A 115343-nucleotide genomic window follows, 5' to 3' on the forward strand; every position below is an offset into this window, starting at 1 on the left:
CCCGGACCGGCATTGTAGGCGGCGAGCCCGTGTATGATGTTGCCATCAAACATGGCCAGCATCTGCGCCAGATAGCGCGCGCCGCCGGTGACCTGGATGTAGGGGTTTTCGTAATAGGTCGGGTATATCCCGAGATCCTGCGCCGTTCCGGGCATGATCTGGGTCAGTCCGAACGCACCAACAGGCGAGCGCGCGCCGATGGTGAAGCGGCTTTCCTGCCAGATCAGCGCCTGCAAGAGACAGCGCCATTGCTTGGGCGACAGGTCTGCCGCGCGCACGCCGGACATATGGTGCGTTTCTTGCGCGGCACGAATGATCAGCTCTTCGATCGAGCCAGAGGCGTCGCCGAACATCTGGGCTGCGCTGGGGTTTGGATCGACCGGACCGTAAAGCGTCTCTGCGGCGCTTTCAGGTGATGAACCAGCTTCCAAGCTTGCGACCAGCGCGCCTGAGTTCCCGCTGGCAAGGGTTGAGGCATCGAGGATGTCTTCCAGCGCTTGGAGTTGTTCCTGCTCGAGCGCTTCAAGCTCTTCTTCTTTGGTCAGCCGCTCCCGCTGCAACGCTAAATCTTGTTCGCCCTGCTGTAGCACGCGCTCGCGCTGCAAGAACATGCCCGCATCAAACGTGGGCACGCCTTGGGCAAAGGCTATTGGCGCGGCGAACCACACCAAGCCCGCAAAGATATGCGGGCGGAGCCTAGTCACTGAGGCCACCGATCGGCCCGAGCAGCTCGAAATTACAGTTGCTGCGGCTGACCTCAGCAAACGAGTTGAAGCACTCGGCTTCTGACGGCCGGTATTCCGCGCAGGCTGTCATGGTCAAAAGGGTGAGGGTCAAGGCGAGCAATCTACGCATCAATCTGTCTCCAAAAGTCGGGGTTTTGGCGGTAATCTGCGCCAACCAGCGCTTCGCCTTTTTCCATGCCGCCTAGGATCGTGAGGTAGGGACCGAGCGCGCTCAGATCGGCATCAATCACGACCGAGCCTTGATCGTCGCGCACCAGCGCTAGGCGAGAGTTGCTGCCTGTGCCGAGCAAAACGCTGAGCTCTTTCTCAGTAAGGCCCAACATGGTGTAATCGCTGGCCGAGGCGCGAATGTTGGGAAGCAAAAGCTGCGTCGGCACGGCCTCGACAATCGTCTTGCCGGTGCGGGTTTTCTCAAGCTGGCTTGCGTATTGGGTCATCATCACAACGACGGCGTTCTGCTTGCGCGCGGTCACGAGCCAATTGCTCAGCCGGTCCGCGAAATACGGGTTGTCGAGCGCCTTCCAGGCCTCATCGATGATGATCAATGTCGGCTTGCGATCCTCGATCACGCGTTCGACCCGCCGAAACAGGTAGGACAAGACCGCCATGCGCTCTTTCTCGCTTTCGCTGTCGAGAATGCCGGTCAGGTCGAACCCGACGACATCACCATCGAGCGAAAAGGTATCCTCAGAGCTTTGCCCGAAAATCCAGCCAAAGCGGCCATCTGCCGTCCATTCCTGGATCCGCTCAAACAGATCCCCTTCGTCAGCTCCCGCCACAAAGAGCGAGGCCAGATCTTGCCAGTTGCGAAGGGCGGCATCGCTCGCCCCGGCGTTCTGGCGCACCACTTCTTGGATGCGATTGATCTGGACCGGGCTGAGAGGCTTGTCGGCGCGATGCAAAAGGGTGGCCAACCAATCAGAAAGCCAGGCTTGGCCGCGCCCGTCGATCTCGGTGCGGAGCGGGTTGAGGCCAGTGGCTTCACCGGCCTTGATGGCGCTGTAGCGGCCGCCATTGGCTCGAACTGCCATTTCCATGCCTGCGCGATAGTCGAACACGAATACGCGCGCGTCGCAGCGTCTCGCTTGGGTCATGAGGAAGGCCGACAGCACTGACTTGCCAGAGCCAGGTCGGCCGAGGATTAAGGTGTGCCCGCCGGTCGGTTCTTTGTCCGGCTGACCCGTCTCGTGATAGTTGAACAGGAAGCCAGAGCGTTCAGGGGTCGGGAAGAGGGTAATCGGCTTGCCCCAAGGCACTCTATCACCCGGCTTGCCCAGTTGACCGCGATGTAACGCTGCGAGGTCGGCAAAGTTCGTGTTGGTGATGGCGGCCTTGCGGCTGCGCATCTGTCCATTGCCCGGATGCTGCGCGAAATAATGGGTGCGCGCGGCAAAGCTCTCATTCACCAGATTGACGCCTTCACTGGCAGCGATGTTGCGTACCTCGGCGGCGATTGCTTCCAGCTTTTCTTCTGTCTCCGCGAAAACCGTGACGGTCATGTGATGATCGCCAAAGCTGAGGCGCTTGGATTCCAAATCGTCCAGCGCGTCGACCAGTTCTTCAGCAAGAGAAATCGCACCATCATCACTGGCCTTCATAAGGCGTTGTTGGCGCTTGATCCGGCTGGCCATGATGTTGCTGTTGATCGGCGTGAAGGAATGCGTGACCACCATGTCGACGGGCAGGTTCAGCTCATCGAACATGGTGCAGTTGGTTTTGGCCGGGTAGGTCTTGATGGCAAAGCTGGTGCCAAACCGCTTGCCCGCCGTCCCATCGTCGAGCGTAAAGCCTCGCCCTTGAAACGTGATGCGGGTATTGGCCACATCCTCGGAAATGACGCCAAAGCGGGATTTTGCGAAGAGCGGGCGCTCTTGGCCAATGTTGAGCGCCCCGAGGAACCCGAGTAGCTCGCCGCATTCCGCCTCAAGAAGGCGCGGTTTCATCTCGGCAAAAGACGATTGCAGAAACCCGACGACTTCCTCGAGCTTGCGCAGCTGTTTGGCCGTCTGGTCTTTCAGCTGTGCGATGGAGTCCGAGCGCTTTAGGCGCAGCCGAGCGCCGAGGGGCGGGCGCTTCAGCACCGTTAGTGTGAGCGTTTTGTCCCGCAGACCCGCCCGCGCCATGGCCGTTTGCCAACGGGTATCCAGCGCTTGTGCAAACCCTTCCTCGGGCACCGGTGGCAAGGCGGTCTCGATCGCCTTTGAGACCTTGTGAACGTAGAAACTGTACTCTGGCCCGATCTGCGCAATGATCGCCGCGAAGAGCGCGCGGATCTTCTCCAAATGCGCGTCATCGCTGGTCATGCTGTTGACGCCATCAAGGCGGATGCACTGGAACAGGGCATTGCCGCGCGTGCGGATCGTCACGTCACTCACCAGGCTGACATAGGGCAGCATGCTGGCCATCGGGCGCTCTTTGCGCGCCCAGCCCGGCAGTATGGCGAGATTATCCGAAGGATCACGGGGCATAGCTGTCCCCTGAATGGATCTTGCGGTTTGGCGTCGGGGGCGTTTCCTGCAGCGCAGTGACCATCACCTCAAGAAAGGCTGGATCCCAATCTGCCGCTTTCCACAGCGCGGGATAGGCCAGAGCGGCGATGATGATTACCGGCCAGCTCTGAACCCACAGAAACAGCAACACAAACCCGAAGAGCCAGACCATGGCATACATGATCGGCAGCCCAATGAGCTTTGGCGGCCGGATCAGGCCCAGGAAGAGGCGGGTTTGAGTTGCCATGTCGAATTTATGCACCCCAGATCGCGGTCACGATGGTCGGCGCAGCTGCGATGCCTGCAATGGCAACAAGCACCCAGAGGGCTTGGCGGAAATCCAGAATGCCAAAGAGCCAGGAGAGGAACACACCAATTAGGGCCAAGGTGCCGATAACAATGCCCAAGGGGCCGGTGATCGTGTCAACGATGCCTTGCAGCAGGTTTTGGACCGGCGAAAGGTCGATGCTCTGCGCAAAGGCCGGGTTGGCAATCATCAAACTGGCCAGAGCCAGCGACAGGATCGTGCGGAATTGAATTTGCATCAGGAGGCTCCAGTCAGTTGGTCACGCACAGCCATGACGCGGCGCACGTGATTTTGGGTTTCTCGGTAGGGAGGGATGTCGCCATAGCGCGCGACCGCGTCAGGCCCCGCATTGTAGGCGGCAAGCGCGAGTTCGGGCGTTCCGAATTGTGCAAGCATCATCAGAAGGTAGCGGGCGGAGCCATCGAGGTTGGCCTGCCAGTCATGCGGATCCACGCCGAGCTGTGCGGCCGTTGCGGGCATCAACTGTCCAAGCCCAATCGCACCTGCGGTGCTGCGCGCATTCGGGTGATAGGCACTTTCGATTTCGATATTGGCTTGAAAGAGCGCCTGCCATTCCGTCACCGACAGACCGGCGCGGCGCAGGGCAGGGTGCCCGCCATAGCGATGCGCGGTGCTTTCGAGTGCTGCGAGGATTTCGGGGCGGGGAACCGCACGGGCGGGTGCAGGAGGCGGAGCTTCAGGTTCAGGTGCTGCAAAAACGATCAGCTCTGGCGGGTTAGCACCAATCCCGTCGACATAGCTTTGTGCAAAACCTGATTGGGGGGATTTGGTTTCGAGCTGCCCATCGGCCCGCATGGAAAGCACGAAGCCTTCAGAATAGGCGGGGGCAGCAAGGAACGCTGCGAGGACGGCAAGTGTCTTAGCCCGCGTCTTCCAACGTGTGAGAGGCGATCTTGCCTTCGTCCATGGGGATTGAGACGATCGAAACTCCAAGCCCAGCAAGGAAGCTGGATAAGCCGTTGATTGTCTTGAACTCTCGCGCGGCCATGTTGTTGCGTGCTGTAACGAGCAGGCGACGCGTCTCGCCATCTGGCGAGACGCAATGCACGGTCCAAACTCCGGACCACTGAGCACCTGTACGTTTGGGCGTAACCCGACACACAACATCCGCCGAATGACCCTCGGCAAGCAGCGTGCGTAGCCCGTCTTCACTGACAACATTGGGGGCGTCTTGCATCAAATTCATAGGATCGAGCCTTGCAGAATTGTGCATTAGCCCGGCAGTCCCTCATGGACTACAGAACTGATACAATATTATAACCTTGCAATCAATAGGTGCATTATGAGTTGTTGCGTCCTTCATGCGTTGAAACAAATTTACTGCAACGGAGTGGCTGAGCCAAGATAATATGGCGCTTTTGAAATAAATATGGGAGGTTGTGGTCGTTCTGAGCTGGGGGCTGCCGCGATCGTGGGCAGTTACCCTCCGCTTATGCTAGTTCGGAATCTAAGTCTCCGCACAGAGCAGGCTGGCTTCTCGGCATAGGTTGTTTTTTCTTGTTAAGAGAGATCGTTATGCCCAAAATGTCGGAAGATTTTACACTGCAGTTTGGATTAAAATATGCCCCCCTTGTTGCTCCGATTTCTTGGAACGTTTTTAGCTTGCACCGTTGCCACAACAGTGGGGGCAAATCCCAGGCAATCGTGCGCCGAAATTATAACTTTTCTGGGCTATCCCGTGAGCGACTATCGTTTTGAAGAACGAGGTCTTTTCTCCATGGAAAAGCATCACTTCGGGACTTTAACCTGTTATATTAATATCGATGGTGAATTTGACAGCCTATATTGGGGCGACAAGCCAATTGCGGAAGATGGGTACTTTGGCGAGGCTGCGCTAGCCGATAGGGACAGACTTATAGCTGACTTTGACGCAGGTCTGGCTGATGCGTGGGACATTCGCCAGAGCGAGATCGAAGCGGCCCGGGAAAAGTATAGACAAACAGAGAACGCACTAGCTCAGGAACGTGATAGTGCGCTCGAAGCCTTACGTGGCTCGTCTCAGCCGCCTTCAGAAGTTCAAGAGGTTGCCGATACGGTAACGCCTATGGATGGTGGCGACTTGTTAGAGGCGAAAGAAGCCACTGCAACTACAGCCATGCCGGAACAGCAAGTAGCGCAATCTTTGGAAATTGCTTCGGACTCTGACACCGAGCTCCAAAGGATGTTCGTTGTAGCAGATAGATTGACGCGGCGCACCTGTCCTTCGACGACCTGTGGGACATTGGGGAAGCTGCTCTATCGACAGTCTGTGGAGGTCCATGAGGAGCAACAAGGGTGGGCTCGGATTACAAAGCTTTACAATGCAAGCTGCATCAACGGCATCAGCGAATACGTTGATAGAGGGAACGCGCGTTGCGACCGCAACAACGGCATTATTGACGGAAATGTTGCGGAGTGGGTTTCTCTACGGTTCCTTAGCACAGATCAACCGGCGGACCCGGCCGAAACTGCCCAGAATGGTGAAGAGCTTGTCGCTCAATCAGATGATTTTAGAGTTCACCGCGAAACTTTCGCCAGGAAAGCAGGAGAGTTGATCGAACAGGGGCGTTGCACAGAAGGCGACTTCGAGGAGTGGGGAGGGTGGACAAGCTCGCCGTCGAAGGGAGATGGCGTTTACTTCATATATTGTGGCGGTGCTCATGTAGACAATCGTCTTTACCTTGACGTGCGAACAGGTCGAGTTTTCCAGTGAATTGACGGCTGTTTTCGGCCACTTGACGTCACAGTCAGCAGGAGACGGCTTTATGCTTCGTAGAGCGAGCTGTCTCAGTTCTAATGCGTCTTACAAATTCAGTTGAACTTGCTGGTGCTTATGGTTGCGCAATGTCCAGTGTCTCTCCAGCCTGTTTACCCGGGCGGCTTGAAGTTTCTGTTTCAGCGTCATTATACATCGCTGCCTGCGTCTCGCCGTTATCCCACTGATACAGCAGACCGATTTCTTCGCCAGTCTTGATACACGTAATGCGACCGATGGCTTCGGCCGTCGTGCGAACACTCTCAAGTTTGGGCAAAACTAGCCCCTCTCGTTAAACAATTCCTTGGGATCGACCTCGAGGGCATCAGCGATCCTCTCCAGAACATCGATTGATGCTGAATTTTTGGCGAGTTCAATCTCGCTTATATAGCTGCGATCTACTTCCGCAACTAAAGCTAGCTGTTCTTGGCTCAATCCTCTGGAACTTCTTAGATTCCGGACATTTAACCCTACTTGTTCCCTCAATTTCATGGCCTGTATTCGGCCAGATCACAGGAACCGCTCTACGGAATATATTCCACAAAACGCACGCGAACGTAATAAACTCTATGCTCGCATATGGTGTGAAGGTTGAGGTTAGCGCTAGTGTATCAATAATGCAGTAATGTAGGCATAAGGCATTTGTTGATATGTGGTGCAGAATTATCAGAAATTGGAGCGCCGGAGCTGTCGTGGCTCTTCTTTCAACCTTGGCCCCGCAGGCTGCAAAGGCCTATCAGGTCGATTGCGCCATTCTGCTTTGCCTGGCTGGTGGGTGGCCCGCGTCAGCAGAATGTGCCCATGCCCGCGCCGTGTTTATCCGCCGGATCACGCCCTGGCCGATTGAGCCGCCTTTGCAAATCTGGCGCTGCCCTATGGGCGTTTCTGAGCGCGCGCCTTTGCAAAGCACGGCCCCGAAGATCTGGGAGGCCAGCAACCAGAATGGTCAGACACTCGGCCAAGTCATTCTGGCTCAGGTGGTTGAAGGCGGTGCCGACATCGACATCAGTGGTCTGGAATTCGATTTTGTGCGCTCGATCCGTGTTTGGGATGTTCGGCACTACAGCCATCGCGAACGTGGCCGCGACGATGATTGTTCTGAGAGTTATAACATGCGCCTCGGGACCTACAGCACACAAGGCGAATTCGGCTGGCAAAGTACGACACCAGCGGCAGCCCCGCTTTGGGTGCTGCCATCGCGACGCTGTTCGTCATCAAGTTGGCGGCGCGGTGTCGGTGTCGAATGGGAAGATCACGAGGGCAACCACGGATATGAGTGGGTGGCCTACTAAGGTTTTTCGCCGATGTCCTTCATGCGTTCAGCAATATCGCCCGCAATGCGCTCATACAGGGCGGCTTGCTTGTCCCTAGGAGAGCCAGGCTTCGGGTTCCTTCGGCGGATGCGTTTGGCAAGCCAGAAGAGCAGTCTTGCGGCTGGATCGGATGTCGCATCCGGTTCTGTGGCCGGATACTTCTCCTCTAGGGCGACGACGATTTCCTGCGACAGGCTGCGCCGGTTCAGAGTGGCATGTGTTTCCAGACGCTTCTTCAGCGCGGCAGGAAGCAAGAGTTTGAATTGGACCAAGGCTTCATCTTTCATGATTCCATGATGGACAATATTTGTCCTCAATGATATGGACATTTAATGTCCTTTTGTTGAGGTGTAAATATGAAGACAACCCAATTCAAACTGAACCTACCAGCGGACGTGAAAGCCTGGCTTGAAGAAGAAGCTGTGCGGAACTTGCGCTCACAGGGCGCGCAGGTGGTGTCTTGTTTGCGGGCAGCCATGTCGCGGCAAGAAGCCGTGGGTGAGAGGGCTGAGAAATGAGCCCAAGCCATATTCAGTTGATTCCAACCCCAGAGCTCGCGCTTCTCTTCGGTTACAATGAACCGAGCGCGTCCTTCTACGACTTTTGCCGCAGGACTGGCATCGCTCCGGTGCCGGGGCGGCGCGGGTGGTATGACCCGAAGCTCATTCGCGCGCGATTGGATGCTGTTCAGGGCATCAGCGCGGCAGAACGCGAGGCCACTTCGCAACCGAGCCTTGTCGCACAGCGGAGAGCGCGCCGTGCCCAGAAGTAATCTTCCCAAGGGTGTCCACCGTGTCCGGCGCAAGGTTGTGTCGGGGGTTCGCTACCATTTCTATGCCTGGCGGGGCGGCCCCAAATTTTGGGAAGGGACGGCCCCGAACCCGAAAGAACCCGAGTTTTTCCATGCGTTTTCCCAGTGCGGTACGCCGGTGGGCCCGGCTGAATATCTGACGACTCACTTGGTCGACGATTTTCTGTCCAGTGCGTCACTGCCCAAGGCTGAGCGTTCGAAGGCCGATATCCGAAAATGGCTGGAGCTGTTTCGCGAGGAGTTCGGTGCAGATCCCGTCGCGATGTTCGAAGAGCGCGCCTCGCGGGGGGAGGTCAATAATTGGCGCAAGAAATGGCTTCATTCGCCCAAGCAACACGACATGGCGGGCACCCACGCGACACGCATTCTGAATTGGGCGGTGGAAGAGGGGAAGCTGAAAGAGCATCACTGCCACAAGCTTAAGAAGCTCTACCAATCGAATCGCACAGAGATCATCTGGACGAGCGGCGATATCGCCCAGTTCAACAAACATGCACCCACGTGGGTCCAAAGGATCCTGACCGCCGGATGCGAAACCGGTTTGCGAGCGGCCGATCTGGTTCAGGTCAAGATGGACCAATTCGAAGACACGCCGCACGGCAAGCGCCTTCGTTTCAGGACCAGTAAGCGTGGTCAGATCGCATATATCCCTGCCACATCAGCCCTTGAGAAACTGATCGCAGAGACGGCTGAAGGCCAAGAGGTGCTGCTGGTATCAGAGCTTGGCAGGCCTTTGACGGCCCGTTGGGCATCAAACCAGATTACCAAGTGGCGTCGCGAAGCTCAGATCCCGCCGTGGATCGACGGCAGGGAGAAGACTCTGTCTGACACGCGCGGGACGGCGGCGACAAGATTGCTGAATGCCGATCTATCGTTGCGCCAGATCGCGGTGCTGATGGGCTGGTCGGTTCGCTACGCGGCGCAGGTAATCGAGCATTATGCGCAGGTTAGTCCGGACGAAAGCGATGCAGTTTTGCGCAAGCTCAATCGAGCAAAATCACTGTCTCAAGACACAAAAATGTAAACGCCCCTGTAAACGCGGGGCCTCAAACACGGCAAGGAGTGATGTAAGTGATTGTTTTTAAATGGAGGCGAGTACCGGAATCGAACCGGTGTACACGGATTTGCAATCCGCTGCGTCACCACTCCGCCAACTCGCCATCCGTGGTGTTGGGCTTCTCTATCGCCATTTCCGGGGACATGTCCAGCCCGGAACCGCTGTGTCGATGCAAAACTGTTGTTGAATTCAGTTTTGTCTATCTGCGACGCTTTATCCATATCGTTGCGTGCGGGATTGCCGCGTCTGGCTATCTATGGCAAGAGAAGCCTAACGTCTTAGAAATGATAGGCCAGACATGACTGATTTTGCCATGCGCCGCACAATGATGGTGGACACGCAGGTTCGCCCGTCGGATGTGACCAAGTTCCCAATTATTGACGCAATGCTTTCTGTTCCCCGCGAAGACTATGTGCCGGACGCCAAACGTGAAGCGGCCTATATCGGCGAGAATATCGCATTGGACGGCGGTCGTGTTGTTTTAGAGCCGCGCACTCTGGCGAAGATGTTGGATGCCGTGGATATTCAGCGCGATGAGTTGGTGCTCGATCTGGGATGCGGTCTTGGATACAGTTCGGCCGTTTTGGCCCGTTTGGCCGACTTTGTTGTCGCCGTCGAAGAGGACGAGACGATGGCGACAGATGCTCAGGCGAACCTGTCCGAGCACGGTGCCGACAACGTCGCTGTTATCGCAGGCCCGTTGGCCGAGGGAAATGAAAAGAACGGTCCCTATGATGTGATTCTGATCCAAGGTGCAGTTGAGTTTGTACCTTCGGTGATCACGGATCAATTGAAGGACGGTGGCCGGATTTGCTGTATCTTCGCGGAAGGGATGCTTGGCACGGTCAAGGTGGGCTACAAAATCGACGGGAATGTGGTGTGGCGCCACAGCTTCAGCGCCGGCGCACCGGTGATCGACGGGTTTCAGAAAGCTCGAGATTTTGTACTTTGATAAGACACAGGATGGTGTCGCCTTAGGCACGTCAATCCTGAGATGAATGAGGTTGCATGATGGCCGGTCGAATTGGAATGAAATGTGCAGGCTTTCTGGTGGCGGTCGGAGTATCGGTCGCACAGGCACCGCTGGCTACGGCGGAAACTCTGTCGGATGCAATGGTAGCTGCCTATAAGCACAGTGGCTTATTAGATCAAAACCAGGCTCTGCTACGCGCGGCTGACGAAGATGTTGCGATCGCACAGGCCGCGCTGCGTCCAACCTTGAATTATGCCATTTCACATGGCTGGACAAACCCAAACACCAGCATTTCGGGCAACTCAGGATGGGCCACCACAGCATCATTGACAGCCGAATTCCTGATTTACAATTTCGGGCGGGGCAAGGCAGCAGTAGCGGCACAGAAAGAAATTGTATTGGCCACCCGCGACGGTCTGACCAGTGTCGAACAACAAATCCTGTTGCGCGCCGTCAAAGCATATGTGGATGTCAGATCGGCTGTTGAAAACGCGCAACTTCAAGGCAACTCGGTCCGGGTGCTGACGCAGGAATTGCGCGCGGCGAATGATCGTTTCGAAGTGGGAGAAGTGACGCAAACAGATGTTGCCTTGGCGCAGGCTCGTCTGGCCGCTGCCCGGGCGAACGAGGCCTCAGCGCGCGGCAATCTTGCCATCGCTCGTGAAGAATTTCGCGCGGCAACCGGGGATTTGCCAGGGTCGTTGTCCGTGCCGCCGGCCTTGCCGATGACGGCAAAAACACTAGATGCGGCCAAGGCGATTGCGCGACAAGGCCATCCCGACATCCTTGCAGCGCAGCACAACGTTGCGGCTGCTGATCTTGCCATCGAGATTTCGATGGCGGGCATGAAGCCGTCGTTGGTTGGAAGTGCCGAAACCAAGTGGCAGGATGTCGGCGGGGCTGAGTTTGTATCAAACAGCGTCGGGGTTGCGCTTCGGGGAACCGTGTATTCGGGCGGGAAGCTATCGGCTGAGTATCGCAAAACAGTTGCCAACGCAGAAGCCGCGCGAGCTGGGCTGCACCAAGCGCGTTTGGCCGTTGATCAGGGTGTTGCAAATGCCTGGGCACAGCTTGCCATTGCTGCGGCTTCGCTGGAGGCGACCGAACGTCAGATTCGTGCCAGCCGCGTTGCCCTGCGCGGCGCACGTGAAGAGGCACAGCTGGGGTCGCGCACAACGCTTGACGTGTTGAATGCCGAGCAAGAGCTTCTGAACGCGGAAGCCAGCCGTATCACCGCTCAATCCAACCAATACCTAGCGGCATATTCGCTGTTGTCCTCGATGGGGTTGTTGACGGCAGAGCACCTGAAGCTAGGCGTAGTGATTTATGATCCCGAGGCCTATTTCAACACGGTCAAGTCCGCGCCGATCCATCGCGTCAGCCCGCAGGGCAAGCGTTTGGACAGCTTGTTGGAAGCACTTGGCAAAAATTGAAACAGTTCGTTCAGTTGTGCGAACGCTCTGCATTGGGTAGTGTTCTGGTAATGAAGGCCGGGTCGACCGGTCCAAGGAACAATTTTGCAGGTGTTTTTGCATGTCTGACCCGGTTTCAAACGCCGAGATAGAGGACGTCCTGTCCTCGATTCGTCGGCTGATCTCTGAAAGTAAGGCGACCGATGGGCGCGCTGATCAAGGTAAAGCGGAAAAGCTGGTCCTGACTCCGGCGTTTCGCGTTCATGATGAGGGAAGTGCCAAATCCGCAAGCCCGAAACCTGATCGCAACCCGGTGCAGGAACAACCAGCTTCCTTGGATGCTATTCAACAGAACAAGTCCACGGGCGGCGCAAAAGCCAACGAAGAAGAACAACCCGTTCCGGTTTTCTCGCATCGCGGCTACACCTCAACGCCGGATGAAGAAGCCGAAGAGTTTCACGATCTTTCTGAGTCTTCGAATGACGCAGCACCGTCGACCGGTTCTGTGTCGGAAATCGAGGAAGTTGTTTCTCAACGGGACGACATGTGGGAAGCTGACGGTGGGGATGAGACCAACCAGACCGATGTCTTGATGTTTCACGCGGCGCGACTGAAAACCGAAGATGAATACACTATTGTTGGCGAAACTGGTCAGGATGACTGGTCGGACAAGTCAACTGGTGACGTCACCGACGAAGCACCGTTTATTGCCGTTGCTGATCCGGAAGATGTAGCGCCGGCACCGCCTGCTCGTATCGTCCAGAACCACCCCGAGCGGATGACCTCAGTTCCGACCGGGCGCGAGGTCGAGATTGTCGGCGACGACACGGACATCATAGATGAAGAAGTGGTTCAGGCTATGGTTGCCCGTCTGGTGCGCGAAGAACTGCAAGGCGAGGTCGGAGAAAAGATTACTCAATCCATACGCCGCTTTGTTCGTCGCGAGATTGAGCGCGCATTGACCCTAAAAGGATTGGAATAGACGCAGCGCGTCACTCGGCCAGCGTCAGAAGATGATCTAGGTCTAGATGAGTTTCGACATGTTGGGCCAAGGTGTCCAGCGTGGCATCAACGCGGGCTTCAAAGCCGGTCGAGGCTGCCTTGGCCCCCAAGCTCTCCAGATATGACTTTCTAAACCCGTCGGCTGAGAACAAGCCGTGTAGATAACATCCCAAGATCCGGCCATCGGCACTGGCAGCGCCTTCGGGCTTTTCATCCACTGATATCCAGCCACGCGTCGTATCCGGACCGGTGCTGCGACCCAAATGGATCTCATAACCCGTAACAGGCTCGCCCGAGACGATATGACGTGCCTTCGTCAAAGTAAGGGTCTTCTTTGGTTCCAGATAGGTGGTAATATCAAGATGTCCCAATCCCACGACTTGTCCGGGAGGTCCTTCGATCCCGTCTTGGTCGATAATCTTTTGCCCCAGCATTTGATAGCCGCCACAAATTCCCAATACATGGCCGCCACGTCGGATATGGCCAGCAAGGTCAATATCCCATCCTTGGTCACGGAAATCAGCTAGATCGGCAATGGTGGATTTCGAACCGGGGATCAACACTAAATCGGCGTCACCGGGCAGGGCGCGGCCAGGTTCGATGATATCGACTGTCACCTCGGGTTCGTTGACCAACGGGTCCAGATCATCGAAATTGGCAATTCGGTTCAACCGCGGTACTGCGATCTTGAACGTGCCACCAGGCCGGATCGCGATGTCCATCACATCCTCGGCAGGCAGACGCCAGGCGTCGGCAAACCAAGGCAGGGTGCCCAAATCAGACCAACCTGTGCGATCCGCAATTTCGGCGGCACCGTCGGCAAACAGGGTCGGGTCGCCTCGAAATTTATTCACAAGGAAAGCTTTGATCCGGTTTCGATCTTGCACTGGCAGCACCGCATAGGTGCCCACCAGTTGCGCAATCACACCGCCACGGTCGATGTCACCAACCAGTACGACGGGCAGGTTCGCGGCTTCGGCAAAACCCATGTTGGCAATGTCACCTGCGCGCAGATTGATCTCGGCGGGGCTACCGGCGCCTTCGACGATGATCAGATCGCGACCGGCTCCAAGCCTGCGAAAGCTGTCCAGCACGCGCGGCATCAAATCGGCTTTCGCTTTGCCATAGTCGCGGGCCTTCATCGTGGCATAACGTTGCCCTTGCACAATGACCTGTGCGCCCGTGTCGGTTTCTGGCTTCAGCAACACCGGGTTCATATCTACCATCGGCTCCAACCCGCAGGCACGCGCCTGAAGGGCCTGTGCCCGCCCGATCTCGCCCCCGTCGATGGTTACAGCGGCATTATTCGACATGTTTTGCGGCTTGAAAGGGGCCACGTTCATGCCGCGCGCCGCAAAAGCCCGCGCAATCCCGGCCACTAGCAAGGACTTCCCGACGTTCGAGCCTGCGCCCTGTATCATGATCGCTTTGGTCATACCGGTTGCATAGGGGCTTTTCGCAAATCTGCCCAGCCCCGAACCGACGGATGATCCACCATGAACGAAAAACGCGCCCCACGGGGCGCGACTTCGCTCAATCCAAATGGGATTGTTTTCTTATGCGGCTTCGGCCTGTGCGGCGTTACGACGCTCACTTTCTTCGCGGCTAAGCGCCACCGAGGTGCGAATGCCCTTGGAAACGAATTCCATCAAACCCTTCACAACGCGCTCGTTGGGGTCGATTCCAGCACAGCTCAGCACTTCACGCCCGTCGCGCGAACGTGCCCAGCGGGCAATCTGATCTGGGCCATTGCCGTATTTTTTATCATCGGCAATTGCGTCGTCCAACGCAGCCAACACCACTGCGGCAAACAGTTTGCGCGCGCGGTTGCCTTGTTCGTTGTTGAAAGCGGTACCGTCTACGGAGTCCAGCATGGTCGTCCTTTATTATTCTTGCTCTTGCGCTCGTCGGAGTAGCGGACAATATGGCGTATTCTGCGCGATTCGGTATCCCCGCAGGCACATGTCTGCTATGCGTTGATTGCATACCTAAGGCCCCAGACATGCGAAATACGTCGCCTTGCCAGAGCCAGACCGTCAAGATATAGGTGCAGACCAACAGAGTTCAACCTTTTGCGAAGGTTTATGGCATGCCCAAAATTAATGGTAACGAAATCCGCCCCGGCAACGTGTTGGAGCATAATGGTGGTCTGTGGGCCGCGGTGAAGGTCGATCACGTTAAGCCCGGCAAAGGCGGCGCGTTCGCTCAGGTCGAGATGAAGAACCTGCGCAACGGATCAAAGCTGAACGAACGCTTCCGGTCTGCAGACAAGGTCGAACGCGTGCGGCTTGAACAGAAGGACCAACAGTTTCTGTATGAAGACGACGGTATGTTGATCTTCATGGACACGGAAACCTATGAACAAATCCAGCTACCTGCCGACCTTTTGGGCGAACGTCGCCCATTCTTGCAAGATGGCATGACCATTGTGGTGGAATTCTATGAAAGCGAGGCGCTGAACGCGACCCTGCCGCAAAAAGTCACCTGCACCATCGAAGAGACAGAGCCGGTCGTGAAAGGCCAGACAGCTGCAAACAGCTTCAAGCCGGCGCTTCTGGACAATGGCGTGCGCATTTCCGTGCCGCCTTTCGTGGGGCAAGGCGAAGCGATCGTGGTGAACACGGAAACCATGGAATATTCTGAGCGCGCTTGACGCGGGCCATAAAGCCGTTGGGGGCAGGGCGATCGCTCAGCCTTTTTATTGAGAGGCCTGGCTTGACCACCATCCTGTTTAACAAACCCTTCAACGTGCTGTCGCAATTCACTGATAAAGGCTCTGAGGGAGCGCCGCGCCAGACTTTGTCCGATTATATTGATCTGCCGGGGATCTACCCTGCTGGTCGACTTGACCGCGACAGCGAAGGTTTGTTGGTCCTGACCGATGATGGCGAATTGCAAGCGAAAATCGCCAATCCCCGTCACAAACTGCCAAAAACCTATTGGGTTCAGGTCGAACGGATTCCCGATGATGCAGCCTTGCAGACTCTGCGGGACGGGGTGAATCTGAAAGATGGGGTGACCCGCCCGGCGCAGGCGCGTCGCATCGTCGAACCCAAAATGCTTTGGTTGCGTGACCCGCCGGTGCGGTTTCGAAAATCCGTACCGGATTGTTGGATTGAGTTGACCATTCGCGAAGGCAAAAACAGGCAGGTGCGCCGGATGACCGCTGCGGTTGGACATCCTACACTACGCCTGATCCGATACGCGGTCGGAGGATGGACCTTAGAGGGCTTGGGGTCGGGCAAATGGCGTCACGTCTGACACGTGGCCATCACATCAGCCAAGAAACAGAAGCGTCGCCGGCTTGCATGTCCGCGCCCGCGCGGTCAAATCGCAGATAGGCGATGGCCTGATCGCCGGATTGGGTGAACAGCATTCCAGCCGGTTTGCCTGCCGCGTTGATTTGCGTTCCAACCGGGGCCATACCGTCGATCTGGACGACTGCCAGACCTTTCTTCAGGTCTGTCTTGTGCTTCATGCGGGCCGTTACCTCTTGCCCGACATAGCAACCCTTGCGGAAATCCACGCCATTCAGGCGATCTAATCCGGCCTCTAACGGATAGGTGTCAGGGGTCAATTCGATCCCGGTTTCCGGAATGCAATAGGCGACCCGAATGGCGTCCCAATCAACGCCGTTCTGAGCGGTCTGTCCATCATAGGCGCGCCAGCCCATGGCATCATGCCGGGGGTCGGCAAATGCACCCGCCGGCGTCTCACCCAGCCCGCACGCGGGGGCGATGTCGATCGGCATGATCTGCACATCCGCCCGCAATTTGTACATCGTCAGCCGCTGAGCCAGCGATGCCGCCAGAGGTGTGGCGACGTCCAACAAAATCGCATCTTCGTCTGGTACAAGAAAAAAATCCGCCAGATATTTGCCCTGTGGCGTTAGTAACGCCGAATAAACCAACCCATCTGCCAGTTTCTTGACATCGTTGGTGATGAGACCCTGAAGAAAATCCTGTCGATCACTGCCAGCGATGCGCAGAACCGTGCGTGATGTGTCTGTTGTCATGCTGCTCTCCTGTCACCGCCTCAATATAGGGGTGCAATCGCAAAGCGAAAGGGTCAGTCGCGACCGCTTCCCAGCAATCCGTTGAACAACCGACGCACAGACCAGCGAGCAGGCTCGGACAGTTCGATCTGTGGCAGGCGCCGTTTGCGGCGTTTACTGCGTACGGGTGTCTGCGCCGGCGTGCCGGCGTCCTGAAACTGCAATTTGTAAAGCTGGGCGTAAATACCGCCTCGCTCCAACAACTCGTCATGTGTTCCTTGGTCGACCACTTGCCCCTGATCCATGACGACGATCTTGTCGGCCTCGCGCACGGTGGCCAATCGGTGGGCGATGACGAGCGTTGTGCGATTCTTCGACAGTTCATCCAACGCCTTCTGGACTAGTTTTTCTGATTTGGCATCCAATGCCGACGTAGCCTCGTCCAACAATAGAAACGGTGCGTTGCGCAGAACCGCTCGGGCAATGGCCACACGCTGGCGCTGTCCGCCGGACAGGTTTGACCCACGCGGCCCGGCCTGTGTGTCCAGCCCATGTTCCATCTGCGGTAGGAAATCCGAGACATGCGCGACGTCCAGCGCATGCTTTAGGGTCTTCTCATCGACATCGGTGCGCCCCATCAGGACATTGTCGCGCAGGGTTTCGTCGAACAACAGCGCCTCTTGGCTCACAACCGAGAACAGTCCGCGCAGATGGTCCAGCGGCAGGCGTGCAACATCCGTTCCGCCCACCATCACCTTGCCTGTCTTTGCATCCGACAACCGAGTCAGAAGGTTGAAGACAGTGCTTTTCCCTGCGCCGGATGCGCCGACCAAGGCTGTTGTCCTGCCAGCTTCCGCAGTAAAGCTCGCGCCCCGCAAAACGGGCGTGTCGCCATATGAAAAGCTGACATCCCTTAGTTCGATCCGAGCTTTGCGCGCCGGAGTTGGCAGCGCGACGGGTGTTGTAGGCGAAAGGATAGACGGGCGTTCGTCAAAGACATTACGGATACGAGCAAGGCTGGCCAAAGCCGCCTGCCAGGCCCCAGACACTTTTCCAAGGTTCCTGAGCGGGTCGAACACCAATGCCATGGCGGTGAAAAAGCTCATAAACTCACCGACCGTCTTGGCACCCGAGTTGATCTGCATCCCGCCGTAAACCAGCACGCCGAAGAAGCCGACGGCAGCGATGATATCGACCATCGCGACGATCCCGCCCTGGTTGGCCTGACTTTGCAGATGCATGCGCGCAAAGCTGTCAATTTCACGATCCACGCGTCCTTGCTCATGGCGTTCGGTGCCAGACAGTTTGATCGAGTTGATGCCGTGAAATATCTCGTCCAGCCGGGTCGAGATCTGGGCGGCCGACGACCGGCTGTCTGTGGTCGTACGGCGCACACGCTTTTGCAGGATGCCCATCGGAATGGTCAGAATCGGCGCGGCGGCGACCGCCACCACGACCCAGAGCCAGTCGATAGACAACGCAACACCCAAAAGCGCCAAAAGTGATACGACATCGCGGGCGACGGCGGCCAACACCACCTCCCAAATGGTCGCGATGGCTTGGGCGTCCCCACGCACGCGTTCGATCAGTGTGCCGGGGGAATTGTCGCGAAAGAAACTGCTGTCCAGTCGCAGCATATGCGCAACCATGTCTGATTGCAGCTTGGCGGCCACACGCTGCCCCACATGCACCATCAACACACGATGCCCGAAGGCGGCGATGGCGCGAGTGATGAATATCCCTGCCACAATCAAGGCTACCATCACGATCGACGAAGTGCTGCCCGACGAAAACGCAACGTCGAACATCGGCTTGATCATGTAGCTCAAGCCCCCCAGAGCCAGACCTTCCAACAGCATCAGGAATACAGCAGCGATAAGCGGCCAGCGATAGGCGCGCATATAGCTGCGCCACATCCAGCGGATCATGTCGGGGCGTTCGGTTTCGCTCATCCTTTGCTCCGCTTGGATTGGAATGAGGCGGTCACAGCCTCGGGGTCATAATGGTTCGCCAACCAGTCGCGCACCGGTATCGGATCAGTTTCACAATGGGCAGCATAGCTGTCCAAAAGATGATCCAGAATACCCGCCTTTGACCAGCGTTGATGTGCGTATTTCAATGACAGTTGCGCCCGGGCCGCGTCAATGTCAGCCCCTTTTTGGTCCAGAAGATACAGCGCAGCCGCGATCCCGGTTCGGTCGGCACCGGATTTGCAATGGATCAACATGGGTTTTTCGACCTCTTTCATCAGGTCAAGCAGGTCAAGATAGTCCTTTGGGCTGCCCAGAACGCGGGCAAACAGCTCGTGGTCATATAGGGTCATACCGAAATCTGCACAGGCTTCTTTTTCGAACAGGTAATAGGAAAACCTGTCAGGCCCCCGCAGATTGATTACGCTCTTGATGCCAATCTTTTGCAGGGCAGGAAAATGAACCGGATCGGGTTGATTGGATCGCCAAGCTTCGTCCGACAATTGATAGCGGTTGGGCAGGATGCGCCGCAAAAACGCATGATCCACGATATTGTTGTGACGCCGCGCTGCCCGGCGCCCTTCTGGCGTCGAGATGTCTGTACCGAACGAGCTTTTCCAGCTGCGCTCCCATTGTTTGATCCGGGCATAGACCTTGGAAAACATGGTGTCTCCAGTTCGCAGGCCCGGCGAAAGTGCGGGCAATGTCACGGCGGTGTATCCTGTCGGGCTGATCCAGACAAGCACAGCGGGCAGGCGGGTTGTTGACGCGCTTGTAACGGCGCAGTACCGATTGAAGAATTCGCAATATAACGAGCGCGGTATGACACTTTCTTTCGGACGTCCCTTTCTAGCCATTCCGGGTCCGTCGGTGATGCCTGATCGTGTGCTGCGCGCGATGCACCGACCCGGCCCGAACATCTATGAAGGTGAACTGGTCGAGATGATGCCAGCATTGATTGACGATCTCAGGGCTATCGCGCGCACCCGGCATAATGTGGCAATTTACATTGCTAATGGTCACGGGGCGTGGGAGGCCGCTTTGTCAAACGTGCTTGCCCCTGGCGACAAGGTGCTGTCGCTGTGCACTGGGCGGTTTGGACACGGCTGGACCGAGATGGCCGAGCCGCTTGGGGTGCAGGTCCAGATCGATGATTTCGGGATGCGCGCACCCGTGGACCCGGACCGGGTCGAGACTGCGTTGCAGGCCGATACATACCACCGCATCCGTGCTGTCTTGCTGACCCACGTGGATACTTCGACGTCGATTAAAAACGATGTGGCCGCAGTCCGCGCTGCTATGGATGCTGCGGGCCATCCTGCGCTGCTTATGGTCGATTGCATCGCATCCATGGGCTGTGACCGGTTTGAAATGGACGCCTGGGGCGTCGATGTTGCAATCACAGCCTCGCAAAAAGGGTTGATGGTGCCGCCGGGTATGGCGTTTGTGTTTTTCAGTGGCAGGGCAGCCCAAGTTCGCAAGGGGATGGCCCGCGTCACCCGCTATTGGGACTGGACCGACCGGGCCAGCCCCGACCTGTTTTACCAGTATTTCGGCGGCACTGCTCCCACGCATCACTTATACGGGTTGCGAGAGGCGCTGGATATGATCACCGAGGAAGGTGGAATTGAGGCCGTTTGGACACGCCATTCCCATCTAGCTCGCGCGATCTGGGCGGCGTTTGATTGCTGGTCGACCTCTGGCCCGTTAGAAATGAACGTCGCGGATCCTGCCCACCGTTCTTGCGCGGTTACTTCCCTTCGGATCGGAGCTCCACATGGCACGGCGCTGCGGCGCTGGACTGAGGAAAAGCTTGGCGTGACATTGGGGATTGGACTGGGCATGCAATCAGAAGACGACCCGAATGCCGATGGATTTTTCCGTCTGGGTCATATGGGCCATCTGAATGCACCGATGGTCATGGGGGCGCTGTCCTCTATCCAGTCGGGATTGATCGCACTGCACATCCCACATGGCACGGGCGCGCTTGAGGCTGCTGTGCAGGTGATCTCAGACACTTAACCGCGCGCCTTCGAAAGCGCGAAGGGCAAAGCCGCCGCGAAATCGTCCAACTCATCGGGTCGTCCTGCAGACACGCGAATGCACCGGTTTTGTGGACTGGCAAAAGGCATACGAACGAAGACATCCTGGGCAATCAGTGTCTCCAATACGGCGCGGGCCACCGCACTATCTCCCCCGCAGTCGACAGAAACGAAGTTGGTGGCCGAAGGCAGGGTGGTCAGACCGTTTTTCTGTGCGATATCGGCAATACGGCTTCGTGCGTCCGCCACATCAGCAAGTGTACGGTCAAGATAATCCTGATCCTCAAGCGCCACCAAAGCGCCCGCCTGACTGATCCGACACATCCCAAAGTGATTGCGAATTTTATGAAAGGCGGTGATCAGATCCCGTGTGCCAATGGCATAACCGACCCGAGCCCCAGCCATTCCATAGGCTTTTGAGAATGTACGCATACGGATCACACGCGGATCGTCGGCGACAATATCCGGGGCAGTCCCATTTGGTGCAAATTCGATATACGCTTCGTCAAGGACAAGAAGGCACCCTTCTGGCACGGCATCAATCATGCGCTGCACAGTGGCCGCATCGTGCCAGGTGCCCATCGGATTATCGGGGTTGGCGATATAGACCAGTTTGGCTCCGACCTCGCCGGCCTTGGCGATCAACGCGTCGGGGTCCTCGTGGTCATCCGTGTAAGGCACCGTCACAATCCGCCCACCATAACCGGTAACGTGATAGTTGAACGTGGGATATGCTCCCTGCGAAGTTACAACGACATCGCGCGGACCGATGACCAGACGCGCAAGATAGCCCAATAATCCGTCAATCCCTTCACCAACCATGATGTTATCGGCATCTATCCTATGATGAGCGGCCAGCGCTGTGCGCAAATCAAAGTTCTCGGGGTCGCCATACATCCACACATCCTGCGCAGCTTGCGCCATTGCGTCGATCGCTTGGGGGGATGGCCCAAAGGTGTTTTCATTTGCCCCAAGTCGGGCTGCAAATTTGCGACCACGCGCACGTTCTTGTGTTTCGGGCCCAACGAAAGGAACGGTCGCGGGAAGGCTGTCGGCAAGCGGGGTCAGGCGGGCATATGTCTTCGTCATACGAGTGTTAGAGCAGGGCAGGCCACAGGCGACAAGGTTGAAAATCGAGCGGCAACACCCAAATAAGACGAGTTCTTAACGAGTGGAGGGCGCGCTATGCCCAAAATGAACCGCCGACTTTTTCTGGCCAGTGCGGCCGCGGCTGGGGCGACCCGTGGGTTGCCACAGATCGCCAGCAAGGCCGTTAGTGCTCCGCCGATGCGCCGCGTTCTGACGCTTGTCTATGACAAGTCGCTTGGGATGATGCGCGCGGTGGAGCGGCTGGTGCCGTAAGGCACAAACAAAACAGGCCGGATTGCTTGCCCGGCCTGATGTTCAGTTTGCTGCCATTGGGCCTAACCGATTTCCTGAAGACGGGAGAGCGCGGTCAGCAGCGTCGCTTCTTCTTCTTCTCGGGCGGCCAGATTGGCGCGGGCCTCGGCCACAACCTCTGCCGGAGCGCTTGCTGCGAATTTCGGGTTGTTCAACCGTCCACGCAATCCGCCCAATTCCTTGCCAAGCTTACCGAGTGACTTTTCAAGGCGCGCAATTTCTTCACCGACGTCGATAATGTCGGCCAAAGGCAGGGCGAAGATGCCGCCCGCCACCGCGATGGTGATACAACCCTTGGGCAGTTCGCTCATCTCGGTCATGCTGTCGATCCGCGCCATGCGTTTGATCATCACCTCGTTGCCCGCCCATGCAGTGCGGCCTGCGTCATCCAGCTCTTGCAGGATCAACGGCACTTTCAGCCCTGCGGGCACATGCATCTGCGCTCGGGCCGAGCGGATGTTTTCGATCAGCGAGATCACCCAGTTCATCTCGCGCGCGGCGTCGTCATCGGCCAGTTCTTCACCATAGGTCGGCCAGTCAGCATGGATCAGCATCGTGTCGCGGGCAGCAATCTGCCCCCACAGCTCTTCGGTGATGAAGGGCATGATCGGGTGCAACATGATCAGGCATTGGTCGATCACCCACGCCATGGTGGCACGGGTCTCGGCCAGCACAGCCTCGTCTTCCGAATTCAACAGAGGCTTCGAGAACTCCACATACCAGTCGCAGACCTTGCCCCAGACATAGGCATAAAGCCCGTTGGCGGCGTCGTTGAAACGATAGGCCGCCAGCGCTTCGTCAACTTCAACCCGGACCCGCGCAGTTTCCGAGATGATCCAGCGGTTCACCGTCTGGGTCGGGCTTTTCGGGTCGAACCCGGCGACCGGTTTGCAGTCGTTCATTTCGGCAAAGCGGGCGGCATTCCACAGCTTGGTGCCGAAATTGCGATAGCCCGCGATGCGTTCGCGCGACAGCTTCAACACGCCGCCGATGGATGCCATGGAGGTGTTGGTGAACCGCAGCGCATCCGCACCGTATTCGTCGATGATTTCCAGCGGGTCGATCACGTTGCCGGTGGTCTTGGACATCTTCTTGCCCTTCTCGTCCCGGACAAGACCGTGCAGATAGACCGTGTGGAACGGGTTCTTGCCCGTCACCGCCTGGCTCATCATCATCATCCGGGCGACCCAGAAGAACAGGATGTCCTGACCAGTGATCAGCACATCACCGGGGAAGAAGCGATTGAGTTCGTCGGTGTCCTGCGGCCAGCCCAGCGTCCCGAAGGGCCAGAGGCCCGACGAAAACCATGTGTCGAGCACGTCGGGGTCGCGCCAGACCGGATAGACCAGCTTGGTCGGGTCCTGCGTGCTCTCATATACGGCAAGGCAAACTGCCAGCGCGTGAATGGCAGTCGCCCGATCTGCCACCTCAACCACTCGGGCGTGGCTGAGCGGGGTGGGCAGGGTAACAAGCACCTCGTTAAACTTAGGTGCAACCGCATCGAAATCATGCGCGCAATGGCTGTGTTCGTGCCCGGGCAACATGTCTTGTTGCAATAGCAGACGCCCCATCTCGACCAGATCAAGTGCACTGTCGCCCTCATCGTCTTTGAAACCTTCTCCAGAGAGATCAAGCCCATACCAAACTGGCACTTGATGCCCCCACCACAATTGACGCGAGATGCACCAAGGTTCGATATTCTCAAGCCAGTGGAAAAAGACCTTCTCGCCACTTTCGGGCATGATCTTCACGTCGCCATTGCGCACCGCGTCCAACGCAGGGCCGGCGATCTTCTCGGCGTCCACAAACCACTGGTCGGTCAGCATCGGTTCGATCACGACCTTGGAACGATCCCCGAAGGGCTGCATGATCGGTTTGCTCTCGACGTAAGGAACCGTGCCTGTGATTTCCTCACCATCGACCTCAACGGTTTGGGTGATCATCACAGCCAGACCTTCGGATGTGATCTGGTCTACCACCCGTTTGCGGGCTTCGAACCGGTCCAGCCCGCGCAAATCATCAGGCACAAGGTTCATCGCGGCGATCTTTGCCTCGTCGAAACCCTCTTCGCCATTGGCGATGCGCTGGGCGGTCGCGGCCTCCTCAGCATAGGGCAGCCCGTCGGCCCGCATGTGCCCGCGCGTGTCCATCAGCGAATACATCGGGATATTGCCGCGCTTGGCGACCTGATAGTCGTTGAAGTCATGCGCACCGGTGATCTTCACCGCACCTGAGCCAAAATTCATATCCGGGTAATCGTCGGTGATAATCGGGATCAGGCGGCGATGTTCTTTCGGACCCACGGGGATTTCGCACAGCTTGCCAACGATGGGTGCATAGCGTTCGTCATCGGGGTGTACGGCAACTGCGCCGTCACCCAGCATGGTTTCAGGCCGGGTCGTGGCGATCGAGATAAAGTCGCGCTCCTCTTCCAGCGTGATGTTCCCGTCCTCGTCTTTCTCGACATAGGTATAGGTCGCGCCACCTGCCAGCGGGTATTTGAAGTGCCACATATGGCCCGGGGTCTCGATGTTTTCGACCTCAAGGTCGGAAATCGCGGTCTCGAAATGCGGGTCCCAATTGACCAGACGCTTGCCGCGATAGATCAGGCCCTTGTCATACATATCCACAAAGACCTTCAGAACGGCATCGTGGAAATCGGCGGAATTCTCGTGACCTGTGCGCGGGTCGCCCGGTGCGCCAGCCATGGTGAACGCGTTGCGCGACCAGTCGCAGGTCGATCCCAGGCGCTTCAACTGGTTGATGATGGTCGAGCCGGAATTGCCCTTCCATTCCCAGACCTTCTCAAGAAACGCCTCGCGGCCCAATTCACGGCGACCGGGCTGTTGGGTTTCGGCCAGCATCTTTTCGACCTGAAGCTGGGTGGCGATGCCCGCGTGGTCCTGACCGGGTTGCCACAGCGTGTCAAAGCCACGCATCCGGTGCCAGCGGATCAGAATGTCCTGCAAGGTGTTGTTGAACGCATGGCCCACATGCAGCGCGCCCGTGACGTTGGGCGGCGGAATCATGATCGCGAAGCTGTCCGCGCCCGGTTTGGCGTTTGCACCAGCTTTGAAAGCGCCCGCGTCTTCCCAGGTTTGATAGATGCGTGCCTCGGCGGATGCAGCGTCGAAGGTCTTGTCCATGGCCATGGTGTTCGTCCCAAGTCGAATGAGTTCAAGACCGTTTACCCAAGACGAACGGAAAGGGGAAGCCCGGTCCCAAATGACAACGCCCGAGCGTCGGCCCGGGCGCATCCTTGTTCATTTTGGATGGTTTCAGAAATTCATCTGATATCCGACCGTCGCCATCACGGATGGTTTGTCAGCATAGGCAGTCTGGTTGATGCCCAGTCCCACGTCGTAGCTGCGACCGTTGCCAAGACTGTGAGTGTAATGAGCTTCTGCGAACAACCGTTTTTCGTTCTCTAACGCAGGACCTGCAATTGCGAACGTTGTCATGCCGGGGATGGCGCTGGTGCCAGACACGGTGTTGGCGGTACGGGAGAGATCCCAATCTACACCAGCATTCAAGCGCACGACGCCAGCCTCAGAAACAGGGATGCGTACATCCGCACCCAAAGTGGCGATCGTGGCGCTGACCTCGTAATCGTCATATGTCACTGGGAATGCAACCGCACCTGTTTCGGTATAACCATCGCGCTGAACCGACGACCGTGTCACGCGTAAGAAGGGTGTCACCAGCGCTGCACCACGTTGCAGACCATAACCAAGTTCGATCGACGTGGCGTGTGCACTCATATCCGTGGTGCCAGTTCCACGCTCAGTGTTTGCAAGAGCAGTCGAGCGCGTAATTTCCACATCAGCCGCAGTCCGCGCCGTGGCCAGTTTCCAGTTCAGACCTTGTGTTCTGGGATGCCCGCCTTGCAGATAAACGCCAAAGCTGCGGAAGGTCCCGTCAATGCCGAAACCGGTCAGGGTGTCGTCATCATTGCCAAGCCCGACAAAGCCGCCAAGTGACAGGTTGTCGTTCAACGCGGTGGCAGCCACCAGACCTAGAATGGCTGTGTCATTACCATCGCGATTATTGGCAGCGCCCGCCGCAATTTTCATTGAATAGGGACGCCCCAAGCCCGCTTTGCTTCTACCACCTTGACCGCCGTCGACCGGTAGCTCAAGCGATTGGCTCAACGTAAACTGAACCAGATTGTCCAGATAAAGTGCGCCCGCGGCTTGCTCGGCCGCGTTATTTGCGACTTGGGTCAAAGTGTTTACGTGATCCAGCATGGTGCCACCGGGTTGAGCGGCATCACGCCAGATGAAACCCCGTGAATCTCCTGCATCATTGGAGGCGACCCCAACGACGACAGACCCGTCGGCACTGATACCATTGGCAAAAGATGTGCCGCTGTTGGCAGACGTCAGATCACCCAGATCCAGCGCCACGCCGTTTTCATCCCAACGCAGGGCGCGATAGCCCGGTGTGGTCGAATAGCGTGCTGCACCTGCCACATAAGATCCGTCGCGGCTTGCCGCGTTTGCCAGCGAAAAGACAACATTCGCTTCATCCGTGGAGGCCAGTCGAACCATGCCCGTGCCTGCGCTCCACCGGAAAGCCCGCTGGCCGGTCACTGAAGGTGCCACCGATTGACCAACAACAACCAGCCCGTCGCCGCTGACGCCGTTGGCGCGGCTTTGCCCGGTTGCGCCGCCGATGGTGCCCAGATCGGTTGTGGCCCCGCCAACCACCGCACGAAACGCATGTACAGTAGTTGCGGTTTCACCCCGCCCGACAACGATGCTGCCATTGTCGCTGATGTCATATCCAAACATGTCCCCACCAGCGACGAGGCTTGGCAGCGTCACAAAAGTGTTTGTCGCACGGGTCCAGACAAAGGCGCGGTCATAAGGGGCAGGAGAAGTCGGCCCGGCGGGCAAGGGTGTCGCCCCGCCATTATCATAGATGGTGCCGACAATCCGAGAACCATCGGCGCTGATGTCATTAGCTTCACCGTACACGCCCGCGCCAATCGGAATGGCGACGGCACCTGTTGCCTGAGTCCAGTAAAACATGGATGGATTGCCAGCCGAATACACATATCCAGTGATTACTGACCCATCCTGGCTGGCGCCCGTGGCGTAACTGAAATCGCCAATTGCGGGGGCAAGGTCGACAAGCGTACCGCCCAGATAGGCGAATGCACGCGGGTCACTTGCCGCATCTGATGCATTGCCGACAACCACAGACCCATCGGCTGAGATGTCCACAGCATCGGAGGCTGTGAAAAGAGCCCCATCATCAAAGGTGGGTATCTCTTCCATGGTGGGGGTGGATGTCTGGGCAATCGCTGGATGCGCCGTCAAAGCCAGCGCTGATACAACAGCAAATTGCCGCGCTTTGGTGCTGATTTTCAAAACTGAGCAATCAGATGCTCGATCCTCGGAATAGACTTTCATTTGCCCCTCGCAACTGAGAACACACGAATTTTTGAAGGAATAGACAGCCCCACCAACATTGGTAAACTTAGCCTGCGCCCGCCCTTGCCCTTCGGTGTTTTCCAAATGTTACCAAAATCGCCCTATCTGGGCGTAGATCATTTAATTTATCATCGATAAAACTGACTGTAGTCGTAAAAAAACAACTAGGCGATCATGCGCAGGATGACAATATGCTGCAACATGGCCCTTACTGCGCTCTCTGAATAGTAGAAAATTCCTGATTGCGTGACAACGTCCGATGCGTCGCACTTCGTAGAATGTTCGATTTGTGCAAGCGTGCTTGTACCTTCAGTGACGTTTGACAGGGCTGTTTGGGTGCCAAGATCGTGGGGCTTGCCTGATGGGGCATAGTGTTCAAGAAATACCCGCTGTGTTAGACCTTCGGGCGAGATGGCTTCAAAGGTTGTTAAGTTTAGGTTTTCAGATACCCGGCGCCGCAAAGACTGACATCTTTGTTCGCAATCTCTTTGTGCCCGGCTTCTGCACATCAATCAGCGCGGTGGGGATGGTTTGAATGGCTATGACGCACTCGTCCGAGAACAAGACAAATCAATGCGTCAGTTCTAGCCCAGTCGGTTGATCCGCGTCGAGAGGTGGATCAGACTTTCCGAGCTTTTCACCCCATCTATTTCACCAATTGCATCAAGCGTTTGGTCTAGTTCAGCTGTGGATTTTGCGGCCAGTTGCAAGATCATGTCGAACCGGCCTGACGCCGTATGTGCCGTTTCAACTGCAGTCAGTGTTTTCAGACGCGCCAGAACGGCGGGTGTCGAACGTGGTTCGATCGCGATCAGAACGGTTGCCCGTATGCGGTCGCCGCGGGCTGCATCCCCGAGCCTAAGCGCATACCCTGCAATGATGCCTTTTTCTTCCAATCGTTCGATCCGGGCTTGAACTGTCGAGCGGGCAAGCCCCAATCGCCGCGCAAGCGTAGCCACTGGCAGGCGTGCATTCCCTTCAAGCTGAGCAAGCAATTCGCGGTCTTTGTCATCCATATGGTCGGTATCCTCGATATTTCGGCGGAAAATACACGACATATTGTCCGAAATGCCACTGGAAATCGACGGCGTCTGTTCAGATTCTAAAGGAACGATGCGAACAGACCTTTTACAAAGCGAGCGAACATGAGCAGGCAACCCTCGATCTGGCTGACAGCCCTGTCACATTTGAAATCCGAAACGCCGAAACGGCCAGTACTGTTTTTTGCGCCTGCGACCTTGCAGACGACAGTGCAGCAATTTGTAGACGGGTTCGATGGTCTTGTTACCTACGCTGTGAAAGCCAATGATTCTCGTGTGGTGCTGGAAAATCTTGTGGCTTGTGGCATCAGCGCCTTCGACGTTGCTAGCCCCGCCGAGATGCACGCTTTGCGCGCTGTGTCGCCTGATGCTGTGATGCATTACAACAACCCCGTTCGGTCCCGCGATGAGATTGCCGAGGCGGTGGCGCTGGGTGTCCGGTCCTACTCAGTGGATGCCCCGCATGAATTTGAGAAGCTGCGCGCACAGGTCGATCCGAATGGAATTGAAGTTTCTGTACGTCTGCGCCTGCCGGTTGAGGGTGCGGCCTATCATTTCGGCGCGAAATTCGGGGCGGATGTCGAGCAAGCCGTGGCGCTGTTGCGCATGGTGAAAGAGGCGGGTTTCATTTCGTCGATGACTTTCCATCCCGGCACGCAGTGCGCAAGTCCATCGGCATGGTCGACCTATATCGCGACCTGCGCCGAAGTCGCGAAGAAAGCGGGTGTAAAACTAGCGCGTTTGAACGTCGGCGGCGGGTTTGCCGCCAACCGTGGTGTGGCCCCGGATCTGAATGCAATCTTCGCGGCAATTCATCGCGCGGTTGAAAATGCCTTTGGAACTGACGCACCCGCGCTGGTTTGCGAGCCGGGACGCGCGATGGTTGCCGAAGCCTTCACCCTTGCCACGCGGGTGAAATCCATCCGCGAGGATCATGCGGTTTTTCTGAACGATGGGGTTTATGGTGCTTTGTCCGAAGCGCCGTCCATCGGGGTGCCGGATCGCATCGCGACTGTTCGGGCCAATGGCAAACGGCATAAAGGTGCAATGATCAAGTGCACTGTGTTCGGGCCGACCTGCGATTCCATCGACCAGCTTCCGGATCCTCTGGCGTTGCCTGAAGATCTGGCCGAAGACGACTATGTGCTGTTCTCGGGGATGGGGGCTTATAGCCTTGCAACCGTGACCCGGTTCAACGGCTATGGGCAGATTGACATGGTGACGGTGCAGCGCGCCGGTGTGTAAACCAGCGCGCTGAAATAGCTACAATATCGGTGGTTAAGCGACATCTTGCAGTTTGACGCGAGGTGTGATCCCCAACGCATGCGCCACTTCGCGGGTCAGGGCAGGTTTGTTCAGTGTGTAGAAGTGCAGGTCTTCGACACCGCCGTCAATCAGGTCGGAACACAGTTCAGTGCACAAAGCTGTGGACAGCAGATCTTCGCGCCCGTCGCGGGTGGCTTTGGAAAACGCATCATCCAGCCAGCTCGGAATATGTGCACCGCAGCGTTCAGCAAATTTGCGCACGCCGCTCCAGTTTTCAATCGGTAGAATGCCGGGAATAATCGGCACGTCGATCCCGGCTTTTTCGCATTTGTCGCGGAACCGGAAGAAGGTGTCATCCTCGAAGAAGAACTGCGTGATCGCCGAGTTGGCACCCGCATCTACTTTGCGCTTTAGCCAGGCCACATTGGCATCCAGATCAGCGCTTTCAGGGTGAGGATCGGGATAGGCGCCAACGCGGATGTGAAAATCACCGGTCTCCGCAAGTGCCTCGATCAGGTCCAACGACGAGGCAAATCCGTCCTTGTTCGGCACAAAACGATCACTGCCCTTGGGTGGATCACCTCGTAGGGCGACGATCTCAGAAACGCCAGCTTTGGCATAGTCTTTTGCAATGGACAGTGTTTCGTCGCGCGTGGCATCGACACATGTCAGGTGTGCAGCGACATTCAGGTCATAATGCTTGTGGATGGTTTGCACGGCTTCATGCGTCAATTCACGGGTCGTCCCACCCGCTCCATAGGTGACCGACACAAAGCCGGGGTCCAATGGCGCCAATTCGCGCACAGTCTCCCAAAGCCGGAACGACGCATCCAGCGACTGAGGTGGGAAAAACTCGAACGAAATGTTGGGCGTTGTCATTGTGGCCTCGGATAACTTGGACATAACTGTTACCCTCTTGTGCCAAAAACTGGTTTGTGAGACAAATTCATAATTCTCACAATAAACATGAGTCTCGTGCATGTACTTGGAATTTCGTCATTTACGCACCATTCGGGCGATCCATCAGGCTGGCAGTTTGGCGCGGGCAGCGGACATTCTGCACATCACACAATCAGCGCTCAGCCACCAGATCAAAGGGTTGGAGGATCAGGTCGGGATGGAGCTGTTTCACCGCCGCACCAAGCCGATGAGGCTGAGCCCAGCGGGACTGAAACTGCTGCGCCTTGCTGAACACATTTTGCCCGAAGTGTCGCGGCTGGAAGAAGAGTTCAGGTCGTTGAGATCAGGCCGTTCTGGCCGATTACATATTGCCATTGAATGCCATGCCTGCTTTGATTGGTTGTTTCCTGTACTTGACAAGTTGCGCCACGCTTGGCCCGAGGTCGATCTGGACATTCGTCAACGGCTGGCTTTCGACGCGCTTGAAGCACTCAGGCGGGAAGAGGTCGACTTCGTGATCTCGTCAGATCCCATTGCGATGCCGGGTATCACCTTTGCACCGCTGTTTGACTATGAGCCGCGATTTGTGGCCGCCGCAGGGCACAGATTGGCACAGCATGATTTCATCGAAGCTGAGGATTTCGAGGAAGAGTTGCTGTTGACCTATCCGGTAGAGAGATCGAAAACTGATGTGTTCTCGGCGCTGCTGACCCCGGCTCGGATCGAGCCGCGTGCGGTTCGGCAGGTGGAGATGACCGAAGTCATCCTGATGTTGGTGGCTGCCGGAAGGGGCGTTGCGGTCATGCCAGACTGGGTGCTGCGCAACGTCGAAGATAATCCTGACTATGCCACGCGATCGCTGACGGAACAGGGGTTATCCAAACGCATGTATGCCGCCACTCGTGAAGAGGATGCTATCGTGCCATACGTTGCCCATATGATCCGATTGTGCCGGTCTGAACCGGTCAAGCTTCAGCGAGCATGAAGCGGGGAAACGGGCTTGGCAAACAAGGTCTCTCGGCGTATACGCGCCGTCTGAGATGATAGGAGCGCCCCGATGGAAGGCAGTGCAAATCTTAATGTGATGATCAAGGCCGCCCGTATGGCCGGGCGCAGCCTTGTGAAGGACTTCCGCGAGGTCGAGAACCTTCAGGTCTCGATGAAAGGTGCGGGTGATTTTGTGTCGAAGGCAGATATAGCCGCAGAAAAGATTATCCGCGATATCTTGATGGAGGCACGTCCCAACTATGGCTGGCTGGCAGAGGAAAGCGCCGCGACGGACGGGAAAGACCCCACACGCCGCTGGATTGTCGACCCTCTGGATGGCACCACCAACTTTCTGCACGGTCTGCCACATTGGGCGATCTCGATTGCGCTGGAGCATAAAGGTGAAGTCGTCGCAGGGGTGATCTATGACGCCGCGAAGGACGAGATGTTCACCGCGGAAAAAGGCGAAGGCGCATGGTTGAACCAAAGCCGCCTGCGTGTATCCGGTCGGTCGCGCCCAATTGAAAGCCTGTTTGCAACTGGGCTGCCTTTTGCTGGCCGCGCTGATCTGCCCGACACGCTGCAAGACCTTGCGCGTATTCTGCCAAGTTGCTCTGGTGTGCGCCGGTTTGGTGCCGCGGCACTGGACCTCGCCTATGTGGCCGCTGGTCGCTATGACGGGTTCTGGGAACGCCGCCTGAACGCCTGGGACATGGCCGCAGGGCTGGTCATCGTGCGCGAGGCTGGCGGCTTTGTAGCCCCGATCAACCCCGAGGGGTCAATCCTGCAAGATGGCGAAGTAATTGCCGCAAACGAGGCTATTTTCGATAAATTCTCGGGTCTTGTGCGGGGGAGCTAGTTCCCGCCTACAACTGTAAAATACCGCTTCAATGACATATTGCTGCCTGATTGTTCGGGAAGAAAAGCAATATGAAACAGTTAAAGAATATTGCCGCCCGTATCTCCGGGCAGATCACGGACGAAGATGGTGCTGTTACCGTCGACTGGGTCGTGTTGACAGCATCTCTTGTTATGTTGGGGATGGCCAGCATGTTTATTGTCGCCGGCAATATTCCCGGGCTGACCGACCAGATTAGCAGCGTTGTAGCTAATCAATCAGTTGGCAGTTAGAATCCTGTTGGTGCTTCCAAGGGGCGGGGGCAGATTTTCACGTATTGCGCCATTCTCGGCCGTTTATTTCCGACGACGAACTGTCGGGACTGTGCTTTTCGCGAACTTATAGCGTGCATCTGGATGATCAGGATGCCCGTCCGTTTGGGCCCAGAACATTTGCCCACCCAGACCTTTCCATACTGGCAACACAAACAGAAACCCGGCAATAAAGCCGCCGGCATGCGCCCAATAAGCAACGCCGCCGCCCATTTGAGACCAATTCAACGCCCCGTTGACCACCTGCAACCCGAACCAGAGCAACAGCATCAGCCAAGCCGGGAAGGGAAACACTCTGAATATCACGACAAAGATGAACAGGACATCGACACGCGCCCGTGGAAACAGCAGAAGATAGCCCCCCATCACCCCTGTGATCGCACCCGATGCCCCCACCATGGGCACAACGCTAGAAACGTCAGCCGCCACCTGCAACAAAGCCGCCCCAAGACCTGAGACAAGATAGAACACAGCAAACCTGACATGGCCAAGGATGTCTTCAAGGTTGTCGCCAAATATCCACAAAAACAACATGTTGCCCGCGAAATGCATAAAGCTGCCATGCAGGAACATCGAAGTCAGGATCGTTTCGTATCCATCCCCGCTCATCAAACGCAGAGGGATCAGGCCATATTTGACAAATACCCGCCCCGACGCCGCGTCGTTGCCATAGAGCGGCAGCATCATCAGAAAGACGATCAGGTTCGCGGCAATCAACCCATAGGTGACATAGGGCGTGCGTTCGGACGGATTGTGGTCGCGTATCGGAAACATGGGGGGAATTGACCCGATGGCGGCCACCGGGTCAAGCGGCGCCCCTACTCGGCGGCCAGATCAGGTGGCTGCGACAGCATCAGCAACTCGGCATTCCCGCCCGACGCGGTGGTGTCCACGCACAAGTGTCGTTCATGGGTCACCACCTCGTCCGTCACCGCGTCGGTGGTCAGTGGCAGGATCGCGCCAGAACGGGCTGCAAGCGCCTGGGCAAGCGCGCGGGCATGTTCCGCGTCTCCCCAGTAGACCGCGCCGCCGATACCCGCGACCGTCGACAGCGCGCGTGCCTCCATATCGGGGGCAAGAACGGCCACCCCGCCGTGGCGCTCCACTTCGGCTTTCTGGCGGTCTGCCACGGCGCTGCCAGGGCCAAGGCACAAGAACGGCGCGCGAGGATGGGTGGACAGTTGGTTCAACTCGCCCGTCGGGCCCGGCAGGCGGCTAGAGGCCAGTGTGGCTTCGCGCGTGGCAGCAATGATTGCCTGAGCCAGCGCCGGGCTTTCTTCGGCTTGCTCGACCGATGTCTCGCCCGTCATCGGGGCAGGGCCGGAGGCGCAGAACCGATACATATAGGCAGGACCACCTGCCTTGGGTCCGGTGCCGGACAGCCCCTCGCCCCCAAAGGGTTGTGAGCCGACAATGGCACCGATCTGATTGCGGTTCACATAAGCGTTGCCAGCGTGGATACGATCGACCACGTACTGAACGCGATCGTCGATCCGCGTGTGAAGACCAAAGGTCAGCCCATATCCCGTAGCATTGATTGCGTTGATCACCGCATCAAGATTTTCCGCCTTGAAGCGCGCAATGTGCAGAACAGGACCAAAGATCTCGCGCTCCATTTCGTGAATGCCGCTGACGCGGATCAGGGCGGGCGCGATAAAGTGACCACTGTCGGGCGCTGCCAACTCGTGCACCAGCCGCTTGTCCTTGCGGGCTGCATCGACATAAGCACGGATGCCCATATATGCCTCGTCATCAATGACCGGACCAAGGTCGGTGGATAGATGCCACGGGTCTGACGGGGTCAGCTCGTCCATCGCACCGATCAGCATCTCGGTCAGGTTGTCAGCAATATCGTCCTGCACATAAAGGCAACGCAGGGCTGAACAACGTTGCCCGGCGGACTGGAAGCTCGATGCCACGATGTCGCGCACCGCCTGTTCCGGCAGCGCGGTGCTGTCGACGATCATCGCGTTCAGCCCGCCGGTCTCGGCAATCAGGGGCGCGGCGGGCGACAGGTGATCGGCCATCGCGCGGCGGATGATCTGCGCGGTTTCGGTCGACCCTGTGAAGGCGACGCCATCAATGCGCGCATCGGATGTCAGGGCCGCCCCAACTGTGGCGCCGTCGCCGGGCAGAAGCTGCAGCACCTCGCGTGGCACACCCGCCTCGTGCATCAGTTTTGTCGCTTGATAGGCAATGAGGCCGGTCTGTTCGGCAGGCTTGGCCAGCACGCCGTTTCCAGCTGCCAAAGCACCCGCTATCTGACCGGTGAAGATCGCCAACGGGAAGTTCCACGGCGAAATGCAGGTAAACACCCCGCGCGCATCGCGGGTAAGCTTCGGAATGCGTGATGCGTAATATCGCATGAAATCAACAGCTTCACGCAGTTCGCCCAAGCAATCTGGCAGCGTTTTTCCGGCTTCGCGGGCGAGAAGGGCAAAGAAAGCGCCAAAATGCTCTTCGTAAAGATCCGCTGCGCGGTTCAAAACCTCGGCGCGCACTTCTGGCGTGGCGTCCCAGCGTGTAGCCGACGAAAGAGCGGTCTGTACATCCTGGGCACTGGCCCAAGTGATCTGACCCACCTCGTCACCATTGGTTGGGTTTGCGACGGTGACATCCTTGCCACCCTTTGGTCGACCAGCAATCAGCGGACCGGCTGTAAACCTTGTGTCCGCAAATGGATTGCGGGCAGCATCGATCTGTTCCAAATGTGGCTCATAGGTCAGGTCCAGCCCTTTAGAGTTTTTGCGATCCCCGTAAAGCTCTGGTCCCGTCGGAACATGTGGCGCAGGGTGGTCGAGCGCATCGAACGGGCAAGCCGCGACTTCTTCCGGAGTGACGCTTTCGTCAACGATCTGGTTCACGAAGGAGCTGTTGGCACCATTTTCAAGCAACCGGCGGACCAGATAGGCCAACAGGTCGCGATGCGCGCCGACCGGGGCATAGATCCGACAGCGCGTGCCATTTTCATCCATTATGATCTGGTGCAGACGTTCACCCATGCCATGCAGGCGTTGGAACTCGTATCCGCGCGCGTCCACACCCGAGGTTTTAGCCATATCCAGAATGGCCGCTGCCGTGTGTGCGTTATGGGTGGCAAATTGAGGATAGATCCGACCTGTCATTGACAGCAGCTTGCGCGCATTAGCTATATAGCTGACATCGGTGGCCACCTTGCGGGTGAACACGGGAAACTCGTCCAAACCTTCGACCTGTGCGCGTTTGATTTCGGTGTCCCAATAGGCACCTTTCACCAGTCGCACCATGATTTTGCGGTCCAACCGTTCGGCCAAAGTGTGTAGCCAGTCGATAACGGTGCCTGCACGGTGCCCATAGGCTTGCACGACCACGCCGAACCCGTCCCATCCGGCCAATGATTTATCGGACAGCACCGCTTCGATCACATCCAGCGAGATTTGCAGGCGGTCGGCTTCTTCGGCGTCGATATTGAACCCCATGCCCGCCGACTTCGCCAGATGTGCGAGGGCCGACACACGTGGCACAAGCACATCCATTACCCGGTCGCGCTGGCCGCGTTCATAGCGGGGGAACAGCGCGGATAACTTGACGGAAATGCCGGGATTGGCGCGGATATCCTTAGATTTACAGGCGCTTGCGATCTCGGAAATTGCCTTGGCATAGGACATTTGATAGCGGCGCGCATCGTCATCGGTCAACGCAGCTTCGCCCAGCATGTCATAGGAATAGGTGAAGCCTTTCGCTTCCATCTTCGACCCGCGCTTCATGGCGGCGGCGATGGTTTCACCCAGAACGAACTGGTTGCCCATTTCTTTCATTGCACGGCCGACCGCAGTACGAATGACAGGTTCACCCAAGCGTTTCACAGCCCCGCGCAACGCCCCGGTGATACCCGGTTCGCGTTCGTTCAAGACTTTCCCTGTCACCAAAAGCGCCCAAGTTGACGCGTTCACCAGCGAAGATGACGACCGCCCCAAATGCTTGCCCCAATCGCTAGGCGCGATCTTGTCTTCGATCAACGCGTCGATGGTTTCGGCATCGGGCACCCGCAGCAGCGCCTCGGCCAGACACATAAGCGCGATGCCTTCATCCGTCGATAGACCATACTCGGCCAGAAAAACCTCCATCATGCCTGGGTCGGATGATGCCCGGATGGCACGCACAAGTTCAGCACCGCTGGCCGCGATCCGCGCCCGGTCGTCACTGGACAAGCCCGCGTCGCTGGCAAGAGCATGGATATGCTGTTCCTCGCCAGCATAGGCAAGGTCGTCGATTTTCTGGCGCAGGACATCAGTCATGTGCGGATCCTCATGGTGTTTGCACTTCTGCTATGCTACGTTGAATTAGCAAGGCGATTTTCCTGATTATCGCTGTTAGGCAGTCGAAACGACTAATTGTAGGTGAGGTGTGCGGGAAGATAGCCAAGTTGACCTTGATCGATTCGATCGCAAGATTCTGGACGTTCTGTCTGGCAAAGGCCGAATTTCGATCACCGATCTGGCGCAGCGGATTGGATTGTCAAAATCTCCCACCCAAGCGCGTGTCCGGCGGCTGGAAGCCGAAGGTGTCATAACCGGATATCGCGCCGAGATTGATCCGATCCGCCTGGGACGTGATCACGTCGCTTTTGTCGAAGTGAAGCTATCCGACACACGTGAGGCCGCGCTGAACGCCTTTAACAAGCAGGTTGCCAACATTCCCGAGGTTGAAGAATGTCACCTGCTGGCGGCGCATTTTGATTATCTTTTGAAAGTCCGCACCCATGACATGCGCGATTTTCGTCGCGTATTGGGTGAGGCAATCTCGACGCTTCCGCATTTGGCGCAGAGTTCAACCCATGTGGTGATGCAGGCGATCAAGGACGACAGCCCAACCTTCCTCACCTGATCGAATAGCGCATTAACTCATCTGACCGATTGCCTCCGGAATTCAGAGGCGATAGGGAAGAGCGGGGGTCAAGCCCCACCCGGTGCGGGCGTGATGGAATGGTAGACATACCAGACTTAAAATCTGTTGGGGCGTAGCCCCGTGTGGGTTCGAGTCCCACCGCCCGCACCAATCCTACCCCGCCAATAGGTGTGTTTTGCCGCGATGTTCGACCTTTGTTTCGCATGGCGTAAAGACATGGTTTGAAGGACGTGAATTATGCGTCAATTCAATGACCGGACCATTGATTTATGCTCGGACTTGGCGAACCCTGAAGACAGGTCAGGCACCGCAGCACATTTTCGCAGCATGTTAATGCCAAGTTTCTTTAGGCCTTTTCGATAACCAAATTATTTATTTAAGCCTTTGGATTGGACGGATGGGGAAATGAGTCATTTTAGCTCATTAGACAGTTGGGAAATGGTCGGATTGCTTGGGGCAGCGATCTATTGCACGACCTATATGTTGATCGCATTCGACATATTGACCAGCAAGACAACGTGCTATTACGCGTTGCAGTTTTCGGCGGCGAGCTTTGTCGCGCTTAGTTTGACAGTGCATTTCAACGTCGCGGCGTTGACCGTCCAAGTATTTTTTATTGTGGTGTCAGTCTTTGGTTTCGCAAACCACATGAAGGGGCAAACCGCTTCACCTGCGAAGGACAACGAAGTTGTTTGACGGGAACGAGACCTCTCCCTGAGTGCGTTGTCCCACGCACTTATAGAAAAGCCGGGCTAGGGGTGGCCCGGCTTTTCGCTTGTTTAGCTTTTAAGGGTATCAGGCGTTGAATAGGAAGTGTAGGACGTCGCCGTCTTTAACTTCGTAGGTCTTGCCTTCTGCGCGCATTTTACCAGCTTCTTTTGCACCACCTTCGCCGCCCAAGGCGACGTAATCGTCATAGGCAATTGTCTCAGCCCGGATAAAGCCGCGTTCAAAATCGCCGTGGATCACACCGGCTGCTTGGGGCGCGCGTGTGCCTTCGCGGATGGTCCAGGCGCGGGCCTCTTTCGGGCCGACGGTGAAATAGGTTTCCAAGTGCAGAAGCTCGTATCCGGCGCGGATCAGGCGATCGAGTCCGGCTTCTTTCAAGCCAAGCTCTTCCAAGAACATTTCCATGTCGTCGGCGTCAAGTTGGCTGATCTCTTCTTCGATTTTGGCGGAAATGACGACCGAGGCTGCACCTTGTTCGGCGGCCATCTTCTCGACCGCTTGCGAATGGGCGTTGCCGCTGGCCGCGTCGCTTTCATCTACATTGCAGACAAAAAGGATCTTCTTGGTGGTCAGAAGTTGCAGCATATTCCATGCTTTGCGGTCCTCTTCGTCCACTTCGACGGTGCGGGCAGGGCGGCCAGCCTCAAGCGCTTCTTGTGCCGCGCGCATCAGACGTTCCTGCTGGACCGCCTCCTTGTCGCCGCCGCGCACCTTGCGCACTATGTTTTGCAAGCGTTTTTCAATGCTTTCCAGATCGGCCAGCATCAATTCAGTTTCAATCACTTCCGCGTCTTCGACCGGGTTCACGCGACCGTCCACATGCGTCACGTCGCCGTCGTCAAAGCAGCGCAGGACGTGCGCAATGGCGTCCACCTCGCGGATGTTGGCCAGAAACTGATTGCCCAGCCCTTCGCCTTTTGACGCACCCTTCACCAGACCCGCGATATCAACAAAGGTCATCCGGGTCGGAATGATCTCTTTCGACCCGGCAATCGCGGCCAGTTTGTCCAGCCGGTCGTCGGGCACGTTGACTTCGCCCACATTGGGTTCAATCGTGCAGAACGGAAAGTTCGCCGCCTGCGCGGCAGCCGTCTTGGTCAGTGCGTTGAAAAGGGTCGATTTACCGACATTCGGCAGACCCACGATGCCCATCTTGAAACCCATTTCGGCCCCTCTCATTCAGTGTTCGTGGCCTTCTAGGGCTTTGACAGGATGGGCGCAAGCGTGGTGAAGTGGGAAGGCGCGCAACACAGGAGCTTTGCCATGCAACCTATCCCTTACGTGTTTTTCAAAGATAAGTGTCGTGATGCCGTTACCCGGTATGGTGAGATTTTCGGCACGACCCCGGATATCATGTCGTTCAAGGACATGCCCGAGGAAGACCGCAACCAAATGCCCGGCGTACCGGATGATGCCGTGATGCATGCCAGCGTCGCCATTGGAGATGGGATGTTGTTCGCCAGCGATGACCCAAGCGGCGAGACGCCGGAAATGGCGGGCTGCAATGTCTGCATTTCCTTGCCGGACGAGGCCGAGACCAAACGCGTATTCAATGCCTTGGCCGATGGGGGTGACGTTCGGATGCCGCTTAGCCCGATGTTCTGGACGCCGCTTTTTGGCACGCTAACCGACAAGTTCGGAGTGCGCTGGATGATCATGGCGGACAGCGATTACGAGTGACCCATTGATTTTCCCGCCCGTATTCGGCACATCGGTTCTGAACATGACAAAGGACGGATGATGACCCGGATTGATGCGAAGTTTGCTGCCTTGGCCGAAAAGGGTCAGAAGGCGTTTGTCAGCTACATCATGGGCGGTGATCCCGATCTGGCGACGTCGCTTGAGGTGATGAAGGGGCTGCCGGCGGCGGGTGTAGACATCATCGAGCTGGGGGTGCCCTTTACCGACCCGATGGCGGATGGGCCGACCATTCAGCTTGCGGGACAACGTGCGCTGGAAGGCGGCATGACCCTGCAAAAGACGCTGGATATGGCGGCTGAGTTTCGTAAGGATGATGATACGACCCCGATTGTTCTGATGGGATATTACAACCCGATCTATAATCGCGGTGTCGACAAGTTCCTGGTGGATGCGAAAGCGGCGGGCGTGGACGGACTGATCGTGGTCGATCTGCCACCCGAAGAAGATGACGAGCTTTGCATCCCGGCGCAAAAGGCAGGGCTGAACTTCATTCGACTGGCCACGCCTACCACCGATAACAAGCGATTGCCGAAGGTGCTGCAAAACACTTCGGGCTTTGTGTATTACGTGTCTGTCACCGGCGTCACCGGTGCGACCGAGGCGCAGGCGGCCAATGTCGGCCCAGAGGTTGCGCGGATCAAAGCGGCAACAGATATTCCGGTTATCGTCGGATTTGGTGTCAACACCCCCGAGAAGGCCGAGGCGATTGCGAGTGTCGCAGACGGGACTGTGGTCGGCAGTGCAATCGTTTCTAAAATCGCGGCGGGCGAGCCTGTGTCGGACGTGCTGGCCTTTGTGAAAACGCTGGCCGACGGGGCGCATCGCGGCTGACTCCTAGATCACCGCGGTTTCCCCAAACGGGCGACCTTCTTCGATCCGGCCATATCCAAACGGGCTAAGATCTAGTGTCTGAAAGCTGCCGGTCGTGATCAGTTCGGCCAGACCACGCCCCATGGCCGGGGCCTGTTGTAGCCCGTGGCCTGAAAACCCGTTGATGAAGTAGAAGTTTTGAACTTCGGTATGCGCGCCAAGAACTGCGTTTTGATCCAGTGTGTTATAGGCATAGTGACCCGCCCATTCGGTCACGATCTTCAGTGCCTCGAACTGTGGAATTCGGGTCGCAACGGTCGGCCAGACATGGGATTCCCAGAGCCCGTGATCCATATGAAAATCATCGGGGGAAACCGCTGGGTCCGGGTCAGGGCGTGCACCGATCATATATGTTTCGGGTCCGTCCTGTCGGATATGAACTCCCGACGGGTCGATGGTCAGAGGCAGTTCGCGATCAAGCGGGTGCTCTGCTTTGACCACCCATGTAAACCGCTTACGAGGCTCGACAGGTATGTCCAATCCGGCCATGTGCGCGACCAAATTGGCGCGCGGTCCAGCAGCGTTGACCAGATGACCGCAGGATACTTTGTGTCCTGAAGCTAGGGTAACTCCGGTTGCTTTGCCCTTTGCCGCTTCGATGGCCGTGACTTCATTGCGCACATACTCGACACTCGCTGCGACAGCCTTTCGCCGGAACCAGTCAAACAGCGCCCCGCCGTCCCAATACCCTTCGTCGCGCGTGCCGTGGCTTCCCATAAGAATGTCATCCAGCTGAAAAAAGGGGAATGCCTGTGCGATTTCGTCTCGCGACAAGATACGGGTGCCTGCACCAAGGCTTTGCTGCATGGCTTGCGCGGTGCGCAGCGCGTCAGCCCGGGCTTTGTCGTCGGTCAGATAGAGATACCCAAAGTTCTGAATGGTTAGGTCTTCGATGCGAGGATCGCCACCCATGTTGGCTCGCAGGTTCTTGATGAATGCAGCGGTGAATTGCGAGATTTGCACATTCAAAGGCTCGCTGAATTGCTGCCGGAGGCAGGAGTTCGTATGTGCGGTTGAGCATTGCGCATAGCTTGGGTCACGTTCAACCACCAGAATGCGGCCTTGAAAATCCGCTGACTGGCACAGCCACCATGCCACCGACGACCCCATGATGGCCCCGCCCACGATGATCACATCATAGCTTTGATGATCTGGTGTTTGTAACATGGCCACCATCGCTTCACGCCCTGACACGCGCCGTTTCGCGCAGCACAACCCGCTCAACCCGTAGCCTGCAACGCCCAGGTCATGACGGCATTATGATCAGGGGAGAGCTCTTCCGCGTTGCCCACAAACTCCATAAACGCCGCGCGCGATCCTTCAGAAACACCAATTATCGCGGGAATATCGCGAGCGAGCGCTTCGCCTACTGCTTCACGAAAACCACGTCCCTCAGCCTCTTGCTTGCCAAATTTGTTGACGATCAAAAGGTCGGCGCCGGCTTTCAATCGTTCCTCGGTCTGGCCGACGGCAGTTTCCAGCGCTTCGGGGTTTAGTTTGCATCCGCGTGCATTGGTGCCCAGAAATTGGCTGATGCGGATTTTTGGACCGTCTGGCAAAATCAGGACATCCATATCGCAATGGTGATCTTCGGCGCGCTCGGTATCAAGCTGGACGGTCCCGCATAACGTCAACCCTTGTTGCGTCAATGCATTTGCGACACCAGCAAGCAACAGATTGGTTTGGCCCCGTCCGGGTGCGATGACATAGGCAAGTTTCATGTAGACCCCAATCAATATTGCCTATCAGATGACAATCGGACCCAGCGTTGTCAATTGCTGTGTATCTGTCAAATACGCTTGGGTGGCCCAACCGGATGTGGCCAGATGCTGAATAGGAAAGGTGCGCGATTATGAAGCCTGAACACCCTGCCCACGAACCGCCCCGAGATGCGGAACAGCGCCGCGCGGTCGCGCCGGTTATTTGCTATCCGGCGGATGGATTGCCCGCGCCTGACTTGTCACTCTATCAGGCGGCGCGGAGAACGGCGACAAAAACTGCCGAAGTGGTGGTGCCTCCACGCGATGCCAAAGTGTTTCAGGTGCCCGCAGGCCATTATTTACGGATCTCATCTGTGGAGGGGTCACAGGTTGGAGACCTGAACCTTTGGAATCTGCACGATCTGGGGGAAAGGTTCTATTCGGGCAAGACTCGGGCGCTTCATGGCACGCATGTGTCGGTTGCAGATCGGATTTGGTCAAGTCATCCCTACCTGCGTCCGATCGCAACCATCGTCGAAGACACATTGGACTGGTATGGGTTTGATGAATTTGGCGGGTCTGTTCATGATGTGATCGGCACACGGTGCGACCCCTATACCCACAACCTGCTGGCGGGCGGTCACTATCACTATTGTTGCCATTCCAATCTGACACGCGCTTTGGCAGATTATCTTGACTGTCCCACCCACGATGCAGAACCGCACATCCACGACGTTCTGAACGTTTTCATGTGCACGGGGTTTTCGCGGGACACGGGGCAATACTTTATGAAAGCCAGCCCCGTGCGCCCTGGCGACTATCTTGAGTTCTTTGCAGAGATTGATCTGCTGGGTGCGCTCAGCGCCTGTCCCGGAGGCGATTGCTCGTCCGAACATAGCTCGGATAGTGCAGCCTGTTTCCCGTTGCTGGTCGAGGTGTTCGCACCAGCAAAAGGCGCATTGCCGAACTGGTCACAGCCGCCTGTTAACGGCTATGACCGAACGCATGGAGTTTGACCACTCAGTTCAGGCGAAGGCGGCTTCCAGCGCGATTTCGATCATGTCGCCAAAACTTTTTTCGCGCTGGTCGGACGGCAGGGCTTCGCCGGTTTGCAAGTGATCAGACACGGTCATGATCCCCAATGCACGCACCCCATGGCGGGCGGCGAGGGTGTAAAGCTCGGCAGCCTCCATCTCGACCCCCAGAATGCCGTGGCGGGTCATTTGTTCGTTAAGGTCAGGACGTTCGTCATAGAACGTGTCCGAACTGTAAATGCCCCCCACATGCACCCCAACCTCGCGTTTGCGCGTCGCGGCAACGGCAGCTTCCAACAGGCCGTAATCGGCGCAGGGCGAGTAGTTCAACTCGCGAAAGATGGTCGAAGACGGCGTTGCAACCGTCGTGCAGGTCATCGCGATGACCACGTCCCGCACCTTCACCTGCGGCTGCATCCCCCCGATGGAGCCGACACGGATCAAGGTCTTCGCTCCATAGTCGCGGATCAACTCGTTAGCATAGATCGACAGACTGGGCATTCCCATCCCGGATCCCTGAATGCTGACACGATTGCCTTTGTACGTGCCGGTAAAGCCCAGCATGCCACGCACTTCGTTGATCAGTTCCGCGCCGTCCAGAAAGTTCTCGGCGGCCCAACGGGCGCGGTAGGGGTCGCCCGGCATCAGGACGGTTTCTGCGATCTGGCCGGGGGCGGCACCGATATGGATGGTCATGGCTGTCTCCTGTGGATAAAGTCACGCAAATAAAAACCGGAGTACCTAATGCGCGCATTGTTCTTGGCTCTCTTTATCCTCCCACTTCCTGCCTGGGCGCAAGAGCCGGGCGAATTGGTTTTGGTGAAGAAGGTTTTTGTGAAGCTGCAACCGATCTCGATCCGGGCCAATCGCGAGTATTGCGGGTATATCGGTTATGATCGTTCCGGCAAGTTGGTGGCTTCGAAGGCTAAGCGCGGGGGCAAGGGGACCTGCATGGCCAATGATCCGGTCAATCTGGTCAGGGTGATAGCGTCCTATCACACCCACGGTGCATTCTCGACCCGCTATGCGAACGAGGTGCCATCAGGCGATGACATGGAAACCGACGAACTGGAGGGCGTCGACGGGTGGGTCGCCACCCCCGGTGGCCGCCTTTGGTACATCGATACGACCGATATGGTAACCAGCCAGATCTGTGGGATCGGCTGCCTACCCATGGACGCCCGGTTTCGTGAAGGCGACATGGGGAAGATCGCGCCCAGCTATAGCTATAATCAGTTGATCGAAAAGCTGATTGGCTTGGACGACTAGGACTTATTCAGCCGCAACAGACTTTGGCGCAACCAAGGTGACGATGTCTTCCATGATGGTGTTCAGCTCGAAATCTTTCGGCGTATAGACCTTGGCAACCCCCATCGCGCGCAGGCGTTCGGCGTCCTCGTCCGGAATGATCCCGCCCGCGACCATGGGGATATGGCTCAGTCCAGCGTCGCGCATCCGCTCGATCAGTTCCTCAAGCAGCGGGATGTGGCTGCCCGACAGGATCGACAAGCCGACCACATGCGCCTTCGTGTCCAGCGCGGACGCCACCAGTTCTTCCGGCGTCAGGCGGATGCCTTCATAGGTGATGTCCATGCCGCAATCGCGCGCGCGGGCGGCGATTTGTTCAGCCCCGTTGGAATGGCCGTCCAGACCGGGCTTGCCCACCAGAAAGGTCAGGCGACGGCCAAGCGCGTCGGACACAGCATCGACACGGGCGCGGATCTCGTCCAGCCCTTCGGTGCGGTTGGACGGGTTTTTCGACACGCCTGTGGGCGCGCGATACTGGCCAAAGGTCTGGCGCATGACCTCGCCCCATTCGCCCGTTGTCACACCCGCTTTGGCGGCAGCGATTGAGGGCGGCATGATGTTGTCACCGGATTTCGCTGCGGCGCGCAGGTTTTCCAGAGCCTGTTTCACGGCGTCCGCATCACGATCTGCCCGCCATTGTTCCAGCCGCGCAATCTGGTCGGCTTCGGCCTGTTTGTCGGCAATCATGATGGCTCCGTCCCCGGCGGTCAGCGGGCTTTCGGCGGCTTCCGTCCAGCGGTTCACGCCGACCACGGTGGTTTCACCCGCTTCGATCTTGTTGATGCGGCGGGCATTTGATTCCACCAATCGCGACTTCATGTATTCAATGGCTGCCACCGCGCCGCCCATTCCATCAATCTGGGCCAGCTCAGCGCGTGCGCCGTCTTTCAGTTCGGCCACTTTGCGCTCTACGGCAGGGTTTTCGTCAAACAGGTCGTCGAATTCCAGAAGGTCGGTTTCATAAGCTAGGATTTGCTGCATGCGCAAAGACCACTGCTGATCCCACGGGCGCGGCAGGCCAAGCGCTTCGTTCCATGCAGGCAGTTGCACGGCGCGTGCACGGGCGTTCTTTGACAGGGTGACGGCCAGCATCTCAATCAGGATGCGATAGACGTTGTTTTCCGGCTGCTGTTCGGTCAGGCCAAGGCTGTTCACCTGCACACCATATCGGAAGCGGCGGAATTTCGGATCTTCGACGCCATACCGTTCGCGGGTGATTTCGTCCCACAGCTCGACAAAGGCGCGCATCTTGCACATCTCGGTCACGAAACGGATGCCGGCGTTCACAAAAAACGAAATGCGGCCAACCATGGCGGGGAAAGCGTCCGCTGGTACTTTGTTCTTCAGATCGTCCAGCACCGCAATCGCAGTGGCCAGCGCAAAGGCCAATTCTTCCTCGGGCGTCGCGCCAGCTTCTTGCAAGTGATAGGAACACACGTTCATCGGGTTCCACTTGGGTAGATGCTCGCGCGTATAGGCCGCAACGTCTGTGATCATGCGCAACGAAGGCTCTGGCGGGCAGACATAAGTGCCGCGCGACAGGTATTCCTTGATGATATCGTTTTGAACTGTGCCTTGCAGATTCGAAACATCCGCGCCTTGTTTCTCGGCGGCAGCGATGTAGAGAGACAACAGCCACGGCGCCGTGGCGTTGATCGTCATCGAGGTGTTCATCTGCTCAAGCGGAATGTCCCGAAACAACGCCCGCATGTCACCAAGGTGGCTCAGCGGCACACCCACCTTGCCCACTTCACCGCGCGACAGCTTATGATCGCTGTCATATCCTGTCTGCGTTGGCAGATCGAACGCGACCGACAATCCCGTCTGACCTTTTGATAAATTAGTCCGATAAAGCGCATTCGAGGCTTTGGCAGTCGAATGACCGGCATAGGTGCGGAAGAGCCAGGGGCGGATCGAATTTTGGCTGGACATGTCAGAGACTCATCATCTTGTTGCGCTGCAGCATTTTTCGCAGACGAAAGAATATTACGCAAGGGTGAATTTCAAGGGAAGAAAATTACGTAAGACTCGGATGCTCCGAGCAGTTGCAAGTTGCGCGGTAACGTTGTCGCCGGGCGTACGAATTTCTAGACTTATGATCGCATCTGTGGCGTGACGCATTTTCTTTACCTTGTTGCTTTTTCCTGAAAACCTAGCGCTATGACGCGTTCGATAGAATTGCCGCTGTGGCTTCTTATTCTGATTCTGGCTTTTGCCACGGTGACGTTCGCGTCCCATTTCCTGTTTCCGTCTGTTCGCTGGTTCTTTCGCAAGCGGCTTGAACGCGCGGTGGAGCGGCTGAATGAAAAACTCGAACGTCCGATCGAGCCGTTCAAACTGGCACGTCGCTATGACATGGTGCAACGCCTTTCCTATGATCCTGAGGTGGCAAAGGCGATTGCTGAGCATGCCCGCAGTGCAGGCGTACCCGAACAGGTCGCATTTGAAACCGCGCAACGGTATGCCCGCGAGATCGTGCCCCGGTTTTCGGCAACGGCGTATTTCGGATTTGGGATCGGTGTGGCCAAGCTGCTGAGCCGGGCATTCTATCGGGTCAGGCTGGGTGCCTTCGACGAGGCGCGTCTAAAAGAGATCGACCCGGATTCAACAATCGTCTTTGTGATGAACCACCGGTCGAACATGGATTACGTGCTGGTCACTTGGCTGGCCGCCGAGCGGTCGCATCTGTCTTATGCCGTGGGGGAATGGGCGCGGGTCTGGCCTTTGCGTATGTTGATCCGGTCGATGGGCGCGTATTTCATCCGCCGCAAAAGCCGTAATGCGTTGTATCGCAAGGTGCTGTCGCGATACGTGCGGCTGGCAACAGATGGCGGGGTGACGCAAGCGATGTTTCCGGAAGGCGGGTTAAGTCTGAACGGGACAGTCGGCGAGCCGAAGCTGGGACTGTTAAGCTATCTTGTGCAAGACTTTGATCCGGAAGTGAACCGCAACGTGGTCTTTGTTCCCGTCGCTATGAACTATGATCGGGTGCTGGAAGATCGTGTGCTTGTGAGGGCCGATATCAAGGGCAACCGGCGGTTCGGGCTGCGTTTCAAATATGTTGCCCGGCATGTCGGCCGACATCTGTGGCAACGTCTGACAGGAAAATTCCATCGGTTTGGATACGCCAGCGTGTCGTTTGGCACACCTTTGTCATTGAACGAATATCTTGATCGTCACGGGACCGAGGACGCGCTGGAAGACTTGGGTCACGAACTGATGTCTCGTATCCGCGATGTGGTTCCTGTTCTGCCTGTGCCCGTTGTGGCCGCAATCATGTTGGGACAAGAATCATTGTCCCGTGGCGAAGTGGAATCCCGATTTACGGCTCTGGTCTCGGATATGGAAGCAAAGGGTGCCCATGTGCATTTACCGCGGGGTGACATGGGCTATGCGACCGAAGTTGGCATTCGACTGCTGACACAGCGCAAACTGATCATTGAAGACGGCGACGGGCCAACTGCGCGGTATCGTGTGAATAATCCGGATCGATTGATTCTTTCTTATTACGCCAATTCCATCGCGCATTTGTCTGATGCCATCACGACGGTTCAGATTTCGGATTTAAGCCCCTCCGAGGTGGCAGACGCCGCTATTCTGCCGGATTAAGGATGTTGTCGCCAAATTTGAGCGCGACATAAAATTACAAAAAATGGCTGATTGTTGTTGCAATCTTGCGAGGCGATACGTATTGCTGCACTAGCAGCCGCATTTCTGCATTGCGGCAACAGAATCAAATGACGCGCAACAGAAGGAGGCCCCGATGGCTTTGGATACACAACCCAGCATCGCTGATTACGATGCTCCGAAGAAGGACCTTTACGAGATTGGTGAAATGCCACCGCTCGGACATGTCCCCAAGCAGATGTATGCTTGGGCTATCCGGCGTGAACGCCATGGTGAACCGGATAAGTCGTTCTTGGTTGAAGTCGTTGATACGCCTGTTCTGGACAGTCACGAAGTGCTGGTCCTCGTGATGGCTGCTGGCGTGAACTACAACGGAGTTTGGGCCGGCCTGGGTGTCCCGATCTCTCCGTTCGACGGTCACGGCGCGGATTATCATATCGCAGGATCGGACGCTTCCGGCATCGTTTGGGCCGTTGGCGATAAAGTTAAAAGCTGGAAGGTGGGTGATGAGGTTGTCATTCACTGTAACCAGGATGATGGCGATGACGAAGAGTGTAACGGCGGTGATCCGATGTTCTCTCCCTCGCAACGCATCTGGGGTTACGAGACACCAGACGGGTCGTTTGCACAGTTCACGAACGTGCAGGCGCAGCAACTATTGCCACGCCCAAAGCACCTGACTTGGGAAGAAAGCGCCTGCTATACGCTGACACTGGCTACGGCATACCGGATGCTGTTTGGTCATGCTCCGCATGAGCTGAAGCCCGGACAGAATGTTCTGGTCTGGGGTGCCTCTGGCGGTCTGGGATCGTTTGCGATCCAGTTGATTAATGCTGCCGGAGCGAATGCCGTTGGCGTGATCTCGGAAGAGGACAAGCGCGAGTTCGTAATGTCGCTAGGTGCAAAAGGCGTGATCAATCGTAAGGACTTCGATTGCTGGGGCCAGTTGCCCACCGTGAACACGCCTGAATATGCCGCCTGGTTCAAGGAAGTGAGAAAGTTCGGCAAAGCGATCTGGGACATCACCGGCAAAGGCAACAATGTGGATATGGTGTTCGAACACCCCGGTGAAGCCACGTTCCCCGTGTCGACCTTCGTTTGCAAAAAAGGCGGCATGGTCGTGATCTGTGCTGGGACGACCGGCTTCAACTGTACGTTTGACGTTCGGTATCTGTGGATGCACCAGAAACGTATTCAGGGCAGCCACTTTGCTCATCTGAAGCAAGCCGCGTCCGCAAACCGCATGATGATCGAACGTCGAATCGACCCCTGCATGTCCGAAGTGTTCCCTTGGGAAGAGATTCCGGACGCACATATGAAAATGTTGCGCAATCAACACAAGCCTGGAAACATGGCAGTTCTGGTTCAGGCGCCGAAGACTGGATTGCGTACCTTTGAAGACGCACTTGAGGCTGGCCCGAAATAGGCAAAAATGCATCCCAAATCCGGCCCCTCATCCAAACAGGATGGGGGGTTTTTTTTGTCGAAACTTGAGACACTTCACCTGTTACGGATTCGAATCACTTTAGGCTAAAGCTGACCAGATGGTCGGCGAATTAGAAGATCAACAAGTTACGCCATTTGACCTCCCCATTTATGGGGAGGTCAAATGGGTGAATACCGAAGTGGTAAAACACATGCGAAGGTTGATTTTGAAACTTGCGAGATCGAGGCTTTACATGTCTGATGAATGGATCATTGATGTTCTTACTGACCTGAAAGCTTACGCGGTGAAAAATGGTCTGAACGTCACGGCTGACCAGCTTGATGATGCTCGGCTGATTGCCATGACAGAAATCGCGTCCGCTTCACGTCAAGAGACGGAGAACGCGCGCGACTATGAAAAACCGGTTGGAAGACCTTGTCTCTACGTTGCAGGCGGCGAACTCGCTTGAAGACCTGCAAGCCATAACCGAGGCTTTACGGGATCATTATGAGGTCTCTCATACCGTTTATCACTGGGTTAATTCCGTTGGCGAACGATTTGGAGCAGGCACTTACAGTGCCGAATGGGTCGACCGCTATCTTGAGAAAGATTACCTTCGAATAGATCCTGTTATTTTCGGTTGTTTTCAACGTTTTACACCGGTTATATGGAAGTCCCTGGACTGGTCATCCAAGGCAGCACGAGAGATGTTTCAGGATGCTATGGACTATGGTTTGGGCAATCAGGGTTTCACGATTCCGATCCGTGGGCCCAATGGGCAATTTGCTTTATTTACGATGAATGCGAGTGCGGAAGATGACGCATGGGAAACTTTTGTCGACGCCAACACGCGCGACCTAATGATCATCTCTCATGAACTGAACAAAAAGGCGCTTGAGTTCGAAAAATGGGGGCAGGATGCTCAATCTCCGTCGCTGTCTCCGCGCGAACTGACGGCGATGACCTGTTTGGCCAAAGGCATGAATCGCGCACAATCAGCAGCAGAAATGAACATATCAGAACACACGTTAAGGGTGTATATCGAATCGGCGCGGCATAAGCTTGGCGCGATGAATACAACCCATGCGGTAGCGCGTGCGTTGTCTGCGGGGATCATAATCGTATAAAATACATCTAAAACGCTCAAGACATTTGCCTTATTTTAACCATAAGGCGACCATCATTTGGCTAACTTATCGGACAAAGGAGCCAAACCGATGCTGCGCTATCTCTATGGTAATGATTTGAATAACTTCCCTCTGCTTGCAGACACTATGTTCCGCGATCGTGCTGAACAGTTTTCTCGTCGGTTGGGCTGGGACGTCCACGTGGACGATGCAGGCCACGAACGGGATGAATACGACGACATGAATCCCCTTTATGTCATCTGGGAACAAGCAGATGGTCGCCACGGCGGATCCATGCGATTTCTACCTACAGTGGGACAAACTATGGTCAACGACCATTTCGATCACCTGACAGACGGGGTGCATATCGAAAGTCCGCTGATCTGGGAATGTACACGCTTCTGTCTTGCACCTGGTGCGGATCGTCGCGCGTCGGCCGCGCTGGCACTTGGTGCCGGTGAACTAATGGACGCCTTCAAGTTGCGCCACTATGTCGGCGTGTTCGATCCTCGGATGGAACGGATTTATCGCCTGATGGGGCTGGAGCCGGAAGTTATCGGTACAGCTGGTGAAGGCAAAGACCGTATTGGTGTTGGCCTTTGGTCCATGAATGACGATGCTTTTGCACCGACTCTTGCCCGTGTGGGTGTGGATCGCGAAACCAGCAAGAACTGGTTGCGTTATTCCTTGGGTCTTGGCCAACGTGTCGTTGCACCGGATGCCATTCCCGCAAGTGCATAAGCGGTAATTGAACGGATCTGCGCCATACGTGCTGGCGCAGCATCAGAGCGCAGGTTAGGGTCGCGCCATGAACATTGGCGCGCACCTGACCTATTCTGACGACCAAGCGGACGCCCATGACCGCGTGGCTGACATGCTGCGCGGGGCAGGCGTAAATTTGGACGACGCGCTATTGTCACCGATGTCCGACGGTAAGTCGCACGTTATGGCAGTCGTGGGCAAAGCGGGATCGGGCAAGACAATGTTACTGGCCCAGCTTTACCGCGCATTGGAAGATGCCGGGGTGGACGTTGTATCCGGCGACTGGGAAGGGAAACGCCGTAAGGATCGCAGGACATTGGCCATATTGGCCCCAACCAACAAGGCCGCCAGCGTTTTACGCAACCGCGGTGTGCCTGCGACAACGATACACCGCATACTTTATACCCCTGTCTATGACCCTGAATACGAGAAGATTGCCGAATGGCTGGCTGGAAACGGCAATCGCCCGTCGATTGAAGGTCTGACGGATGCGGCACTGGATCGTGCGTTTGCTTTCTATCAAGCTCAGAAGTCCATTCCGGGCGCGCTGGCAGCCGCTGGATTGCGTGGGTCTGACTTTATTACAGGCTGGAAACGTCGCGATGATCCTTTGGATATAGGATTTGTCGACGAAAGCTCGATGTTGGATGAAAAACAGTTCAACGATCTGCGTGAGATATTCCCGACATTGGTGCTGTTTGGTGATCCTGCGCAGCTGGCTCCGGTGGGGCAGTCAGGGGAAATGGTCTTTGACCGGTTGGGGGACAACCGCAAGATGGTGCTGCATCGCATTCACCGACAGGAGCAAGACAACCCAATACTGGACTTGGCTCATGCCTTGGCCGATGACACCCTGGATTTTGCGTCATTCGAAAACATGATCGAAGAAGCCGCACGTTCAGATGACCGTGTCGTCGTTGCCCCCCGTGTGAATGCTGATCTTATGGCGCGCTCGCCAGTTTTGGTGTGGCGCAATGTGACACGCGTGCGCCTAATCACGGCATTTCGGGCGGCATATGGTGCACCGGAGCACGAATTGATGCCTGGTGAACCGCTGATTTGCGATGGGATCGAACTGCCTCTGAAACACCGCAAGAAACGGATTGATCTAGAGGCGCGTGGTCTGATCAAGGGTGCGCAATGTGTTTATCTTGGCCCCGGAAAACGGCCGGGATTTTCAAGATTGCACGTGTTGGGCGCTGAAGACCCACAGTTGTCAGCAGCGTCGATTATCAAGATCGAAATGCCCGACGAGGAAGAACCGTTCATTCCCTATGCAGCCAATATGGGCGCGGCTTTTTTGCATGGGGCCGCCGTGACCATTCATAAGGCGCAAGGGTCACAATGGCCCGAAGTGCAAGTCTTTGCGCCAGACATCTGGGCGGCCTCACGGGCGGGACGTACCGAGGCAGGGCTGCCGTTGTGGAAACGCTTGGCCTATGTGGCTATTACGCGGGCCGAGACACGCTTGCATTGGGTGAAACGTTACGCCATGGCCCGACCCGAGGCCGAGCTGTCGACGCAGGATCTTCCCAGCAAACCCGTCGCGTTTGCATTAGAGGCACAAGGCGAAGACGTGGCTTAAACTTGCCGGAGTTATGTGCGCAGGATCACCCGGAATAGAGCCGACGCTCCCCAGCCAGCAGCAATCGCAATCACAAGAGACAGTATGCCATAGATCAATGGCTGTTCATGGGCGAGATTGAAGATCCACCGCTCCAGTCCAACCTTTTGCACGTTGATCACCGTTTCAAACTGCGAGGCAACGGTGCCCTCTCGCGTCAGATAAATGCGCGTGCGATAGTCGCCTTCGGTTACGTTGGCTGGCAGCGCAATGCGCGTGTTGAACAGCGTTTCCTCCTGTAGTTCGACGCTGTTTTCCATCAGCTTGTAAAGATCCGACTTTTCGCGAATGCGGATCAGGGCGCGTGTAAAATCGCGGGGGTCTTCGTTGGTGAAGGGATTGTCACTGATGCGGATCGACCGTTCGACCGAAATGACATGCTTAAGATCGTCAAGGATCGAGAGTGTTTCCGTCAGTGGGGCTGAGGTCGCAACCGCATAGAAACTTGGCGCAGCGGCCAGCTCGATCGAATCCGTGTTTACCCAGATCCCGAAGCGCTTGTCTTTCTTGCGCACCGTCACTGGGTGCGCAGGGCCTTCGACAACCACGATCACTTGAAGAGGGCTGTCGGTAGGGGGCGGTGCTTCGCGCTTGACCGCGCCGAAAATCAGGATCTCGGACCCCACGAAGGTCGCAGTGATAGAAACGCGGTTCTGGCTAAGCCCCGCGACGACTTTCTCCGCGGACGCAGGCAGGGCGGCAAAAATGATCAACGCAAGGATAGTGACGAGGCGCGGCATCAGTGCCCCCCTGCCTGACCAATTTCATAAAGCTCGGCCGGTTGGATCAGCAGATCCAATCCGAGTTTGCCGCAGACGACCAGAACCATCAGTGCCAGCAGCACCCGCAACTGTTCGGCTTTAAGCTTTACGCCGATGCGCGCCCCGATCTGCGCGCCGACGACGCCGCCGATCAGCAACAGAACCGCCAGACCCATATCGACGGTAAAGTTGGTGGTAGCATGCAAAAGTGTGGTGAAGGCAGTCACGAAAATGATCTGGAACAGCGACGTTCCAACCACCACCTTGGTCGGCATCCCCAGCAGATAGATCATGGCTGGCACCATGATAAAGCCTCCACCCACGCCCATGATTGCCGCTAGAATACCCACCAACACTCCGACCAGAATGGGCGGAATGACCGAGATATAAAGGCCCGAAGTCCGGAACTTCATCTTGAACGGCAGATTATGCACCCAAGTGTGCTTGCGTCGTGCCGGTACTGCTGTCCCGCCACGCGTTTTCATCAGCGCACGCACACTTTCGACGAACATTAGGGATCCGATTATGCCAAGGAACAGGACATAGGACAATTTGACCAGCAAATCGACCTGTCCGATGGCTTTCAAAGCGTTGAACAGCTGCACGCCCAATGCGGCCCCAATCAGACCGCCGATCAACAGCACGACTCCCATTCGAAGGTCCACCGTCTTTCGCTTCAGGTGGGCCAAAACGCCAGAAAACGAGCTGGCCACGATCTGGTTGGCTTCCGTGGCCACTGCAACTGCCGGCGGAATGCCGATAAAGAACAGCAAGGGCGTCATCAGAAAGCCGCCGCCCACACCGAACATACCCGACAGAACCCCCACGATCCCACCAAGCCCCAACAGCAAAAATGCGTTTACGGAAACCTCGGCGATTGGCAGGTAAATCTGCATTAGGAAAAAACTCTGGGCTGGCAGTGGATTGGTATTCTATCTCTTTATTGGCTCATGAGGCGGGGGTTAGTCACGTGTTAAGTAGCGTCGAACCAGTTTTTCCAGCCTTTCGGCACCAAGTGGTGCCATTGCCTTGGTATGTTCGTGGCTGATCGCCTCGTCCGACAGGCCTTGCGCCATGTTGGTGATTGTTGAAAAGGCGGCAACCCGCAATCCTAAGAATCGCGCCAGAATCACTTCGGGTACAGTTGACATGCCAACCGCGTCAGCCCCCAATGTGCGAATGGCGCGGATTTCGGCGGGAGTCTCGAATGACGGGCCAGAATACCATGCAAAGATGCCAGGGGTCAGGGTTATGCCTTCTTCTTTGGCGATTTTGGCAAATTGTTCCTGGATGTCTGTGTCATAAGCGCCACCCATTGGCACGAAACGCGCGTCTGATGCCTCGCCGATCAGTGGGTTCAGGCCCGAGAAATTGATATGGTCTGAGATTAGCATCAACTCACCCGGCGGAATGTCCAGCCGCATTGATCCAGCCGCGTTGGTTAGGATCAGGCGATCCGCACCAAGTGCTTTCAAAAGCTCCAGAGGCAAGCGCATCGCGTCTGCCCGTCCGTTTTCGTAGTAATGCGAGCGACCGCCAAACACGGCAACCCGAGTGCCTTCCATCTGACCGATTACCAGCTTCGGATTGTGACCCGAAACATGCGCCTGTGGAAAACCTTCAAGTTGGTCATAGGGGATCGCGATCCCGTCAACCGTATCGGCAAGATGCCCCAACCCTGATCCAAGCACCAACCCAATCTCGACCGGCTCGTGCCCCACAATGTCGCGAACCTGTCGGGCCAGCGCTTCAGCGTTCTTTGACATAAGGCTGTCCCCCGGCTTTCGGAGCAACGGCCGTGCCGCCGAACCCTGCCAGAATGATCACCGTCAGGATATAGGGCAGGGCCTGCATGAACTGCACAGGTATCACAAAGGTGCCAAGATCAATGTTCTGATAACGGTTGGCAATGGCTTCAAGCAGCCCGAACAGCAGGGTGGCATAGAGTGCGTGCCATGGGCGCCACCGGGCAAAAATCAACGCCGCCAGTGCGATATAGCCACGTCCCGCGCTCATTTCCTTTACAAAGCCAGCGGCCAATCCGGTGGCCAGATAGACGCCGGCAAGACCACACAAAAAGCCTGCAATCAGCATCGCAGCATATCGCAACCGGATCACCGATACACCTGCGGTATCAACGGCTGCTGGGTTTTCACCCACTGCGCGCAGGCGCAGGCCAAAGCGGGTGCGATACAGCACGAACCACGACAGTGGCACCATCAGTAACGCGACATAGACAAGGATCGTATGCCCAGACAAAAGATCGGAATAAATAGGCCCAAGGATTGGCACATCGGCCACCGCATTGGCAAAAGGAAGCTCGACCGGAGAAAAACGCTGACCGCCCGACAGGCTTGGTGTTCGTCCACCAAGACCAAACCACGCCGTCCCGATCAGAATTGTAATGCCCGACGCAAAGAAGTTCAGAGCAACGCCCGAGATCAGCTGATTGCCTTGAAAGGTGATTGACGCAAGGCCATGCACGCCAGAAAACGCGATCGAAGACACGATGCCTGCCAAAAGCCCCAGCCAAACCGATCCGGTCGCTGCCGCAACAGCTGCTGAGAAAAAGGCCGATGCAAGGATCTTGCCTTCAAGTCCGATATCGAAAATGCCAGCCCGTTCCGAGAACAGCCCGGCGAGACAGGCAAACAAAAGCGGTGTGGCCAGTCGTAACGCACTGTCGGCGATTTGAATGATCGTCTGGAAATCCATCAGTTCGCCCCCCGTTTCGCGGCCCGGATGAAGGCGCGTTCCACTGGCACCCGAACCATGTTGTCCAGTGCGCCGGTGAACAAGATTACCAGCGCCTGAATGACAGTGACCAGTTCGCGTGGAATCTTCGTCCACAGCGACAACTCACTGCCACCTTGATACAGGAAGCCAAACAGAAGGGCTGCCAACAGCACGCCGAACGGGTGGTTGCGGCCCATAAGCGCCACGGCGATGCCGATAAAGCCCGCCCCTTCGACCGAGTTCAGAACAAGCCGCTCGGCTTCACCCATCGTGTTGTTGATGGACATCATGCCCGACAGCCCGCCGGACAGAAGCATCGCGACCATGATGATTTTAAACGGAGATATACCCGCATAGACGGATGCATCTGACGATAGGCCGAAGGCGCGGATCTCGTATCCCAGACGTGACCGCCACATCAGAAGATAGACAATCACACAAGCCGCCAGCGCGACGAACAGCGATACATTCACAGGTGCGGATTTCGAGAAGTTAATCCCGATTGGTGCCAGAAACTCGTGCAGTGTGGGCAGGTGCGTGGCTTCGGGAAACGATGCAGTTTGCGGATTCATCTCGCCTTTGGGGCGCAATACGTTGACCAGCACATAGTTCAGCGCCGATGCGGCGATGAAATTAAACATGATCGTGGTGATAACGACGTGGCTGCCGCGTCGGGCTTGCAGGTAGGCCGGAATGAAGGCCCATGCAGCACCAAACACAGCCCCACCGACCATGGCAAATAAAAGCGCGACGGACCAATGAGGGAAGGGGATATAGAGACAGACCAGGGCCACGCCCAGCCCACCGATCATCGCCTGGCCTTCACCGCCAATGTTGAACATCGCGGCTTTGAATGCGATGGAAACGGCCAAACCTGTGAAGATGAAATTGGTGGCGTAATACAGCGTGTAGCCCCAGCCGTAGGTCGACCCAAGTGCGCCAGTAATCATGGTCTGCAGTGCTTTGATCGGGTTTTCGCCAATGGCCAGAATGACCAGCCCCGACAGAACGAATGCGATCAGAAGGTTGAGCAGAGGGATCAAGGCCACATCGGCCCACTTGGGCATTTTTTGCATCAGGCTGCATCCCCTTCCTGTTTGACTCCGGCCATCAATAGACCCAGTTCACGTTCATCTGTCTGATCGGGCAGACGTTCGCCCATGATATGGCCATCGAACATCACCGCAATTCTGTCGCTGAGGGACAGGATTTCCTCCAACTCGACCGAGACCAGAAGTACCGCTTTGCCTTGATCACGCAACGCGATGATCTGTTTGTGAATGAATTCGATCGCCCCGATGTCGACCCCACGGGTCGGTTGCCCGACCAATAACAGGTCGGGATTGCGTTCGATCTCTCGTGCTACAACGATCTTTTGTTGGTTGCCGCCCGAGAAGCTTTTCGCTTCCAACTGTGGATTTGGCGGCCTTACATCGAAACGGTCCATCTTGTCCTGAGCCGTTTCAAGTATTTTAGCGTTATCCATCAGAAACTTATTCTTTTGATACTCGGGCGCGTGGTGATAGCCGAACACGATGTTCTGCCAGGCTGGGAAGTCCATGATCAGTCCATGTTCCTGCCGATCTTCGGGCACATGCGCGATCCCGCGCGCGCGCCGTGAACGCCCATCAGAATGCTTCCCGGTAAGATCAATCGCGTCACCGTTGACACGAATTTCACCCGTTGCGTTAGCATAGCCACCCAGCACTTCCAGCAGCTGTGACTGGCCGTTTCCTGATACTCCGGCGATGCCAAGAATTTCACCCGCACGCACATTGAGAGAGATGCCCTTTAGGCGTTCCACCCCATGATCGTCAACCATATGCAGGTTTTCGATTTCCAGAACTTCTTTCCCTGGGTTTGCGGGCACTTTGTCGACCCGCAGCAACACCTTGCGTCCCACCATCAGCTCGGCCAGATGTTCCGGATTGGTGTCTTTGGTTTTGACCGTCGCAGTCATTTCGCCGCGCCGCATAACAGACACGGTGTCCGTGATCTCCATTATCTCGCGCAGTTTGTGGGTGATCAGAATGATCGTTTTTCCCTGATCTCGCAGCCCGTTCAGGATGCGGAACAGGTGGTCGGCTTCGGCGGGAGTCAACACGCCCGTCGGCTCGTCCAGAATCAGAATATCCGCTTCGCGGTAAAGGGCTTTCAGGATCTCGACACGTTGTTGCACACCAACGCCAAGATCTTCGATCAGCGTGTCCGGGTCAACGTGGAGCTCGTATTCTTCTGCAAGCGATTTCAGCGACTTGCGTGCTTTGGCCAGCGAAGGGCGCAGCATCGCACCATCTTCGACGCCAAGGATCACATTTTCCAGCACTGAGAAATTTTCAACCAACTTGAAGTGTTGGAACACCATCCCGATACCAGCCGCAATCGCTGCCTGGCTGTCGGGGATCTGGGTTTCCTTGCCGTGGATGAAGATCTGCCCTTTATCGGCTTTGTAAAACCCATAGAGGATGGACATCAGCGTCGATTTCCCCGCGCCGTTTTCGCCGATGATCCCGTGGATCGTACCCGGCTGCACTGAAATCGAAATGTCCTTGTTCGCCTGCACCGGCCCAAAGGCCTTCGAGATGCCGCGAAGTTCGATGGCAGGGGCAACAGTCGCCTGTTGCCCCCCTTTGTTCAAATCAGCCATCGCCCGATCAAAACTTCATGACAGGGCAAGAGTCGTCCGACTGATAGTCATGGACGGCAATTTCGCCCGAGATGATTTTGGCTTGGGCCTCGTCAACCGCAGCCTTCATTTCGTCGGTAACCAGCTCTGCGTTGTTTTCATCCATTGCCAGACCAACACCGTCATGCGCTAGGTCCATAACGCGCACGCCGGGCTTCAAGTCTTCGCCTTCGATCATAGCGTCATAGACGGACACATCGACCCGCTTGACCATCGAGGTCAGAACCTTTCCGGGGTGTAGATAGTTCTGGTTGCTGTCTACGCCGATGGAAAGCACACCTTCGTCTGCAGCAGTTTGCAGAACACCAAGACCAGTGCCGCCAGCAGCAGCATAGATCACGTCTGCGCCTTGGCTGATTTGTGCTTTGGTCAGCTCGCCACCCTTAACCGGGTCGTTCCATGCGGTCGGTGTTGTGCCGGTCATGTTCGAGATGATCTTGGCATCTGGGTTGGTTGCCAGAACACCCTGCGCATAGCCGCAACCGAACTTGCGGATTAGCGGAATGTCCATCCCACCCACGAAGCCGACAGTTCCGGATTTCGAGGCCATAGCGGCCATGATCCCAGCCAGATACGAACCCTCATGTTCGGCAAAGGCCACGTTCAAAACGTTAGGTGCATCCGACCAGCCGTCATTGGTCACGAAGGTGGTTTCCGGGAAGTCGGGGGCCACTTCGGACAGGGCTGCGGACATGGCAAAGCCTAGAGTGATCACCGGGTTGGCACCGGTTTCAGCAAAGCGGCGCAATGCTTGCTCGCGCTGGGCTTCGGATTGAAGTTCGATCTCAAGATAGCTGCCGCCTGTTTCCTGCGCCCATTTTTCAGCGCCGTTGAAACCAGCTTCGTTGAACGATTTGTCGAACTTGCCGCCAAGGTCGAAAATGATCGCGGGATCGGCCAGCGCCGCCCCAGCGGTCAGGGCCATCGACGCAGCAGCGCCAAGAAATGTCTTCATCAGGGTCATGTTGATACTCCCGGTTGTTGTTGTTGGGGGTCGCTGACGGAATGTCAGCCGATTCCCAGTGTCTGCGAGCAGATCGCTGAATAGGATCATCCGGGATTTTGGGCGGAGGGCAAGGGTGGGGTCAACATTAAGTTTCACCGTCCGGGCTGAAAACGCCTATTTTTCAGACGGTTCACCCTAGGGAAGGTGCTTGGCCAACATGATGGCATCGACTGCGCAGCCCGTTTGGCGTGCATAATAGCCTATCCGGCGTCCAGATTCGGTCCAACCTGCCGATGCATACAGAGCGCGTGCCGGTCTATTGTCCTCAGCGACCTCAAGAAATGCCAGTCTTGCGCCGCGCGACCGGGCTTTGTCCTCAAACAAGGTCAGAACCCGGCGCCCGATGCCATTGCCTTGCTGATCGGGATGCACGGCGATGGTCAGAAGTTCCGCTTCGTCCACAATCACGCGACCCATCGCAAAGCCGCGCATTGTGCCCACCGCGAAGATGGGAGGCGACGAGAGCAAGGCCTGCATTTCATCAACACTCCAAGCGCGACTGTCCGAAAACGCCGCTGCATGAAGCTGTGCAAGAAGGGCCGGTGTAAGGTCGATCATTCCGCCGCACTCAGGGAAGGATCATGGGTGCCGGATCGCGCGGTGGGGCGGCGTCGGCAGTGCGAATATACAGGGGGGCAGGGCGCGGGATAGGCGCTTGTCCGGCCCGCGCAAGGCGCGTTGCGGCGATACGTGCAATCGCCGGGGCTGGATCTGTCACTGCGTCAGGTCCGACTCGTGCGCCTGTTAGGGACGCGACTTCATGGGCAGACATCAGACTGGGTGCTTCGTCTTCACCACCGGTGCGCAGGTATTGGGCATAGACGTGATCCCGCCGTGCATCAATCAATGACCAGATCGGGCGTTCAGTGTCGATGGCTTGTGCTTCAAGGGTCGAAACGCCAATTGCAGGCACCCCCAGAGACAAAGCTAAACCGCGTGCCGCCGCGACGGATATGCGGATTCCGGTGAAGTTTCCCGGTCCGATCCCCACCGCTATCGCTTCAAGGTCACGCCAAGTCAGGTTTGTCTCTGCCAATACCTCTTCCAGCAAGGGCATTAAGCGTTCGGCTTGTCCGCGTGACATGGGCTCAAAACGCGTCGCGATGATCTTGTCACCCGACAGCAAAGCGGCCGCGCAATGCGCGGCCGAGGTGTCAAATGCTAAAATCAGTGGTTTAGGCGGCAACAGGGCGCACCTCGATCACTTCGGGGATATAGTGTTTCAACAGGTTTTCGATGCCCATCTTCAGCGTCAGCGTCGATGAGGGGCAGCCGGCACAGGCACCTTGCATGTGCAGGTAGACGATGCCGCGATCAAAACCATGGAAGGTGATGTCGCCACCGTCCTGTGCAACAGCGGGACGCACGCGTGTGTCCAACAGCTCTTTGATCTGTTCGACGATTTCGCCATCCTCGCCGGTGTGTTCAGCATGACCTGCCGGGGCACTGGCTTCTCCGGCCATGATAGGTTGGCCAGACTGGAAATGTTCCATGATCGCGCCAAGGATTGCTGGCTTGATGTGATCCCAATCGACATCATCCGTCTTGGTCACAGTCACGAAATCAGCGCCAAAAAACACCCCGGCAACACCTTGCACCTTAAAGATGCGTTCGGCCAAGGGCGAGCTTCCTGCTGTATCAGCAGTCGGGAAATCAGCGGTCCCTGTTCCCAACACAGCCTGCCCGGGCAGGAATTTCAGCGTGGCGGGGTTTGGAGTGGATTCGGTTTGGATGAACATGTTGGCGCACCTTTTTTGTCAGGTTTGATATGGGCCTCGCACAGGGCAGAGTCAAGATGTGCGGGGACCGTCAGGTGATCTCTTCCAGCCGGTCCTTCGACATTTCGCCCGGCACGATGGTCATTGGCACCGGCAGAGTGGCAGAAGCGCGCATCAGATTGCTGATGATCGGACCCGGTCCGTTTTTCTCGGCGCCCGCGCCCAGAACCAGCACACCGATATCGGGATTTTCGCTGATCTGGGCCATGATTTCCGGAACGGCCTCGCCTTCACGGATTACCAGTTCTGGATCTACACCCTGACGGTCGCGCATCCATTTGGCATAGACCTCAAAATGCACAGTGATCCTCTCTCGCGCTTCTTCACGCATGATGTTGCCAACACCAATCCAGTGATTGAATTCGTCTGGCGCGATGATGGACAGAACCTGTACCCCGGCACCCGTTTTGGCAGCCCGCATGGCTGCGAAACGCATGGCGTTCAGGCACTCGCGGCTATCATCAAGGATCACAAGGAACTTGCGCATGTTGGTCCTCCCAAAACGGGGCCAGTCTGCATCAGGGGCCGGGTGCTGTCCACGGTTTTCAACGCACTGTACGCCGCGTGATGCGGGTGGCGTAGGTGGTGATTAGGATCGCCAGCAATACCAACCTACCGACATGCGCCGCTGCGACGAAACTTGGATCCGCTCCCATGGCCACGCCTACAATTATCATGGTTTCAAGCCCGCCAGGCGCAAACCCGATTAACATATCCAGCATGGGCAACCCTGACAAAATGGCCGTCGGCACAGCGACCACGGCAGCCAAAGAGGCCGTAAGAAGGACCACCACCGCAGCAGCAGCCATGTTGTGCCTCAGATCGCGCCAGGTGACACCCGAAAACCGTGTGCCGATCAGACAGCCCATCATCACTAAAACTACCTGGCTGACCCAAGGTGGCAGGTTGCCATCGACTACCCCTGTCAGGTGAAACCCAGCCGCTGCGATCATTGCCGCCAACAGGACGGGGGCGGGCAGGCGAAACTTGATCAAGACTGGTGTCAAGGCCAGCGCCACCAATAGCTCTGCCCCGATCATCAACCAAGGCGCGCTGGCGCGGCCTACGGGCAGACCGGGCCCAAGCTCGATCCCGGACAGGCGGGCCGCGATGGGGACAAAAAGGCTTAACGCCAGAACCCGGAACGAGGCAAGAATGGCCGGACGAGCGACCGGAATACCAAGACTATCGGACAGAGAGACAACAAGGCTTAGATGGCCCGGTGCAGCGGACAGGAAGGCTTCATCACCATCAAACCCCATGCCGCGGCTCAGCACCCAACGCCCGGCATAAGGTGTCGCGACGGTCAGCGCAGCCAGCATGGTGAAGGCGATGGGCCAGCGGATCACTGCTTCGATGCTGGTGGGGGTAACCATCGAACCGACGGTGATACCGACCAACATAAAAATCACGTTGCGCAGCGGTGGTGCAATGTCGGTGTCCATGCCGCGCAGGCTGGCAAATGCGACCACAAGCGCCGGGCCAAGCAAGAATCCCATGGGCAGATTGACCGCCCATCCCGCCGCGGCCCCAAGCGATCCGACGCAAAGTGTCAGGATCGTTCTTCTTGGTTCAGGCATCGGAATGTGCCCAATCCCAATAAAGCTCGCGGACACGGCGCGTTGTCGGACCGGAATTATACGTTGTGCCGTCAAATTCACTGACCGGCGTGACTTTCATCAGGTTGCCCGACAGAAAGATCTCGTCCGCCTTGTGAAAATCATCAAACGTCAGCACAGTTTCATGCACCTTGATCCCGTCGGCCTGCATATTGGCGATATGGCGGGCGCGGGTGATCCCGGCCAGAAAGCAACCGTTGGGAATGGGGGTGAACACCTCGCCGTCTCGGACCATGAACACATTGGCGGACGACGTCTCGGCAACATTGCCAAGCGCATCGGCAACCAGCGCGTTTCCAAAGCCTTTCGCGCGCGCTTCGGCCAACATCCGTGCGTTGTTCGGGTAGAGGCACCCTGCCTTTGCGTTCACCACGGCATCTTCCATGACGGGGCGGCGAAAGCGGGTGGTGGTCAAGGTGGTCGAAGCGGTTTCTGGGGCCATCGGAATTTCTTCCAGAGAGATGGCAAAGCCCGTAGCGCCCTTTTTCGGCACAATACCCAGATCACCACCCTCCAGCGCCCAATACATCGGACGAATGTAAACGGCGGAGTCATTCGGATAGGCGGCAAGACCCTCTTTTATGATGTCGACCATATCGGCTGTGCTGACCGTCGGTGTGATCATCAACGCTTCAGCAGAACGGTTGACGCGCGCGCAGTGGGGTTCAAGATCGGGGTGAATGCCTTCGAAATGGCGCGCTCCGTCAAACACAGTTGTGCCAAGCCACGACCCGTGATCGGCGGCATTCATTACGGGAATATCACCCTTGTGCCATGTGCCGTTGAAATAGGTGCGGATGTTTGTACCGGTTGCCATCGAAGCCTCCTTGAAACTGGGGGCGAGATTATCAGGCAAAGGTCAGGTGTCCAGACCCATTGAGAATGCACGAAACAGGATTGAACGCCCCCGGCGACTGGGGATCGCTGCCGGGGGCGTGCGCATGCGAAAAATTGGGACGGGCACGCGCAATGTGCGACCTGGTTTGCTCGGGCGGGCAGCCAGTCAAACCGGGAATCTTACACAGGTTAGACTATGACCCAGAATAGAAACTGTTTTGTGACAAGCGTCGCCACTATTTACCGTATGCCGATATTGGCCAGTGCGGCGGCCAGGTCGTTGGGAAGGGGGGTGTCACCGCTATCGGTTCGGGTTGTCGTTAAATCGCGCGGTGCATCAGCGGTTGGAAGATAGCGCCAGCCCTGAAAAGCACGGCGCGGTTGACTTTCGGTGCGGATCACCTGCGGATCAAGCACGATACCGCAGCGGCGTATTCCGTCGTCACCAATTACTTCTTCCAGTCGAACGATGCGTTGGCGGGCAAGAACAAGCCCTTTGAAAACCCAATATAAAGACCCACCTGCCAGCAGCTCGTCCTCGCGTTTGGGCCACATGCGTGTGACATGGCGGGGATTTGGCTGATCGTCTTTAGCCATGCGGGCGGCCTGCCATGTCTCAAGGTCTTCGACCCGCTCGGCACCGACGCAGAGCTTTACAAGATTTATGGTGTGGTCCAAGGCAGCACCCCAGATGTTGTGGTTAGCGTGCCACTTTACGCCGAATCTCGTCCTTTGGCAATTGACCTTGCCCGGCCTGATCGCCTAGTTTGAAAGACCTTCCAACCCGCATAGGAATCGCCTGCATGAGCCGTTTTGCTGCCCCCATCGCCGAACAAATCTGGGATATGAAATACCGGCTGAAGCACGCCGATGGGACAGCCCAGGACAAGACGGTCGAAGACACATGGCGCCGCATCGCGCGCAGTCTGTCAGACGCCGAGCCCGCGCAGGAAGATGCGTTCTATGGCGCACTGGAAGATTTCAAGTATCTGCCCGCGGGCCGCATCACGGCGGGCGCAGGGACAGGCCGCGCGGTGACGCTGTTCAACTGCTTTGTCATGGGCACGATCCCCGACAGCATGGGCGGCATTTTCGATATGCTGAAAGAGGCCGCGCTGACCATGCAGCAGGGCGGCGGGATCGGCTATGACTTCTCGACCATCCGCCCGCGTGGCGCGGATGTGAAGGGCGTGGCGGCTGATGCCTCTGGCCCGCTCAGCTTCATGGATGTGTGGGACGCGATGTGCCGCACGATCATGTCGGCAGGCAGCCGTCGTGGCGCGATGATGGCGACCATGCGCTGCGATCATCCCGACATTGAAGATTTCATCACCGCGAAATCAGACGCTGCACGGCTTCGCATGTTTAACATGTCGGTGCTTGTGACTGACGATTTCATGCAAGCGGTGAAGGACGACGCAAGCTGGGATCTGAAGTTCGACGATACCGTCTATCACACCGTCGCGGCGCGCGATCTTTGGAACAAGATCATGAAGGCGACCTATGATTACGCCGAACCGGGCGTGATCTTCATCGACCGCATCAACCAGATGAACAACCTGGCCTATTGCGAGACAATAGCCGCGACAAACCCCTGCGGTGAACAACCCCTGCCGCCCTATGGCGCTTGTCTTCTGGGCTCTATCAACCTTGCCCGACTGGTCGCGGATCCGTTCGAGGAAGCAGCCCATCTGGATGGCGACGCGCTGACCGAACTGGTCGCCACCGCCGTGCGCATGATGGACAATGTGGTGGACGCCAGCCGCTTCCCGCTGGAAGCGCAACGGCAGGAAGCGCAAGCCAAGCGCCGCATCGGCCTTGGCGTGACGGGGTTGGCCGACGCGCTTTTGATGATGGGGCTGCGCTATGGCTCGGACGAAGCTGCTGCGCAGACCGAAGCGTGGATGAAGCAGATTGCGCGTGCGTCCTATCTGGCGTCCGTGGAATTGGCCAAGGAAAAAGGCCCGTTCCCGCTGTTTGATGCCGAGAAATATCTGACCTCCGGCTCTCTGACCCATATGGACGAGGACGTGCGCGAGGCCATCCGCGAACACGGCATTCGCAACGCGCTGCTGACCTCGATCGCGCCCACCGGCACGATCAGCTTGTACGCAGGCAACGTGTCGTCGGGGATCGAGCCCGTCTTTGCCTATGCATATACCCGCAAGGTGCTGCAAAAAGACGGCACGCGGACGGAAGAAGAGGTCGTGGACTACGCCGTCCAGATGTGGCGCGACAAGTTTGGCGACAAGGAACTTCCGGACTACTTCGTGAACGCCCAGATGCTTGCACCGCTAGAACATGTGAAGATGCAGGCCGCCGCCCAGAAATGGATCGACAGCTCGATTTCCAAGACGATCAACTGCCCGGAAGATATCAGCTTTGATGATTTCAAGGACGTTTACATGCAGGCCTGGGATAGCGGCTGCAAAGGCTGCACAACCTATCGCCCCAACGACGTGACGGGGTCGGTCCTGTCCGTGTCCGAGGTCAGCGAGAAGGCACCCGAGGCCGACACCGGCGCCGATGTCGTCTATATCTCCGAGCCGCTCGACCGTCCGCAATCGCTGGAAGGCCACACCTACAAGGTCAAATGGCCCGACAGCGAACACGCGATCTATATCACCATCAACGACCTGATCCTGAACGGCCATCGCCGCCCGTTCGAAGTGTTTATCAACTCGAAGAACATGGAGCATTTCGCCTGGACTGTGGCACTGACCCGCATGATCTCGGCTGTGTTCCGGCGTGGGGGGGATGTGAGTTTTGTCGTCGAAGAACTAAAAGCCGTCTTCGACCCGCGCGGCGGCGCTTGGATGGAAGGAAAATACATTCCGTCTATCCTTGCAGCCATCGGCGGAGTGATCGAACGCCACATGGTCGCCACCGGATTTCTAGAGGGCGAAGGCATGGGCCTGAAAACCGACCCGCAAGCCGAGGTTATCAACCTCGGCAACGCTCCTCGCGGCCCCGCCTGCCCAAGCTGCGGGCAGTATGACATGCGGATGATCGAAGGCTGCATGACCTGTGCGTCTTGCGGGCATTCCAAATGCGGATGATCTGTCGGACGACATGTTGTTGTTGTTGTTTAGCATAGCATAACATGGCCATTGAGGGGTGTTTTTTGACCTCTTGGCACAGATCAAATGACCACCGATAGCTTGGCTGTCGGTGGTTTTCATTTGTTTTCAATGCATTGCTGGATTTGGACGCATGGCCTGCCTGTGACCTGACCGAAGCGAGCGGTCGCCGTGCCGTGGTCTTGATCTAAGCCGGAGATGGTCCTTAAAAGTTCCCCCAGGGTTCCGGAACCTTTCATCAGTAATTGCTCCAGCGCCAATGCGCCGAGGGCGGTCACGCAAGCTGCGCCTTGCGTCCAGAAAGGACTCCGCGATGACCCGCGCCACGACGACGATCCCGTTTCATGACCTCACGTTCATCGATGACATCGCCAAGCTGCGCGATGTCGAGGCACGATGGAAAAACTTCCTCAAACGCATCCGACAGAACGCGCAGGAGGCTGACCTCGCGGCCGGGAAGATCACCGAAGAGGATGCCCTGTCCTCCTGCTATCTGGTCAACGATGCAGACCTGCGCCGCATCAAACGCCGCGCCATGCGGCTGCTCGAACGTGTGCATTCCGCGACGGGCATGTATCACCTGAGCGAGGAGAGCCGCGCTCGGTTGACGCCATTGCGTGGCGGACTGCCGGTCACCCGTGTCACCTCCGAACACGAAGCCGATGAAATCGCCGCGGCCTTGCATACCGAGATGCCGTGGATGGCTCCCGCCACCGAGGCAGTCTGGCACGGCCTGCGCGCCTCGGCGCGTGACGCGTTGCCGGGCGTGCGGTTCAATCCGCTCGTCCTGAACGGCTCCCCCGGCATCGGCAAGAGCTATTGGGCGCGACGCTTGGCGCATCATCTTGCGGTGCCCAGGACGATGATCGACGCCACGGGTGAGCCTGCGACCTTTTCACTGGTCGGCTTGCAGAAAGGCTGGGGGAGTGCAGGCCCCGGCAAGCTCCTGCAAACCGTCCTGAGCGCGCGTCACGCGGGCCCCTTGGTCATTGTGGATGAGATCGAGAAGGCAGGTGAAATGCAGTCGAACAAGGGCGTGCGACATACGCTCACCGACGCGCTTCTGCCGCTACTGGAACGCATGACAGCGGCCCAGTGGGAATGCCCGTTCTTCCAGATCAAGTGCGATATGTCCTGGGTCAATTGGGTTCTGACGGCAAACAGCCGGACGGGCCTGCCTGAGCCCCTGCAGAGCCGCTGCGTGGTACTGGACCTGCCGGACCTGACGCCGGACCAGCTACGGCAGTTCGCGATCACCGAAAGCGCCCGCCGCGGCCTTCCTGATCCGGCGCTGGCCGCCCTGGTCGACGTCTTCGACTGCGGCGCGATTTCCAATGCTCGTCTAAGCCTGCGGACCGTGAGCCGGATGCTCGACCGCGCCGAGGCGCTGGCCAAGCAGCCCATGTTGCATTGAGGAGCCCGCCATGACCCCCCTGACCATCCCCTTCCAGCACGGCACGTTGGCGATCCTCTCGGATTTGCACCTGGACAGTTATCAACGCTACGCGCTGGACCCGATCAGTCTTTTGAGCTTTGAAGAAACCCTGTGGAACGCTGACGCATTGATCCTCGCCGGAGACCTGACGAACGGGCCCCCGCAGAACTGGGCGCGCGTGTTCCAACACCTGTCTGAGTACATTCCACCGGATCACATCTACGCGCTGCCGGGTAATCACGATTACTATAACGGCAGCCTTGATGGCGACGCTTGGTTGGCAGAGGAGGCCCGCAAGGCCGGGGCCCATTTCATTCAAAAGCAGGTCCTGCTGCATGGCGACACGCGGCTTGTCTGCTGCACGCTGTGGACGGACTTCAACCTGACCCAAAACCAGCCCGCAGCCATGCAGACTGCACAACGCGCCCTGCGGGACTATGATCTGATCGCGGTGCCAGACGACCCGGACAAAAGGTTCTGGGAAGGAGCGTCTAAGCCGCCACCCCGACGCATCCGGCCCATCGACACGCTGAACATTCACCTTGATCATCGCGCATGGCTCGAGAGCACGCTGGCCAGCCCGCATCCCTGTGGACCAGAGGGCAACACCGTGGTCGTCACGCATCACGGCCCGCACCCGGCTGTCGCGGGTCCGGTCGATGACCTGACGCCGAGTTTCCAGTCCGACCTTGGGGCGCTCATCAAACGCCATACCCCCGACGCCTGGTTCTTCGGCCATTCCCACCGCCGCCTGCGCGCCCAGGTCCACGGCTGCGACATCCGCAACGTGTCCGTGGGCTATGCCGGCGAAATGATCGACGAGCCCCTGACCTATCTGCGCGAGGCCTGTTTGTGGGATAGCCTGCCCGTGAAGAAGAGGACCAAACGATGACAAACGACACAACCACCCGCGCACAAAGCCGTCCAAAGCTCATCGTGCTCGACCTTCGGTCGATCGGTACCGCCGAGAGCCTGAGCGAGTTGTCTCCACAGGAATGTGTAGACAAGCTCTGGACCGCGGCGATCGAGACGGGGTTGCCGATTGTCGTGATTACAGGCGGCGGCGATATCATGCCTCACGACATGGAGGATGTGTATCCACCCCATGTCACCTCCGTCGAAGATCCGGAGTCTGCGCTCGACTGCCTGTCCGCGCTCAGACGCGTCGGACCTCGTTTGGCTGACTTAAGTCGAACAGCGCAGGATGTGCTTTGGATCTCCGACAGTAACGGCCCGCCAAAGGTTCTCAAGGACGCGCGCTATTGCCCGATGCAGGACGCGATCCCAACGCTGCGCAAACTGTCCGACCGGTGCCGCCACGCGGCCCTGAACGGTGCCCCTACCGCGGCAGAGATGGCGCATACGATACTGCTGCCCCTTGATCTGGACCTCGGCTCATTGGGCGACCCGCACCTGATCTCTTCCCACGGCCGGTTGGTTTTTGATGCTGTCCTGCTGGTTGAAGGGCAGGTCGAGGTGGCGGGGTTCAAGGTCAAAGCCCTCGAAAAACTGACCGCGGGCTTTGCGCCAACGCTCTACAGCTCGGACGACGCATTCTTCGACGGCGCCGAAGAGCTACGCATCACCCTAAAACGGTTGCACGATTGTGGCGCGCGGTGCGTAATCGGTGTTTCCAAAGGGCGGGAAGACCGAGAGACGCATCACCCGTTCGAAGACTATGTGCGGAACGCAGGACTCACATGGCATCGGACAACCTGGACGGAGCTGGTGTAACGCGGCGAGCTGCACCACCCATGTGGGCTATTACCCGCGCACCGTGATTTGATGCACCGCATCGCGCTTGAACTCGTCGCTGTAATTGCTTGTCCCCATGGTCGCCTCCTCGGCTCAAAGTTAGGGGGCAAAGCGTCTACAAATCTAGGGGCACCTCAGAACCCGGATGCCCACTGCAGTCGACGCCACGGACGGCTGAGCTGTCAAAACTATCGGTCGGCTATTATCGACGATGCACAGCGCACACGACCGAAGTGACACATCTAATCCAACATAATATTCCATTTTCTGTCTCCCTTATTCACAGCTATGCTGTGATCCTATCGGGAGCTCGACCTAAGTGCAGGGTCAGCCCAATTACGTATGCAATCCACCCTTATTGCTTGGGAGCACGTCGAGCCCTTGAGCAATTTGATGGTTACGCGCCCGAAGGGCATGTCCAAAACGAAACCAAGCAATTTGAAATCCAGACCTGCAAACTGCTATTTTGATGAGGGAGTTTCGGGGGGCAGGTCAGAAGGCATATCTTCCCACGTTTGGGTGGTCAGTGTAACAGCGAAATCAGATCAGATTGACAATAAAGAAGTAATCTCATGCCACATCCCGTTGATATTCGAGTAGGCAACAATATCCGCTGCTGCCGCAAGCAAATTGGAATGACACAGCAGGAGCTGGCCAACAGTGTTGGCGTGAAGTTTCAGCAAATCCACAAATACGAAACTGCCCACAATCGCGTCAGTGCATCAAAACTTTTTGAAATTGCCGCTGTGCTGCAAAAATCTACTGACTACTTCTTCGAAGGTTTGGGGAAAGGGCCAAGAAACGGTGACTCACCAATGGATGTGCCAGACCTGCTATCTGACAAGAAAGCCCTCGATCTTGTCACTCTATATTATGGCATTCCTGAATCCCAAAGACGAAAACTGATAGACTTGGCTAAGGAGTTGGCGGATTGATTCTAGTTTAATGTAACGCCCGCACATTGTTCCGGGGCATGTGACGCCAGAAAGGGCGAATTGTGGGCCATGTTAGTGTTCGGGCTTATTTGTAGGCGTTTCAGGCAACATCGCTGCAAAAGAAACAATATTGGCATAATGCGAGAAAGTTTTGCGTTGCCGTGGCTCTAAAACCTGAGGCTCTGAATGCGTTAGAGATATGTCTCCATGTAGTTTGAGTAGAATTTCTCGCATTTCAGGTTGTCCTCGGAATTCAGCCACACTGGCTAGGCAAAACAGGCTTTCTTGCAGCCACTTGTAGTCATTCATACCCTTCACCTCGGCGTTGACTAAGTGATCCGCTCCTGCGGAAAATTAAAGGATAGTTAACGCGCAGCGGTATTGGCGTTACAATCAGGACTGGGCCAGATCACGCGCTCTTTTGCGATCCAAAGGTGCTCCGGCATCCGTTTGACTCTAGCAGATGGGTTTCCAGCAAGCTCAAGCGCCTCGCGCTTGGTTTTAGCCAGAGCCCAACCTTCCCTGAATACGTCTGCATCCTGAGGTGTTGGGACTTCGATTTTCCAAACTTGTAACATGAGACGATTTACCAACATCATGTTAAACAAATGGTTAAAGCGTACCCAAAACTTTGCACCTTGAGTTGAGTTGCGTGCTATTGGGATGGCCAGTCTACCCAGCTTGAAGTCGATATTGTTGAATAACCAAGCGGCAAAGAAGGAGAAACCTACATACTTTACGAAAGCTCTCGGTGCTTTGCTGTCCCTTAATTCTTTAACGTCCGCGGGCAAAACGCTTCGCTTTTGACGACAGCGCTCGGTGTGTTAACTGCGAATTTGCCAAGTCCATCCAAGCATCCAGCATCAGTAAGGACAAAAATAGAAAGCGAATAAGAATGGCCAGCTCTAACCCCGTTTATACGCCATTTTGCATTACCGAAGTCGCTAAACTGTTGCTCGAAGATCCTGACGTCTGCGCTGCCAACAGGCAACGTGGAGCATTATTTGCTAGTCTGACATGGGGAGGCAGGAATACTCCGGAACTGGCGGCGCACTCTTTTATCGACATTGTTGAATATGGCCTAAACCAACAATTGAATGCCATAACCAGCTCTCAGTTGATGAAGAGAAAAAGTATTGGAATTGGTCTAGACTGGATATGTAGCTTGGAGGAAGATTGGGATCTTGTTTCAGTTCGCGATTTTATTAGCGAAAATCTAGCCTATCTTGATTGTGAGCTCAGTGAGGAGCTAAGTGAATATCGCTATATCTCTTCTATCCTGCGTTCATTTAACCAGCAGACTTATGCGGCTTTTCTTCTAAATTACTGGTTCAATTGCATGTTTAGGTGTAGCAGCCTTGTAGCGGGGCAGCTCACATTCGGAGTGGAGCATTTTGAACCTGTCACGGTTTGATGCCGCTCCCTTGATGACAATTACAGCAACAAAGGAGATGATCTATGGGAATGAAACTGACAGACGAATTCCGCCAAGATGAGTTGCGTGTCGCGCTGACGAGCGGGCCAGCGCGTAAGCAGGTGGCTTCTGATTTAGGGGTCGGGATGTCGAACTTAAACGAATGGATCACCACACATCGAGACACAGACGTGGTGTCTGTAATTCGCTAACCGTCTCTTCACCCTTCAGCGCTTCCAACGCCACCTTGGCTTTGAACTCTGGATGAGGTTGCTTTGCTTTTGAAATTCTTGATCTCCTTCGTGTTGAAGATCAGCTGACTACAAATTGCAGCTTACGTCAGTTTCCGAATTTGGGGGGTAGCCCACTATGACCAATTTAATAAATCATATGGCAGTTAATCCCCTGATGTTGTAAGTATGGAAATCCAAAGTTCAGTCTTACCAGAATGCAGACGCATTCGATGAAGGTTCGGCACTGGATGAAACCAAGTGCGAAGCGCTTGTTCTTGCCGGAAACCGCTCTGCTATTGTCAAACGGATGCCGTAGCATCTTTGTGTAGAAAAAGAATGGGTCATCTAGCCCAAACCCAATCGCAGTACGGAAAACTTCTTGTTTTAACTCTTTGTTAAGCGCTGCCGTGAAAGGTGGTGGAGACAACTTTAAGGCGATCGCAATGAATGACTACAAGTGGCTGTTAGACCACCTATTCTGCTTGGCCAGTTCGGCCGAATTTCGGGGACAACCCGAAGCGAGCGGTATTCTGCTAATGGTTCATCAAAATATAGTTTTGATGCAACGAGGTGTATTATATAGCGAAGCGGGTACGCGTGGCAGCAAGGTTGTTCCAATTGGATCAAATCAGCATGCCATAACAACAGATGAAGCTTGCTAAAGGCTGAAAATTACTTCTAACCCTGACACACTTTACAGATGGACAACAGTATCTCTGGGTAAGCTTCACATAGCAGTCGGGAGGAAAAGCTTGCGAAGTCAGTTGATCAGCGCATGCTGAATTCTAGATCCGTCGGACAACGCGTTTTGGGCCTGTGAGAGTTCGAATAGACGCTCACCGACTAGACATGTGTAACCTCTTACGGTTTCAATCCCTTTCCTTGTTTGATCGACCTCTAGCAGGAGGTCTCCTTCAAGAAGCATCTCCAAGACAGTCGAAATGTTCTTTAGCGCCATCGACATTTCCAGAATAGCGCTCTCTTTGTTTCCACTTGTCATTACAATATCTCCTCCAGGGTCTTATTGATGACAAGCATTCGCCCAATTGGTTAAGAGTCGATTAACGCATCGTTCACGCTTCTTAACTTCGGCTGAATCTCGCCTAGACTTCAATCACCACCGCCACCATTCCAGCCTCGCTGGCATGACACCCGCGGATTATGTTAATCAGTCTATCAAAGGCCAAAACCTGAACATAGCAGACCCAAAACAACGGACGCTCAGGGGCGCAGGCTATTTTCCCTGCAGGATCATCAAGAAGTTGACCGAGATTGTGTGTTGAGCGTCCATTTGATAGGTCTTAATCTTCAACACTTACTTTGCGTAATAACATCGCGGCTAAACTAACCCCAGCTACTGAAAGCTTGAAGCACACGGGATCGTCATGGCTCTGCTCAGAAAAAACATTTGGATCAAACGTTGGGTAGAGGAGCAACTGGAGCGTAAACAGATCGCCGAACCCAATTGTTTGATGACAAGTTTATATCGGAATTTCCCTGACCTTGAAACGATCGACAAAAACGGACGTCACCGGTTGGGGCAGCGAGTCGGCGTGCTTAAGCACGCAAAGAAGAAGGGTGTCGGCGCAGAGATCGGAGTTTTTACTGGCTTATTCTCCGAAAAAATCTCAGCTGTTACAGAGCCGGAGACTCTTTATTTGGTTGATCCGTGGCGGAAGTTACATGGAGATCATTTTCCAAACTGGGGGCAATATTCCTCTAACCTGAGACTGTCTACGACCGTAGCTAAATCAGCAGCAGATGCGCGTGCCGAAAGTTTCACGCACGACTGTCATGTCGTCGAAGAGTTTGGGGCGGAATGGTTGGCAGGTTTTTCAGAACCGTTTCTAGATTGGGCCTACTTGGATGCTCGACACCAGTTTGAGGCGGTATTAGCTGATCTTAGAGCCATAGACCAAAAATTGAAGCCGAGCGGCGTTATTATGGGAGATGACTGCTGGGTTCGACCAGATCGTAAAGTTTCCGATGTTTTTCGTGCGCTTCAATCATTTGTTGGCGCATCGAACTACCAGATCATTCACTTGAGCAATTTTGGACAATGGGCTATCACACGATCGGCGTGCCTACGCCAATGAGTTAAGATACTGTTGGGAGGCAATCTTGCAAAAAACAACGTTTGAAGTGACCCAAGAAGGCGACGTGCTGATTAAGCTCAACGGCAAATTTGACAGCGAATTCGCACATGAAGTTTTCAATGAACTCGTCCCATTCATAGGTGCAGCTCTAGAAGCAAGAGTTGCAATTTCTACATCGGATAAAGGTCTTCCGCTCAATCGATTGAGAGCAGCGATGGCCATCGAAGCAAAAGCAGATGTTTTCCTATATCTTGCACGAACACAACTCTTGGGTGTGGAAGACGTTTTAGATGGAACTCATACCGCTGGGGAGTTTGGCTTTCCAGAGTTTAATGATTTTGCCGAAGCCTGGGTCGCGGATTGATGCACGAACTGGCTCTACATTTGGGTGCTCACAGAACAGCCACAACTTCACTTCAAACTTACTTAAGCAAAAATAAGGAAGCGCTCACGAGGGCCGGTATTGATTTCTTGATACCACCACAAACTCGTGAGCGTTCACTCGATCCGTCAATTTTAGGCGAAAATAAACGGCTGATAAGCGAAGAAAACATTCTAGGGACGATGGAGAATTGCGTCTGGCAGGCATCCTTGTATCCGGACGTTGAGCGAAACCTACTCAGGTATGAGAGCTGGCTCAACGATGTCTCGATCGTCTTTTTTTCTATCCGAAACTTGCCAAGTTGGTGGGATTCCGCACTTTTTTTCCACTTGAAGAAAGGTCTGGAGTTACCAGACGAAGACCATCTTCAAGCTATCGCAGATAACGGGCGCAGTTGGGACAATGTCGTCGACGACATTCGGAGCGTCATTCCGTCGGCGAAGCTCGTGGTGCGAGAATTCGGCTGGAAGACCGACAATCCGAAACAACAGCTACTTCGTTTAACAAACTGGCCCGGATTCACTGACACAAAGTTGGATCGGCGCATAGTTAATGCTCGTGTTCCCGCAAATGAACTTACCGCATTACTTGCAAAGAGGGGGGAATTTAACACGCTTTCGCGTCTTTCCCGGCGGGCAGGGCTTAATCTGTTTAGTGCCGCGCAAAAAAAGACTCTTGAAGATCGATATAATTCAGATCTGCAAAAGCTCGCGAGACGCTCTGATATCACGTTCTGGCATGAGAAAAATTCGGACATTAGAGTCAGTGATACGACCTCAACATGCAGGGAGGGCAGCGTGCGCGGGGCACCGGAGATACCTTCAAAAACTATCGTGCTCCACATTGGCAAAACCGGCGGAACTTTCCTGAAGTCTGCATTTGACGTTGAACGCCATAGTTCTGATTATGTAAAGTTTGGCAAGCACGGAGATACGCTGATTACAACACTTGAAAACCATGGACCGCAACGCAAGTTAGGTTTTCTTTTCAGAAACCCCGCAGATCGATTTGTGTCAGGATTTTTGTCACGCTTGAGACAGGGTCGCCCTAGATATGACGTCAACTGGACGACAGCAGAAGCGGTAGCTTTCTCATTTTTTGAAGATCCAAATTCTCTCGCGGAGGCTCTGACCTCAACGAACGAACGCTTGAAGTCGGCCGCAATATTCTCGTTTCAAAGCATATTTCACCTAAAACTCGGCTATCAACACTACCTGCATTCTTCAGATGCGGTGCATTATGAGCACAGCCGCGGCAACATCTTGTTTTGTGTTGAAACAGAAAAGATTGATCGGTATCTCGGTCAAATCGCGCAGCTCCTCAAATTCACGGAAACCAAAACGCCTGGTTTGAATCGAAACTTCGATAGGGAAAGCCACGAGACGAATCTTTCGCCACGGGCACTGAAAAACCTAAAAGCGCACTGGAATGCGGAGTATCAGATTTTCAATACTTGTCGAAAGGTTTCGACGGAACTCGGATTTGGGGGCTAGCGGGCATTTGATGCATAATGATGGAAAGCAAATCCATGCGCATATTGGTGTAGACACCGTCTTCGAGAATATTTTCAAAAATATAATTATGCCTGCTAGTTCGGATTCCTCGAACAGCAAGACCAAGTTGGTAACAAATGTTGAGTACAAGCAATATCTGCGTGACTCTATTGACCGAGGCACTCCGATCAACACAACCGACATTGTCGAAAAATTGGGTTTCCGTTCTGGTGCCCTAGTGATTTCGAGACCACGCTTTCTTTTTTCGGGCACGCCATTGAACAACAGTAATGTTAGCATTACCGCATTCTACAAACTTGACGGGTTGCAAAACGCCTTCAGCGAATTCAGGGTTGTTTTTCACTTATTCATTACAGATCATTTAGACTACTTGGCTTCAGGACAAAGAAAAGGCCTGACCAACGCAATGGTTCAAAACTGTTCTTGGTTGCCCTTGATTGAAGCAATTCAGTCGAAGCTAAAAACAGGAAACGCTTTAAACGTTTGGGATACTAGCGGTGGAAACACGTTTGTATCGAGATTAACAGAAGTTGTGGGGCAAACGAACGGAGTAGACGACCCTGTTGAAAAGCTTGATCTCGGTCAGGATGATCAATACTCGCATCTTCATATCGAGAAATTGGCCAGAGAAAGAGGATGGGATATTGACGCCTTAGATGATGCTTATCTTAACGACTTAGATCAATTGTTTGGCAAGCTTGACGAATGAGGATTCCCCTTCAGCGATCATTGAGTCACAATATTGAGTGAGTTGTAATCGTAAACTTAGCCCATGAATCTCCTGCACCTCTTGGAGAGTCCTTGGGGATCGGTCAATTTCACTAATGATGTCACTTTAGCTTTCAAGCTGGGCAGTTTTATCTGGTCAGAAGTACATCTCATCGAAATTATTGGAGATTTCTGACCTGCTCCCTGACCCAGCCCCCTGAAAACAGGCCACTGAGGTGTTAGTAGTCCGTCCAAGAAAAGGATGGACCATGGTTATCCCCCCATTTTTGATGGGGTCCAAAAGTAGAATCTATGCTGCTTTCAGTTTCTGTATCGGCGTCATCCCTCCGATGCCCATGTTTGGCCGTTCGTTGTTGTATGTCCAGAGCTGATCCTCCCCCACTGAAGTGGTCCGCCCCTATAGTTAGGAAACGGAGGATCAAAGATGGGAATCAAACGACACAAGCCAGAAGAGATTGTCATGAAGCTGCGGCAGGTTGAGGTGCTGTGCGGTCAAGGAATGCCGCGTGTTGATGCTATCCGACAGGTGCAGATAACCGAACAGACATTCTATCGCTGGCGTAAGCAGTATGGCGGCATGGGAACAGACCAACTGAAGGAACTAAAGCGCCTTCAAAAGGAGAATGACCGATTGCGCCGAGCGGTATCGGATTTGACTTTGGACAAGCTGATCTTGTCGGAAGCTGCACGGGGAAACTACTAAGCCCCTCGCGTCGTCGTGCCTGCATCGACCACATCCGCAGTCACATCAGGGTGTCGGAACGGCGGGTTTGTCGTGTCTTGGGGCAGCACAGGTCCACACAGAGGCGTTTGCCTGTTGGTCGCACTGACGAGAAGCGTCTGGTTGCAGACATGATCGAGCTGACACGCGAGTACGGGCGGTACGGCTATCGACGGGTCGCGGCTTTGCTCCGAGATGCTGGTTGGCTGGTGAACGACAAGCGTGTCGAACGCCTGTGGCGACGTGAGGGGCTCAAAGTACCAATGAAACAGCCCAAGAAGGGGAGGTTGTGGCTGAACGACGGCTCTTGCGTTCGTTTGCGGCCGGAGTACCGCGATCACGTTTGGTCGTACGACTTCGTTCATCATCGGACAGACGATGGGAAGGCGTTTAGAACCCTGAACATTTTGGACGAACACAGCCGAGAGTGCCTTGCGATCAGGGTTAAGAGGAGGCTGAACTCGACGGAAGTCATAGACGCTCTTACGGACCCGTTCATCCTGCGAGGCGTTCCGGCCTACATCAGGTCGGACAACGGCCCAGAGTTCATTGCTCAAGCTGTGCGAGACTGGATTGCAGCGGTTGGTGCCAAGACCGCATACATCGAGCCCGGATCGCCCTGGGAGAACGGCAACTGCGAAAGCTTCAATGCCCGAATGAGAGATGAGCTTCTAAACGGGGAGGTCTTCAACTCACTACGCGAAGCACAAATCCTGATCGAACAATGGAGGAAACACTACAACACGAAACGACCCCACAGTGCTCTGGGCTACCGCCTGCCAGCCCCAGAAACCATCGTCACGATGGAAACAAGGCCAATTATGCACTAACATTCAAACTGGACCACTCAGGTGGGGCTGATCAGGGAAGTTTCGGGGGGCAGGTCACTTCGCAGTTCCACTTTCATTCACAATCGTTTCGTTAAATGTCAGTAACCGTACTGTAAATCAAAATCGGTTTTGAGTTGACCGTGGTGATCGTAGATCACTTCGATAGAAGTTTCATTAATCTCATGCGAACCCACCAAGCGACAAACCGCTTCCCCATTCAATTCAATAAAGGTATCACCGTCCCTTTGTATCACACAGATTTCCCCATCGAATGCTGGTTTTTCAGGATAGGTAAGCGCTAGTTGTTCTTCTGGTGATGGGAGTGAGATTTCAATGACATCCAGATCGACCTGAAAATCTGAGATTACCGGAATTTCCTCTGAGTCCGCGTCTCCGTCGATGATGAAAAGATCGGCACCTTCACCGCCATAGGCATTATCATTGCCGCCTAGTAGTATAGTGTCTTCGCCGCCTTCACCATAGATGGCTTCTGCACTGGATCCAGTTAACTTCACGGTGCCTGAACCTTCTTCGCTTTGTGCGCCAACACCACTCAAAAGGTTGTCCTCTCCGTCACCATTTAGGATGAAATATCCATTCGTATCGGAACCGGCAATTGGTCGATCAACTGTCGATAAATCCGTTTCCTTTTGGTATGAACCACTGGTTTCGAAGGTTTCACTATCTGACGTAGTGACTAGAACCGTTTCGATCTCCAATTTCGAGCTTTCACAATCGTTTATTTCCGCAGTCTCTCCGAAATCACGGCAATTGGCACTATCGCCTTCCAAATCTGCATCAGCAGAGTCGGGTTCAACAAGGGCTAGTTGATCTGGAGGGAGAGCCACAGAATTGCTTTCAGCGTCAAATGTCATGTTTGATACAAGAGCGAACGAAGGGTCTTCAAGGAGATGGCCGGGAGTTGCATCATTACTGGAAATGTCCGTGAAGAGAGGTAGGGTTTCCGTGCGATTGTCGGAACCATCGACAATACCGTCATCTGTTTCGTCCTCATCTCCAAACATACCCAGATCTGCAACTAGGCCTACTGCCAACAAACCGAAACTAGCCAAGAAAAAAAACATCCAAACACTCCAACAAAACACGTTCTACTTCAATTTTAGGCTATGCTAACTCTACCATTATTAGAGCAACAGTTGTGATAATAGGGTTAATTTACAATGGCATGGAGCAGATTCAGCACTTCGAACTGAGGCGCTCATAGATTCGTAGAAGCTTTGCCCCTTAATATAGTGGCAAGGAGGCCGACCCTGAAAAATCAACTACTACGACGAATGAGCTACCCCCCAAGTTCGAACACTGACGTAAGCTACCATTTGTTGTCTGCTGATCTTCAACTTGAAGGAGTTCAGGAATGTCGAAACCGAAGCAACTTCACCCAGAGTTTAAGGCAAAGGTCGCTGCAGAGACGTAAAAGGTGAGGAGACGGTTAGCGAGCTGGCAAGCCGGTTCGGTGTTCACCCAACGATGAACCATCAATGGAAGCGCGCCCTACTTGAATGCGCGTCGACACTGGCCCTGAGTTTGCCAGGCGACTGCTCGACCAATGGGCCTATCTGAATAAGGTCGAACTAGACTTCTCTAGGCTAGGAAAACCGACAGACAACGCCTATATTGAGGCGTTCAACAGCCGCTGCGGCGGAAATGCCTGAACGTGTCGTGGTTTCTGTCCATGGCCGACGCCCGCACTCGGATCAACGACTGGAGGACAGACCACAACGAAAACCGGCCGCATTCATCGCTCGGCAACTTGACGCCGAGCGAATTTGCAGCCCAACTTAATCCAACCCGAAGGGTCACATGAAACCCAGACCGAAAATGGCGCGAGCTCATGGCCGATCATGCACTAAAATTCAAACTGATCCATTCAGGTGGGGCTGATCAGGGCCTCGATTGATGCGGGTGAAGTGCGAAGGTTGCGGCACTTAGGGGCAGGTTATGGCCCATGAACCTCCTACATCTCGCAGAGCGTCCTTCGGCGCAGGTCATCACTAATGATGGCACTTTGGTTTTCAAGCTGGGCAGTTTATCTAGTCAGATGTACATCTCATCGAAATAATTGGAAATTTCGAGGGCGGCGACTTCATGAAAGCTGATGTCACCACCATTCTCAAAATACACGGTGCTAGAAGCGGCGTTTTGTTGAATTTCATAACGACCTGCTTGCAACTCGTCCAATAAGTCTGGCTCAAAAACCAATAGATCCTCTGATGGGTCAAATGAAAAAATGTCGTCGGAGCCGTCATCAAGCCCAAATACGATGGTGTGACTACCCTCTTTGATATAGATGCGGTCATCACCTGCACCGGCAATTATCGTCGAGCTGCCAAAAGACATGATAGTGTCATCTCCTTCTCCGGCGTCGATCGTAACAAAGTCACTATACGAAAAGCAGAGGTCGTCCCCACTTCCAAGTGAATAAAACCCTTCAGCCTCCGTATACAAGTTGAGGACATCATCGCCACCGAGCAGCGAAATCGTATTGTGTCCAGCATGTACCGTCGCATTGTCATTAAAACGCGTACCGACGACAGATTCGACACCGGAGAATTGCACCTCGTCGTGTAACGACAACTCTACCACACCGGTGTTGAACCAAATCGAAACGCCATCTTCCAGTGTTGCAAAGGACATGGTGTCAGAACCCGTTCCTCCGGTCACCAGATACGAACCTGTACCACATTCGAAAAAATCCTCACCATCTCCGCCGAAGAACTCACCTAGGGCACTCTTGATGATTATCTTGTCGTTCCCAAATCCGGCAAATACCGTGTCGTTGCCTGTTCCTGTATGTATTTCGTCGTTCCCAGCCTGGCCCCAAATGACATCATCACCGCCTAGGCCGTAGATGATATTGTCTAGTTGATTGCCAGAAATGCTGTCGCTGGCCTGAGATCCCTCCACATCCTCTAAGCTTATGTAGGTGTCTCCGTCAGCCCAGCCACCCGCACCTTGTTGTTTGATCAAATCAACGATCACCCCTTCGGACGCTTCAGCATAGGATACACCGTCGCGCCCTAAACCCCCGCAAAAAATCGACACAGTCGAAGTTGCCGAAAAATATGAGCCTTGATCGTCCACTAGCGGGATAGCATTAAGTTCGATGATGATTGTCTGATAGGGTAACAGTGTTTCTGAGAAATCCTTCCAATTGAGTTCTGCCGGTTCCTGCCATTCGAGAGTACCTGGTAAATCAGGCTCGTTGTAGTAATCTAGTGCGTCGAAACTGCGGTAGGCACCGTCAGCATTAGTGATATCGACGTCTAAAACGCCAATCCGATCAATCTCATAGTTGAGACTGAGGTTCTGAAAGGAGTTCGCGATATCCAATTCATCGGCAGTAAGGTTGGACAGAAACAAGACTCCGCGCTCCGGGCCCAGAAATGCGATATTCCCAAGTTCTTCCATTTGTTCATCTACCAAATCGATTGGTGACAAGCCCACGGTATTGGCGCTAAGATACGAGAATATTTCCCCGGCCGCAGTCAAATCGCCATTGTTCAAGGCGAGTGAAGTTCCATGATATTGTGCTGACCAAAAATTCAATGTGTCCACGCCAGCTTGAACGAACTCGTAGAACATTTTTAACATGACTGGCACTTGTGCCAGCCCGTAGAACGAGACCTCCCTGTGATTGGCAGCCCATTCTGAGACAGAAATCTCCACATCCCTATCGGAGTGGTCGGCCCAAGCTGAAAAGATGTTTACCGCATTCTCAATTCGAGTTTCTAGATCATGATATGCTGCTTGAAAGCCGATATCTCTTTCACGAGCGTAAAGATGTGTTACGAGTTCGTCTATACTTCCCAGACTTCCATAATCGATACTATCAAACGCATTTTCGGCTCTTAGAATCAGATCGCTGTCAGTCAATGATGACCCTTCGTTTGCAACGTAAGTCCGAACCTGTACGGCTACAGTTGGCCTCTGCCAGTCGACGCCGATGCTCTGGGTATTCTGGTAATCATCTATGGCACTCTGAATTATAGGTGCCAATTGACCTACGACTTCTCCATATACGCGCGCGCTCATGTACGTTTCGTACTCATTTCCAATTTCAAACTTTGCAACATTTCCTTCTGCCGCAACTAGCGTATTCAAAACAAATTCGCGGACGAAACGCTCCATGCCTTCGGCGAGCGCACCTTGACCTGTACCGATCCGGTTGGGGTCGATGAGACTAGCTGTTGGAACAATGAAAATTGCTTGGACATCGACGTCTGCACAGTATCGGGCGAAATCATAAGCGCCCATGATCGAGCGTTCTGCACCATCTGTCATATGCACTAGAGTTGCATTGGGATTCGCGATGTCAAATCCCTTCTCCGCAGTGCTGCCACCCGGATATCTAAGTGTGCTCGCGCCTGTCGAAGTTACGATTTCGTCAAACTTTTCCCAAGGCCGTTCGCCAATGCTTTCGAAGTCAGCGACGAAATTTATTCCAAAATGCTCGTCGCTAACAAGCGGAATCTCCGGCAAAAAAAGATTCTGAAGCAGCGGTGGATTATCGGAAATTGACATTGGTACGACCCCTCACACTCATGTGACATCGACTGTGTTAGGAGAGCCTTAATATTCTGTTTCCGAATCTTGTCCTGATCTAGGTATGTCAGGTTAGTTTTTCTCAAATCCAAAATAGTCCTAGTGACCTGCCCCCTGTCTGATGTCAGCGCCTATGGGTCCAAATAGGGCAATTTGATAAGAGAGGATTTCTGGTTCATCGTAACCTTCATGGAGTGAAGATGAACAAGATATCCGGAAGCAGCAAAACGTCTGCAGATAAGTTGGTAAAGAACATCCGCCGCCCGGAGCCCGGCACCATAGGAAATGCTCAGGGCTGCGCGATATTTCAACCCTGGCCCAGGCGCAGCCATCAGGATGTCGGACACCTCCTCGACGCTGAAGACCACAGGCAGCTTGCGCGGTTCGGTGCGGAATTGCATGTATGCGAACGCTTAGCTCAATCTGTGCGACGATGTCTGAAACAAACAGATTGGCCGACCGTTCCTCGTCATACCAAGTGGCGTAAAATCTTATTGTGACTTCTCCCCCTCGATCTGAGAGCTCCATATGATGATGCACCGCGATGAACACTTTGTGGGAAGCTTCCGGGGCAGGCATTGCGCAAGGCTCTGCCATCATCCCCGAAAAACTCATCATTTTCTTCGCCGATCCGCCGAGTATCCAACAGGAATTATGAGCTCATACTGCGAAGCCGACCTTCGCGCGTCGTAGGAGGTTCACGACCGCATCCGCCCCCGCCGAACTGCTCTGCGCCAGTTCGAGAGGTGTCCGCCCGTCGAGGAGCATGTGCTGGCGCGACAGAAACGCCCGTGCTGCTGCCTGATCTTCACCATAGCTTCGAAGAGCAACCTCCCAGACACGACCGAGGTCGTAAAGCCGCCCGCTCATCGCTCGTGACAGGGGCTTTCGTGCTTTGCATGCGAGGCGGAACGTTGTCTCCGGAATGATGCCGCCGACCATTTTGACCTTCGGACCTAAGACTGCTCCGAGTGATGTCGCCGCATGGCAATCGAGCCCGTCAGCGATTGTGTTGGCCAGGGCGACGTCATCCATCACCGATGCGTTTCTCAGCCCAAGAATGGCGGCTATGCGTCCGGGTTGCGATCCGAGATTGGATGTCCGCGTTGAGAGGTCAGCCATTATGAAGCTCCAGCCGTGTCAGTGTCCGAAACATTAACGCCTCATGGCACGCACGAAAGCACCTACGCCCAACAGTACAATGATTTCCTGATATTTCTGAACATTTCGGCCATCCCTAACGAGTTCGGGTGCATGGACGCCTTTGCGAGAACCGATTCAGCACGACGCTCAGTATGGATGGCTTCTTTCGGATAATTGAACACGGGAGATGACTGCCGGATACGCGATGCCTCTTCTATTTCAAGGTGCTATAGAAAATAAATTTTCCGAAGAATTCAGCCGGGAATCGCGTTTGATTACGAGATGCGCGTCTCTCCCTATCACGATGGGTTGAACATCTGGCCCTGATAGGGAGGCTTTACGCCAGCTGTGCAATAGGGCGCAATTCCTATTTGGAAACTTGTCCAAATTTGTTGCGGGCCTGCCACGTGCTGGGCGGAATGGACAATTTGGGTAGTCTAGAGCCCTTGTTCCTAAGCTGTGGATCGTCCATTTCTCGTCCTATGACACACACAACGCTTCATATCGCCTCCCCGCTCATACGGATCGCCTGACCAGGCAATCTCGGCGCATCAAAGTGCGCCGTCCCCGTAAGAACTGTGCGAAAGCGATGCTCGTGTTTTCTCAATCTTCCCCATTCTATGTCTGTGCCGATGTGGCTCACGATACCCCATTCAGGGTCTCTGTCTTCGGCAGATCCCTCGCGCCGGGTGAGCGAATCGCTGATACCAAATCTGGCTTTTGCGGGGGCGGAATCGGGGTGAGGATGGAAAATCGTGTAAGAGAAATTTATCCGACTATTCAAGTCAGGTTATATTTCGCAAAGGTCATAGGGGAATTCAATTGCCAAGATCGTGACAGATTTCGCAGCTCAGTTTCCGCACTGCACAAATATGTGTTGGTTCGCATATGCGAAAATCAGACATCCGCAGTTTTTCTAAGCGCCTGATAAAAAACGAGAAAATGTTTCCCGCTCAGCCGATGATGGCTAAGGTAAGCACAGCAACACAGTGACAACAGACACAGAGGAGAAAACAGATGAGTTGGCCCTAAAACGAAAATCGCGATCTGCGCCAACAGATCGCAACTCTCCAAGGAAGACCAAAGTCCGCCTAATTTTCATTTGATGCAATAGCACTTGCGTGCCTGCGTTTCAAGGACATCGGTCTTTCGCCCAAAATAGATCTCAGCCTAAGCCGTTTGCGGATGGCAACGGGAGAGGTGTGTCTCGAACTCATTTCGCCGTCCGCATTGGACGCTTTTGCGAAGAGCTAAAAGCCGCCTGCAGGGATCTTTTCCACTCTCGGGGAACATCCCCACGCAATAGAAAGACAAGAACATGTCCTATCACTTCCAAGCTGGCGGTATCCGCCTTCCTGAATTCAGCCGTGGCGACCGCAAGACACAGGTCGGTTCGACCAAGCACTTCACCGGTGGCCTCGTCCTTGGTGAAAACGAGGGCGTGCGCCTTGGCACAGACAGCCATATTGAGACCAATGGCTCACTCCTTTTGAGATATCACCCGACGACGCTCGACCTCGTCGAGCAGGTGAGGTTCTCCTGGTATGACGAGCACGGCGAGTATTTCGATCACTTTATCGATCTCGTGGCAACGCGCACCGATGGCACTGTGATCGGTTATGCTGTTCGTCCGATGAAGCGGGCAAGCCATGCATATCAGTGCAAGCTTGCGCGTATCAAACAGCAGGCGATTGCCCAGTGTTTCCTCGATGACTTTCGCTTGTTCACCGAGGAGGATGTCTGTCCGGTTGCGTTGCACAATGCGAAACTGTTCCACTCATTGCGTCGCCCTGATGCCTTCGCAGATCCCGTCGCTCGGGAAGCCTGCAACGAGGTCTGTGGCACCACGACCGTCGGTGCCCTTGTGGACCGGACTCGGCTCGAGGGGATGGGCTTTCGCGCCGTTGTGCGACTGATCGGTTCTGGCCATCTTGAACTTGTGCGTCATGAACGCATCGAGCGCAGCACCGAAGTTGCCCGGGTGCGGGCGAACTGATCATCTCAATGGAGGTCGGCCAGTTGTAAGTAACCTACCGCGGCCGATCTCCATCTCTCTGTAATTCCGATCCCGCCGAGGCGTTCTTCGCCTGGGCTCGGTCCCTCCATGCCTTACGAAAGGACACAACATGACCTGCATTTTGAACGATACCCCCCGCGCCATTGAGACGTTTGTCGACCAGACCCCTGATTTCGCCAGCGGTTTCTACCGTGCGCGCCATCCGTTGGAGCGTGTCGAGTTCGACACTTGGTTTGACGCATTGTCCGACGCGCTGCTGTCGGCGCTCTGACGCTTCACACCTCCCACGTAATTCATTCGCCTGCCTGCGCAGGCAACCTCATCGCGGCCTCATGCCGCCTGATCCCTCGAAAGGAAATTCCCATGGATCTCTCGTTCACTAATGAAAACGCCCGTTACGCTTTTGGCAAGTTTGATCGCGTTACCATTGAAGGTGTCGGTTATTGGCTTCAGCGGGAAACGGAAGTTGGGCTTGTGTTCGTCCGCGATGATGAAACGCAACTCGCTCAGCAGTTCAGCCATGAGGACATGCAACGGCTCGATAATGCCCATGCGGTCCGCGTTGAGCGGGGGTATTTTGATCCGACCTTCGCAGCAAAACGCCAGTTGCAGACGAGCACTGCCCATGGAGGGCTTGTCGGTGGCATCAAAACCCGTGTGAGTAAGAGAGAGGCCTATTGTCAGGCTGCTCTCGAGATGCACCACGAGGGGCTCATGAAGCTCACAGACGAGTCCATCAAGGCGAATACATTCATTTTGATGGGCCGTGCCATGGAACTGGCGGATAATCTCAATCCTTCAGGGAAAGAGAAGTTGAGCAACGCAGAGAATTTCAGCATCGCTCCCGCTCCCAGAACCTTGCGCCGTTGGTTGGCAGCTATGGGAGACATGGGCCGGGGTGGCCTTGTCGACCGGATCGAAAGCCGTGGCAATCGGACAAGCCGGATGGGGCCGGAGGCCATTGGCCTGATGATGAAAGAGGTGCGCACGTATCTTTCTCCCGAGAAGCCTTCAATCATGCACATCTACGAGCAGGTGCAGCTCAGCTTTCATGATCGCAATGTCCAAAGAAGAGCAGACGGAAAGTCGCCTCTCACGATCCCCAGCCGGGAAACCGTGCGCCGCGCCATCCGGGCGCTGGATCCCTATCAGGTTGAGTTGGCACGCAATGGCGAGGCCGCTGCGCGCAAAAAGTTCCGCCCGGTTCTGAACGGCATTGCTGCGACCCGGCCTCTGGAGCGTGTCGAAATCGACGAATGGACCGTGGATGTCATGACGCTGATGCAAAGCAGCGGCATGTACGACCTATTGACCGATGACGAAAGGCGTTCATTGGGCTTGGTTGTCGATGGTGACGAAGCGGCAGCCAGGAAGAAGCGGAAGAAGACGGCCCGCTGGACCCTGACGGCGGCAATCTGCTGTGCCACCCGTTGTATCGTGGGCATGGTGCTGAGCCGGAATCCTGGCGAGGAGGCAGCCGTTCAGCTTCTGCAGATGATCACGACGAACAAGGGGGCATGGACGGATGCGGTCGGTGCCCTGACACCTTGGGATATGCACGGCACACCTGAACTGATCGTTTTCGATGGCGGTGCTGCGTTCAAGTCGCAGCGCTTCCGGATGGCGATCAGCGATCTGGGTGTCGCATGGGAAATGGCAATGAACGGCGTCCCCGAGAACCGCGGTATGATCGAGCGCGTGTTCCGGACCTTTGCCACTGATTTCGCGCCACGCTTGTCTGGCCATACCTTCGGCAGCATCATTGAGAAGGGCGACGCAGATCCGGAAGCACGGGCCGTTTTGTCGGTGGATGACTTTACCTTTGCCTTGCTCCGGTGGGTCACTGATATCTATCACAATACGCCCCACGGAGGCTTGAACGGCGAGACCCCGGTCAAGGCCTGGCGTCGCCTCACCCAAGAGTATGGCGTGTCGCCTTCTCCGGATATGGAGATGATGCGCCTGTGCTTCGGGCAGCAACGTCAATACCAGCTTGACAAGACCGGGCTCACCATCTTGGGCGTCCGCTACCAGGCAGAGCACCTGCAGACCTACATGCGCCGCAAGGATCCGCACATGGTCGATGTACGCTGGCATCCCAAAGACATCGGAGCGATCTCGGCCCGCCTTGGAAAGGAGTGGTTCGAAGTCCCAGCTCTTGACACGTCGCTGAAGGGGGTTGCCGCACAAACCTGGCTTACCGCCGTCCGGCACACACGTTCTGCAAATTTGACCTCCAACCGCTTGGACAACGTGGCGGTGCGCGAAGCGATCAAGGCCATCAATATCCGCAATGAGCAGGCCAAGCTCGGCTCCAGTCTGAACCTTGAGGATTGGTCCGAAGAGCGCATGGAGCGCGCCGAGCGGGATCTTTTATCTGGGGTCGAGTTCTTCGAGCGTAAGGCACCGACAAAGATGAAGGGCGAACTGGGCCATGTCCTGTCATCCGTCGAAGAGCTGACTGGCGTGCCCATGGATCATAACACCCCGAAGAAAGCATCCACGGGCAGATCCGGGATCTCGGACGAGCCTGCCAAACCCACCAACATCACGATCGAGGAGGACTGATCATGAAGGATTTCGTCAACAAGGAAGCAGCCCTGGACGCCGTCCGCAACCTGCACATTGGCTTGGATTGGGACGCAGAGGCTGCTTTGCACGTCAAGCGGCTTTTGGCGCGGGACGGGGAGGGTAACCTCCTCCCCAAGGCGCGCTACTTCACGAAGACCGGAGAGACCCGTGGTATGTTGCTTGTCGGAGATCCCGGAAGCGGGAAGTCGCACCTGATGGATCGTACCCTGACCAAGATCCCTGAATTGGCTCCGGCAGACGATGGGGTGCCGCCGATCATCGCCTGTCCGGTGCCCAGCCCCGCCACCTTCAAGAGCATGGCACTCGCGTTGCTGGAGCAGTCTGGCTATCCCCATGCCAATACCCGGCAGGAGGCGTGGTCGCTCTGGCAGCTGTTTCGTCATCGATTGAGCAAGCTCGGCATCGCCGTTCTCTGGGTCGATGAAGCGCAGGATTTGTTCTGCGCAGATCGCAAGGCCATCCTGCGCGCCTTCAAGTCCCTGATGCAAGGTGAAGACGCTGTTGCCGTCATTCTGTCGGGCACCGAGGAGCTCGCGCAGGTCATCCGGACCGATCCTCAGGTCAAGCGCCGCTTCACGGCAATGGTTCTGCCGGAGCTGACCGAGGCCGCGCATGGGGCGATGTTCCGAACGATCATGGCGGATTATTGCGCCCGGCTCGATCTAGCCCCGCCAATGGAGGCAGACCTTGTCGCCCGTGTCTTCCATGGCGCACGATATCGCTTTGGCCGAGCCGTTGAGCTGCTGCTCGCTGCCATGGAGTTTGCGATCGCCCACGATGCGGAGCATCTGACGAGCGACCACTTTGCTTCCGCCTATGCGATGAATGAGGCCTGCCCGGCATCACAGAATGTCTTTTATGCGGACAACTACGTGCTTCTGAAACCTGATGCGGATGGGGACATGGCAGCGTTTCCCAAACGCGGTTCAGGTAAGGGGCGCCGGTGATGGGCATGCTGTTCCCGAAGGTTCCATTTCATGCGGGCGAAACGCCAATGTCATGGGCAGCTCGTCAGGCGGCCTTCCATACGGGAGGCCGCGTCGTACCGTTCCTGAACGATCTGGGTATTCCGGTCGCCGATCTGGCGCGGGGCAAGCGTAAGGGGGTGGAGAAGCTCTGCGCCATGGCTGGCGAAGATCCCGCGTCGATGATCCGCAATAGCATTATCGCGGTCGGGCATCGCCGTTTCGAGCTTTGCGGGCAAGAGTTTTCGGCTGAGTTCACAACAGGTGTCGTCACGCGGTTCTGTCCGCTCTGCATCGACGAGGACATTGATGGCTGTGAAGACCCGGGTGTCGCTATGCGGCACCGGGTTCGGTGGCGGTTGGCGCCTTTTCGGACGTGCCCGAAACACAATCTGCCCATGAGTGATGTGCGGTTGGGCAAGTGGACCGATATGATCCACGAGCTACAAGCCATGCTGGGAGCTATCGCGGAGCAGCGCGCGGTTGCAAGAACATGTGCGCGGCGGGACCCATCTCCACTGCAGATTTACGTGGACCGGCGTCTGGACGGTGCGACAGGCACCGCCTGGTTAGACCATCAGGGCATCGATCAGGTTTGTCGCGCTGCCGAGATGCTGGGTGGCCTCATGCGCTTTGGCGCGGGTCAGAAGGCCGCCGATATGACTGAGGACATGTGGGACGCGGCGGGGCGCACCGGCTGGTCGTTACTTGAGAAAGGGCCTTGTGAAATTCGGGATGTTCTTGCGCAAACTCTGACGCGCTGTCTGCGACAGAACGGACACCCAAGCCCGCGAATTGCCTTCGGTATGCTTTACGGTTGGTTGTTCGCTAGCCGGCTGTCAAAAGATCCAGGTCCGATCCGTGAAATCGTTCGTGACGTCATCATTGAGCACGTACCGCTTGTGCCCGGGCAAATGCTGCTTGGACGTCCTGTGAAGCACCCGCGACTTTCCAGCATCAACTCGATTGCAAAAGCTGAAGGCTTGCACTCGAAAACCCTAGCGAATGTGCTGCGTGTGGCTGGCTTGATTGGCGATGACCGCAAGTTAAAAAGTGCCCGGAATGTGGTCACCGATTACGAAAAGGCAAAAGCCCTGATTGATACGGCAAAGCACGCTGTGCCGGTAACATTGGTGCCTGATATGCTCACGACATCACGTCCGGTGGTGGCCGAGTTGATTGCGCTCGGGCAACTGACGAGAATACAGGACCATGGTCAGCTGCAAAGCAAGCTTGGCAAAGCCATCGACGGAAGGTCGATCCAACGGACGCGCAAGTTCATCGAAGGTGTCGGTGAGGTCGTGGACGCGCCACCCGAAACCCATGTTCATCTCGCCAAGGCGGCGGAGAAATGTCGGGTCACCCTGCGAGCCATTCTTGAGATGCTGTTCAATCGTTATCTTCAAACCGTCTATCGGCTCGCGGGGGCCGATGGGTTCAGCGCGCTTCTTATTTCGCCCGCCGATGTCATGGCCTGTATTGAGGATCCGCCTCCAAATGCGTCAGACGAGATTCGGTTTTGGATGGGGTGAAGCTCCCTTAAACAGGCCCTTATCTCTCAATGAGAATGAATGCTGCCCTCAGGGAGGCATTTTTTTCGAACTTTCGATGGCCATTTGATCTGTGCAAATGGTCATTTTTGCCGCCGATGGGTAAAAATTATTCAATGAAATCAATGGTGGGAAATGACAAAATGGCCATGTTATGCTATGTCCCACAGTTGTGAAAAGACAGGCAATTGAGAGCCGCTGAGGCAAAAAAGACTGCCACTTGTTGGGTCGATAAATGCCACGATAAGTTTAGTATCTGATTTTATTGGATAGGCAGATGGCCGTCCGAAGTGGGCGGCCATTGTCGTGGTCGGCTAAGGTATTGGTGACCTTTGCCGTCAATGCTCTCTAAAAGTACCGCAAATTCCGGCACCTTTTTTCCGTAATCGCTTCGACGCCCAAACATGTTTTGGCTTTTGAGGCCGTTTCTGCACGACGATGTGGCCATTATTTCAGGTAGGGCGAAAAGATCGAAGGCCAGATAGGTTTGGTGTTTTCATGACTGATCCTCCGATCCGCCAAGCCCTCCCATAACGACGACCCGTCATTGACCAGAGCACCTTACTACAACATGTTGCGCCGCATCAGATGGCAGGTAAGAGCCCTAACGTTCAGTTTTCTGTGTTTTACAAAGGTCCGACTTGCCAAAGGATGATCGCTCCTAGACATGTCCGAAATCTTCTCGCAATGGCTGGGGCTCGTTTTCAAGCTCTGCGTGACGTGCGTACTTGTGACCCGCCTGAACAGCCATTGCGATTAGACTTGGGGCGTAACAATCCCCAATCCGATTCACGGTCTGGATGCCCGCATCCGCCCATTGATCTTTCATAGAGATGAGGTCCAACCAGAGCTGATCGTTGGGGCGTCGTGATGTGACGGTGACAAGTTTTGCACAATCTATCACTTGGGTTGTTTCCGTGTAGACGCAGGACAGCGTGAGCGTATCTGGTGACATATCTGCTAGATTGTGCAATGGGATAATGCGTACCTGTTTTTCTACTAGGCGGCGCTGGATACGGTCTTGTTCCAGCGTATTCTCCGACCACGGCGACACGATTGGTGCGGGCGTGATGAACACAACCTCGCGGCCTGCATCGACCAAGACTTCTGCCAGAACGCTTGCCATGTAAAAGCGATCATCGTCGAAGATCACGACAGGATCATCAGTGGATACCGCGGCAGCGCCCTTCGTCATAATGTCATCAGGTGTCAGCACACGGGCCGGATCAAGAAACGAAAGTGGACGACGATGCGCGCGGCCGACACCATCTGCACGCCACGTAGACCCGGTTGCCAGGGCAACATGTGGGACGCCAAACTCAAGGATATCCGACGCCTCAAGCGGGCTTTCAAGGTAGAGTTCAGCATTTGAGGCTTGCTGCAACTGCCACAATCGCCAGTCGCGTACGCGGCCCCACGCAGCAAGGCCGGGCAATGCACTTTCAGACGTGACCCGACCGCCCCAAGTGCTGCCAGCCTCGGACAAGGTAACGTCTGCGCCACGCTGCACTAAGGCACGCGCAGCCTCTAGCCCTGCGGGGCCGCCGCCGACGATCAGATAGGGATCAGATTTTGTGACCTGAGGGATGATTTCGGGGTGCCATCCACGGCGCCATTCCTCTGCCATGGTCGGATTTTGGGTGCAGCGCATCGGTGTGCTGGTGTTATCGCCCATGACGCAGATATTGCAGCCAATGCACTCGCGGATTGCTTCGATCTCTCCTGTTTCGATTTTTTTAGGCAAGAACGGGTCCGCAATCGAGGGACGTGCAGCGCCTATCAAATCCAGATGGCCGCTTTTGATGACTCGCGCCATGGTGTCAGGCGAGGTATAGCGGCCAACTCCAACCACTGGTTTGGTGGTGACCGATTTTACGAAGCCTGTGTATCGCTCTTGAAATCCTTCATCCGAGAAGCGCGAAGTTTGGCTATCGTTGGACCAATCGGACAAATTCACATCCCAAAGATCGGGCTCTTCTGCCAAAGCTTCGATTATGTCGCGGGCTTCTGAATCGTGTTGAATGCCGCCAGACCCAAGCAATTCATCTACCGCTAGGCGGACTGCAACTGCGCAGGTTTCGCCGACCGCTTCTTTTGTGTCTTCGATCACTTCGCGAAACAGCCGCAACCGATTTTCAAATGACCCGCCGTATTCGTCCGTTCGGTGGTTGTGACGGGCCAGCAGGAAGTGTTGCAGCAGCGTCATGTCGTGGCCAGCATAGACGTAGATGATATCGAACCCTGCATCTTGTGCCCGCAAAGCTGCGTCTACATGCCATTTACGAAATGCCACAATGTCCGACTTATCCATCGCCCGCGCTTGCACCGGATCATCACCATCCACAATGGCGGAAGACGGAGCAATTGGTGCGACACGGCTGTAGCGGTTCGCAGAGTGCAGGCCATTGTGGGCCAGTTGGATAGCGGCCAGGCTGTCATGTTCGTGCACTGCTTCTGTTAGAAGCCGCAAGGCCGGAATATCATCGGCGCCCCAAATTCGCGCCTCATTTGCCGGTGTCAGGTCAGAGCTTGCATGAATTTCGGCCTCTTGTGTGGACACAACGCCCCATCCCCCTTCGGCCTTTATTCCACGAAGTCGTGCCTCGGCCTGCGGGTATCGGTGCCCCATGCCAGTACAATGGGGCACTTGGTAGAACCGATTACGGGTCGTGACCGGACCGATTTTGATAGGTTCAAAGAGAATATCGTAGCGCGGATCACGCATTTTCAAGTCCTGTCGGGGAATTCAAAATAGTTTATTCTGAAACACGTTATTGAAATGTGTTGAAAACTGAAAGCTGTCTTTAATCAGAGTAAGACTAACGTGAGGTTTGTCCCGCGATGCAGTCACTTGAGAAACTGAAATGCTGCGCACTGAGCTTCTGTCCGGTTCAGATACGTTGATCCGAAAAAAGGTTTCTCGAATGTCCGCAAAGGGTTTGAAACCATCATTCAATTTAACAAAACTGGACTGAACCAAGCCCAGGAAAAGATCAAACAACCGCTGACAAAACTCACTATGTCCAGCGAACATTGGTTTCGAGATATATCTCCAAGCTATTTCAAATCCATATGGCTAAATAAGGACAATAAATTTTCTAAATCAAACCTGCAGTGATAGCCTCACAGTAACTCTAAAGATCGAGGCACAACATGAACCGGCAAGACTTCAGAAACCAATTTGGCGCTTCGGGTCCCGTCATCCTTCCTGTCATCCATGTGCTTGATGCCGAACAGGCACAAAGGAACATCGAGGCCGCCATAGCCGGCGGCTGTCCCGGTGTCTTTCTAATTAACCACGATTTCGAGAAGGAAAGGCTGGTTCCGATCATAAAGGAGATGCGGCAGGCGTTCCCAGACATTTGGCTTGGCGTGAATTTTCTGGCGGTCACCGGCAAATATGCCTTTCCCATACTGGGCAAATTGCAAGCTGACGGCATTCAGGTCGACGGCTATTGGGCCGATGATGCCCGCATGGACGAACGCCGCGCCGAGGATGATCAGCCCGAAGCGGACGAGATTACTGCAATCCGCAAGACAAGCGGCTGGGACGGCCTCTATATCGGCGGCACCGCCTTTAAGAAGCAGCGCGAGGTCGATCCGGCAGAGTACGGAAAGAGCGCGCGCATCGCTAAACGTTATATGGATGTGGTCGTGACCTCAGGTGTGGCGACCGGCCATGCCGCAGATGTCGGCAAGATCGATATCTTCCGCGAACATTGTGGCGATACGGCGCTTGGCCTTGCGTCCGGCATCACCCCGCAGAACGCCGCGCAATACACAGATGCGGTTGACCTTTTTATGGTGGCGACCGGCATCAACTACGAGGGCGATTTCTACAACATCGATCCCGATCGCCTGAAGCACCTCATGGACCTCACATAGAAATAAGGGAGAATATCAATGACGCATGACAAAGGACCCAGAGACGACCGTTGGTACTTCTCACTCATGGCCCCGAACACGAAGGGCGAAAAATTTGCGTGGCTGGACCCGACCTCCATCTACATCAACGGCAAGGCGTATCACGATTTGCTGGATGATCTCTGCGCTGATCTAGATGCGGAAGAGATTGATGTCGTGGCAGGACTTGATGCGATGGGTTTTGTTCTGGCGGCTGGCATCGCGGCTCGTATCGGGCGGGGCTTCCTTCCGATCCGCAAGCCCGGCAAGCTCTGTGTGGACACAGACAGCGCTTCGATGACCAACTATTCCGGTCAAACGCAATCGATGGAAATGCGTCTGCCGGCTTTTGCCCCGGGAACACGTGTTTTGCTTGTTGATCAGTGGGTTGAAACAGGCGGCACGATGCACGGGGCGGTTCAACTGGTCGAACAGCAACAGGGTAAGGTCGCCGGAATGGTGGCCATTGTCATGGAAGAGAATGAAAACACAGCTGAGTATCGCAAGAAATACAAATGCGTCACAGCTATTCAGCCCGGTACGGAGTGGCAGCGCCAGGCTAACGCGCAGTACCTCGAAAGCTTCAAAACCTATAAACCCGAGATGGCTTTCCCCGTCTAAGGCAAAGTCCCGGCACACATACCTAAACACCCATTCAAGGGAGGCTCGACAGATGAAACTGATCTGTGGAAACAGTAACCGTCCGCTTGCCGAGGCGATTGCCGCCCACATGCGCGTACCTCTGGCGGAGTGCAACGTGCGTCGGTTCGCCGACGAAGAAGTCTTTGTCGAGATACATGAAAACGTGCGGGGGGATGATGTCTATGTCATCCAGTCCACATCATACCCGGCCAACGATAATCTGATGGAACTGCTGGTGTTGATTGACGCGTTACGTCGCTCATCCGCGGGACAGATAACGGCCGTGATCCCATATTTCGGCTACGCGCGCCAGGATCGCAAGTCAGCGCCCCGCACACCGATTTCGGCAAAATTGGTGGCCAATATGATCACCCAAGCAGGTGCTGACCGCGTGCTCACTATGGATCTGCATGCGGGTCAGATCCAAGGGTTCTTCGACATCCCGACTGACAATCTATATGCGGTGCCGGAAATCGTTCGGGACATCGAACAACAAAGCAGCCGTGACAACGTCATGGTTGTGTCCCCGGATGTGGGTGGCGTGGTGCGCGCTCGCGCTTTGGCAAAGCGCCTGTCGACTGGTTTGGCGATTGTCGACAAGCGCCGCGACAAGCCTGGGTCTTCTGAGGTGATGAACATAATCGGAGATGTTACTGGCAAGTCCTGCGTGTTGGTGGATGACATCATCGATTCTGGAGGCACGTTGTGCAACGCCGCGACGGCTCTGCTGGAAAATGGTGCCGCAGAAGTATCGGCCTATATCACGCATGGTGTCTTGTCGGGCAAAGCGGTGGACAGGATCAACGCATCCGATCTGGCTTCTTTGGTAATCACCGATACGATTTGTGCTACGGAAGCCGTCACTGCTTCTTCGAAAATTCGCGCGATCTCTATTGCTCCGATGTTTGCGAAAGCGATCACGCGCATCGCCAGTGGGGAATCCATCAGCGTTTTGTTCCAGTAGATTCAGAGCAGGAAATTTGCATAGATTGGCTTTATGGTTGCCGCCGCAACATTTGCATTGCTAATGTCTAGGGCATGGGCGCAGTCAACCTTTCAACAGAGCTTTTGCGAGCTTTCATAACCGTCATAGAAGTCGCTAGTTTCACGCGTGCTGCGGAAATTCTCGGCCGTACCCAACCTGCGATCAGCTTGCAGGTGAAACGATTGGAGGAGGCCGTCGGCTATCCTTTGATAGAGCGGAAAGGCAAAGACATTTCCCTGACAGAGCGTGGCGAGGCACTGGCCATTCATGCTCGTCAGATACTGCGCTTGAACGATCTTGCAATGGCGCAATTCGAACAGCCTAGCCCCTCTTCAAAGCTGCGTGTTGGTTTGCCCGTAGATTATGCAGTGAACACACTGCAATCCTGCCTAACGGACGTTGTTCGCAAGTTCACCGAAACACAGATTGAGATTCGCTGTGATCTGTCCAGACACCTTCTGACAGCGATGCGGAGCAATGAAATCGATATTGCTGTGGCCTTGTTTGACGGTGATGATCAGCAGTTTCTCTTCCGAAATTGGAAAGAGCAACCTACCTGGGTTGGGGCCACAAATTTCGAAATCCCTGAAGGGTCCGACATCCCCCTTGTCGCACATCCCTATGGCTGTGTTTACCGTGACCGCATGGCTGCCGCTTTGAAGCTGGCAGGAAAAAGCTGGCGCATCGCTTACTCAAGTCCCGGGATCGGCGGCGTCCAACGTGCAGTCCAGGACGGCCTTGGTCTATCCTGCCTGACCGCCCCAACAGTCCAGAGTGGCATGCGCAAATTCTCTGAAAAAGACGGCCTGCCAGTCTTGTCTCCCTTGCATATCGGTTTATTCGCACGGCAGGCACAGTTAGGTGCCGGCGGATATGCGGCAATGGATGCCATGGCCAGAACGCTGGAACTCCAATCGTCGGACGCGCAAGTCGAATAAGCGTTCATTATGCAAGCATATCGAGGATAAATTTCCCAAAGCCCTCTTCTTGCAATAGCATAATGAAAAATCCCGACTGAACTTCAGGGTTCATCGGCATTTAGAACGCTTTTCTTTCGGTAAGAGCGACCAACAGGGAGACTGCAATGATCAGACCATCAATAACTTCCTCGATTTACGGCTTAAGCCGTCGACAATTGCTCAAAGCAGGCGGGGCGGCGGTTCTGACGACGCCTTTTGTCGGCCGCGCGTGGGCTGCCACAACCGAGATCAACATGCTGGCGTGGTACGGCCACGGCGAGCCTGATGTGGTTGCAGAGTATGAAGCTGCAAACAACGTGAAATTCGTGCCAAAATACTATGCAGGCGGCGACAACATGCTGGCGTTGATCGCGCAATCCCCTCCGGGTACCTACGATCTGATCCTATCGGATGCGGAATTCGTACAGCAGCTGAACCTTGCGGGCTACATCGAAGAGATGAACCCGGCTGACTATCCGCTCGACGACATGTTGCACGAGGACTTTGCGAATTTCCCCGGACACTGGGCCGACGGTAAGATGTATTCCATGATGCTGCGCGGCGGTCATCTGGGCGTGTCCTACAACAAGAACTCGGTGACTGAAGAAGAAGCCCAAAGCTATTCGTGCTTCTGGAAGCCCGAACTTGAGGGCAAGGTCGGGCACTTTGACTGGCACCTGCCCACGCTGGGTATGATGAGCCTTTACAACGGCAATGGCGCAGGCCTGTGGGATCTGGATGATGCCCAATGGGCTAAGGTGCAGGAAACCACGATGAGCCTGCGCAAGCAGGTCGGCGGCTTCTTTGATTATGGCGGCACTTTCAACGGCCTCAAGAACGGCGAGATGCAGGCAATGGTCGGCATCGGCGACTGGATCACCGGCGTTCTGGAAAAGGACGGCGCACCCGTTGCCTCTGTTATCCCGAAAGAAGGCGGCATCCAGTTTACCGAGAGCTATTCTATCGGGAAAGGCAGTGGAAAAGCCGAGGAAGCCAAGAAGTTCATCCAATACATGATGTCCCCCGAAGGTCAGGTGAAGTCTGCTCAAATGGCAGCATACCCCGGCTTCTGTGTGACCAAAGCTGGCCGCGCCGCTCTCATTGAGGCCGACCGGGCCGAGGCAGAGCGCTCGCACCAGATAGACGGCGATCCGCAAGACCCGATCACGCTGATCAAAGAAGGTCGGATTCACTACCGCGACATCCCCCAGCAGCAGTCGCTGGAAGACTGGAACGACTTCTGGTCAGAATACAAGAGCGCCTGATCTGACGGCCAGACGACTCCAAAGCGGGCGGCCCTGCGGGCGCCCCTTTCAACCAAGAGCGCGGAAGCCCAATGTCCTCGAATCCCAATTCACGCCCGAACTTCTATGCGCTGACCTGGCGTCTGCCGATCATCTTCTGGCAGTTCATCTTCTTTGTAGGACCTGTCCTGTTCATGGTCGCGATGTCGTTTTTCCTGGTGAAGAACTATCGCATGACCGAGGCGTTCGAGTTTGTGAACTGGTCGCGCATGCTGACACGCGGATTCTTTTGGGACAGTTATTGGTACACGGTATTCATCGCGTCCGTGGCAACGGTTTGCGCAATGTGCATTGCCTTTCCCGCCGCCTTTACGCTTGCCTTTCGCGCCTCCGAAAGCACTCGCCGCTGGGCAATTTTTCTGCTGATTATTCCATTCTTCACCAGCTACCTGGTGCGCACCTTCTCATGGTTCGTGATCCTGTCCGAAAGCGGCGTGGTCAATGCCGTGTTGGGCTATATCGGCCTTGGCCCTTACACGATGCTCAACACAAACTTTGGAACGCTGGTGGGATATATGACCCTCACCCTCCCATTGGTCGTGATCCTGCAAACCGTTACCATGGCCAATATCGACAAATCCCTGATCGAAGCCGCCCGTAATCTTGGCTGCTCGCCGCTGCGAACGATCTGGCAAGTGATCATTCCGCTGTCCAAGACCGGCCTGATTATTGCCGCGATTTTCTGCTTCATCCTTTCGTTCGGTGATTTTGTGGCGCCCTTCTATCTTGGTGGATCACAGGAGCCGACCTTGCCGATCCTGATCCTTGATACCACTAAATCGGGTCAGCAATGGCCTCGCGCTGCGGTCGTCGCGATCATGATGATGGTTACACTGTTTGCCATTGCCTTCACCGGCATTGCCTTGGCTTACCGCAAGGGTCGGGGGGCGAAATGAAACAGAGCCGTTCCTTAAACGTCATTCTCGGCATCTATGTCGCGCTCATATTTGCCTTCGTTTTTGCGCCGATCATCTTCAGCATGATCTTCTCATTCAACTCACAACGGTTCCCGACAATCCCGCTGGGGGAGTTCTCGACCGAGTGGTATGCAAAAATCCTCGCGGACCCTGATGTATGGGACGCCGCGCTGAACAGCCTGATTGTGTCGTGCTCCACTGCTGTAATCGCAACTTTTCTGGGTTTCTGCACTGCCTATTCCGACTTTCGCTACAACTTCCGTTTCAAGGGGCCTTATCTTGCGCTGATCCTGCTGCCGCCGACGATCCCGCTTATTATCATGGCGCTGGCCATGTTGGCATGGTTTTCAAAGATCGGAATGTCGGGGCAGCTCTATTCGATCATCATCGCCCATAGTGTGCTGACAGCGCCCTTCGCGATGGCTGTGATCCGGTTACGTCTTAACCAGATGGACCCCGATCTGGAATCTGCAGCGTGGAACCTTGGCGGTTCAGAATGGCAAACCATGCGTCACGTTATCGTTCCGTTCTGCAAACCAGCGATCTTCTCCAGTCTCTTTTTAACAGCGGCTGTCTCCTTCGATGAGTTTGCTGTGTCATGGTTTGTCTCCGGTTTGAACAAGACATTGCCCGTGGTGGTTCTCGAGATCGTCCAGGGCAACATTGATCCGCAGGTGAACGCCATCGGCACATTCGTCTTCCTTATCTCCATGACCCTTGTCGTGTTGGCGCAGCTCTTTTTCGCCAGCCGCCAAATGAAGAGTATCCGATCATGAACAAACCCCTGGTTGTCTTCGACAAAGTACAAAAACACTTCGGCAGTTTTGTCGCGGTAAAGGAGTTGGATTTCGAAATTCGCGAAGGCGAATTCCTGGCGATCATGGGTCCGTCTGGCTGTGGTAAAACCACGACCTTGCGCATGTTGGCCGGTCTTGAAGCCCCAAGCATTGGTGAGATACGCCTGAACGACCGTGTGATGAATGACGTGGCGCCGCATGAACGCGATACGCCACTTGTATGGCAATCGCTGGCGCTTTTTCCCTTCCTGACAGCCCGCGAGAACGTCGAGTTTGGTCTCAAGATGCGAGGTGTGGACAAAGCAGAGCGCAAGGAGCGTGCGCTCAAATGGCTTGACAAAATGGGTATCCTTGAGTTTGCCAACCGTCATATCTCGACCTTGTCAGGAGGACAGAAGCAGCGTGTAGCCCTTGCTCGGTCTCTTGTGATGGAGCCTCAAATCTTGCTGCTGGATGAACCTCTGTCGGCGCTGGATGCGCATTTGGTCATCCGCATGCAGGCAGTTCTGACCGACCTGCAGCGCGAGCTGGGGATCACTTTTGTTTATGTCACCCACTCCCAGTCCGAAGCCTTTGCGATGGCCGATCGGGTCATCATCATGGGCAAGGGCGAGATTGCCCAGATCGGCACGCCCAAAGATATCTACCGCGAACCAGCAAACCAGTTTGTGGCCGAATTCGTCGGACGTAACAATATCCTGTCAGGCAAGGTTGCGTCTTTGGATGGCGACACAGCCCGTATTGCAACCCGCTCTGGTGATTTCTCAGTTCCTACAAACGAAGTTCAACTGGTTGAGGGCCACAACGCCAGCTTCGTTATCTCGGCCGACTTGGTTCATATCAGCATGGAGGAACCTGAGGTTGGCAACAAAGCCTTCTGTAGACTGATTTCGGAAGAATTCGTGGGCTCCATGGTCACGCTGTTCCTTGAGGACGCGCAGGGGCATGAATTTAAGGTCCAGATGCAGGAGCGCGAACTCTCCAAGTTCGATCTGCACAGCGGTGACGAGATCTGGTTATCTTGGGACACCCAAAGCGCCCACGTTCTGAACCAAAGCTAAGGCTGTGATCCGCAATCCGATCCCTTGGCCAAATGGCGCGAAATGTGCGGTTGCGATCACATTCGATATGGATGCGGATAGCTTGATCCACATCGCCAAGCCCGAAGACAGCCACGATCGCCTCTATCCTATCTCAATGGGTCGCTATGGCCCGTTGGTCGCTCTGCCCCGGATCCTTGATACGTATCGGCAGTTGGAGTTAAGGCAATCGTTCTTCATCCCTGGCTGGTGTTTGGAAACCTATCCTGATGTGGCCGAGGCGATCCTGAAAGGCGGTCATGAAATCGGGCATCACGGCTATCTACATGAAGACCCGATTAAAACGCGCGGCCAGCAGCGGGAGTGGTTTGAACGCACGCTTGACGCACATATGCGCATCTGCGGACAAAAGCCGCGCGGCTATCGCGCACCTGTTTACAATATCACGCAGGAAGTAGTTGATCTGATCATCGAACACGGGATGCGCTATGACAGCTCGATGATGGCGGACGACATTCCTTACCAATTGGAAACCGTCAATGGGTCGCTCTACGAGATGCCCGTCCACTGGGGCACAGACGATTGGCCCCCTTTCGCACACTATGACGAGATCGGCTATATGATGCCCGTTGCCGGTCCGTCCCACGGACTGGCCGGTTTTTGGGAAGAGTTCGAGGCTCAGTATGACGCGGGTGGCTTTTTCATGCTGATCATCCACCCGTTTCTGACAGGACGCCTGGCGCGCTGGAAGCAGGTTGAAGCGTGGATCACCCATACGCGCGAAACCAAAAATGTCTGGTTTGCCACGCTAGACGAAATCGCCGATCATATGAGTCAATTGGAACGCGAGGGGGCTTGGCAGCCAAGCCTCGAGACACTGCCCTACTATGCAGGCCCGATACTTGACCAAAAGGAATAACAAGAATGAATACCGACGACGCCCGCCTGTTGCGTATCGCCTATGAAGAGGCGAAAGCCGGTTTTGACGAGGGCGGTTGCCCAATTGGGTCCGTCCTGGCGCGCGACGGACAAGTGGTGTCCAGGGGTCGCAATCAACGCGTGCAGAAGGGCGATCCCATTGCGCATGGCGAAATGGATGCATTGCGCAAGGCAGGACGGCAGAAAACGTATCGGGATACGACGCTCTATACCTCACTCAGCCCCTGCATGATGTGTACTGGTACGATCATTCAGTTCGGTGTCCCGCGTGTTGTGATTGGCGAGAACACAAACTTCGGCGGAAACGAAGATTTCCTACGCTCCAAAGGAGTCGAAGTGATCGTAGCAAACGATCCTGACTGTATTGCTCTGATGCAGCGGTTTATTAAAGAAAGACCTGAGCTTTGGGCAGAGGACATCGCCGAATAAAGGCGACGGGTGGGGGCGCTCAATTCTACTGCAGGACAGCCTGGTTGGGTTGACCTGATCCACCGGCAAATCCATCCACTATTCGATCCTAAGCGTCCGGTATATAAGGTACCCATTGTCCCGGCGGCTTCTGTCGCTGGATTGCAGTGTAGCTAGTCTGCTGCGCAATGAATGAGCGCCGTCATGACCCGTTCGACAAGGCCTATTGCTTTTTGTGACCTGAGGTTTGGTGCCTATAGCGGCGCGCTCCAATAGAAAAACTGGCTCACCTGATTGGATCAAAACCGCGACAGATTCATGTCCACGCAAGCGCTTCGTTTTTTGCTGGAAAACTGATCGCGTATCAGGCCGCAGGCCAACGCACACACTCCTTCAGCTTTGAACTCGAGGTTGGGCTGGCAGTGTTCTTTTTCACTTTACAACCCAGCTACCCCTGCTTTGCGTTAAAAACGAACAGAGTTTCGTTGTTGATTTGGTGGCTGTTGATCAAGGCCTTCGCCGTGTCCGAGACCAGCCATGCTTCGAGTATTTCTGCCAATTCTGCCTTAACATGCGGGTGCTTCAGCGGATTCACGGGTAGATAGGCGTATTGATTGAACAAGATGGGATCGCCTGCATAGACAAGATCAAGGTCGCCTTTGTTTCCGAAATTCAACCAGCTTGCGCGGTCAGACATGATATAGGCGTTCATGCCAGATGCGGTGTTTAGCGCGGCGCCCATACCAGCCCCGACTGCATTATACCACGTCCCTTCTGGGTTGATATTTGCAGCAGCCCACAGGCTGAGTTCTTTCTTGTGGGTGCCACTGTCGTCCCCACGACTGACAAAAGTGGCGGCAGAGGTCTGAATGCGCGTCAGGGCATCGGTGGCGCTTGTAGCGTCCGCCAGATTTGCTTCGTCTGTTTTGGGGCCAATAAAGACAAAATCGTTATACATAATCTCGCGGCGGTGGGTGCCGAAACCGCCAGCGACAAAGGCTTCTTCGGCTTTTCGAGAATGCACAAGAATGGCGTCGACGTCGCCGGCTTCACCCAGTTTGATCGCCTGACCAGTGCCAACCACAAGAAGTTGAACGTTGATGCCGGTATCCTGCTTGATTTGCGGCAGCAGGATATCCGCCAGCCCCGAATTGTGGAATGATGTCGTCACAGCGAGCTTCAGGTCGTCGGCAACCGCCATGCCGGTCAACGAGATAGACGCAAGGGCTGCAAGAATAATCCGTTTCATTCGACGATGTCTCCTTTTAGAAAAGCACGTGCCTGCGGTGTTGTCGGGTGGTTAAAAAACTGGTCAGCTGCACCGCGTTCTTGGATTTTTCCGTTTAGCAAAAACAGAACGTCTGTGGCCAGACGGCGCGCCTGTCCCATGTCATGGGTCGACATGATCAACCCGGTTCCAGAACCTGCGGCGCGGGTCAGGATGGCTTCAATCTCGCGTGTGGCACGCCCATCAAGCGAGGCGCAGGGCTCGTCAAGAAACAGCAGATCGGGCTTGGTGATCAAAGCGCGAGCCAAGGCCAGCTTCTGACGCTCGCCACCCGACAAAAAAGTTGCAGGGCGATCCAACATGTCCTGCAATCCGACCTCTTGCGCAGCCTGTGCTGCTTTGGCATTCGCCTGGGTGCGGGGCATCTTGGTCAGACGAAGCGGATAGGCAAGGTTGCCCAGAACTGAGCGGCGCATGACGATCGGGGATTGGAAGACGAAGGCCTGCCGCCGTCTGGCTTCGACGTTATCACACCCCCAATGAATCGAGCCGCCACCCAGCCGGGCAATACCGTGCAGCATTCGAAGCAGCGAAGTCTTGCCGGCGCCGTTGGGACCGATCACGATGGTGATCCCCGGCGTGTCCAGCACAAGATCCACAGGACCGACCAGCAGCTTGCGGCCGCGACGCACTGATGCGCCTTTGACATGAAGGGGAAACAGCTTGCTCACCACCGACCGCCTTGTTCTGTTCGACTGATGATGTGAATGGCCAGGTTGACCGTGATCGCCAGCAGGATCAGCACAAAACCAAGTGCGAGCGCCAGGGCAAAGTCGCCCTTTCCTGTCTCAAGCGCGATTGCGGTGGTCAGGACACGGGTGTGGTGATCAATATTGCCGCCCACCACCATGATTGCACCAACCTCACCGATGGCGCGGCCAAACCCGGCCAGCGCGGCCGTTAGAAGTGCCCGGCGACCGTCCCAAAGCAAAGCCTGAACGCGTTGCTTTTGTGTTGTGTTCATCGAAATCAGAAGATCGTGGTAGTCTGACCAAAGCTCTCGAAGGGCTTGATGCGATATCGAAGCGATGAGTGGTGTGATGATGATAACCTGTGCGATGATCATGGCTGTTGGGGTGAACAGCAAACCCAGCACTCCGAAAGGTCCAGATCGGCTGAAAAATACGTAAACGATCAGGCCCACGACGACAGGTGGCAAACCCATCAAGGCGTTTAGAACGGCGATTGTCACGCGTCGGGAGCGAAAGCGGCGGACCGCCAGAAAGGCGCCCAGCGGCATGGCAATGGCACAGGATATCAGAAGCGCTGTCAGGGTGACGCGCAGCGATCTGAGCGAGATTTCGACAAGATCCGCATCCAGCGTTACCAAAAGCCAGAACGCTTGGATCAAGCCGGACCATAAATCAACCATGCCTTCCCCCGGCTTTTTGACCAGACAGGTCCATTGCAGCGTGATCGCACCCGTAGTCGAACCACACATCATTCAACAAGAAAACCGATTCTCGGCTTGTTGACGGAAAATGATGTGATCTGCGGGTCGCGAGAATTGCAAAGACTGCACAAAGCTTGTGAGGACTTGATCCGGTTGACAAATGGAAAATCAGATAGTTAACATGTGAAGTAATTGCGAATGCGTGCGATGGGCAGCGCTAATTGACCGGGGGCAATATGACTGCGTTAACTGATAATCTTGAAAAGCTGGACGGTTATCTGGCACGTTTTCGCGGGACGGGGATCAAGAACCGCATCGGTGGCAAGGATAGCGACGGTGCTGGTCCAGCTTTCTCGACGCATTCGCCTGTCGATAAAAGTCTAATATGCACCGTGGCACGCGGGACGGAGAAAGACATTGATGCTGCCGCATGCGTTGCCCATGACGCATTCGCGGATTGGCGCGACATGCCTGCGACCGAACGCAAAAAGATCTTGATCAGCGTAGCGGATGCGATCGAAACCCGTGCCGAAGAGATCGCCCTTTGCGAATGCTGGGACACCGGACAAACGATCCGGTTCATGTCGAAAGCTGCCCTGCGCGGAGCCGAAAACTTTCGGTACTTTGCCGACCAGGTGGTACAGGCGCGCGATGGGCAACTGCTCAGATCACCCACCTTGATGAACGTCACAACACGTGTGCCCATCGGTCCCGTTGGTGTAATCACGCCCTGGAACACGCCGTTCATGTTGTCGACCTGGAAGATTGCCCCAGCTTTGGCGGCAGGTTGCACAGTTGTTCACAAACCTGCGGAGGCCTCGCCCTTGACCGCGCGACTACTGGTTGAAATTGCGGAAGAAGCTGGCCTTCCTCCGGGGGTTTTGAACACCGTTAACGGCTTGGGCGAGGATGCGGGCAAAGCCCTTTGCGAACACCCGAAAATCCGCGCCATCTCCTTTGTTGGCGAAAGTCGCACAGGGTCACTGATCACCAAGCAGGGGGCGGACACATTGAAACGCAACCACCTTGAACTTGGCGGAAAGAACCCTGTGATTGTGTTTGATGACGCAGATCTCGATCGGGCTTTGGATGCCGTGATCTTCATGATATTCTCGATCAACGGGGAACGCTGCACCTCATCTTCACGCCTGTTAATACAGGACACCATCAAGGATGACTTTGAGGCAAAACTGATAGAACGTGTAAACAAGATTAAAGTTGGCCATCCGCTCGACCCCGCCACTGAAATCGGCCCACTCGTCACCGAAGAACACTTCAATAAGGTGACGTCCTATTTCGACATCGCGCGCGAAGCTGGCGCGACAGTGGCGGCCGGGGGCCAAACCGTTGGCGATCAGGGCTATTTCGTACGCCCCACGGTATTCACCAACGCCACCAACGACATGCGAATCGCACGTGAAGAAATCTTCGGACCCGTGCTGACGTCGATCCCGTTTACATCCGAAGACGAAGCGCTCGCCATGGCCAATGACACGCAGTATGGTCTAACCGGTTATCTCTGGACCAATGATCTAACTCGCGCCCTGCGCTTCACCGACAGGTTGGAAGCCGGTATGATCTGGGTGAACTCGGAAAATGTCCGTCACTTGCCGACACCGTTTGGGGGTGTAAAAGCCTCGGGCATCGGTCGCGACGGTGGTGATTGGTCGTTTGAATTCTACATGGAGCAAAAGCATATTGGCTTTGCCACCGGGGATCACAAAGTCATGCGATTGGGTGCGTAGCTGTTCTTTTTCTTGTTATAAATATCCCGGGGAGCACGAGGGGTTGGCCCCTCGTTCTGACAGACGCCAAAGGAGACTCCGATGGGAAAAATCGTTCAGGCCGCGAAAATCACCCATGTGCCCAGCATTTGGATGTCGCACACGATGGAGAAGTACAAAGGCATTCGCCAGCCCGCAATAGATGGTTACGCCAAACTGCGCCAGGATGCGATTGACCGCAGGGTCGACACGTTCGTTGTATTCGACACCCACTGGATCACAAATCAGGGGTTCCATTTAAACGCCAAGCCGCATCACAAGGGTCGGTTTATCAGCCACGAACTGCCACATATGTTAGCCGACATGGAATTTGACTACCACGGCGACAGTGATCTGGCAGCGTCGATTCTAGCGGTGCTTGAAGAACGCGGTGAACGGGCTATGGGTCACGCTCAACCTGATTTGGGTATGGAATACGGCACGCTTCTGCCCATGCATTTCATCAACGAAGGCGTGAATGCCCGCGTCTTGCCAGTGGCCGTCAACCAGTTCTCATCCATCGAGGAAAACCGACGCTGGGGGTCTGCCATTACTGAAGGTATCAAACGCTCAGACCGGAAGGTATCAATCCTTGCCTCCGGATCGCTCAGCCATGATTTCACACCCAACGAACGCTCGATCGATGGGTTGAATTCTGTGAATGGCGAGTTCAATCGCCAGATGGATATGCGCGTGTTGGAGCTTTGGGAAAGTGGCAGATGGGCAGAGTTCCTGGATTTGCTTCCAGACTATGCGGTCAAGTGCACGGGCGAATGTGCGATGAACGACACTGCGCTGTTGTTCGGCGCGCTGGGCTGGAAGGATTACCAAGGAAAGATCGATATCTACACCCCGTATTTCGGCAGCTCCGGTACCGGGCAGGCCAATATCAGCTTCTCGGTTCAATAGGAATTGCGATGAAATATGCGACGTTTTCCGCTGGCGGTGAACGCTTCTACGGCGTCATTACTGATACGGGTGCGGTGGCTCTGTCGCCCGATTTTTCCCACTGGCCCACGCTTTTTGATGTCATTGAAGCGGGTGGGCTGGATGATCTTGCGCGCGCTGCGCAGGGGCGTTCGGCAACTCATACGGATTATTCGTTCGAAATGGTGCTGCCAAATGCGCCGCGCATCCTTTGCGTTGGTGTGAATTTTCCCGACCGCAACGCCGAATACAAGGATGGCAGCGCCCAACCTAAGCACATGTCGTTGTTCCCTCGCTTTGCCAGTGGCTTCACCGGCCATAATCACCCGCTGATCCGCCCGCCGGAAAACCACACGCTGGATTATGAAGGCGAGGTGGCAATCGTGATCGGCAAGGCGGGGCGACGCATCCCAGCAGCGAAAGCCTATGATCATATCGCGGCGCTGACGCTGTGTAACGAAGGCACCATCCGCGACTGGGTCCGTCATGCCAAATTCAACGTCACGCAAGGCAAGAATTGGGACAGATCTGGTGCGATTGGACCGTGGCTTGTCCCCTTCACTGACGCAGCCCAGCTGGACGAGGCGCGCATTCAGACACATGTGAACGGAGAACTGCGGCAAGACGATCATCTGCGCAACATGATGTTCCCGATCCGTAAAGAAATCGCCTATATCTCGACCTTCATGACGCTTCAGCCAGGCGACATCATCGTAACCGGCACGCCGATCGGGGCAGGGGCGCGGTTTGATCCCCCACGCTATCTGGTGCCGGGTGACGTGGTCGAGGTTTCGGTGGACGGCGTCGGCACGCTGCGCAACACGGTTGAGGACGAAGTGTTATGACCCCGGACGATCACGCCACCGCCGCAGCTGACCTGCTTGAGGCTGAACGGACTGGTCAGCAGATCGGACTGCTTTCCTTGCGCCACCCCGAAATGGGGATGGACGACGCTTATGCGGTGCAAAATGCCATCTATGATCAGAAGCTTGCTCAGGGGCGCCGCGTGATCGGGTGGAAGATCGGCCTGACGTCAAAAGCCATGCAATATGCGCTGGGCATCGACATCCCGGATAGTGGTATTCTTTTTGATGACATGCTGTTTGAAACCGGTGCGACTGTGCCCACGGGGCGGTTCATTCAACCCCGGATCGAAGCCGAGATTGCCTTTGTGATGAAATCCCCGCTCAGCGGCGTCGATGTAACGCGTGATGATGTGATTGCCGCGACCGAATACGTTGCTCCGTCACTTGAGATCCTCGATACGCGTGTTCGGCGCATGGACCCGGATACCGGTAAAACACGTACCGTGTTTGACACGATCAGCGACAATGCTGCAAACGCGGGGATTGTTCTGGGGAACACACGCCACGCCGTCGATACCCATGACCTGCGCTGGGTCGGTGCGCTCGTCTTCCGCAATGGCGCGGTCGAAGAAACTGGACTTGGTGCCGGCGTACTGAACGACCCCGTGGAAAGTGTCGTCTGGCTGGCCCGCCGAATGGCGCAATACGGCCAAAGTATCGAACCGGGGCAGATCATTCTGTCAGGCAGCTTTATCCGCCCGGTAGAATGCCCATCCGGCACCGATATTCACGCCGATTTCGGCGCTTTCGGTTCCGTCGATATTCGGTTTGGTTGATCAGGCGGCTCAGGTCCATGCCGCATTCGCGCACCACTTGGGCGCAAATGGTTGCACGCCTTCGCAATCTGTTTGATAGAACCGGGGTCCGCCCAAACGGAGACCCCGCGTGAAACTGCGCTTTGACCACGGCCCGCAGCAAATGCCCTGCCAGTTTACGACGCCCCGGCGGTTGATCGTGGCGCATGAGGTGCAGGAGGTTGCCCCTGCGCTGGCCGAGTTGGACCGCGCTCGAGACGACGGGGCTTGGTTGGCCGGGTTCGCAAGCTACGAGCTTGGGTATGCGCTAGAGCCGCGCTTGATGCCCCTGATGCCTGCCAACCGCCGTCTGCCCCTTATGCAGTTCGGTGTATATGACGACCCTTGCGTACCGGATGCGGTCGCCGCTGGTCCGGCGCATCTGTCGGAGCTGACACCCGATTGGGCTGAAGATCGGTATGGTGCTGCGTTTCAACAGGTTCACGACTATATCTGCGCAGGCGACATCTATCAGGCCAATCTGACCTTCCCGATCCGCGGACGGGCATCGGGGTCGCATCATGCAATCTATGCCGCCCTGATGCATACTCAGCCGGTCAGGTTTGGGGCGCTGATCGAGGCGGAGGGAATGCCCGAAATTCTGTCGCGATCTCCTGAGTTGTTTTTCCGCACCAATGCCACCGGTCAGATCGAAACACGGCCCATGAAGGGCACCCAACCGCGCAGTGCCGACCCGGTTGAAGATGCCCATCGCGTTGATTTCCTGCGTAATGACGAAAAGAATCAGGCCGAGAACCTGATGATCGTCGATCTTCTGCGCAACGACATCTCGCGGATTTGCGAGGCGGGCAGCGTCTGCGTGCCCGAACTGTTCACGGTTGAAAGCTATGAAACTGTACATCAGATGGTCTCGCTCGTGCGGGGGCAAATGCGCGCGGGCACCGGGTTGGGCGATATTTTTCGGGCGTTGTACCCCTGCGGCTCGATCACCGGTGCGCCCAAACTGCGCGCGATGGAGATCATTGCCGCGTTGGAAGACTGCCCGCGCGAGGTCTATTGCGGCAGCATCGGATGGGCTGCACCGGACGGGCGGTCAGAATTTAACGTCGCCATTCGGACTTTGATGGTCGACGATGGCGCAGTCACGCTGAATGTCGGGGGCGGAGTGGTCTATGACAGCACCGTATACTCGGAATACGAGGAAGCCTTATGGAAAGCCCGTTTCGCGACGCAATTGATGACGAAACAAGGCTGATAGAAACCATGCTTTGGTCGCCAGAAAGTGGCGTTCGCATGCGGGATCGGCATTTGTCGCGGTTGGCACGCTCGGCTTTGCGCTTGGGTTTTCCAATGTCCGATCCGACGTTCATGTTGGATGCTTTTGAGGCCGAAGGGCCGCGCCGTTTACGGCTGACGATGGATCGCCACGGTGCGCTTGACCTAACTTCTGCACTGTATGATGCGCAGGCCGCAGACTCGGTTTGGTCCCTGCAAGTGTCTCCGGTCAGGCTTTTGTCGACCGATCCTTGGCTTTTGGTGAAATCCACCCACCGCGCGCTTTACAATAAAACCAGGTCAGTGCTTCCCGATGGCGTTGATGAAGTCGTTTTTATGAATGAACGCAACGAATTGTGCGAGGGTACAATCACAAATGTCTTCGTTGATTTCGGGCAGGGGCTTGTCACGCCACCGTGTTCCTGCGGCCTGCTTCCCGGTATTCTGCGCGAAGAGATGCTTGAGGCAGGACGGGCGCATGAGCAGGTCATTCCGATTGAACAGCTGCGGCAGGCAAACGCGATCTATGTTGGAAACGCTCTGCGCGGACTAATCAGGGCGCGCCTGAGCTGATCCAACGGGACTAATCTGTTGCTACTTGGGGGAAGTGGTGGGCGACCTTGGAATCGAACCAAGCGTGCGTCTCCGCGAGGGAGTTACAGTCCCCTGCCACACCTTGCGGCCTGTCGCCCACTATCCCTGCGCACATTGCGCCGAATGTGGGGCTGATTATCCCGCCCGCGCCGAAGGGTCAATACGAAAATTCGCCCATCTGCCGACCATCTGTTACCTATCTGCCCTTGCCTCGCCGTCTCAATGGTCGCATTGTCCGGGCCTTGCGAAAAGAAGGGCAAACCGCATGACAAAAAAGCCGAAATGGGTGGTTCAGAAAGAAAAAGCGCGGCGCGATGCCGAGGCCGAAACCGTTTGGCTGTTCGGGCTTCACGCGGTGCGTGATGCGCTGATGAACCCGGATCGAAATCGGTTGCGCCTGATCGTGACAAAGAATGCGGCTGACAAGCTGGCGGACGCCATTGTCGTTTCGGGAATGGAGCCCGAGATTGCCGATGCCCGGAAGTTTTCAGCGCCGCTTGACCCCAATTCGGTGCATCAGGGAGCGGCACTTGAAGTCAAGCCGCTTACCTGGGGTAATTTTGCTGAACAGGTCATGGGCGGAGCAGGTGGTTTGCCGATCGTCGTACTGCTGGATCGTGTGACCGATCCGCATAACGTGGGCGCGATCCTACGCTCTGCCGAGGTGTTTGGCGCAAGTGCAGTGATTGGAACAGCGCGCGGGTCAGCGCCGGAAACCGGTGCGCTGGCCAAGACGGCATCAGGTGCGTTAGAACGACAGCCCTATCTGCGGATCCGCAATCTGACCGACACGATGGTCGAGTTGCGCGAGATGGGGTTTGTCATCCTAGGCCTTGATGGCGAAGCTGATACGACGTTGGATGCGGCACTTGATGACCATCCGGACAGGCCGGTCGCGCTGGTGCTCGGTGCAGAAGGGCCAGGTCTTCGCGACAAAACCAAAGCGACATGTGATCAACTGGTCAAAATACCGTTTGCACGGGATTTCGGATCGCTCAACGTCTCGAACGCGGCGGCAGTGGCGCTTTCTCGCACACGAGCGACCCGATGATCACTTCCCCTTGAGGAGGGTGGTTTTTTCTGCAGATAGTGCTCTGATAGGGGTGTGGAGGGGTGCCACATGAAGAAGATGATCATTTCGCGCCGACATGCTTTGTCGGGATTGCTTGCTGCGCCAATGGCCTTGGGGGTCGGTGCGCCACGCGCTTGGGCTGCGGCCTCTGCCGTTTACATCGAGGACGGGGTGGCGTGGGATGGGCATGACCCGGTTGCCTATTTCACGACAGATTCACCGATGCCCGGGTCACCCGATTTTGCCTTTGATCACAACGGTGTCACCGTTT

Annotated in this window: 110 protein-coding genes, 3 tRNA genes and 3 pseudogenes (2 of these 116 only partly in view); 64 read left to right on the forward strand and 52 right to left on the reverse strand. The window is 55.6% G+C overall.

Annotated features, from left to right (window positions below; genetic code table 11):
* The 6 genes from MWU51_RS02825 to MWU51_RS02850 form a co-directional block, all read right to left on the reverse strand.
* Positions 1-704, reverse strand: the 5' portion of a protein-coding gene (locus tag MWU51_RS02825) for a lytic transglycosylase domain-containing protein (RefSeq protein WP_247034526.1). The gene continues 445 nt to the left of window position 1, outside the view; only the first 704 of its 1149 coding nucleotides appear in the window; the start codon lies at positions 702-704; its stop codon lies off the left edge, out of view.
* A gap of 143 nt (positions 705-847) precedes the next feature.
* Positions 848-3214, reverse strand: a complete 2367-nt coding sequence (locus MWU51_RS02830) for a type IV secretion system protein B4 (RefSeq protein WP_247034528.1) — start codon at positions 3212-3214, stop codon at positions 848-850.
* Entirely contained in the window at positions 3204-3482 is a 279-nt protein-coding gene (locus MWU51_RS02835; RefSeq protein WP_024096577.1) for a VirB3 family type IV secretion system protein, read from the reverse strand. Before MWU51_RS02835 ends, MWU51_RS02830 begins: the two co-directional genes overlap by 11 nt.
* Before the next feature lie 7 nt (positions 3483-3489).
* Positions 3490-3780, reverse strand: coding sequence for a TrbC/VirB2 family protein (locus MWU51_RS02840; RefSeq protein WP_247034531.1), 291 nt, complete (start codon positions 3778-3780; stop codon positions 3490-3492).
* Positions 3780-4358: a lytic transglycosylase domain-containing protein gene (locus tag MWU51_RS02845; RefSeq protein WP_247034533.1), complete on the reverse strand. Its 579-nt coding sequence runs from the start codon at positions 4356-4358 to the stop codon at positions 3780-3782. The genes MWU51_RS02840 and MWU51_RS02845 overlap by 1 nt, the downstream gene beginning before the upstream one ends.
* 64 nt (positions 4359-4422) lie before the next feature.
* On the reverse strand, positions 4423-4749 hold the full coding sequence (locus MWU51_RS02850; RefSeq protein ID WP_247034535.1) for a hypothetical protein: 327 nt from the start codon (positions 4747-4749) through the stop codon (positions 4423-4425).
* Between the two features lie 492 nt (positions 4750-5241).
* Between MWU51_RS02850 and MWU51_RS02855 the strand changes: the two genes are divergently transcribed.
* Entirely contained in the window at positions 5242-6255 is a 1014-nt protein-coding gene (locus MWU51_RS02855; RefSeq protein WP_247034536.1) for a hypothetical protein, read from the forward strand.
* Between the two features lie 118 nt (positions 6256-6373).
* On the opposite strand, the gene MWU51_RS02860 is transcribed toward MWU51_RS02855, so the two are convergent.
* Together MWU51_RS02860 and MWU51_RS02865 are read right to left on the reverse strand one after the other, a co-directional pair.
* Positions 6374-6574, reverse strand: a complete 201-nt coding sequence (locus MWU51_RS02860; RefSeq protein ID WP_247034544.1) for a hypothetical protein — start codon at positions 6572-6574, stop codon at positions 6374-6376.
* A gap of 2 nt (positions 6575-6576) precedes the next feature.
* Entirely contained in the window at positions 6577-6789 is a 213-nt protein-coding gene (locus MWU51_RS02865; RefSeq protein WP_247034546.1) for a helix-turn-helix transcriptional regulator, read from the reverse strand.
* 200 nt (positions 6790-6989) lie between these two features.
* On the opposite strand from MWU51_RS02865, the gene MWU51_RS02870 reads away from it, so the two are divergent.
* A complete protein-coding gene (locus tag MWU51_RS02870) occupies positions 6990-7589 on the forward strand; it encodes a hypothetical protein (RefSeq protein WP_247034554.1) in 600 nt (199 codons plus the stop codon).
* On the opposite strand, the gene MWU51_RS02875 is transcribed toward MWU51_RS02870, so the two are convergent.
* Complete coding sequence (locus tag MWU51_RS02875; RefSeq protein WP_247034556.1) at positions 7586-7939, reverse strand: hypothetical protein; 354 nt, start codon at positions 7937-7939, stop codon at positions 7586-7588. The genes MWU51_RS02870 and MWU51_RS02875 overlap by 4 nt on opposite strands.
* Positions 7940-7966: 27 nt before the next feature.
* Between MWU51_RS02875 and MWU51_RS02880 the strand changes: the two genes are divergently transcribed.
* Positions 7967-8128 (forward strand): Arc domain-containing protein, encoded by a 162-nt coding sequence (locus MWU51_RS02880; RefSeq protein WP_088634878.1) that lies wholly within the window; start codon positions 7967-7969, stop codon positions 8126-8128.
* Positions 8129-8368: 240 nt separating this feature from the next.
* Positions 8369-9445 (forward strand): tyrosine-type recombinase/integrase, encoded by a 1077-nt coding sequence (locus tag MWU51_RS02885; protein WP_247034558.1) that lies wholly within the window; start codon positions 8369-8371, stop codon positions 9443-9445.
* Between the two features lie 62 nt (positions 9446-9507).
* Here MWU51_RS02885 and MWU51_RS02890 read toward each other — a convergent pair.
* Positions 9508-9581: transfer RNA gene (locus MWU51_RS02890), tRNA-Cys, on the reverse strand.
* Between the two features lie 195 nt (positions 9582-9776).
* Here MWU51_RS02890 and MWU51_RS02895 point away from each other — a divergent pair.
* The 3 genes from MWU51_RS02895 to MWU51_RS02905 all read left to right on the forward strand — a co-directional run bounded on the left by MWU51_RS02895 (position 9777) and on the right by MWU51_RS02905 (position 12845).
* Positions 9777-10430: a protein-L-isoaspartate O-methyltransferase gene (locus MWU51_RS02895; protein WP_247034560.1), complete on the forward strand. Its 654-nt coding sequence runs from the start codon at positions 9777-9779 to the stop codon at positions 10428-10430.
* 56 nt (positions 10431-10486) lie between these two features.
* Entirely contained in the window at positions 10487-11884 is a 1398-nt protein-coding gene (locus MWU51_RS02900; protein ID WP_247034562.1) for a TolC family outer membrane protein, read from the forward strand.
* A 100-nt stretch (positions 11885-11984) separates the two neighbouring features.
* Positions 11985-12845 (forward strand): hypothetical protein, encoded by an 861-nt coding sequence (locus MWU51_RS02905; protein WP_247034564.1) that lies wholly within the window; start codon positions 11985-11987, stop codon positions 12843-12845.
* 10 nt (positions 12846-12855) lie between these two features.
* On the opposite strand, the gene MWU51_RS02910 is transcribed toward MWU51_RS02905, so the two are convergent.
* Together MWU51_RS02910 and MWU51_RS02915 are read right to left on the reverse strand one after the other, a co-directional pair.
* Positions 12856-14301 carry a cobyric acid synthase gene (locus MWU51_RS02910; RefSeq protein ID WP_247034566.1) on the reverse strand — a complete coding sequence of 482 codons (1446 nt, stop codon included), beginning with the start codon at positions 14299-14301 and terminating at the stop codon, positions 12856-12858.
* Between the two features lie 120 nt (positions 14302-14421).
* A complete protein-coding gene (locus MWU51_RS02915) occupies positions 14422-14739 on the reverse strand; it encodes a DUF6280 family protein (protein ID WP_091429074.1) in 318 nt (105 codons plus the stop codon).
* A gap of 215 nt (positions 14740-14954) precedes the next feature.
* Here MWU51_RS02915 and efp point away from each other — a divergent pair, with 215 nt between their 5' ends.
* Positions 14955-15518: an elongation factor P gene (gene efp / locus MWU51_RS02920; protein WP_247034568.1), complete on the forward strand. Its 564-nt coding sequence runs from the start codon at positions 14955-14957 to the stop codon at positions 15516-15518.
* Between the two features lie 62 nt (positions 15519-15580).
* The gene (locus MWU51_RS02925; protein ID WP_247034569.1) at positions 15581-16126 is read left to right on the forward strand and encodes a pseudouridine synthase; all 546 of its coding nucleotides are present in this window, start codon (positions 15581-15583) and stop codon (positions 16124-16126) included.
* A 10-nt stretch (positions 16127-16136) separates the two neighbouring features.
* On the opposite strand, the gene MWU51_RS02930 is transcribed toward MWU51_RS02925, so the two are convergent.
* From MWU51_RS02930 to MWU51_RS02940, 3 genes are read right to left on the reverse strand one after another with little or no spacing between them, the layout of a single operon-like run.
* Positions 16137-16880, reverse strand: a complete 744-nt coding sequence (locus tag MWU51_RS02930) for a folate-binding protein (RefSeq protein WP_247034570.1) — start codon at positions 16878-16880, stop codon at positions 16137-16139.
* 53 nt (positions 16881-16933) lie between these two features.
* Positions 16934-18811, reverse strand: coding sequence for an ABC transporter ATP-binding protein (locus MWU51_RS02935; protein WP_247034571.1), 1878 nt, complete (start codon positions 18809-18811; stop codon positions 16934-16936).
* Positions 18808-19494 (reverse strand): tyrosine-protein phosphatase, encoded by a 687-nt coding sequence (locus MWU51_RS02940; RefSeq protein WP_247034572.1) that lies wholly within the window; start codon positions 19492-19494, stop codon positions 18808-18810. Before MWU51_RS02940 ends, MWU51_RS02935 begins: the two co-directional genes overlap by 4 nt.
* A 157-nt stretch (positions 19495-19651) precedes the next feature.
* On the opposite strand from MWU51_RS02940, the gene MWU51_RS02945 reads away from it, so the two are divergent.
* Complete coding sequence (locus tag MWU51_RS02945; RefSeq protein WP_247034575.1) at positions 19652-20851, forward strand: aminotransferase class V-fold PLP-dependent enzyme; 1200 nt, start codon at positions 19652-19654, stop codon at positions 20849-20851.
* Here MWU51_RS02945 and MWU51_RS02950 read toward each other — a convergent pair.
* Positions 20848-21960 carry a pyridoxal phosphate-dependent aminotransferase gene (locus tag MWU51_RS02950; protein ID WP_247034576.1) on the reverse strand — a complete coding sequence of 371 codons (1113 nt, stop codon included), beginning with the start codon at positions 21958-21960 and terminating at the stop codon, positions 20848-20850. The two genes, MWU51_RS02945 and MWU51_RS02950, sit on opposite strands and share 4 nt — an antisense overlap.
* 96 nt (positions 21961-22056) lie before the next feature.
* On the opposite strand from MWU51_RS02950, the gene MWU51_RS02955 reads away from it, so the two are divergent.
* Positions 22057-22233: a Tat pathway signal protein gene (locus tag MWU51_RS02955; RefSeq protein WP_247034579.1), complete on the forward strand. Its 177-nt coding sequence runs from the start codon at positions 22057-22059 to the stop codon at positions 22231-22233.
* A gap of 62 nt (positions 22234-22295) precedes the next feature.
* Here the strand turns inward: MWU51_RS02955 and MWU51_RS02960 are convergent, their stop codons facing one another.
* The 3 genes from MWU51_RS02960 to MWU51_RS02970 all read right to left on the reverse strand — a co-directional run bounded on the left by MWU51_RS02960 (position 22296) and on the right by MWU51_RS02970 (position 28726).
* Positions 22296-25424 (reverse strand): valine--tRNA ligase, encoded by a 3129-nt coding sequence (locus tag MWU51_RS02960; protein WP_247034583.1) that lies wholly within the window; start codon positions 25422-25424, stop codon positions 22296-22298.
* A 126-nt stretch (positions 25425-25550) separates the two neighbouring features.
* Positions 25551-27689, reverse strand: a complete 2139-nt coding sequence (locus MWU51_RS02965) for an autotransporter domain-containing protein (protein WP_247034584.1) — start codon at positions 27687-27689, stop codon at positions 25551-25553.
* Between the two features lie 605 nt (positions 27690-28294).
* Positions 28295-28726 carry an Lrp/AsnC family transcriptional regulator gene (locus MWU51_RS02970; protein ID WP_191284993.1) on the reverse strand — a complete coding sequence of 144 codons (432 nt, stop codon included), beginning with the start codon at positions 28724-28726 and terminating at the stop codon, positions 28295-28297.
* 129 nt (positions 28727-28855) lie between these two features.
* On the opposite strand from MWU51_RS02970, the gene MWU51_RS02975 reads away from it, so the two are divergent.
* The gene (locus tag MWU51_RS02975) at positions 28856-29995 is read left to right on the forward strand and encodes a type III PLP-dependent enzyme (protein ID WP_247034585.1); all 1140 of its coding nucleotides are present in this window, start codon (positions 28856-28858) and stop codon (positions 29993-29995) included.
* A 33-nt stretch (positions 29996-30028) separates the two neighbouring features.
* On the opposite strand, the gene metF is transcribed toward MWU51_RS02975, so the two are convergent.
* A complete protein-coding gene (gene metF, locus MWU51_RS02980) occupies positions 30029-30895 on the reverse strand; it encodes a methylenetetrahydrofolate reductase [NAD(P)H] (protein WP_247038663.1) in 867 nt (288 codons plus the stop codon).
* Positions 30896-30995: 100 nt separating this feature from the next.
* Between metF and MWU51_RS02985 the strand changes: the two genes are divergently transcribed.
* From MWU51_RS02985 to MWU51_RS02995, 3 genes are all read left to right on the forward strand, one after another.
* Positions 30996-31901 (forward strand): LysR family transcriptional regulator, encoded by a 906-nt coding sequence (locus tag MWU51_RS02985; RefSeq protein ID WP_247034586.1) that lies wholly within the window; start codon positions 30996-30998, stop codon positions 31899-31901.
* Positions 31902-31973: 72 nt separating this feature from the next.
* Positions 31974-32762 carry an inositol monophosphatase family protein gene (locus tag MWU51_RS02990; protein ID WP_247034587.1) on the forward strand — a complete coding sequence of 263 codons (789 nt, stop codon included), beginning with the start codon at positions 31974-31976 and terminating at the stop codon, positions 32760-32762.
* 71 nt (positions 32763-32833) lie between these two features.
* A complete protein-coding gene (locus MWU51_RS02995) occupies positions 32834-33034 on the forward strand; it encodes a hypothetical protein (RefSeq protein WP_247034589.1) in 201 nt (66 codons plus the stop codon).
* 63 nt (positions 33035-33097) lie between these two features.
* Here MWU51_RS02995 and MWU51_RS03000 read toward each other — a convergent pair whose 3' ends face one another.
* Both MWU51_RS03000 and putA read right to left on the reverse strand, forming a co-directional pair.
* A complete protein-coding gene (locus MWU51_RS03000; RefSeq protein WP_247034591.1) occupies positions 33098-33847 on the reverse strand; it encodes a rhomboid family intramembrane serine protease in 750 nt (249 codons plus the stop codon).
* A gap of 44 nt (positions 33848-33891) precedes the next feature.
* Entirely contained in the window at positions 33892-37350 is a 3459-nt protein-coding gene (putA, locus tag MWU51_RS03005) for a bifunctional proline dehydrogenase/L-glutamate gamma-semialdehyde dehydrogenase PutA (RefSeq protein ID WP_247034593.1), read from the reverse strand.
* A 109-nt stretch (positions 37351-37459) separates the two neighbouring features.
* Here putA and MWU51_RS03010 point away from each other — a divergent pair, with 109 nt between their 5' ends.
* The 3 genes from MWU51_RS03010 to MWU51_RS03020 all read left to right on the forward strand — a co-directional run bounded on the left by MWU51_RS03010 (position 37460) and on the right by MWU51_RS03020 (position 38656).
* Positions 37460-37939: an Lrp/AsnC family transcriptional regulator gene (locus tag MWU51_RS03010; protein ID WP_247034594.1), complete on the forward strand. Its 480-nt coding sequence runs from the start codon at positions 37460-37462 to the stop codon at positions 37937-37939.
* A gap of 84 nt (positions 37940-38023) precedes the next feature.
* Positions 38024-38110, forward strand: a tRNA-Leu gene (locus MWU51_RS03015).
* A gap of 255 nt (positions 38111-38365) precedes the next feature.
* A complete protein-coding gene (locus MWU51_RS03020; RefSeq protein WP_247034596.1) occupies positions 38366-38656 on the forward strand; it encodes a hypothetical protein in 291 nt (96 codons plus the stop codon).
* Between the two features lie 99 nt (positions 38657-38755).
* Here MWU51_RS03020 and ychF read toward each other — a convergent pair whose 3' ends face one another.
* A complete protein-coding gene (gene ychF / locus MWU51_RS03025) occupies positions 38756-39853 on the reverse strand; it encodes a redox-regulated ATPase YchF (protein WP_247034599.1) in 1098 nt (365 codons plus the stop codon).
* A 99-nt stretch (positions 39854-39952) separates the two neighbouring features.
* On the opposite strand from ychF, the gene MWU51_RS03030 reads away from it, so the two are divergent.
* On the forward strand, positions 39953-40369 hold the full coding sequence (locus MWU51_RS03030; protein WP_247034600.1) for a VOC family protein: 417 nt from the start codon (positions 39953-39955) through the stop codon (positions 40367-40369).
* Positions 40370-40429: 60 nt separating this feature from the next.
* On the forward strand, positions 40430-41221 hold the full coding sequence (trpA, locus tag MWU51_RS03035) for a tryptophan synthase subunit alpha (RefSeq protein ID WP_247034602.1): 792 nt from the start codon (positions 40430-40432) through the stop codon (positions 41219-41221).
* Between the two features lie 3 nt (positions 41222-41224).
* Here the strand turns inward: trpA and MWU51_RS03040 are convergent, their stop codons facing one another.
* Positions 41225-42427 carry an FAD-binding oxidoreductase gene (locus MWU51_RS03040; RefSeq protein WP_247034603.1) on the reverse strand — a complete coding sequence of 401 codons (1203 nt, stop codon included), beginning with the start codon at positions 42425-42427 and terminating at the stop codon, positions 41225-41227.
* A 53-nt stretch (positions 42428-42480) separates the two neighbouring features.
* Positions 42481-42981, reverse strand: coding sequence for a DUF2478 domain-containing protein (locus MWU51_RS03045; protein WP_247034605.1), 501 nt, complete (start codon positions 42979-42981; stop codon positions 42481-42483).
* A gap of 131 nt (positions 42982-43112) precedes the next feature.
* Between MWU51_RS03045 and MWU51_RS03050 the strand changes: the two genes are divergently transcribed.
* On the forward strand, positions 43113-43976 hold the full coding sequence (locus MWU51_RS03050; protein ID WP_247034606.1) for a DUF1989 domain-containing protein: 864 nt from the start codon (positions 43113-43115) through the stop codon (positions 43974-43976).
* 9 nt (positions 43977-43985) lie between these two features.
* On the opposite strand, the gene deoD is transcribed toward MWU51_RS03050, so the two are convergent.
* A complete protein-coding gene (deoD, locus tag MWU51_RS03055) occupies positions 43986-44690 on the reverse strand; it encodes a purine-nucleoside phosphorylase (RefSeq protein WP_247034607.1) in 705 nt (234 codons plus the stop codon).
* Positions 44691-44738: 48 nt separating this feature from the next.
* Between deoD and MWU51_RS03060 the strand changes: the two genes are divergently transcribed.
* Entirely contained in the window at positions 44739-45263 is a 525-nt protein-coding gene (locus MWU51_RS03060; RefSeq protein WP_247034608.1) for a DUF4329 domain-containing protein, read from the forward strand.
* A gap of 3 nt (positions 45264-45266) precedes the next feature.
* Here the strand turns inward: MWU51_RS03060 and MWU51_RS03065 are convergent, their stop codons facing one another.
* Positions 45267-47234, reverse strand: a complete 1968-nt coding sequence (locus tag MWU51_RS03065) for a protein meaA (RefSeq protein WP_247034609.1) — start codon at positions 47232-47234, stop codon at positions 45267-45269.
* A gap of 228 nt (positions 47235-47462) precedes the next feature.
* Between MWU51_RS03065 and MWU51_RS03070 the strand changes: the two genes are divergently transcribed.
* From MWU51_RS03070 to MWU51_RS03095, 6 genes are all read left to right on the forward strand, one after another.
* Positions 47463-48911: a 1-acyl-sn-glycerol-3-phosphate acyltransferase gene (locus MWU51_RS03070; protein ID WP_247034610.1), complete on the forward strand. Its 1449-nt coding sequence runs from the start codon at positions 47463-47465 to the stop codon at positions 48909-48911.
* A gap of 154 nt (positions 48912-49065) precedes the next feature.
* Positions 49066-50355, forward strand: coding sequence for a crotonyl-CoA carboxylase/reductase (gene ccrA, locus MWU51_RS03075; protein WP_247034611.1), 1290 nt, complete (start codon positions 49066-49068; stop codon positions 50353-50355).
* 118 nt (positions 50356-50473) lie between these two features.
* Entirely contained in the window at positions 50474-50824 is a 351-nt protein-coding gene (locus MWU51_RS03080; protein ID WP_247034613.1) for a hypothetical protein, read from the forward strand.
* Complete coding sequence (locus MWU51_RS03085; protein WP_247034615.1) at positions 50769-51482, forward strand: LuxR family transcriptional regulator; 714 nt, start codon at positions 50769-50771, stop codon at positions 51480-51482. The genes MWU51_RS03080 and MWU51_RS03085 overlap by 56 nt, the downstream gene beginning before the upstream one ends.
* Positions 51483-51572: 90 nt before the next feature.
* Entirely contained in the window at positions 51573-52223 is a 651-nt protein-coding gene (locus MWU51_RS03090) for an acyl-homoserine-lactone synthase (RefSeq protein WP_247034617.1), read from the forward strand.
* A gap of 67 nt (positions 52224-52290) precedes the next feature.
* The gene (locus tag MWU51_RS03095) at positions 52291-53829 is read left to right on the forward strand and encodes an AAA family ATPase (protein WP_247034619.1); all 1539 of its coding nucleotides are present in this window, start codon (positions 52291-52293) and stop codon (positions 53827-53829) included.
* Between the two features lie 11 nt (positions 53830-53840).
* On the opposite strand, the gene MWU51_RS03100 is transcribed toward MWU51_RS03095, so the two are convergent.
* The 14 genes from MWU51_RS03100 to MWU51_RS03165 all read right to left on the reverse strand — a co-directional run bounded on the left by MWU51_RS03100 (position 53841) and on the right by MWU51_RS03165 (position 65969).
* Positions 53841-54608: a TIGR02186 family protein gene (locus tag MWU51_RS03100; RefSeq protein ID WP_247034621.1), complete on the reverse strand. Its 768-nt coding sequence runs from the start codon at positions 54606-54608 to the stop codon at positions 53841-53843.
* Positions 54608-55525 (reverse strand): sulfite exporter TauE/SafE family protein, encoded by a 918-nt coding sequence (locus MWU51_RS03105; RefSeq protein ID WP_247034623.1) that lies wholly within the window; start codon positions 55523-55525, stop codon positions 54608-54610. Before MWU51_RS03105 ends, MWU51_RS03100 begins: the two co-directional genes overlap by 1 nt.
* 66 nt (positions 55526-55591) lie before the next feature.
* Positions 55592-56395, reverse strand: a complete 804-nt coding sequence (locus MWU51_RS03110) for a purine-nucleoside phosphorylase (RefSeq protein ID WP_247034625.1) — start codon at positions 56393-56395, stop codon at positions 55592-55594.
* Positions 56379-57344 carry an ABC transporter permease gene (locus MWU51_RS03115; protein WP_247034626.1) on the reverse strand — a complete coding sequence of 322 codons (966 nt, stop codon included), beginning with the start codon at positions 57342-57344 and terminating at the stop codon, positions 56379-56381. The genes MWU51_RS03110 and MWU51_RS03115 overlap by 17 nt, the downstream gene beginning before the upstream one ends.
* The gene (locus tag MWU51_RS03120) at positions 57344-58441 is read right to left on the reverse strand and encodes an ABC transporter permease (RefSeq protein ID WP_247034627.1); all 1098 of its coding nucleotides are present in this window, start codon (positions 58439-58441) and stop codon (positions 57344-57346) included. The genes MWU51_RS03115 and MWU51_RS03120 overlap by 1 nt, the downstream gene beginning before the upstream one ends.
* Positions 58441-60012, reverse strand: a complete 1572-nt coding sequence (locus MWU51_RS03125) for an ABC transporter ATP-binding protein (protein WP_247034628.1) — start codon at positions 60010-60012, stop codon at positions 58441-58443. The genes MWU51_RS03120 and MWU51_RS03125 overlap by 1 nt, the downstream gene beginning before the upstream one ends.
* A gap of 7 nt (positions 60013-60019) precedes the next feature.
* Positions 60020-61015 carry a BMP family ABC transporter substrate-binding protein gene (locus tag MWU51_RS03130; protein WP_247034629.1) on the reverse strand — a complete coding sequence of 332 codons (996 nt, stop codon included), beginning with the start codon at positions 61013-61015 and terminating at the stop codon, positions 60020-60022.
* A 177-nt stretch (positions 61016-61192) separates the two neighbouring features.
* A complete protein-coding gene (locus MWU51_RS03135) occupies positions 61193-61615 on the reverse strand; it encodes a GNAT family N-acetyltransferase (RefSeq protein WP_247034630.1) in 423 nt (140 codons plus the stop codon).
* Between the two features lie 10 nt (positions 61616-61625).
* Positions 61626-62243, reverse strand: coding sequence for a tRNA (adenosine(37)-N6)-threonylcarbamoyltransferase complex dimerization subunit type 1 TsaB (gene tsaB / locus MWU51_RS03140; RefSeq protein WP_247034633.1), 618 nt, complete (start codon positions 62241-62243; stop codon positions 61626-61628).
* Complete coding sequence (locus MWU51_RS03145; protein WP_247034634.1) at positions 62233-62796, reverse strand: NifU family protein; 564 nt, start codon at positions 62794-62796, stop codon at positions 62233-62235. Before MWU51_RS03145 ends, tsaB begins: the two co-directional genes overlap by 11 nt.
* A gap of 70 nt (positions 62797-62866) precedes the next feature.
* Positions 62867-63322, reverse strand: coding sequence for a universal stress protein (locus MWU51_RS03150; RefSeq protein WP_247034636.1), 456 nt, complete (start codon positions 63320-63322; stop codon positions 62867-62869).
* A gap of 58 nt (positions 63323-63380) precedes the next feature.
* Entirely contained in the window at positions 63381-64415 is a 1035-nt protein-coding gene (locus MWU51_RS03155; protein WP_247034638.1) for an AbrB family transcriptional regulator, read from the reverse strand.
* The gene (locus tag MWU51_RS03160) at positions 64408-65271 is read right to left on the reverse strand and encodes a branched-chain amino acid aminotransferase (RefSeq protein ID WP_247034640.1); all 864 of its coding nucleotides are present in this window, start codon (positions 65269-65271) and stop codon (positions 64408-64410) included. Before MWU51_RS03160 ends, MWU51_RS03155 begins: the two co-directional genes overlap by 8 nt.
* A 260-nt stretch (positions 65272-65531) precedes the next feature.
* Positions 65532-65969, reverse strand: a complete 438-nt coding sequence (locus MWU51_RS03165) for a DUF1489 domain-containing protein (RefSeq protein ID WP_247034642.1) — start codon at positions 65967-65969, stop codon at positions 65532-65534.
* A gap of 125 nt (positions 65970-66094) precedes the next feature.
* On the opposite strand from MWU51_RS03165, the gene MWU51_RS03170 reads away from it, so the two are divergent.
* The 5 genes from MWU51_RS03170 to MWU51_RS03190 all read left to right on the forward strand — a co-directional run bounded on the left by MWU51_RS03170 (position 66095) and on the right by MWU51_RS03190 (position 72496).
* Positions 66095-68350: an adenosylcobalamin-dependent ribonucleoside-diphosphate reductase gene (locus MWU51_RS03170; RefSeq protein WP_247034645.1), complete on the forward strand. Its 2256-nt coding sequence runs from the start codon at positions 66095-66097 to the stop codon at positions 68348-68350.
* A 334-nt stretch (positions 68351-68684) separates the two neighbouring features.
* Complete coding sequence (locus MWU51_RS03175; RefSeq protein WP_247034647.1) at positions 68685-69785, forward strand: AAA family ATPase; 1101 nt, start codon at positions 68685-68687, stop codon at positions 69783-69785.
* A 10-nt stretch (positions 69786-69795) separates the two neighbouring features.
* Positions 69796-70698, forward strand: a complete 903-nt coding sequence (locus tag MWU51_RS03180) for a metallophosphoesterase (RefSeq protein WP_247034649.1) — start codon at positions 69796-69798, stop codon at positions 70696-70698.
* Positions 70695-71540, forward strand: coding sequence for a hypothetical protein (locus MWU51_RS03185; RefSeq protein ID WP_247034650.1), 846 nt, complete (start codon positions 70695-70697; stop codon positions 71538-71540). The genes MWU51_RS03180 and MWU51_RS03185 overlap by 4 nt, the downstream gene beginning before the upstream one ends.
* 593 nt (positions 71541-72133) lie before the next feature.
* Complete coding sequence (locus MWU51_RS03190; protein ID WP_247034651.1) at positions 72134-72496, forward strand: helix-turn-helix transcriptional regulator; 363 nt, start codon at positions 72134-72136, stop codon at positions 72494-72496.
* A 72-nt stretch (positions 72497-72568) separates the two neighbouring features.
* On the opposite strand, the gene MWU51_RS03195 is transcribed toward MWU51_RS03190, so the two are convergent.
* A complete protein-coding gene (locus MWU51_RS03195; RefSeq protein WP_247034652.1) occupies positions 72569-72805 on the reverse strand; it encodes a hypothetical protein in 237 nt (78 codons plus the stop codon).
* A 56-nt stretch (positions 72806-72861) separates the two neighbouring features.
* A complete protein-coding gene (locus MWU51_RS03200) occupies positions 72862-73287 on the reverse strand; it encodes a hypothetical protein (protein ID WP_247034653.1) in 426 nt (141 codons plus the stop codon).
* Positions 73288-73391: 104 nt separating this feature from the next.
* On the opposite strand from MWU51_RS03200, the gene MWU51_RS03205 reads away from it, so the two are divergent.
* The 7 genes and pseudogenes from MWU51_RS03205 (at position 73392) to MWU51_RS03235 (ending at position 80415) form a co-directional block, all read left to right on the forward strand.
* Positions 73392-73910 carry a hypothetical protein gene (locus tag MWU51_RS03205; protein ID WP_247034654.1) on the forward strand — a complete coding sequence of 173 codons (519 nt, stop codon included), beginning with the start codon at positions 73392-73394 and terminating at the stop codon, positions 73908-73910.
* A gap of 44 nt (positions 73911-73954) precedes the next feature.
* Positions 73955-74110 (forward strand): annotated as a pseudogene (locus MWU51_RS03210) (IS3 family transposase); the annotation flags it as partial.
* Positions 74111-75528: 1418 nt separating this feature from the next.
* Positions 75529-76239, forward strand: a complete 711-nt coding sequence (locus tag MWU51_RS03215) for a class I SAM-dependent methyltransferase (protein WP_247034655.1) — start codon at positions 75529-75531, stop codon at positions 76237-76239.
* Positions 76240-76264: 25 nt separating this feature from the next.
* Positions 76265-76603, forward strand: coding sequence for a hypothetical protein (locus MWU51_RS03220; protein WP_247034656.1), 339 nt, complete (start codon positions 76265-76267; stop codon positions 76601-76603).
* Positions 76603-78114, forward strand: coding sequence for a hypothetical protein (locus MWU51_RS03225; protein ID WP_247034657.1), 1512 nt, complete (start codon positions 76603-76605; stop codon positions 78112-78114). The genes MWU51_RS03220 and MWU51_RS03225 overlap by 1 nt, the downstream gene beginning before the upstream one ends.
* 10 nt (positions 78115-78124) lie before the next feature.
* On the forward strand, positions 78125-78844 hold the full coding sequence (locus MWU51_RS03230; protein WP_247034663.1) for a hypothetical protein: 720 nt from the start codon (positions 78125-78127) through the stop codon (positions 78842-78844).
* A 444-nt stretch (positions 78845-79288) separates the two neighbouring features.
* Positions 79289-80415, forward strand: a protein-coding gene (locus MWU51_RS03235; protein ID WP_247034665.1) for an IS3 family transposase whose coding sequence is annotated in 2 segments (ribosomal slippage) — positions 79289-79553 and positions 79553-80415 — 1128 coding nt in all. Because the reading frame shifts where the segments join, the coding sequence is not laid out codon by codon here.
* Between the two features lie 98 nt (positions 80416-80513).
* On the opposite strand, the gene MWU51_RS03240 is transcribed toward MWU51_RS03235, so the two are convergent.
* Positions 80514-81500, reverse strand: coding sequence for a hypothetical protein (locus MWU51_RS03240; protein WP_247034667.1), 987 nt, complete (start codon positions 81498-81500; stop codon positions 80514-80516).
* Positions 81501-81935: 435 nt separating this feature from the next.
* On the opposite strand from MWU51_RS03240, the pseudogene MWU51_RS03245 reads away from it, so the two are divergent.
* Positions 81936-82240, forward strand: a pseudogene (locus MWU51_RS03245) (integrase core domain-containing protein); the annotation flags it as partial.
* Between the two features lie 230 nt (positions 82241-82470).
* Here the strand turns inward: MWU51_RS03245 and MWU51_RS03250 are convergent.
* From MWU51_RS03250 to MWU51_RS03260, 3 genes and pseudogenes are all read right to left on the reverse strand, one after another.
* Positions 82471-84957, reverse strand: a complete 2487-nt coding sequence (locus MWU51_RS03250; RefSeq protein ID WP_247034669.1) for a calcium-binding protein — start codon at positions 84955-84957, stop codon at positions 82471-82473.
* A 272-nt stretch (positions 84958-85229) separates the two neighbouring features.
* Positions 85230-85382, reverse strand: a pseudogene (locus tag MWU51_RS03255) (integrase); the annotation flags it as partial.
* Between the two features lie 256 nt (positions 85383-85638).
* Positions 85639-86100 (reverse strand): antitoxin Xre/MbcA/ParS toxin-binding domain-containing protein, encoded by a 462-nt coding sequence (locus MWU51_RS03260; protein ID WP_247034677.1) that lies wholly within the window; start codon positions 86098-86100, stop codon positions 85639-85641.
* 1339 nt (positions 86101-87439) lie between these two features.
* Here MWU51_RS03260 and MWU51_RS03265 point away from each other — a divergent pair.
* The 5 genes from MWU51_RS03265 to MWU51_RS03285 all read left to right on the forward strand — a co-directional run bounded on the left by MWU51_RS03265 (position 87440) and on the right by MWU51_RS03285 (position 93227).
* Positions 87440-88117 (forward strand): hypothetical protein, encoded by a 678-nt coding sequence (locus MWU51_RS03265; protein WP_247034678.1) that lies wholly within the window; start codon positions 87440-87442, stop codon positions 88115-88117.
* Positions 88118-88247: 130 nt separating this feature from the next.
* A complete protein-coding gene (locus tag MWU51_RS03270; protein WP_247034679.1) occupies positions 88248-88409 on the forward strand; it encodes a hypothetical protein in 162 nt (53 codons plus the stop codon).
* Positions 88410-88501: 92 nt separating this feature from the next.
* Entirely contained in the window at positions 88502-90706 is a 2205-nt protein-coding gene (locus tag MWU51_RS03275) for a DNA-binding domain-containing protein (RefSeq protein WP_247034680.1), read from the forward strand.
* Between the two features lie 2 nt (positions 90707-90708).
* Positions 90709-91677 carry a TniB family NTP-binding protein gene (locus tag MWU51_RS03280; protein WP_247034681.1) on the forward strand — a complete coding sequence of 323 codons (969 nt, stop codon included), beginning with the start codon at positions 90709-90711 and terminating at the stop codon, positions 91675-91677.
* 5 nt (positions 91678-91682) lie between these two features.
* A complete protein-coding gene (locus tag MWU51_RS03285; protein WP_247034682.1) occupies positions 91683-93227 on the forward strand; it encodes a TniQ family protein in 1545 nt (514 codons plus the stop codon).
* Positions 93228-93906: 679 nt separating this feature from the next.
* On the opposite strand, the gene MWU51_RS03290 is transcribed toward MWU51_RS03285, so the two are convergent.
* Positions 93907-95970 carry an NAD(P)-binding protein gene (locus MWU51_RS03290; RefSeq protein WP_247034683.1) on the reverse strand — a complete coding sequence of 688 codons (2064 nt, stop codon included), beginning with the start codon at positions 95968-95970 and terminating at the stop codon, positions 93907-93909.
* A gap of 428 nt (positions 95971-96398) precedes the next feature.
* On the opposite strand from MWU51_RS03290, the gene MWU51_RS03295 reads away from it, so the two are divergent.
* From MWU51_RS03295 to MWU51_RS03340, 10 genes are all read left to right on the forward strand, one after another.
* Positions 96399-97130 (forward strand): BtpA/SgcQ family protein, encoded by a 732-nt coding sequence (locus tag MWU51_RS03295; RefSeq protein ID WP_247034685.1) that lies wholly within the window; start codon positions 96399-96401, stop codon positions 97128-97130.
* 18 nt (positions 97131-97148) lie between these two features.
* Positions 97149-97769 (forward strand): phosphoribosyltransferase family protein, encoded by a 621-nt coding sequence (locus MWU51_RS03300; RefSeq protein WP_247034688.1) that lies wholly within the window; start codon positions 97149-97151, stop codon positions 97767-97769.
* Between the two features lie 52 nt (positions 97770-97821).
* Positions 97822-98754 (forward strand): ribose-phosphate pyrophosphokinase, encoded by a 933-nt coding sequence (locus tag MWU51_RS03305; RefSeq protein WP_247034689.1) that lies wholly within the window; start codon positions 97822-97824, stop codon positions 98752-98754.
* A gap of 74 nt (positions 98755-98828) precedes the next feature.
* Entirely contained in the window at positions 98829-99713 is an 885-nt protein-coding gene (locus tag MWU51_RS03310) for a LysR family transcriptional regulator (RefSeq protein WP_247034691.1), read from the forward strand.
* A gap of 146 nt (positions 99714-99859) precedes the next feature.
* The gene (locus tag MWU51_RS03315; RefSeq protein WP_247034693.1) at positions 99860-100999 is read left to right on the forward strand and encodes a spermidine/putrescine ABC transporter substrate-binding protein; all 1140 of its coding nucleotides are present in this window, start codon (positions 99860-99862) and stop codon (positions 100997-100999) included.
* A 71-nt stretch (positions 101000-101070) separates the two neighbouring features.
* Positions 101071-101934: an ABC transporter permease gene (locus MWU51_RS03320; protein ID WP_247034695.1), complete on the forward strand. Its 864-nt coding sequence runs from the start codon at positions 101071-101073 to the stop codon at positions 101932-101934.
* Positions 101931-102731, forward strand: coding sequence for an ABC transporter permease (locus MWU51_RS03325; protein ID WP_247034697.1), 801 nt, complete (start codon positions 101931-101933; stop codon positions 102729-102731). The genes MWU51_RS03320 and MWU51_RS03325 overlap by 4 nt, the downstream gene beginning before the upstream one ends.
* Entirely contained in the window at positions 102728-103813 is a 1086-nt protein-coding gene (locus MWU51_RS03330) for an ABC transporter ATP-binding protein (RefSeq protein WP_247034698.1), read from the forward strand. The genes MWU51_RS03325 and MWU51_RS03330 overlap by 4 nt, the downstream gene beginning before the upstream one ends.
* A gap of 4 nt (positions 103814-103817) precedes the next feature.
* Positions 103818-104711, forward strand: a complete 894-nt coding sequence (locus tag MWU51_RS03335; RefSeq protein ID WP_247034700.1) for a polysaccharide deacetylase — start codon at positions 103818-103820, stop codon at positions 104709-104711.
* Between the two features lie 5 nt (positions 104712-104716).
* Complete coding sequence (locus MWU51_RS03340; protein ID WP_247034701.1) at positions 104717-105160, forward strand: nucleoside deaminase; 444 nt, start codon at positions 104717-104719, stop codon at positions 105158-105160.
* Between the two features lie 427 nt (positions 105161-105587).
* Here MWU51_RS03340 and MWU51_RS03345 read toward each other — a convergent pair whose 3' ends face one another.
* From MWU51_RS03345 to MWU51_RS03355, 3 genes are read right to left on the reverse strand one after another with little or no spacing between them, the layout of a single operon-like run.
* Entirely contained in the window at positions 105588-106388 is an 801-nt protein-coding gene (locus tag MWU51_RS03345) for a substrate-binding domain-containing protein (RefSeq protein ID WP_247034702.1), read from the reverse strand.
* A complete protein-coding gene (locus MWU51_RS03350) occupies positions 106385-107098 on the reverse strand; it encodes an ATP-binding cassette domain-containing protein (RefSeq protein WP_247034703.1) in 714 nt (237 codons plus the stop codon). The genes MWU51_RS03345 and MWU51_RS03350 overlap by 4 nt, the downstream gene beginning before the upstream one ends.
* A complete protein-coding gene (locus MWU51_RS03355) occupies positions 107095-107799 on the reverse strand; it encodes an ABC transporter permease (RefSeq protein WP_247034704.1) in 705 nt (234 codons plus the stop codon). The genes MWU51_RS03350 and MWU51_RS03355 overlap by 4 nt, the downstream gene beginning before the upstream one ends.
* 257 nt (positions 107800-108056) lie before the next feature.
* Here MWU51_RS03355 and hpaE point away from each other — a divergent pair, with 257 nt between their 5' ends.
* The 6 genes from hpaE (at position 108057) to MWU51_RS03385 (ending at position 113979) form a co-directional block, all read left to right on the forward strand.
* A complete protein-coding gene (gene hpaE, locus MWU51_RS03360; RefSeq protein ID WP_247034705.1) occupies positions 108057-109565 on the forward strand; it encodes a 5-carboxymethyl-2-hydroxymuconate semialdehyde dehydrogenase in 1509 nt (502 codons plus the stop codon).
* 81 nt (positions 109566-109646) lie between these two features.
* Positions 109647-110492: a 3,4-dihydroxyphenylacetate 2,3-dioxygenase gene (hpaD, locus tag MWU51_RS03365; RefSeq protein ID WP_247034706.1), complete on the forward strand. Its 846-nt coding sequence runs from the start codon at positions 109647-109649 to the stop codon at positions 110490-110492.
* 8 nt (positions 110493-110500) lie between these two features.
* A complete protein-coding gene (locus MWU51_RS03370) occupies positions 110501-111355 on the forward strand; it encodes a fumarylacetoacetate hydrolase family protein (RefSeq protein WP_247034708.1) in 855 nt (284 codons plus the stop codon).
* The gene (gene hpaH, locus MWU51_RS03375; protein ID WP_247034710.1) at positions 111352-112152 is read left to right on the forward strand and encodes a 2-oxo-hept-4-ene-1,7-dioate hydratase; all 801 of its coding nucleotides are present in this window, start codon (positions 111352-111354) and stop codon (positions 112150-112152) included. Before MWU51_RS03370 ends, hpaH begins: the two co-directional genes overlap by 4 nt.
* Positions 112153-112261: 109 nt before the next feature.
* Positions 112262-113386 (forward strand): aminodeoxychorismate synthase component I, encoded by a 1125-nt coding sequence (locus MWU51_RS03380; protein WP_247034712.1) that lies wholly within the window; start codon positions 112262-112264, stop codon positions 113384-113386.
* 8 nt (positions 113387-113394) lie between these two features.
* Positions 113395-113979 carry an aminotransferase class IV family protein gene (locus MWU51_RS03385; protein ID WP_281502695.1) on the forward strand — a complete coding sequence of 195 codons (585 nt, stop codon included), beginning with the start codon at positions 113395-113397 and terminating at the stop codon, positions 113977-113979.
* A gap of 35 nt (positions 113980-114014) precedes the next feature.
* Here the strand turns inward: MWU51_RS03385 and MWU51_RS03390 are convergent.
* A tRNA-Tyr gene (locus MWU51_RS03390) sits at positions 114015-114098 on the reverse strand.
* A 167-nt stretch (positions 114099-114265) separates the two neighbouring features.
* On the opposite strand from MWU51_RS03390, the gene rlmB reads away from it, so the two are divergent.
* Both rlmB and MWU51_RS03400 read left to right on the forward strand, forming a co-directional pair.
* The gene (gene rlmB, locus MWU51_RS03395; RefSeq protein WP_247034715.1) at positions 114266-115051 is read left to right on the forward strand and encodes a 23S rRNA (guanosine(2251)-2'-O)-methyltransferase RlmB; all 786 of its coding nucleotides are present in this window, start codon (positions 114266-114268) and stop codon (positions 115049-115051) included.
* Between the two features lie 69 nt (positions 115052-115120).
* A protein-coding gene (locus tag MWU51_RS03400) for a YHS domain-containing (seleno)protein (RefSeq protein ID WP_348646713.1) crosses the window boundary here: on the forward strand, positions 115121-115343 show its 5' end (the start). 251 nt of this gene lie beyond the right edge of the window; the window shows 223 of its 474 coding nt (coding positions 1-223); it begins with the start codon at positions 115121-115123; the stop codon falls past the right edge of the window.

The organism is Aliiroseovarius sp. F47248L, assembly GCF_023016085.1.
Classification (GTDB): Bacteria; Pseudomonadota; Alphaproteobacteria; order Rhodobacterales; family Rhodobacteraceae; genus Aliiroseovarius.

Bases quoted from the DNA above. Each gene is read 5' to 3' on its own strand.
- MWU51_RS03000 (WP_247034591.1), bottom strand. From the start codon at position 33,847: ATGTTTCCGATACGCGACCACAATCCGTCCGAACGCACGCCCTATGTC.
- MWU51_RS03305 (WP_247034689.1), top strand. From the start codon at position 97,822: ATGAAACTGATCTGTGGAAACAGTAACCGTCCGCTTGCCGAGGCGATT.
- MWU51_RS03345 (WP_247034702.1), bottom strand. From the start codon at position 106,388: ATGAAACGGATTATTCTTGCAGCCCTTGCGTCTATCTCGTTGACCGGC.
- MWU51_RS03260 (WP_247034677.1), bottom strand. From the start codon at position 86,100: ATGGCTGACCTCTCAACGCGGACATCCAATCTCGGATCGCAACCCGGA.
- MWU51_RS02960 (WP_247034583.1), bottom strand. From the start codon at position 25,424: ATGGCCATGGACAAGACCTTCGACGCTGCATCCGCCGAGGCACGCATC.
- ccrA (WP_247034611.1), top strand. From the start codon at position 49,066: ATGGCTTTGGATACACAACCCAGCATCGCTGATTACGATGCTCCGAAG.
- rlmB (WP_247034715.1), top strand. From the start codon at position 114,266: ATGACAAAAAAGCCGAAATGGGTGGTTCAGAAAGAAAAAGCGCGGCGC.
- MWU51_RS02840 (WP_247034531.1), bottom strand. From the start codon at position 3,780: ATGCAAATTCAATTCCGCACGATCCTGTCGCTGGCTCTGGCCAGTTTG.
- MWU51_RS03320 (WP_247034695.1), top strand. From the start codon at position 101,071: ATGTCCTCGAATCCCAATTCACGCCCGAACTTCTATGCGCTGACCTGG.
- MWU51_RS03340 (WP_247034701.1), top strand. From the start codon at position 104,717: ATGAATACCGACGACGCCCGCCTGTTGCGTATCGCCTATGAAGAGGCG.
- MWU51_RS02985 (WP_247034586.1), top strand. From the start codon at position 30,996: ATGTACTTGGAATTTCGTCATTTACGCACCATTCGGGCGATCCATCAG.
- MWU51_RS02915 (WP_091429074.1), bottom strand. From the start codon at position 14,739: ATGCTGGACTCCGTAGACGGTACCGCTTTCAACAACGAACAAGGCAAC.
- MWU51_RS02835 (WP_024096577.1), bottom strand. From the start codon at position 3,482: ATGGCAACTCAAACCCGCCTCTTCCTGGGCCTGATCCGGCCGCCAAAG.
- MWU51_RS03385 (WP_281502695.1), top strand. From the start codon at position 113,395: ATGCTTTGGTCGCCAGAAAGTGGCGTTCGCATGCGGGATCGGCATTTG.
- MWU51_RS02945 (WP_247034575.1), top strand. From the start codon at position 19,652: ATGACACTTTCTTTCGGACGTCCCTTTCTAGCCATTCCGGGTCCGTCG.
- MWU51_RS03190 (WP_247034651.1), top strand. From the start codon at position 72,134: ATGCCACATCCCGTTGATATTCGAGTAGGCAACAATATCCGCTGCTGC.
- deoD (WP_247034607.1), bottom strand. From the start codon at position 44,690: ATGACCATCCATATCGGTGCCGCCCCCGGCCAGATCGCAGAAACCGTC.
- MWU51_RS03115 (WP_247034626.1), bottom strand. From the start codon at position 57,344: ATGGATTTCCAGACGATCATTCAAATCGCCGACAGTGCGTTACGACTG.
- MWU51_RS03185 (WP_247034650.1), top strand. From the start codon at position 70,695: ATGACAAACGACACAACCACCCGCGCACAAAGCCGTCCAAAGCTCATC.
- MWU51_RS03195 (WP_247034652.1), bottom strand. From the start codon at position 72,805: ATGAATGACTACAAGTGGCTGCAAGAAAGCCTGTTTTGCCTAGCCAGT.
- MWU51_RS03045 (WP_247034605.1), bottom strand. From the start codon at position 42,981: ATGAAACTTGCCTATGTCATCGCACCCGGACGGGGCCAAACCAATCTG.
- MWU51_RS03130 (WP_247034629.1), bottom strand. From the start codon at position 61,015: ATGACCCTGATGAAGACATTTCTTGGCGCTGCTGCGTCGATGGCCCTG.
- MWU51_RS03275 (WP_247034680.1), top strand. From the start codon at position 88,502: ATGGATCTCTCGTTCACTAATGAAAACGCCCGTTACGCTTTTGGCAAG.
- MWU51_RS02880 (WP_088634878.1), top strand. From the start codon at position 7,967: ATGAAGACAACCCAATTCAAACTGAACCTACCAGCGGACGTGAAAGCC.
- MWU51_RS03095 (WP_247034619.1), top strand. From the start codon at position 52,291: ATGAACATTGGCGCGCACCTGACCTATTCTGACGACCAAGCGGACGCC.
- MWU51_RS03160 (WP_247034640.1), bottom strand. From the start codon at position 65,271: ATGGCAACCGGTACAAACATCCGCACCTATTTCAACGGCACATGGCAC.
- MWU51_RS03240 (WP_247034667.1), bottom strand. From the start codon at position 81,500: ATGTTTTTTTTCTTGGCTAGTTTCGGTTTGTTGGCAGTAGGCCTAGTT.
- MWU51_RS02930 (WP_247034570.1), bottom strand. From the start codon at position 16,880: ATGACAACAGACACATCACGCACGGTTCTGCGCATCGCTGGCAGTGAT.
- hpaE (WP_247034705.1), top strand. From the start codon at position 108,057: ATGACTGCGTTAACTGATAATCTTGAAAAGCTGGACGGTTATCTGGCA.
- MWU51_RS03310 (WP_247034691.1), top strand. From the start codon at position 98,829: ATGGGCGCAGTCAACCTTTCAACAGAGCTTTTGCGAGCTTTCATAACC.
- MWU51_RS02845 (WP_247034533.1), bottom strand. From the start codon at position 4,358: ATGCGGGCCGATGGGCAGCTCGAAACCAAATCCCCCCAATCAGGTTTT.
- MWU51_RS03145 (WP_247034634.1), bottom strand. From the start codon at position 62,796: ATGTTCATCCAAACCGAATCCACTCCAAACCCCGCCACGCTGAAATTC.
- MWU51_RS03155 (WP_247034638.1), bottom strand. From the start codon at position 64,415: ATGCCTGAACCAAGAAGAACGATCCTGACACTTTGCGTCGGATCGCTT.
- metF (WP_247038663.1), bottom strand. From the start codon at position 30,895: ATGACAACGCCCAACATTTCGTTCGAGTTTTTCCCACCTCAGTCGCTG.
- MWU51_RS03180 (WP_247034649.1), top strand. From the start codon at position 69,796: ATGACCCCCCTGACCATCCCCTTCCAGCACGGCACGTTGGCGATCCTC.
- MWU51_RS02865 (WP_247034546.1), bottom strand. From the start codon at position 6,789: ATGAAATTGAGGGAACAAGTAGGGTTAAATGTCCGGAATCTAAGAAGT.
- efp (WP_247034568.1), top strand. From the start codon at position 14,955: ATGCCCAAAATTAATGGTAACGAAATCCGCCCCGGCAACGTGTTGGAG.
- MWU51_RS03370 (WP_247034708.1), top strand. From the start codon at position 110,501: ATGAAATATGCGACGTTTTCCGCTGGCGGTGAACGCTTCTACGGCGTC.
- MWU51_RS03325 (WP_247034697.1), top strand. From the start codon at position 101,931: ATGAAACAGAGCCGTTCCTTAAACGTCATTCTCGGCATCTATGTCGCG.
- MWU51_RS02895 (WP_247034560.1), top strand. From the start codon at position 9,777: ATGACTGATTTTGCCATGCGCCGCACAATGATGGTGGACACGCAGGTT.
- MWU51_RS03250 (WP_247034669.1), bottom strand. From the start codon at position 84,957: ATGTCAATTTCCGATAATCCACCGCTGCTTCAGAATCTTTTTTTGCCG.
- MWU51_RS03230 (WP_247034663.1), top strand. From the start codon at position 78,125: ATGCATAATGATGGAAAGCAAATCCATGCGCATATTGGTGTAGACACC.
- MWU51_RS02950 (WP_247034576.1), bottom strand. From the start codon at position 21,960: ATGACGAAGACATATGCCCGCCTGACCCCGCTTGCCGACAGCCTTCCC.
- MWU51_RS02955 (WP_247034579.1), top strand. From the start codon at position 22,057: ATGCCCAAAATGAACCGCCGACTTTTTCTGGCCAGTGCGGCCGCGGCT.
- MWU51_RS03105 (WP_247034623.1), bottom strand. From the start codon at position 55,525: ATGCAGATTTACCTGCCAATCGCCGAGGTTTCCGTAAACGCATTTTTG.
- MWU51_RS03040 (WP_247034603.1), bottom strand. From the start codon at position 42,427: ATGTTACAAACACCAGATCATCAAAGCTATGATGTGATCATCGTGGGC.
- MWU51_RS03280 (WP_247034681.1), top strand. From the start codon at position 90,709: ATGAAGGATTTCGTCAACAAGGAAGCAGCCCTGGACGCCGTCCGCAAC.
- MWU51_RS02990 (WP_247034587.1), top strand. From the start codon at position 31,974: ATGGAAGGCAGTGCAAATCTTAATGTGATGATCAAGGCCGCCCGTATG.
- MWU51_RS03125 (WP_247034628.1), bottom strand. From the start codon at position 60,012: ATGGCTGATTTGAACAAAGGGGGGCAACAGGCGACTGTTGCCCCTGCC.
- MWU51_RS03030 (WP_247034600.1), top strand. From the start codon at position 39,953: ATGCAACCTATCCCTTACGTGTTTTTCAAAGATAAGTGTCGTGATGCC.
- MWU51_RS02975 (WP_247034585.1), top strand. From the start codon at position 28,856: ATGAGCAGGCAACCCTCGATCTGGCTGACAGCCCTGTCACATTTGAAA.
- putA (WP_247034593.1), bottom strand. From the start codon at position 37,350: ATGACTGATGTCCTGCGCCAGAAAATCGACGACCTTGCCTATGCTGGC.
- MWU51_RS02965 (WP_247034584.1), bottom strand. From the start codon at position 27,689: ATGAAAGTCTATTCCGAGGATCGAGCATCTGATTGCTCAGTTTTGAAA.
- MWU51_RS03175 (WP_247034647.1), top strand. From the start codon at position 68,685: ATGACCCGCGCCACGACGACGATCCCGTTTCATGACCTCACGTTCATC.
- MWU51_RS03070 (WP_247034610.1), top strand. From the start codon at position 47,463: ATGACGCGTTCGATAGAATTGCCGCTGTGGCTTCTTATTCTGATTCTG.
- MWU51_RS03355 (WP_247034704.1), bottom strand. From the start codon at position 107,799: ATGGTTGATTTATGGTCCGGCTTGATCCAAGCGTTCTGGCTTTTGGTA.
- MWU51_RS03100 (WP_247034621.1), bottom strand. From the start codon at position 54,608: ATGCCGCGCCTCGTCACTATCCTTGCGTTGATCATTTTTGCCGCCCTG.
- MWU51_RS03120 (WP_247034627.1), bottom strand. From the start codon at position 58,441: ATGCAAAAAATGCCCAAGTGGGCCGATGTGGCCTTGATCCCTCTGCTC.
- MWU51_RS03090 (WP_247034617.1), top strand. From the start codon at position 51,573: ATGCTGCGCTATCTCTATGGTAATGATTTGAATAACTTCCCTCTGCTT.
- MWU51_RS02940 (WP_247034572.1), bottom strand. From the start codon at position 19,494: ATGTTTTCCAAGGTCTATGCCCGGATCAAACAATGGGAGCGCAGCTGG.
- MWU51_RS03085 (WP_247034615.1), top strand. From the start codon at position 50,769: ATGAAAAACCGGTTGGAAGACCTTGTCTCTACGTTGCAGGCGGCGAAC.
- MWU51_RS03110 (WP_247034625.1), bottom strand. From the start codon at position 56,395: ATGTCAAAGAACGCTGAAGCGCTGGCCCGACAGGTTCGCGACATTGTG.
- MWU51_RS03290 (WP_247034683.1), bottom strand. From the start codon at position 95,970: ATGCGTGATCCGCGCTACGATATTCTCTTTGAACCTATCAAAATCGGT.
- MWU51_RS02850 (WP_247034535.1), bottom strand. From the start codon at position 4,749: ATGAATTTGATGCAAGACGCCCCCAATGTTGTCAGTGAAGACGGGCTA.
- MWU51_RS03225 (WP_247034657.1), top strand. From the start codon at position 76,603: ATGCACGAACTGGCTCTACATTTGGGTGCTCACAGAACAGCCACAACT.
- MWU51_RS03270 (WP_247034679.1), top strand. From the start codon at position 88,248: ATGACCTGCATTTTGAACGATACCCCCCGCGCCATTGAGACGTTTGTC.
- MWU51_RS02905 (WP_247034564.1), top strand. From the start codon at position 11,985: ATGTCTGACCCGGTTTCAAACGCCGAGATAGAGGACGTCCTGTCCTCG.
- MWU51_RS03135 (WP_247034630.1), bottom strand. From the start codon at position 61,615: ATGATCGACCTTACACCGGCCCTTCTTGCACAGCTTCATGCAGCGGCG.
- MWU51_RS03060 (WP_247034608.1), top strand. From the start codon at position 44,739: ATGCGCGCATTGTTCTTGGCTCTCTTTATCCTCCCACTTCCTGCCTGG.
- MWU51_RS02970 (WP_191284993.1), bottom strand. From the start codon at position 28,726: ATGGATGACAAAGACCGCGAATTGCTTGCTCAGCTTGAAGGGAATGCA.
- MWU51_RS02910 (WP_247034566.1), bottom strand. From the start codon at position 14,301: ATGACCAAAGCGATCATGATACAGGGCGCAGGCTCGAACGTCGGGAAG.
- MWU51_RS03150 (WP_247034636.1), bottom strand. From the start codon at position 63,322: ATGCGCAAGTTCCTTGTGATCCTTGATGATAGCCGCGAGTGCCTGAAC.
- MWU51_RS03315 (WP_247034693.1), top strand. From the start codon at position 99,860: ATGATCAGACCATCAATAACTTCCTCGATTTACGGCTTAAGCCGTCGA.
- MWU51_RS02995 (WP_247034589.1), top strand. From the start codon at position 32,834: ATGAAACAGTTAAAGAATATTGCCGCCCGTATCTCCGGGCAGATCACG.
- MWU51_RS02935 (WP_247034571.1), bottom strand. From the start codon at position 18,811: ATGAGCGAAACCGAACGCCCCGACATGATCCGCTGGATGTGGCGCAGC.
- MWU51_RS03065 (WP_247034609.1), bottom strand. From the start codon at position 47,234: ATGTCCAGCCAAAATTCGATCCGCCCCTGGCTCTTCCGCACCTATGCC.
- MWU51_RS03330 (WP_247034698.1), top strand. From the start codon at position 102,728: ATGAACAAACCCCTGGTTGTCTTCGACAAAGTACAAAAACACTTCGGC.
- MWU51_RS03020 (WP_247034596.1), top strand. From the start codon at position 38,366: ATGAGTCATTTTAGCTCATTAGACAGTTGGGAAATGGTCGGATTGCTT.
- MWU51_RS03265 (WP_247034678.1), top strand. From the start codon at position 87,440: ATGTCCTATCACTTCCAAGCTGGCGGTATCCGCCTTCCTGAATTCAGC.
- hpaD (WP_247034706.1), top strand. From the start codon at position 109,647: ATGGGAAAAATCGTTCAGGCCGCGAAAATCACCCATGTGCCCAGCATT.
- MWU51_RS03285 (WP_247034682.1), top strand. From the start codon at position 91,683: ATGCTGTTCCCGAAGGTTCCATTTCATGCGGGCGAAACGCCAATGTCA.
- MWU51_RS03170 (WP_247034645.1), top strand. From the start codon at position 66,095: ATGAGCCGTTTTGCTGCCCCCATCGCCGAACAAATCTGGGATATGAAA.
- trpA (WP_247034602.1), top strand. From the start codon at position 40,430: ATGACCCGGATTGATGCGAAGTTTGCTGCCTTGGCCGAAAAGGGTCAG.
- MWU51_RS02875 (WP_247034556.1), bottom strand. From the start codon at position 7,939: ATGTCCATATCATTGAGGACAAATATTGTCCATCATGGAATCATGAAA.
- MWU51_RS03295 (WP_247034685.1), top strand. From the start codon at position 96,399: ATGAACCGGCAAGACTTCAGAAACCAATTTGGCGCTTCGGGTCCCGTC.
- MWU51_RS03080 (WP_247034613.1), top strand. From the start codon at position 50,474: ATGGTCGGCGAATTAGAAGATCAACAAGTTACGCCATTTGACCTCCCC.
- ychF (WP_247034599.1), bottom strand. From the start codon at position 39,853: ATGGGTTTCAAGATGGGCATCGTGGGTCTGCCGAATGTCGGTAAATCG.
- MWU51_RS03050 (WP_247034606.1), top strand. From the start codon at position 43,113: ATGAAGCCTGAACACCCTGCCCACGAACCGCCCCGAGATGCGGAACAG.
- MWU51_RS03300 (WP_247034688.1), top strand. From the start codon at position 97,149: ATGACGCATGACAAAGGACCCAGAGACGACCGTTGGTACTTCTCACTC.
- MWU51_RS02900 (WP_247034562.1), top strand. From the start codon at position 10,487: ATGATGGCCGGTCGAATTGGAATGAAATGTGCAGGCTTTCTGGTGGCG.
- MWU51_RS03215 (WP_247034655.1), top strand. From the start codon at position 75,529: ATGGCTCTGCTCAGAAAAAACATTTGGATCAAACGTTGGGTAGAGGAG.
- hpaH (WP_247034710.1), top strand. From the start codon at position 111,352: ATGACCCCGGACGATCACGCCACCGCCGCAGCTGACCTGCTTGAGGCT.
- MWU51_RS03205 (WP_247034654.1), top strand. From the start codon at position 73,392: ATGGCCAGCTCTAACCCCGTTTATACGCCATTTTGCATTACCGAAGTC.
- MWU51_RS02830 (WP_247034528.1), bottom strand. From the start codon at position 3,214: ATGCCCCGTGATCCTTCGGATAATCTCGCCATACTGCCGGGCTGGGCG.